Annotated in this window: 92 protein-coding genes, 1 tRNA gene and 2 pseudogenes (2 of these 95 only partly in view); 43 read left to right on the plus strand and 52 right to left on the minus strand. The window is 60.4% G+C overall.

The window, feature by feature from the left end:
* The 3 genes in view from H2170_01175 to xth are tightly spaced (at most 11 nt apart) and all read right to left on the minus strand, a layout consistent with a single transcriptional unit that may run on beyond the window.
* On the minus strand, window positions 1-371 hold the 5' portion of the coding sequence (locus H2170_01175) for a CinA family protein (protein MCS6298704.1). Its footprint begins 136 nt before the window's first position; 371 of the gene's 507 nt are visible here — the first part of the coding sequence; the start codon lies at window positions 369-371; the stop codon falls past the left edge of the window.
* A gap of 11 nt (window positions 372-382) precedes the next feature.
* Window positions 383-982 (minus strand): SET domain-containing protein-lysine N-methyltransferase, encoded by a 600-nt coding sequence (locus H2170_01180; protein MCS6298705.1) that lies wholly within the window; start codon window positions 980-982, stop codon window positions 383-385.
* Window positions 979-1,737 (minus strand): exodeoxyribonuclease III, encoded by a 759-nt coding sequence (gene xth, locus H2170_01185; protein MCS6298706.1) that lies wholly within the window; start codon window positions 1,735-1,737, stop codon window positions 979-981. The genes H2170_01180 and xth overlap by 4 nt, the downstream gene beginning before the upstream one ends.
* 116 nt (window positions 1,738-1,853) lie before the next feature.
* On the opposite strand from xth, the gene H2170_01190 reads away from it, so the two are divergent.
* Both H2170_01190 and hemB read left to right on the plus strand, forming a co-directional pair.
* Window positions 1,854-2,219, plus strand: coding sequence for a hypothetical protein (locus H2170_01190; protein ID MCS6298707.1), 366 nt, complete (start codon window positions 1,854-1,856; stop codon window positions 2,217-2,219).
* A gap of 64 nt (window positions 2,220-2,283) precedes the next feature.
* Window positions 2,284-3,291 carry a porphobilinogen synthase gene (gene hemB, locus H2170_01195; GenBank protein ID MCS6298708.1) on the plus strand — a complete coding sequence of 336 codons (1,008 nt, stop codon included), beginning with the start codon at window positions 2,284-2,286 and terminating at the stop codon, window positions 3,289-3,291.
* A gap of 189 nt (window positions 3,292-3,480) precedes the next feature.
* On the opposite strand, the gene H2170_01200 is transcribed toward hemB, so the two are convergent.
* The 4 genes from H2170_01200 to H2170_01215 form a co-directional block, all read right to left on the minus strand.
* Window positions 3,481-4,254: an esterase family protein gene (locus H2170_01200; protein MCS6298709.1), complete on the minus strand. Its 774-nt coding sequence runs from the start codon at window positions 4,252-4,254 to the stop codon at window positions 3,481-3,483.
* Window positions 4,255-4,450: 196 nt separating this feature from the next.
* A complete protein-coding gene (locus H2170_01205; protein ID MCS6298710.1) occupies window positions 4,451-5,650 on the minus strand; it encodes a class I SAM-dependent rRNA methyltransferase in 1,200 nt (399 codons plus the stop codon).
* A 42-nt stretch (window positions 5,651-5,692) separates the two neighbouring features.
* A complete protein-coding gene (locus H2170_01210) occupies window positions 5,693-5,878 on the minus strand; it encodes a hypothetical protein (GenBank protein MCS6298711.1) in 186 nt (61 codons plus the stop codon).
* A gap of 259 nt (window positions 5,879-6,137) precedes the next feature.
* Entirely contained in the window at window positions 6,138-6,344 is a 207-nt protein-coding gene (locus tag H2170_01215) for a hypothetical protein (GenBank protein ID MCS6298712.1), read from the minus strand.
* A 131-nt stretch (window positions 6,345-6,475) separates the two neighbouring features.
* On the opposite strand from H2170_01215, the gene H2170_01220 reads away from it, so the two are divergent.
* From H2170_01220 to H2170_01230, 3 genes are read left to right on the plus strand one after another with little or no spacing between them, the layout of a single operon-like run.
* The gene (locus H2170_01220; GenBank protein MCS6298713.1) at window positions 6,476-8,557 is read left to right on the plus strand and encodes an ATP-dependent DNA helicase; all 2,082 of its coding nucleotides are present in this window, start codon (window positions 6,476-6,478) and stop codon (window positions 8,555-8,557) included.
* Window positions 8,558-8,602: 45 nt separating this feature from the next.
* Entirely contained in the window at window positions 8,603-9,319 is a 717-nt protein-coding gene (locus H2170_01225) for a serine/threonine-protein phosphatase (protein ID MCS6298714.1), read from the plus strand.
* Complete coding sequence (locus tag H2170_01230; GenBank protein ID MCS6298715.1) at window positions 9,316-9,630, plus strand: molecular chaperone DnaJ; 315 nt, start codon at window positions 9,316-9,318, stop codon at window positions 9,628-9,630. Before H2170_01225 ends, H2170_01230 begins: the two co-directional genes overlap by 4 nt.
* 227 nt (window positions 9,631-9,857) lie before the next feature.
* Here H2170_01230 and H2170_01235 read toward each other — a convergent pair whose 3' ends face one another.
* From H2170_01235 to H2170_01250, 4 genes are all read right to left on the minus strand, one after another.
* Window positions 9,858-10,220, minus strand: coding sequence for a hypothetical protein (locus H2170_01235; protein MCS6298716.1), 363 nt, complete (start codon window positions 10,218-10,220; stop codon window positions 9,858-9,860).
* A 53-nt stretch (window positions 10,221-10,273) separates the two neighbouring features.
* Entirely contained in the window at window positions 10,274-10,585 is a 312-nt protein-coding gene (locus tag H2170_01240; GenBank protein MCS6298717.1) for a hypothetical protein, read from the minus strand.
* Between the two features lie 38 nt (window positions 10,586-10,623).
* A complete protein-coding gene (gene queA / locus H2170_01245) occupies window positions 10,624-11,715 on the minus strand; it encodes a tRNA preQ1(34) S-adenosylmethionine ribosyltransferase-isomerase QueA (GenBank protein MCS6298718.1) in 1,092 nt (363 codons plus the stop codon).
* A gap of 414 nt (window positions 11,716-12,129) precedes the next feature.
* Window positions 12,130-12,205 (minus strand) — tRNA-Phe (locus H2170_01250).
* Window positions 12,206-12,388: 183 nt separating this feature from the next.
* Here H2170_01250 and H2170_01255 point away from each other — a divergent pair.
* The gene (locus tag H2170_01255; GenBank protein MCS6298719.1) at window positions 12,389-13,243 is read left to right on the plus strand and encodes a diaminopimelate epimerase; all 855 of its coding nucleotides are present in this window, start codon (window positions 12,389-12,391) and stop codon (window positions 13,241-13,243) included.
* Here H2170_01255 and H2170_01260 read toward each other — a convergent pair.
* Window positions 13,233-13,913, minus strand: a complete 681-nt coding sequence (locus H2170_01260) for a response regulator transcription factor (protein ID MCS6298720.1) — start codon at window positions 13,911-13,913, stop codon at window positions 13,233-13,235. The two genes, H2170_01255 and H2170_01260, sit on opposite strands and share 11 nt — an antisense overlap.
* Window positions 13,910-14,941 (minus strand): ATP-binding protein, encoded by a 1,032-nt coding sequence (locus H2170_01265; GenBank protein ID MCS6298721.1) that lies wholly within the window; start codon window positions 14,939-14,941, stop codon window positions 13,910-13,912. Before H2170_01265 ends, H2170_01260 begins: the two co-directional genes overlap by 4 nt.
* A gap of 301 nt (window positions 14,942-15,242) precedes the next feature.
* Between H2170_01265 and lepA the strand changes: the two genes are divergently transcribed.
* The 5 genes from lepA (at window position 15,243) to H2170_01290 (ending at window position 22,414) form a co-directional block, all read left to right on the plus strand.
* On the plus strand, window positions 15,243-17,036 hold the full coding sequence (gene lepA, locus H2170_01270) for an elongation factor 4 (GenBank protein ID MCS6298722.1): 1,794 nt from the start codon (window positions 15,243-15,245) through the stop codon (window positions 17,034-17,036).
* A 44-nt stretch (window positions 17,037-17,080) separates the two neighbouring features.
* Window positions 17,081-18,382 carry a signal peptidase I gene (lepB, locus tag H2170_01275; GenBank protein MCS6298723.1) on the plus strand — a complete coding sequence of 434 codons (1,302 nt, stop codon included), beginning with the start codon at window positions 17,081-17,083 and terminating at the stop codon, window positions 18,380-18,382.
* A gap of 187 nt (window positions 18,383-18,569) precedes the next feature.
* The gene (locus H2170_01280) at window positions 18,570-19,043 is read left to right on the plus strand and encodes a redoxin domain-containing protein (protein MCS6298724.1); all 474 of its coding nucleotides are present in this window, start codon (window positions 18,570-18,572) and stop codon (window positions 19,041-19,043) included.
* Window positions 19,044-19,126: 83 nt separating this feature from the next.
* Window positions 19,127-21,814 (plus strand): aconitate hydratase AcnA, encoded by a 2,688-nt coding sequence (gene acnA / locus H2170_01285; GenBank protein ID MCS6298725.1) that lies wholly within the window; start codon window positions 19,127-19,129, stop codon window positions 21,812-21,814.
* Window positions 21,815-21,904: 90 nt separating this feature from the next.
* Window positions 21,905-22,414: an STAS domain-containing protein gene (locus tag H2170_01290; protein MCS6298726.1), complete on the plus strand. Its 510-nt coding sequence runs from the start codon at window positions 21,905-21,907 to the stop codon at window positions 22,412-22,414.
* Window positions 22,415-22,579: 165 nt separating this feature from the next.
* On the opposite strand, the gene ilvB is transcribed toward H2170_01290, so the two are convergent.
* Window positions 22,580-24,355, minus strand: a complete 1,776-nt coding sequence (ilvB, locus tag H2170_01295) for a biosynthetic-type acetolactate synthase large subunit (protein MCS6298727.1) — start codon at window positions 24,353-24,355, stop codon at window positions 22,580-22,582.
* Window positions 24,356-24,638: 283 nt separating this feature from the next.
* On the opposite strand from ilvB, the gene H2170_01300 reads away from it, so the two are divergent.
* Window positions 24,639-25,433, plus strand: coding sequence for a YmdB family metallophosphoesterase (locus H2170_01300; GenBank protein MCS6298728.1), 795 nt, complete (start codon window positions 24,639-24,641; stop codon window positions 25,431-25,433).
* 102 nt (window positions 25,434-25,535) lie between these two features.
* Here H2170_01300 and H2170_01305 read toward each other — a convergent pair whose 3' ends face one another.
* Complete coding sequence (locus H2170_01305; GenBank protein MCS6298729.1) at window positions 25,536-26,516, minus strand: acetyl-CoA carboxylase carboxyltransferase subunit alpha; 981 nt, start codon at window positions 26,514-26,516, stop codon at window positions 25,536-25,538.
* 158 nt (window positions 26,517-26,674) lie between these two features.
* Between H2170_01305 and H2170_01310 the strand changes: the two are divergent.
* Window positions 26,675-27,807: pseudogene (locus H2170_01310) on the plus strand (IS630 family transposase).
* A 157-nt stretch (window positions 27,808-27,964) separates the two neighbouring features.
* Here the strand turns inward: H2170_01310 and H2170_01315 are convergent.
* Entirely contained in the window at window positions 27,965-28,558 is a 594-nt protein-coding gene (locus tag H2170_01315; protein ID MCS6298730.1) for an HD domain-containing protein, read from the minus strand.
* Between the two features lie 209 nt (window positions 28,559-28,767).
* Between H2170_01315 and H2170_01320 the strand changes: the two genes are divergently transcribed.
* The 5 genes from H2170_01320 to H2170_01340 all read left to right on the plus strand — a co-directional run bounded on the left by H2170_01320 (window position 28,768) and on the right by H2170_01340 (window position 35,200).
* Window positions 28,768-29,025, plus strand: a complete 258-nt coding sequence (locus H2170_01320; GenBank protein MCS6298731.1) for a hypothetical protein — start codon at window positions 28,768-28,770, stop codon at window positions 29,023-29,025.
* A gap of 62 nt (window positions 29,026-29,087) precedes the next feature.
* Window positions 29,088-30,434, plus strand: a complete 1,347-nt coding sequence (locus tag H2170_01325; protein MCS6298732.1) for a transposase — start codon at window positions 29,088-29,090, stop codon at window positions 30,432-30,434.
* Between the two features lie 770 nt (window positions 30,435-31,204).
* Window positions 31,205-32,791 (plus strand): phosphoglycerate dehydrogenase, encoded by a 1,587-nt coding sequence (locus tag H2170_01330; GenBank protein MCS6298733.1) that lies wholly within the window; start codon window positions 31,205-31,207, stop codon window positions 32,789-32,791.
* 85 nt (window positions 32,792-32,876) lie between these two features.
* Entirely contained in the window at window positions 32,877-33,599 is a 723-nt protein-coding gene (gene plsY, locus H2170_01335) for a glycerol-3-phosphate 1-O-acyltransferase PlsY (GenBank protein MCS6298734.1), read from the plus strand.
* Window positions 33,600-33,772: 173 nt separating this feature from the next.
* On the plus strand, window positions 33,773-35,200 hold the full coding sequence (locus H2170_01340) for a Mur ligase (protein ID MCS6298735.1): 1,428 nt from the start codon (window positions 33,773-33,775) through the stop codon (window positions 35,198-35,200).
* 36 nt (window positions 35,201-35,236) lie between these two features.
* Here H2170_01340 and H2170_01345 read toward each other — a convergent pair whose 3' ends face one another.
* From H2170_01345 to H2170_01370, 6 genes are all read right to left on the minus strand, one after another.
* A complete protein-coding gene (locus tag H2170_01345; protein ID MCS6298736.1) occupies window positions 35,237-36,367 on the minus strand; it encodes an HDOD domain-containing protein in 1,131 nt (376 codons plus the stop codon).
* 212 nt (window positions 36,368-36,579) lie between these two features.
* Complete coding sequence (locus tag H2170_01350) at window positions 36,580-37,770, minus strand: trans-2-enoyl-CoA reductase family protein (protein ID MCS6298737.1); 1,191 nt, start codon at window positions 37,768-37,770, stop codon at window positions 36,580-36,582.
* A 50-nt stretch (window positions 37,771-37,820) separates the two neighbouring features.
* Window positions 37,821-38,486: a hypothetical protein gene (locus tag H2170_01355; protein ID MCS6298738.1), complete on the minus strand. Its 666-nt coding sequence runs from the start codon at window positions 38,484-38,486 to the stop codon at window positions 37,821-37,823.
* Between the two features lie 57 nt (window positions 38,487-38,543).
* A complete protein-coding gene (nadA, locus tag H2170_01360) occupies window positions 38,544-39,524 on the minus strand; it encodes a quinolinate synthase NadA (protein MCS6298739.1) in 981 nt (326 codons plus the stop codon).
* A 79-nt stretch (window positions 39,525-39,603) separates the two neighbouring features.
* Window positions 39,604-39,972 (minus strand): hypothetical protein, encoded by a 369-nt coding sequence (locus H2170_01365; GenBank protein MCS6298740.1) that lies wholly within the window; start codon window positions 39,970-39,972, stop codon window positions 39,604-39,606.
* Window positions 39,973-39,977: 5 nt separating this feature from the next.
* The gene (locus tag H2170_01370; GenBank protein ID MCS6298741.1) at window positions 39,978-40,439 is read right to left on the minus strand and encodes a transcriptional repressor; all 462 of its coding nucleotides are present in this window, start codon (window positions 40,437-40,439) and stop codon (window positions 39,978-39,980) included.
* A gap of 109 nt (window positions 40,440-40,548) precedes the next feature.
* On the opposite strand from H2170_01370, the gene priA reads away from it, so the two are divergent.
* Entirely contained in the window at window positions 40,549-42,786 is a 2,238-nt protein-coding gene (gene priA, locus H2170_01375) for a primosomal protein N' (GenBank protein ID MCS6298742.1), read from the plus strand.
* Window positions 42,787-42,851: 65 nt separating this feature from the next.
* Here priA and H2170_01380 read toward each other — a convergent pair whose 3' ends face one another.
* A complete protein-coding gene (locus H2170_01380) occupies window positions 42,852-44,396 on the minus strand; it encodes a YifB family Mg chelatase-like AAA ATPase (GenBank protein ID MCS6298743.1) in 1,545 nt (514 codons plus the stop codon).
* 6 nt (window positions 44,397-44,402) lie between these two features.
* Entirely contained in the window at window positions 44,403-45,266 is an 864-nt protein-coding gene (locus H2170_01385; protein ID MCS6298744.1) for an HD domain-containing protein, read from the minus strand.
* Between the two features lie 112 nt (window positions 45,267-45,378).
* On the opposite strand from H2170_01385, the gene H2170_01390 reads away from it, so the two are divergent.
* Genes H2170_01390 through H2170_01415 form a run of 6 tightly spaced genes read left to right on the plus strand, consistent with a single transcriptional unit; the run spans window position 45,379 to window position 54,033 of the window.
* A complete protein-coding gene (locus H2170_01390) occupies window positions 45,379-45,978 on the plus strand; it encodes a dephospho-CoA kinase (GenBank protein MCS6298745.1) in 600 nt (199 codons plus the stop codon).
* Window positions 45,979-45,996: 18 nt separating this feature from the next.
* Window positions 45,997-48,027: a transcription termination factor Rho gene (gene rho, locus H2170_01395; GenBank protein ID MCS6298746.1), complete on the plus strand. Its 2,031-nt coding sequence runs from the start codon at window positions 45,997-45,999 to the stop codon at window positions 48,025-48,027.
* A gap of 58 nt (window positions 48,028-48,085) precedes the next feature.
* Window positions 48,086-49,816 carry a Flp pilus assembly complex ATPase component TadA gene (tadA, locus tag H2170_01400; GenBank protein MCS6298747.1) on the plus strand — a complete coding sequence of 577 codons (1,731 nt, stop codon included), beginning with the start codon at window positions 48,086-48,088 and terminating at the stop codon, window positions 49,814-49,816.
* Window positions 49,817-49,842: 26 nt separating this feature from the next.
* Window positions 49,843-50,925 carry a type IV pilus twitching motility protein PilT gene (locus H2170_01405; GenBank protein ID MCS6298748.1) on the plus strand — a complete coding sequence of 361 codons (1,083 nt, stop codon included), beginning with the start codon at window positions 49,843-49,845 and terminating at the stop codon, window positions 50,923-50,925.
* A gap of 48 nt (window positions 50,926-50,973) precedes the next feature.
* On the plus strand, window positions 50,974-52,674 hold the full coding sequence (gene tadA / locus H2170_01410; GenBank protein MCS6298749.1) for a Flp pilus assembly complex ATPase component TadA: 1,701 nt from the start codon (window positions 50,974-50,976) through the stop codon (window positions 52,672-52,674).
* Between the two features lie 60 nt (window positions 52,675-52,734).
* Window positions 52,735-54,033, plus strand: a complete 1,299-nt coding sequence (locus H2170_01415) for a type II secretion system F family protein (protein ID MCS6298750.1) — start codon at window positions 52,735-52,737, stop codon at window positions 54,031-54,033.
* A 36-nt stretch (window positions 54,034-54,069) separates the two neighbouring features.
* On the opposite strand, the gene H2170_01420 is transcribed toward H2170_01415, so the two are convergent.
* The 3 genes and pseudogenes from H2170_01420 to H2170_01430 form a co-directional block, all read right to left on the minus strand.
* Window positions 54,070-54,828 (minus strand): DTW domain-containing protein, encoded by a 759-nt coding sequence (locus tag H2170_01420; protein ID MCS6298751.1) that lies wholly within the window; start codon window positions 54,826-54,828, stop codon window positions 54,070-54,072.
* 21 nt (window positions 54,829-54,849) lie between these two features.
* Window positions 54,850-55,295 (minus strand): annotated as a pseudogene (locus tag H2170_01425) (HIT domain-containing protein).
* A gap of 573 nt (window positions 55,296-55,868) precedes the next feature.
* Window positions 55,869-57,362 carry a hypothetical protein gene (locus H2170_01430; GenBank protein ID MCS6298752.1) on the minus strand — a complete coding sequence of 498 codons (1,494 nt, stop codon included), beginning with the start codon at window positions 57,360-57,362 and terminating at the stop codon, window positions 55,869-55,871.
* Between the two features lie 931 nt (window positions 57,363-58,293).
* On the opposite strand from H2170_01430, the gene H2170_01435 reads away from it, so the two are divergent.
* The 4 genes from H2170_01435 to H2170_01450 all read left to right on the plus strand — a co-directional run bounded on the left by H2170_01435 (window position 58,294) and on the right by H2170_01450 (window position 61,336).
* Complete coding sequence (locus H2170_01435; protein ID MCS6298753.1) at window positions 58,294-58,653, plus strand: hypothetical protein; 360 nt, start codon at window positions 58,294-58,296, stop codon at window positions 58,651-58,653.
* A complete protein-coding gene (locus H2170_01440; protein MCS6298754.1) occupies window positions 58,650-60,116 on the plus strand; it encodes an IS21 family transposase in 1,467 nt (488 codons plus the stop codon). Before H2170_01435 ends, H2170_01440 begins: the two co-directional genes overlap by 4 nt.
* A complete protein-coding gene (locus H2170_01445; GenBank protein MCS6298755.1) occupies window positions 60,113-60,880 on the plus strand; it encodes an ATP-binding protein in 768 nt (255 codons plus the stop codon). The genes H2170_01440 and H2170_01445 overlap by 4 nt, the downstream gene beginning before the upstream one ends.
* A 135-nt stretch (window positions 60,881-61,015) precedes the next feature.
* Window positions 61,016-61,336, plus strand: a complete 321-nt coding sequence (locus H2170_01450; protein MCS6298756.1) for a hypothetical protein — start codon at window positions 61,016-61,018, stop codon at window positions 61,334-61,336.
* A 157-nt stretch (window positions 61,337-61,493) separates the two neighbouring features.
* On the opposite strand, the gene H2170_01455 is transcribed toward H2170_01450, so the two are convergent.
* From H2170_01455 to H2170_01495, 9 genes are all read right to left on the minus strand, one after another.
* Window positions 61,494-62,360, minus strand: coding sequence for an HDOD domain-containing protein (locus H2170_01455; GenBank protein MCS6298757.1), 867 nt, complete (start codon window positions 62,358-62,360; stop codon window positions 61,494-61,496).
* Between the two features lie 45 nt (window positions 62,361-62,405).
* Window positions 62,406-62,777 (minus strand): response regulator, encoded by a 372-nt coding sequence (locus H2170_01460; GenBank protein ID MCS6298758.1) that lies wholly within the window; start codon window positions 62,775-62,777, stop codon window positions 62,406-62,408.
* A gap of 13 nt (window positions 62,778-62,790) precedes the next feature.
* Entirely contained in the window at window positions 62,791-63,642 is an 852-nt protein-coding gene (locus H2170_01465) for a protein-glutamate O-methyltransferase CheR (GenBank protein ID MCS6298759.1), read from the minus strand.
* Window positions 63,643-63,645: 3 nt separating this feature from the next.
* A complete protein-coding gene (cheB, locus tag H2170_01470; protein ID MCS6298760.1) occupies window positions 63,646-64,785 on the minus strand; it encodes a chemotaxis-specific protein-glutamate methyltransferase CheB in 1,140 nt (379 codons plus the stop codon).
* Window positions 64,786-64,812: 27 nt separating this feature from the next.
* Window positions 64,813-66,393, minus strand: a complete 1,581-nt coding sequence (locus H2170_01475) for a fused response regulator/phosphatase (protein MCS6298761.1) — start codon at window positions 66,391-66,393, stop codon at window positions 64,813-64,815.
* 338 nt (window positions 66,394-66,731) lie between these two features.
* On the minus strand, window positions 66,732-70,847 hold the full coding sequence (locus tag H2170_01480; GenBank protein ID MCS6298762.1) for a PAS domain S-box protein: 4,116 nt from the start codon (window positions 70,845-70,847) through the stop codon (window positions 66,732-66,734).
* A gap of 345 nt (window positions 70,848-71,192) precedes the next feature.
* Window positions 71,193-71,969, minus strand: a complete 777-nt coding sequence (locus H2170_01485; protein MCS6298763.1) for an ABC transporter substrate-binding protein — start codon at window positions 71,967-71,969, stop codon at window positions 71,193-71,195.
* 71 nt (window positions 71,970-72,040) lie between these two features.
* Window positions 72,041-72,817 (minus strand): ABC transporter substrate-binding protein, encoded by a 777-nt coding sequence (locus tag H2170_01490; protein ID MCS6298764.1) that lies wholly within the window; start codon window positions 72,815-72,817, stop codon window positions 72,041-72,043.
* Window positions 72,818-73,058: 241 nt separating this feature from the next.
* Window positions 73,059-74,816, minus strand: coding sequence for a methyl-accepting chemotaxis protein (locus tag H2170_01495; protein MCS6298765.1), 1,758 nt, complete (start codon window positions 74,814-74,816; stop codon window positions 73,059-73,061).
* A gap of 167 nt (window positions 74,817-74,983) precedes the next feature.
* Between H2170_01495 and H2170_01500 the strand changes: the two genes are divergently transcribed.
* Window positions 74,984-76,051, plus strand: coding sequence for an IS630 family transposase (locus H2170_01500; protein MCS6298766.1), 1,068 nt, complete (start codon window positions 74,984-74,986; stop codon window positions 76,049-76,051).
* 103 nt (window positions 76,052-76,154) lie between these two features.
* Here H2170_01500 and H2170_01505 read toward each other — a convergent pair whose 3' ends face one another.
* From H2170_01505 to H2170_01520, 4 genes are all read right to left on the minus strand, one after another.
* Entirely contained in the window at window positions 76,155-79,238 is a 3,084-nt protein-coding gene (locus H2170_01505) for a hybrid sensor histidine kinase/response regulator (protein ID MCS6298767.1), read from the minus strand.
* 187 nt (window positions 79,239-79,425) lie between these two features.
* Complete coding sequence (locus tag H2170_01510; protein MCS6298768.1) at window positions 79,426-79,731, minus strand: STAS domain-containing protein; 306 nt, start codon at window positions 79,729-79,731, stop codon at window positions 79,426-79,428.
* A gap of 741 nt (window positions 79,732-80,472) precedes the next feature.
* Window positions 80,473-80,967 carry a purine-binding chemotaxis protein CheW gene (locus tag H2170_01515; protein ID MCS6298769.1) on the minus strand — a complete coding sequence of 165 codons (495 nt, stop codon included), beginning with the start codon at window positions 80,965-80,967 and terminating at the stop codon, window positions 80,473-80,475.
* Window positions 80,968-80,982: 15 nt separating this feature from the next.
* Window positions 80,983-82,050 (minus strand): IS630 family transposase, encoded by a 1,068-nt coding sequence (locus H2170_01520; GenBank protein ID MCS6298770.1) that lies wholly within the window; start codon window positions 82,048-82,050, stop codon window positions 80,983-80,985.
* Window positions 82,051-82,382: 332 nt separating this feature from the next.
* Between H2170_01520 and H2170_01525 the strand changes: the two genes are divergently transcribed.
* Window positions 82,383-82,742, plus strand: coding sequence for a hypothetical protein (locus H2170_01525; GenBank protein MCS6298771.1), 360 nt, complete (start codon window positions 82,383-82,385; stop codon window positions 82,740-82,742).
* Window positions 82,743-83,088: 346 nt separating this feature from the next.
* Here H2170_01525 and H2170_01530 read toward each other — a convergent pair whose 3' ends face one another.
* The gene (locus H2170_01530; GenBank protein ID MCS6298772.1) at window positions 83,089-84,672 is read right to left on the minus strand and encodes a hypothetical protein; all 1,584 of its coding nucleotides are present in this window, start codon (window positions 84,670-84,672) and stop codon (window positions 83,089-83,091) included.
* A gap of 118 nt (window positions 84,673-84,790) precedes the next feature.
* Between H2170_01530 and H2170_01535 the strand changes: the two genes are divergently transcribed.
* The gene (locus tag H2170_01535; protein MCS6298773.1) at window positions 84,791-85,159 is read left to right on the plus strand and encodes a hypothetical protein; all 369 of its coding nucleotides are present in this window, start codon (window positions 84,791-84,793) and stop codon (window positions 85,157-85,159) included.
* 53 nt (window positions 85,160-85,212) lie between these two features.
* On the opposite strand, the gene purL is transcribed toward H2170_01535, so the two are convergent.
* From purL to secA, 5 genes are all read right to left on the minus strand, one after another.
* On the minus strand, window positions 85,213-89,118 hold the full coding sequence (gene purL / locus H2170_01540) for a phosphoribosylformylglycinamidine synthase (protein ID MCS6298774.1): 3,906 nt from the start codon (window positions 89,116-89,118) through the stop codon (window positions 85,213-85,215).
* 334 nt (window positions 89,119-89,452) lie between these two features.
* Complete coding sequence (locus H2170_01545; GenBank protein MCS6298775.1) at window positions 89,453-90,085, minus strand: 1-acyl-sn-glycerol-3-phosphate acyltransferase; 633 nt, start codon at window positions 90,083-90,085, stop codon at window positions 89,453-89,455.
* Between the two features lie 36 nt (window positions 90,086-90,121).
* The gene (cmk, locus tag H2170_01550; GenBank protein ID MCS6298776.1) at window positions 90,122-90,784 is read right to left on the minus strand and encodes a (d)CMP kinase; all 663 of its coding nucleotides are present in this window, start codon (window positions 90,782-90,784) and stop codon (window positions 90,122-90,124) included.
* Window positions 90,784-92,127 (minus strand): 3-phosphoshikimate 1-carboxyvinyltransferase, encoded by a 1,344-nt coding sequence (aroA, locus tag H2170_01555; protein ID MCS6298777.1) that lies wholly within the window; start codon window positions 92,125-92,127, stop codon window positions 90,784-90,786. Before aroA ends, cmk begins: the two co-directional genes overlap by 1 nt.
* Before the next feature lie 290 nt (window positions 92,128-92,417).
* Window positions 92,418-95,381, minus strand: coding sequence for a preprotein translocase subunit SecA (gene secA / locus H2170_01560; GenBank protein ID MCS6298778.1), 2,964 nt, complete (start codon window positions 95,379-95,381; stop codon window positions 92,418-92,420).
* A gap of 138 nt (window positions 95,382-95,519) precedes the next feature.
* On the opposite strand from secA, the gene H2170_01565 reads away from it, so the two are divergent.
* The gene (locus H2170_01565; protein MCS6298779.1) at window positions 95,520-95,984 is read left to right on the plus strand and encodes a RidA family protein; all 465 of its coding nucleotides are present in this window, start codon (window positions 95,520-95,522) and stop codon (window positions 95,982-95,984) included.
* Window positions 95,985-96,163: 179 nt separating this feature from the next.
* On the opposite strand, the gene H2170_01570 is transcribed toward H2170_01565, so the two are convergent.
* Window positions 96,164-97,663 (minus strand): hypothetical protein, encoded by a 1,500-nt coding sequence (locus H2170_01570; protein ID MCS6298780.1) that lies wholly within the window; start codon window positions 97,661-97,663, stop codon window positions 96,164-96,166.
* Window positions 97,664-97,961: 298 nt separating this feature from the next.
* Here H2170_01570 and H2170_01575 point away from each other — a divergent pair, with 298 nt between their 5' ends.
* From H2170_01575 to H2170_01590, 4 genes are all read left to right on the plus strand, one after another.
* Window positions 97,962-98,342, plus strand: coding sequence for a hypothetical protein (locus H2170_01575; protein MCS6298781.1), 381 nt, complete (start codon window positions 97,962-97,964; stop codon window positions 98,340-98,342).
* A gap of 1,707 nt (window positions 98,343-100,049) precedes the next feature.
* Complete coding sequence (locus tag H2170_01580) at window positions 100,050-100,409, plus strand: hypothetical protein (GenBank protein MCS6298782.1); 360 nt, start codon at window positions 100,050-100,052, stop codon at window positions 100,407-100,409.
* Window positions 100,406-101,872, plus strand: a complete 1,467-nt coding sequence (locus H2170_01585) for an IS21 family transposase (GenBank protein MCS6298783.1) — start codon at window positions 100,406-100,408, stop codon at window positions 101,870-101,872. Before H2170_01580 ends, H2170_01585 begins: the two co-directional genes overlap by 4 nt.
* Window positions 101,869-102,636: an ATP-binding protein gene (locus tag H2170_01590; protein ID MCS6298784.1), complete on the plus strand. Its 768-nt coding sequence runs from the start codon at window positions 101,869-101,871 to the stop codon at window positions 102,634-102,636. The genes H2170_01585 and H2170_01590 overlap by 4 nt, the downstream gene beginning before the upstream one ends.
* Before the next feature lie 824 nt (window positions 102,637-103,460).
* Here the strand turns inward: H2170_01590 and H2170_01595 are convergent.
* The 3 genes from H2170_01595 to H2170_01605 form a co-directional block, all read right to left on the minus strand.
* Window positions 103,461-104,114, minus strand: coding sequence for a hypothetical protein (locus tag H2170_01595; GenBank protein MCS6298785.1), 654 nt, complete (start codon window positions 104,112-104,114; stop codon window positions 103,461-103,463).
* A 330-nt stretch (window positions 104,115-104,444) separates the two neighbouring features.
* The gene (locus H2170_01600) at window positions 104,445-105,629 is read right to left on the minus strand and encodes a hypothetical protein (protein ID MCS6298786.1); all 1,185 of its coding nucleotides are present in this window, start codon (window positions 105,627-105,629) and stop codon (window positions 104,445-104,447) included.
* Complete coding sequence (locus H2170_01605) at window positions 105,626-106,504, minus strand: glycosyltransferase family 2 protein (GenBank protein ID MCS6298787.1); 879 nt, start codon at window positions 106,502-106,504, stop codon at window positions 105,626-105,628. Before H2170_01605 ends, H2170_01600 begins: the two co-directional genes overlap by 4 nt.
* A 146-nt stretch (window positions 106,505-106,650) precedes the next feature.
* Here H2170_01605 and H2170_01610 point away from each other — a divergent pair, with 146 nt between their 5' ends.
* The 6 genes from H2170_01610 (at window position 106,651) to H2170_01635 (ending at window position 114,280) form a co-directional block, all read left to right on the plus strand.
* Window positions 106,651-108,117 carry an O-antigen ligase family protein gene (locus H2170_01610; GenBank protein MCS6298788.1) on the plus strand — a complete coding sequence of 489 codons (1,467 nt, stop codon included), beginning with the start codon at window positions 106,651-106,653 and terminating at the stop codon, window positions 108,115-108,117.
* Window positions 108,114-109,379: a glycosyltransferase family 4 protein gene (locus tag H2170_01615; GenBank protein ID MCS6298789.1), complete on the plus strand. Its 1,266-nt coding sequence runs from the start codon at window positions 108,114-108,116 to the stop codon at window positions 109,377-109,379. Before H2170_01610 ends, H2170_01615 begins: the two co-directional genes overlap by 4 nt.
* Entirely contained in the window at window positions 109,367-110,182 is an 816-nt protein-coding gene (locus tag H2170_01620) for a DUF2334 domain-containing protein (GenBank protein MCS6298790.1), read from the plus strand. The genes H2170_01615 and H2170_01620 overlap by 13 nt, the downstream gene beginning before the upstream one ends.
* 459 nt (window positions 110,183-110,641) lie before the next feature.
* Window positions 110,642-113,440 (plus strand): HAD-IC family P-type ATPase, encoded by a 2,799-nt coding sequence (locus H2170_01625; GenBank protein ID MCS6298791.1) that lies wholly within the window; start codon window positions 110,642-110,644, stop codon window positions 113,438-113,440.
* 248 nt (window positions 113,441-113,688) lie between these two features.
* Window positions 113,689-113,961: a BrnT family toxin gene (locus tag H2170_01630; GenBank protein ID MCS6298792.1), complete on the plus strand. Its 273-nt coding sequence runs from the start codon at window positions 113,689-113,691 to the stop codon at window positions 113,959-113,961.
* Entirely contained in the window at window positions 113,954-114,280 is a 327-nt protein-coding gene (locus H2170_01635; GenBank protein ID MCS6298793.1) for a hypothetical protein, read from the plus strand. Before H2170_01630 ends, H2170_01635 begins: the two co-directional genes overlap by 8 nt.
* A gap of 117 nt (window positions 114,281-114,397) precedes the next feature.
* On the opposite strand, the gene H2170_01640 is transcribed toward H2170_01635, so the two are convergent.
* Together H2170_01640 and H2170_01645 are read right to left on the minus strand one after the other, a co-directional pair.
* Window positions 114,398-114,844: a TPM domain-containing protein gene (locus H2170_01640; GenBank protein ID MCS6298794.1), complete on the minus strand. Its 447-nt coding sequence runs from the start codon at window positions 114,842-114,844 to the stop codon at window positions 114,398-114,400.
* A 26-nt stretch (window positions 114,845-114,870) separates the two neighbouring features.
* On the minus strand, window positions 114,871-115,343 hold the 3' portion of the coding sequence (locus H2170_01645; GenBank protein MCS6298795.1) for a TPM domain-containing protein. It continues 316 nt past the right edge of the window; only the last 473 of its 789 coding nucleotides appear in the window; its start codon lies beyond the right edge, outside the window — the gene reads right to left on this strand; its stop codon occupies window positions 114,871-114,873.

The following is a 115,343-nucleotide window of genomic DNA, read 5'->3' on the forward strand; positions in this document are numbered from 1 at the left end:
CGGTGGGCGATCGCCCAATAGGCAAACGCCTCGGCCACCCCCTGCGCCTTCGCCGGTTCGGCGTAGCCGGTGGTGGCCACCGCCATGTCGGCCCCGAATAAGCGAACCGCCCCTTGCGCCATCTGCGTGGCGACGGCGGCCGACACGCCGTTAACCGGGGTCGCGGCCGCGCGTTTTACCCCGAGGAGTTTAACCTTTTGGTCGATGCTGTAGGCGGTGATGCCACCGAGAAAAAAGCCGGACGCGCCCGGCACGGCGGTAATCGCGGCCTGGACGCGGCCACCGGTCAGGCTCTCGGCCACGGCAAGGCGCAGGGCCGGCTGGTGGCTTAAGCAGAGGGTTTTGAGTTCCCGGGCGAGGGCTGTGGGCATGGGTGGTGGGTTTATTTCTTCGCGGTGGTGCGGCGCAGCTTGGCCAAGCGCTTGCGCAGGCGCCAGCGGTGGCTTTTGGCCACGATGTAGCCCACGCACTTGGGAGAACCGCACCGGCAGGGGTGCTGCCGCCAGTTTTCCACGTCGAAGCCGTAGTCGAAGGAGAGTTCCTCGCCGGCGGCAATGTCGCGGCGCGCGGAAATCCAGATGCGCCCGCGGACTTTTTCGCTTTGGCAATTGGGCTCGCAGGAGTGGTTGATCAGGCGTGCGGTGTTCCACTCCATGTGGCCGTCGAGGTCGTGGCGTTTATTGATCTCGAAAATATAAACGCACCCATCGCCGCCCTCGGCTTCGCGGGCCGCGCGTGCGGCATCGCGCCGCTCGGATTCGGCCTTGGTGATGCGTTCGCCCTCATACTCCATGATGCGCGTGCCGGACGGGATATCGCGGCTGGCCCGAATGCCCTGACCGTGTATCGGCGACTGCCATACGTGTGCCCATTCCGAGGTCGTTGCGGCGCGAACCGGGGCGGCCGGTTTGGCTGTGGCGCCTTTCTTTTTAGCGCGTGCGGGGGCGGCGGGCGCGGCAGGGGCGGTTTTTTTTTTGCTCATGTCGTGAGTTCCAGGCCCACGGGGCAATGGTCGCTGCCCATGACTTCAGGGGAGATCCAGGCGCGTTTGAGGCGTGGTTGCAGAGCGGCGGAGGCTAGGAAGTAGTCGATGCGCCAGCCGATATTGCGCGGCCGGGCTCCGGCGCGGTACGTCCACCACGAGTAGTGGCCGGGGCCCTTTTCAAAAAAACGGAAGGTGTCGATGAAGCCGGCTGTGAGGCAGGCGCGAAACCCGTCGCGCTCCTCGTCGCTGAAGCCGGGGTTGCCGACGTTTTCCTTGGGGCGGGCCAGGTCGATGGGTTCGTGGGCGACGTTGAGGTCACCGCAGACGATCACCGGTTTGGTTTTTTCCAGGGTGCGCAGGTGGGCAAGGAAGTCGCGGTCCCAGCGCTGGCGATACGGCAGGCGCGCGAGCTCGTTTTGGGCGTTGGGAAAGTAGACGTTGACCAGATGGAAGTCGGCGAACTCCGCGGTGATTACGCGGCCCTCCTGGTCGTGTTCCTCGATGCCGATGCCATAGGAGACGGCGAGCGGGGCGTGGCGGGTGAAAATCGCCGTGCCGCTGTAGCCTTTTTTCACCGCGCTGTTCCAAAACACCGAATAGCCCGCGGGCCACTCGATGTGTTGCACGTCGCCGGGGTGGCACTTGGTTTCTTGCAGGCAGACGATGTCGGCGCGCTCGGGGCTAAGTTGGTCGAGAAAGCCCTTTTGCAGCACGGCTCGCAGGCCGTTCACGTTCCAGGAGACGATTTTCATGAGTGGGCCGAAGCTCGCGCCCCCGCCGCGCGGTTTCAACTCAGGATTCACTCACGCCCCACTCCCGAAGAGCGGCGTTGCCAGCGGGCGTGGGTTCCGCCCCATTGTTCGCTCAAATGTCCGTGTTTACTCACCTTCCGCTCGGTCAACGCATCCCTCCCAGCCTGCATGGCGTCTCCGCCAGCCTGCCGACCATGCGCGATGTGATCGGTTACGAGGAAAAAGACCCTGCTGTCACTCGCCACCTGACCTCTGGCTACCCGCGCTTTGTGGTGCATCCTTTTTCCAAACAAGCCGGCGCCTACCTGCTTCGCACCCTTGGCTTGGCCGGGCACAGCGTGTGGCTCACCTCGTCGATTCGCGCCGCCGAACAACTCCGCTTGCATCTGGGCGAACCTGCCGCGCTGCTGCCTGCCGAGGCCGCGCTCACCGGTATGCCCGACGGGGTCAGGCCGTGCTTTGTTGGTTTTGGTAGTTCGTAAATGTTGCCATCAGCAAAAATCGGTTGGCGAGTCGCCGGACAACGTGTTGGGGTGGCCGCCCGCCATGGCCACTTTCCAGCTCGACCTCACCCACCGTCCCCGTCGTCTCCGCCGCAACGCCACCGTGCGTTCCCTCGTCGAGGAAACCACCCTGCGTCCGGCCGATTTCATCGCCCCGTTGTTTGTGGTCGAGGGCAACGGCGCCCCCGAGCCGATCACCTCAATGACCGGGGTGTTTCGCTACAACATCGTCGATCTGGTCAACGAATGCCGTGAACTGGCCTCACTCGGGGTGCCGGCGGTGGCCCTGTTTCCCAAGCTGGATAAATCTTTTAAGGACGATGTCGGCACCTCTGCGCTCTCGCCCGACGCGCTGATCCTGCGGGCGGTGCGTGCAGTCAAACAGGCCGTTCCTGAGATGGTGGTCATGACCGATATCGCCCTCGATCCCTACACCACGCACGGCCATGACGGCGTGCTCACTGCCGACGGCCGCGACGTGGCCAACGACGCCACTGTGGAGATTTTAGTGAAAATGGCGGTGCTGCACGCCCAGGCCGGCGTGGATTTTGTGGCGCCCTCCGACATGATGGACGGACGCATTGGGGCGATCCGCCACGCGCTGGATGCGGCCGGCTGTACGCAGACGGCGATCATGGCCTATTCGGCGAAATTCGCCTCGGCGTACTATGGGCCGTTCCGCGACGCCGTGGGCAGCGCCTCGGCCGCTGGTACGCATCTTTTAGATAAACGCACCTATCAGCTCAATCCCGCCAATCGCCGCGAAGCCTTGGCCGAAATCGCCCTCGATGAAGCCGAGGGCGCGGACGTGCTCATGGTGAAGCCCGCCGGGGCTTATCTGGACATTATCCGCGAGGTCCGCGATGCGACGCGCAAGCCGGTGGCCGCCTACCAAGTGTCGGGCGAATACGCGCAGATCCAAGCCGCTGCGCAACTGGGGTGGCTGGACCTGCCGCGCACCCGCCACGAGTCGCTTTTGGCGATCAAACGCGCGGGGGCTGACATGATTTTAACCTATTTCGCCAAGGAAATGGCGGCGGTGCTGCGGTAGGCTTGTCCCCGCGCAGACTTCCCAGCCTGCTCCGATGGTGAGGAAGGAGCCGCTTAGACCTCTTCGTGATTCGGAGGGGGGGGCGGCGGCGACCCTGAGTTCACGCTTAAGGCTACCGTCAATCTCAACTTATTCGGAACTGTGTATTATGCTCGGGACTCGCAACGCACCCGGCCAAAAATACGGTCTTCAGGCGCCTGAGGCCGGCAGTTGTAAGTTGCGGGCGTGGAAGGCCAGCGAGTCCTGAATGTGCGTCTCCCAGTAATCCCAGGTGTGGCCTCCCGCGTACTCTTGGTAACGATGCGGCACGCCAGCGGTGGTAAGGTCGGAATCAAAGGTGCGGTTGTCTTCGATCAGGAAATCATCGCGACCGCAGTCGATCAGGAGCTCCGGCAAGTTGCCGTTCGCCAACGCACGCCGGGCTTGGACAAGCAGGTCGTGATCAGTACCACGCGGATCATCGCCAAAGATGTGGCGTAGTTCCGCGATAAAAGCGGGGCCGCGAGCCACCAGTGTTGGGTTGCTGAAATCCTGCCAGCACACCGCGCCCGAATGGCTGTTGACCGAGCAAAACCGGTCGGCGTAGCCCAAGCCGATTCGCAGCGCGCCGTAACCGCCCATCGACAGGCCGCCAATGGCGCGGGCCGCGCGCTCTGGACGGGCCTGGAAGTTGCGCTCGATGAAATCGGGTAACTCCACGCCGATGTGGCGCGCGTAATCCGGCCCGGCGGCGTGCTTGGTGTAAAAACTCCGATACCCGTCCGGCATCACGACGATTATCGGCAGGTCGCGCACGAACCACTCGATGCGCGAGCGGCGCATCCACATACTGGAGTCGTCCCCCAGCCCGTGTAGCAGGTAAAACGTGGCAAACGGGGGCTTGCCGATTTCCGGCAGCATCACCTCTGCGGTGGTCTGCTTGCCGAGAATGTTGCTGTACCAGTGAAGGGTAGACCAAGCCATGTTGTTCTTCACGAAACCCTAAATCCCAACCGGCTAAATCCTAAAATCAGAATAATCGTTTGGGGATTGTTCAGGTTAGGATTTAAATGCCGGGATTCCGCCCTTTACCCCGTTGGGGTTCCCCGCGACAGTCACGGTGATTTGCCCCTTTGATTCTTTGGGATTTGTACCCACGGGATTTGCCCGTCGAGGGCTGTTATTCGACGCGGACGATGTAGCCGCGCAGGTATTCGCTCTCGGGCATGGTCACAAGCACCGGGTGGTCGGCGGGTTGATGGCAGAATTCGGCCACGCGCACCTTGCGTTTGGCGTCGGTCGCCGCCTCGGCCAAGACGCTGCGCAACTCGGCATCCTGCATGTGGTGCGAACAGGTGTAGGTGGCCAATACGCCGCCGGGCACCAAGCTCTGCATGGCGCGCAAATTGATCTCCTTATATCCGCGCAACGCGCCCTCTAGCGCGCTCTTGGATTTGGCGAAGGGGGGCGGGTCGAGCACGATCACGTCCCAGAGCGGTTCGCCATGGCGTGCGGGGTCGTTGAACCAGTCAAACACGTTGGCCACGGCGAAGGAGGCGTTAACCCCGTTGCGCGCAGCGTTTTTGCGCGCTTGGTCGATGGCGTCGGTCGCGCTGTCGAGACCGAGAACCTCCTTGGCGCCAGCACGCGCCGCATGCAGGGCGAACGGGCCTTGATTACAGAACGCGTCGAGCACGCGCTTGCCGGCGCAGTATTTGGCCAAGACGGCGTGTTGCTCGCGTTGGTCCAGGTAAAAGCCGGTTTTTTGGCCGCTTTGTAGGTCGAGCCAGTAGTCAAAGCCGTCGATCTTCTCCCAGCGCGGCTCCCAGGCGCGACCGCTGCGGGTGTGTACCCCGAGCGAAAGCCCCTCAAGTTTACGGATATGGGCGTCGTTGCGCACGATGATCTCGGCTGGGGCAAGCAACTCGGCCAGCAGTTCCACGATCACATCCGTGCGCTGGTCCATGGCGAGGGTCTGCACTTGCAACACCAGGGTGTCGCCAAATTGATCGACCACCACGCCGGGAAGGTCGTCCGATTCGGACCACACAAGTCGGCGATGCTGCTGAGCTCCAGTCGCTTGGACGTTGGAGGCAGGGGTTTCTCTGCGGGCAATGGCTTTTGTGAGCGCGAGCCTGAGGTAGGCCTCGTCGAGCGTCACGCGCTGCGTGCTTAAGCGGCGCCAGATGATCTGCGACTTGGAATTATAAATGCCGCTGCCGAGGAAGCGGCCGGCTCGGTCGCGACATTCGACGACCCCCCCGTCATTTACAGCCGGAAGGAGGGCTTCGACCTCATTGGCAAACACCCACGGGTGGCCAGAGAGGACGCGGGACTTGGCGTTGGCTTTAAGTTTTAGCGAGGGGACCGGTGACGACATCGGGGCATCATCACGCCCAATGCGCGGAGGAGAAGCTCAAACTCAGGCTGCGATCTTCTCGTCGGAAAGAAACTCGTTCGAGCACTCGATCACCACGGCTTGGCGGCGACCCTCGTGAAAGCCGAACTCGTCCTCGTAACCTTCTGGACTGCGTTTCATCGAACGCAGCATCCAAACGAGACCGATGACATAAGCGGAGGCGACTAAAGTGGCGATAATGGAGATCATTGGGATAAGGGGTAGTGGTGTACCCCCATGTATCGTCACAAAGTCGGAAAAATAAAGTGGAATTTAGCCTCTGGCCGTCCACCCCGTCCGTGCTCAACAGCGGCTCTGGATACTCCACCCTACGAGGGGAAATCGACTTCATTAGAGGGGGCGATTGAGGGATAACCCCTAGATCCCCGGCCCGCTTTCCGCCAAACCCCGGTTAGGTAATGAACCCTACTTACTCCCGACCCCGATTTCGGCCCAAACGAGGGGCAAATCAGCGGCTCTGATCGTCATCGACCGGTTGGCGACCGGGTTGATAGCCGAGTTCATTCTCGAAACCTTCGGGGGCACGCAGGAGCGCACGGGCAATTACAAGAACGCAGACGACGTACATCGCCGATAACAATATGAGTACTAACGACATTTCAGGGGTAAAGATGGCGACCAAACTCATTTTCAATTCAGGCGCGTCAAGTTTCATCACTAAAGTCTATGGAATTTAGCGTTTTATTTACTTTGTGCCAGGATCTACCCGGCCGGGAACCTGACGCATTCCGCACCTGCCGCCTTGCGCTCGCCCGCTGGTCGGCGTCTGCTCCACCTTCCACTGCCATGATCGGTCTCCGTGATGACACTTCTGATGCCTTGCCAGCTCCGCCGCCCCCCTCGCGCGCGCCGGAGTTCGCCGCGAAGTTGTTCTCCGCGGGCGGGTGGTTGCAAACCAGCCTCGGGCTCGAACACCGGCCGCAGCAGGAGAAAATGGCCCGCGCCGTCGCTCAGGCCATGAAGACCGACCAGTCCCTCCTGTTCGAGGCCGGCACCGGCGTGGGCAAATCCCTCGCTTATCTGCTGCCTGGCATCGTGCACGCCATGGACCAGTCGCGCCAGATGATCGTCTCTACCCACACGATCGCTCTCCAGGAACAGCTAGACCAAAAGGACCTGCCGCTGTGCCGCCGGGTGTTTTCCGCCACCGAGGAAACCAATCCTTATGCGGCGTTCAAATCTGCCGTGCTGGTGGGCAAGAGTAACTACCTGTGCACCTCGCGCCTCGCCGCGGCCCTGCGCGACAAAAACGAGTTTTTCGCCACGCCCGAGCACGAGGAGTTGCAGCGCATCGCAACCTGGGCCGAGACCACCACCGAGGGCCTGCGCCATGAACTCAACCCCGCGCCGCTGCCCGAGGTCTGGGAGTTGATCAACGCCGACTCCTCTGGCTGTGCGCGCAAATACTGCGATTGCGACAGATGCCCTTACCAACGCGCCCGCGCCCGCATCCGTTCGGCCCACCTGATCATCGTTAACCACTCGCTGCTGTTCGCCCACATCAACGCCGGCGGTGCGGCCGCCAAGGGGGAGTCCACGCGCGGCGTCCTGTTCCCCGACGATTTTGTCGTCCTCGATGAGGCTCACACGGTGCCCGAGGTCGCCACAGACCACTGCGGCTTGCGGCTTTCAAGCTACGGGGTGGATCGCATGCTCAAGTACCTCTACAACCCGAAAACACGCCGCGGCTTGTTGCAAAAACACGGCGACGCAGTCGACCGCCAACTGGTCGTCGACGTGCTCGAAGCCGCGCATCATTTCTTCGCCTTCCTCGACGAACGCCTGCTCACCCAGCAGCCCCTCGTGCGCGTGCGAGTCGAGGGTTTCGCCGAGGCCTGGATGGATGCGCCTCTGCTCGCCTTGTACAAGTCGGTGCGCAACCGTGCCGATCACATGGACGACGGCCGCGAGCGCGACGAACTGCTCGAACAAGCCGGCAAGGTCAAAACCCTGCAGACCAACCTGCGCGCCTTCCTCGGGGTGGCCGACGCCGACAAGACCGTTTACTGGGTCGAGCGCATGGGCAAACGCCAGAACATCGTCGCCCTGCGCACCGCGCCCATCGACGTGGCACCGTTCATCCGCGAGGAGTTAATCAATCGCGGCACCTCCGTGGTGTTCACCAGCGCCACGTTGGCGATGGGAGGCAAAATCGAGCCGTTTCAGGCCCGCATCGGTGCGCAACAGGTTAAAACCGCCGTGGAGCATTCGCCCTTTGATTTCGAGCGGCGCATGCGCGTGTTCGTGGCCGCCGACGTGCCGCTGCCCAGCGCGCAGGACGCCCGCCTGGCGCTCGACGTGCTCACCGACTACATCGACTTCTGCACCCGCCGGACCAAGGGCGGAACCCTGGTGCTGTTCACCAGTTATTTTGACATGAAGCGCGTGGCTGAGGCGCTGGAGCCAATCTACGACGGCGCGCACCGGCCGTTTTTTATGCAGGGCCGCGATTACTCGCGTACGGAACTGGCGCGTAAACTCCGCGAAGCCGGTAACGGCGTGCTCTTTGGCACCGACAGTTTTTGGACCGGCATCGACGTCCCCGGCGACGCATTGTCGCAGGTGATCATTACCCGCTTGCCCTTCGAAGTGCCCACGCACCCTGTGCTCGAGGCGCGCACCGAGTGGATTCGCGAGCGCGGCGGCAACCCCTTTAACGAGCTCACCCTTCCCGACGCACTGATCACGTTTCGCCAAGGGATTGGTCGTCTTATCCGCACCGCCAAAGACCGCGGCGTAATCACGATACTGGATTCGCGGGTCACCCAAAAAGCCTACGGCAGGCTCTTCTTGGAATGTATCCCGCAAAAGAACGCCGTGCGCATGAACCGTGAAAACCGCGTTGAGCGATTTCAGCCTTTTATTTGACGCGTACGCACCTACGCTCCGCTCCTCGTCCCACAAAATTCGCGCATGAAAATCCAATCCGCCGCCATCACCGACATCGGTAAAATCCGCGAAGAAAACGAGGACCGCTACCTGTGTGATGAGGCGCTCGGGCTGTTCGGGGTGGCCGACGGCATCGGTGGCGTGGTGGGTGGCGGTGAGGCGGCGGAATGTACGGTGCAAGCGATCAGCCGAAGCTTGCCGGAGCTCGGTGAGCAGCCCGACCTCGTGGCATTGACCCAAGCCGCCAGTGCCAGCGTACGCGAACTGGGCCTTATTCTGAATCCCCCCTACGGCATTGGTTCAACCCTCAGCTTTGGAGTATTTAAAGGCTGCAAGCTGCGGCTGGCTCACGTCGGCGATTCGCGGGTTTACGTGCTTAAACAGGGCAAGTTGCATTGCCTCACGATGGATCACTCCATGCAGAACGAGATTAAAAAACTGCATGCCCGCGGCGAAAGAATCGAACTCACCTCGGCTAACCGCAGAGCGTTGACCCGCTGCATGGGGCAACCCGGTGTGCCTGAGGTCGACTCTTGCGAGCTGCCGGTTGCCGCTGGGGAGCGCTACTTGTTTACGACCGACGGCATTGTTAATCACCTCGAAGAATCCGAGTTGGCCGAGATTTTAGCCGGATCAGGCAGCCCCGCATCGATTCTCGACGCGCTTGTTGGACTCTCGCTCCAACGCGGGGGCCACGACAACTTGACTGCGGTGTTGGTTTTTATCGACGAAGCCGAATGACCACTCCCGCCCGCTCTACGCACTTTGCCGCGCTCGTGGAGAAACAGCCGGATAACCCGCTGTTCCGCTTCAGCCTCGCCCAGGCGCTGCTCAACGAAAAACGTGAAGCCGATGCGGTCGAGCACCTCGTGCAGTGCGCCGGTGGCAGGGCCGACTGGATGATGCCGCGCATTTTACTGGGCAAAGCCCTGTTGCACCTCGGCCGACCAGCCGAAGCCAAGCCCTGGCTGGTGGAGGCATTGACGCTGGCCATTGAGCAAGATCACCAAGATCCCGAAGGCGAACTGCGCGCGTTGCTCGCCGGATTGTAGTCGATTCGTGTTTTACCGGTGGCGAGCTGCGGTTGCGGGGCTCCCCTTGGTCACGAATTAGCGTTCGAATCGAGGTTTACGGCAACCTTAGCACGCTTTGCGGCAACACGCTTCGTGGCCTTGAGCGTGAGCTCAAGGTGGCAGGGCTGCGCAAGGTTGCGGGCGCCTCGGATTGAACACGCCCCCGGCATCACGTCTCAATCAAAGAGCCCCCGGCGCTATCGTCGCTACTGCACCCCGCCTTGGTGCGCCTCGGGGTTTTTAAGCTGGTCCTTCCAGCTTAGGATTTTTGCCTGCGCACCGTATTTTTCGGCCGTGGTCTTGTCGCCCTTTTCCATCCAGATGCGCGAGAGCGTGGTGTTGATAAACAAATCGTCGGGCCGGACCGCATGGCCTTGCTCGGCGGCGTGCAAGGCATCGTCAAAGCGGCGCAGGCTGAACTGGATTTCGGCTAACGCGTGCCAAGCCTCGAAGCAGCTGGGGGCGGCCGCAGTGGCACGGGCGAGTTTGGCTAAGGCGGTATCAGTCTCGCCCATCGTGAAATCAAAGGTGGCGTCTTCGATGAGCGTTTGCAGGTCAGCGTCGGTCATGGTGGCTAAAAGCGCTATACGCGGGTGCAGGTCAAGCAGGGCTGACGGTCGGCTCAGGCGCGGGTTCGGCGAATGAAGGTGATGGCAAACAGCGCCACGCTGATGCCCACGCCCAGCGCCAGCAGCTCCACTCCGGGCATGAAGTGCTTTTTGTAGGTGATAAACTCGATGCCGGTGATCGCGTCGCTTTGCTTCACCGCAATTTGGGTCTTGGTCCACCCCGGGTTCCAGCCGGCGGCCGCCCAAAAGGCGAAGCAGAACAGGGCGATGAAGCCCGCCAGCATTCGGAATAGGACCCGCCAGGCGGCGATGCCGGCGGCCGAGGGAACTGTCGCGCTGGAGCTTGGCGTTGGCGGTGTGGTCATGGGCGTTGGCGGGTTTGGGTCGAGAAGGCGAAGTGGGCTTACAAAATCAACATGGCGTCGCCGTAACTAAAAAAACGGTACTCCCGTGCGATCGCCTCGGCGTAGAGTTGCTGCAGCCACGCGATCCCTTCGGTCGAGCCCGGCGTCAAGAAGGCCGACACCAAGCAGAGCAGGGTGGAGCGGGGCTGGTGGAAGTTGGTGATGAGCGCATCGACCCCACGAAACGGGCGAGGTGGGTAAATAAAGATCCCGGCTTCGCCAAAATGCGGCCGCTCTAGTGGCGCCTCGTGGTGTTGCAGGAAATCCTCCACCGAGCGCACCGTGGTGGTGCCGACGGCGATGCGTCGACCCCCGCCGCTACCCGGGGCCGCAAACAGCGCGCGTTGGGTGGCGATGGGCAACTCATAGAGTTCACGGTGGATGGGGTGGGCCTCGACGTGCGCGGTGTCGATGGGTTTGAAAGTGCCGAGCCCGACGTGCAACGTGACCTCCGCCGCGTTGACACCCTGCTTGCCGAGGATGGCGAGTAACTCAGGGGTGAAGTGCAGGCCCGCTGTGGGAGCGGCTACGGCGACTTGGCGGGCCCGGTCGGCGTAAACGGTCTGGTAGCGCTCGATATCGCGAGGACGTTCGGCGGTCGGATCGGCGCGCTCAATATACGGAGGCAACGGCACGTCGCCCAAACGGTTGGCCACATCGACGATGGTTTGCCCAGCGGGCGTGGTGAACCGCACCAAGGCCGCACCGTCGGGATCCTTCGCCAGCACCGTGCCGGCGAAATCGCCATCCAGGGCAAACGTGGCGGCCACCGGTAACTTTTTTCCCGGCCGCACCAAGCACCACCAGACGTTGTCACCCTGGGTGGGGTCAGGGCGGAGCAGCAAGCACTCGATCAATCCCCCAGTAGGCCGCCGGGCATGCAGGCGCGCCGGCAGAACCGCGGCGTTGTTACGAAAAAGCGTGTCCCCCGGGCGCAAAAATTGCGGCAGATCGGCGAACGTGTGGTGCGCGACCGTGCGTGAGGCACGGTCTACCACCATGAGCCGCGAAGCGTCACGGCGAGCGGCAGGGGTTTGCGCAACAAGACGATCGGGCAAGGTGTAATCAAAAAGGTCGGTCGATAACGGCACGGGCTGAAATATGAGCATGGCGTTTGCAAGGAGTGCGAGTTTCTTCCGGGCGCCCCAACGTTTTCGCCGAATAGCAGCCAAGTCCCTGCCAATAAAACCATCCCCAGATACAACAATGTGGCTCTTTGGCCCTACGCGTGTGTTGTGAAATCGATCTTAGCCGATCGAAATTAGCGCGGTGCTTCAGCCCGCATGAGGGCCACAGTTTTAGGCGAAAGGCCGATACCTAAACGCAAGCGCTTAGGATGAATCTAGTCGGCCCTGAAGAATGAGTGCCAAGTGTTAGACCTGGTGTTCACTCGCCTACGGAGGCGGTCCAAAGTCGTCGTAACATACGCCTGCACGCCCCATTCCCCTGTTTCCTACAGCAAGACCGGGCTTAGCCCGCGACCCCTCGAAAACCTGGTTTTAAAATGGTGGCAAAACTCGGATTTGAACCGAGGACACGCGCATTTTCAATGCGCTGCTCTACCAACTGAGCTATTTTGCCGTGAAGGAAGCCGAGAGCAAAAGAGCTCCATGAGCGGCGTCAATGGGAATCTCAATGATTTCCCTCGATTTATCCATAATCGATTTCGATCCCAAAAGGTGTCCCCCGCCGCTGTTTCCGCCACCTCCGTCTGCGTCCTTGTCAAGCGCCGGTCGACCTCGCAACTTCGCCCTTTTTCCTACCATGCGTTTCCATAAATACCACGCCCTCGGCAATGATTACATCGTTTGTGACCCCGTTGATTTTCCTCAGTGGAAAAACGGCCCCTCCGTCGATGAGATCCGCGTGATCTGCCACCGCAATTTTGGCGTCGGTTCCGATGGCATTCTTTGGGGCCCGCTGCCTTCCGCCAAAAGCCAATTTGGCCTGCGCATCTTTAACCCTGACGGTTCCGAGGCGGAAAAATCGGGCAACGGCCTGCGCATTTTTTCGCGCTACCTGTGGGATCAAAAACTCACCCCGGCGGCGACTTTCACCATCGAAACCCCCGGTGGCCATGTCCAGTCGGTCATCAAGGACAACGGCAAGCTCATCACTGTGGACATGGGTTCGGTGAGCTTCCTGAGCACCAAAATCCCCCACACGGGGCCGGAGCGTGAGGTCATCAATGAGTCGATCACTGTTCTCGACCGTACGTTCACCTACTGTGCGGCCACCATTGGTAACCCGCATTGCGTGATCCCGCTGCCCGCGGTCACCGCCGAGATGGCCCACCGCTACGGTCCGCATCTGGAAACGCACTCCAATTTCCCGCGCAAGACCAACGTTCAATTCATGCAGGTGATCGACCGAAACAACATCCGCATTGAGATCTGGGAGCGTGGTGCCGGCTACACCCTCGCCTCGGGCAGCAGCTCCAGCGCCGCCGCCTCGGTGGCCCACAAACTGGGCTTGGTCGATGCCAACGTCACCGTGCACATGCCTGGTGGCCAGATCGGTATCGAGATCGGGGACAACTTCGCCATCCGCATGACCGGTACGGTTAACAAGGTGGCCGACGGGGTCATGCACCCCGAGTTATTCGCGGTCAAAGTTTGATCGAGCGGGGGGGCGGGCTGCCTGCCCCCCGTGCGCCCAGCGACTGGGTGTAGTACACGGCTGCTTGTGAACGACGGGTCACGTGCAGCTTTTCGAACACCGTGCTGAGGTAGTTTTTCACGGTTTTTTCGGCCAGGCCCATCTCGTTGGCCACCTCTTTGTTGGTGCGCCCATCGGCGATCAACGCCAGCACCCGTCGCTCCTGTGGCGATAGGCTGTCGACTATCGGTTGGGTTCGCTCGTTTTTTAACAGCTCCATGACCCGCGACGTGATTTGCGTGTCGAGAATCGAGCGGCCGGCGGCGACGTCGCGGATACCTTGAATCAAGGCCGCCGTATTCACTTCTTTAAGCAGGTAGCCGTGGGCCCCTGCCTGGATGGCTGCATCGACGCTATCCGACGCGGCGCTAGAGGTAAGAAAAAGCACCCGCATCTCGCTCTTGCTGCTCAGCAGTTGGCGACAAACCTCGATGCCACTTCCATCCGGCAGGTTAATGTCGAGCAGCACCACATCGGGTGCTTCGCGAGTGCACACGGCCAAAGCCTCGGCCGCACTTGCCGCCGTACCGCAGAGGGTGAACCCGGACGCGGATTGCAATAGGGTTTGCAGGCCCATGCGGACCAGCTCGCTGTCATCAACAATTACCAAGCGAAGGGGTGGGGGCGTCATGAGTGATTTAAGATCGGGAGGGTGAGTACCACGCGGGTACCGTGGCCGGGGCGGCTATCGAGCTTGAGGGCTGCGCCAAGGGTGGCGGCACGGGCGCGGAAATTCGTCAGCCCATTCCCGCCGCCAGAACCCTTGGCCGTGGCGTCGAACCCGGATCCGTTGTCTTGGATCATCAGGGCGAGTTGCGCGCCCTCCTCATGCAGGCGAATTTGGATTTGCGAAGCGGACCCATGCCTGAGGGCGTTGCTCACGGCTTCGCGCACGATTTGCAGCGTGTCCGCAAGCTGGCTGGCAGCTAGCCGGGACTCGGCGCTTTCGTCGATGCGCACGAGGAACGATACCTCGCGTTCCCCTTTTAAATCCGCCACGAGAACGGCCACTGCTTGAGTGAAACTCAGCGGCATGCCCCCCGGCGACTCGCTCGGAGGCTGGATGTAGCCGCGGATTTCACGGATGCTTTGATTGAGCAGTTCAATGCCCCGATCGAAGAGCACATCGGCTGCAGCCGGATCAACGCCCTGTTTTTGCCGGGCGGATTCCAGGGTCAGGCCGGTGGCGTAAAGCGACTGAATCACGCCGTCGTGGAGATCACGCCCAAGCCGGATTTTTTCGGCGAGGACCTCGTTGAGCAGCAGTTGTTGCAGCTGGAGGTTTTCATCGGCGCGGCGCCGTTCGGCGCGTTCGAGCCCCAAGGCGGCTTCTTGGGCCACATTGGTTTTGGCCAAATGTTCGACCTGCTGCATCTCCTGCCGGGCTTGCTGGGCCTTTTCGCCTATGGAGGTGGCGGGTCGGGAACCGCCCACCAACGCCACGGCCAGCAAGGACAGCAGCGACACCGTTACGATCAGCCCGACGGCGTTTTGTTGATCGCGTTGGCACGCGCGCAGAGCGATGGGAGCGGGGGGCTCGGCTGAGGCATGCTGACGGGCCACGGCGCGGTGGTTAACCCAGAGCTGGGTGAGCGCTGCGGTGGCGCCGACGGCGGTCAGGGCCAGCAGAAATACGAAAAGGCGGAGTGCATTGCCCATGGTGCGCGCAGAAAAAGGTGACGGGGTGGTGCAGGCAGGCAACGGCAAACACGGAAACTCACCACCTCGATTCGTGTTAAAAAAGCCGAGGTGAAGCCTTTGCTCAAAAACCGAGATGCGCCCACCGTCGTCGATAACCAGTCCGTTTACCCTCACCGAGCCTGACTTCCCTCCCGGCGATACTTTTTCTTTTCCAATTTAGCCGCTTGAATGCGGTGGGAGACGCCCACACGGTGGATCTTTAACACACACTTCAACCGCATCGTAGCCCAGCTTCTGCTGGACTCATTAGCCTGCCCGCATGGACGTCTCCCTTACTCGTAATTTTTGTATCATTGCCCACGTCGATCATGGCAAAACGACGCTGTCCGACCGCCTGTTGGAATACACCAACACCGTCGCGCAGCGCGTGCTCACCGAGCAGCACCTTGACTCGATGGACCTCGAAAAGGAACGCGGCATCACCATCAAGAGCCATCCGGTGACCATGAGTTACCAGGCCAAGGACGGCAATGCGTACAAGATCAACTTGATGGATACGCCCGGGCACGTGGATTTCGCCTACGAGGTTTCGCGTTCGCTGGCCGCCTGTGAGGGCGCCGTCCTTCTCATCGATGCCGCTCAGGGCGTCGAGGCCCAGACCGTGGCCAACTACCACCTCGCCACCGCCCAGGGCCTGAAAATCATCCCGGTGATCAATAAAATCGATCTGCCGTCGGCCAATCTGGAGCTCTGCATGAGTCAGCTTGAGGACATCCTCACGATCCCCGCCGAGGAGGCCATCCTGGCCAGCGGCAAATCGGGTATCGGCATCCAGGACATCCTGGAGGCCGTCGTCGCACGCATCCCACCGCCTCGTTTGTCGCATTATCCGACCACGCGCGCGCTGGTGTTCGACTCTCTTTACGATTCCTACCGTGGCGTCATCACCTACGCCCGCGTTTTCTCCGGTGCGGTTAAGGCTGGTGATCAGATGCTCTTGATGAGCAATAATCAAAAATCCGAAATCAAGGAGGTCGGTGTTTTCACCCCGAAGATGACCAAGGTGGACGTCTTGGGCGCCGGTGACGTCGGCTACGTGATTTCCAACATCAAGGACACCACCGAAATCAAAATCGGTGACACGCTGACCCTCGCCAAACAGCCGGCCATCGACATGCTGCCGGGTTATAAAGAGGTGCGCCCGATGGTGTTCTGCGGCCTGTATCCGCTCGAGTCCAACGACTACGAAAAGCTCAAAGCCGCCCTCGGCCGCCTTCGTCTCAACGACGCGGCGTTCCTCTATTCCTCGGAGAGCTCCATCGCCCTCGGCTTCGGTTTCCGCTGCGGCTTTCTCGGCCTCCTGCACATGGAAATCATTCAGGAGCGCATCCGCCGCGAGCATGACGTCGACATCATTTCGACGTATCCGAGCGTTGTTTACCGCGTCAAGCCCTACAGTCGCGACGAAATCGAGGTCGATAACCCGGTTAACCTGCCCGACCCCGGCACCATCGAGCATATCAGCGAGCCCACCATTAAGGCGTGCATCCATATACCCAACGACTCCATGGGCGACATCCTCGCGCTCATCATGGAAAAGCGCGGCATGTGTAACCAAACCGAAACGCTGGACGCCAATCGCGTGATGCTCACCTGCGTGCTCCCGCTCAATGAAATCCTCGTTGATTTCAATGACCGCCTCAAATCCGTCACCCACGGTTACGGCTCGATGGATTACGAGCTCGGTGACTACCAGCAGTCCGATCTGGTGAAGATGGACATCATGATTAACGGCGATCCCGTGGATGCCTTTTCGAGCATCGTTCACCGCGAAAAAGCCGAGGGCAAGGGCCGCGTTCTCTGCGAAAAACTCGCCGAGATTATCCCGCCGCAGATGTTCAAAGTCGCCATTCAGGCCGCCATCGGCGGCAAGATCATCGCTCGCGATAATGTTAAGGAAATGCGTAAAGACGTGACAGCCAAGTGCTACGGCGGCGACATTTCGCGTAAGCGCAAGCTCCTCGACAAACAGAAGGAGGGTAAGAAAAAGATGAAGATGATCGGCAAGGTGAACATTCCGCCCGACACCTTTATTCAGATCTTGAAGAACTAAGCCCGCGCCTGCCCCCAGGCGTCAGCACTCCCTCAAACCACCCCATGTTTTTCGGACTCTTTGACTCGGTTGAAAAGAAGATGCGCGACAGTGCGGCCAACTGGCTGGAGCTGGCCGATAAGGTTTACGCCTACCGTCGCGACCGCCTGAGCGAACTGGATCGCAACGCGCTCCAGCAGTCCGCCCTTTCGCTGCGGCGCCAGTTGCGCGAAAAAAGTGACGCCAGTAAGCTCAAGCTCGGCATCGAAGCGCTGGAAGTTATCCTTCGCCGCACGGGCGGGACGCATTACCCCAAGTCCGGAATCATGGAGAACGTGGAGTTCTTCCTGGTTGCGGCCATCGTCATTTTGGGGGTTCGCATGTATTTCGTGCAGCCCTTCAAGATCCCGACCAACTCGATGTGGCCCAGCTACAATGGCATGACCCCCGAGGTGTTCGCGACGAAAGCCGATGAACCCAGCGCTCTCGCCAAGGCGGTCCGGTTTGCCGCCATGGGCGCGCGGTCGCGCACCTTGGATGCTCCCGTGGACGGTGAAGTGCTCATCCCGGTCATGGGTAATGGCGACCGCGTTGCCATTCCGTTCCGCGAGGTAACCGGCCGCGATTGGTTCGTTTTCCCATCCCGCCACAAAGAATACACCCTTTTCGTGAATGACCGCGCCGTCACGGTCACCGTGCCGCGCGATTTCGATTTCGAGTGGGTGATCCGTGATGCGTTTATCTCCAAACAAGCCTCGGGCCATGATCCCGGCGGCGTCGACTTGGCAGCTTTTTTAAACGCCAATGCCGGTCAGGTCATTCGCATGCCGGATGGTAAGCCCGCCTGGCGAACCGGCAAAACCGTGCGCGCCGGCGACCGCGTTCTGGCCTTCGACATCCTTACTGGAGACCAACTATTTGTGGACCGCTTGAGTTATCATTTCGTGCGACCCCAAGTCGGCGACGGCTTCGTTTTCCGCACCGATCACCTCGACAGCCCCTTCATGAAGGATGCTGTCGGACGGCAACTTGAGCAGTATTACATTAAGCGCCTGGCGGGCACTCCCGGTGACACCTTGGAGATCCGCGAATTCACGCTTTATCGGAATGGTCAGCCTGCGACCGGCGCCAAGGCCTTCGGTGCTAACGCCAAACGTGACCCCCATTTTTCCGGCTACCGCGCGAGTGGTCTGCTGGCACCTGGCCAAGTGTTCACCGTTCCTGCGGACAGCTACATCGCGCTCGGTGATAATTCAGCTAACAGCCAGGATAGCCGTTACTGGGGGACAGTTCCGGCCCAAGATGTGGTGGGTCGCCCCCTGTTTATTTATTATCCACTGACTCGCCGCTGGGGACCTGCTCCCTGAGCCAGGCTTACCAGCGAATGTTCGCTGCGTAACGCCAGCGCAGCTAATGCCGCCAGCATCATAAGTAGAATGATCGCTTCTAGGGGTAAAAACGGATTGCGAGTGGCTTCACGCGCTCTCTAGGGTCTGCGTTCAAGTTCGCGCACTTTCGCCCGTTCTAACCCATTCAATCTCAACACCACCGTTCATGCCCATCGCCATTGGTTCAAAAGCTCCTGATTTCACCCTCAAGACCAAGACCGCTGAAGGTCTTAAAGACATTAAGTTGAGCGACAACTTCGGCAAGAAGCAGACCGTGCTGTTGTTTTTCCCCCTCGCTTTCACCGGGGTGTGCACCACCGAGATGTGCGACATTTCCAACGGCCTGTCCGAGTACAGCAGCCTAGGCGCCGAGGTCATCGGTATCAGCGTGGACAGCCCGTTTGCCCAAGAGGCCTGGGCAACGGCCAACAAGATCACGATTCCCCTCGTCTCTGACTTGAACAAGACGACCACGCAGGCCTACGACGTGGTCTTCCCGGGCTTGGCCGGCATCGGCGACACCTCGGCGCGCGCCGCCTTCGTGATCGGTCAGGACGGCGTGGTTAAATACGCCGAGCAGACCGCCACCCCGAAGGACCTGCCCAACTTCGCCGCAGTCAAAGCAGCCCTCGCCAAATAAGCTTTTAAAAAACCGCGCCGAACACCCTTTCGGCGCGGTTTTTTTTACCGTTTTAACGTTAACCACCGCGCACTTCCAACCTGATGAGTCTCCCGAATCCCTTCAACACGCTGCAGGCCTTCTCGGCCAACGGCACCTCCCATAAATTTTACTCGTTGCCCGCGCTCGAGCAGGCCGGCTTCGCCATCAAGAAGTTGCCCGTCTCCATCCGTATCGTGCTGGAGTCGCTGTTGCGCAACGCCGATGGCAAGCGCGTCTCCGAGCAGGCCATTCGCGACCTCGCCGGCTGGCAGGCCAAGGCCTCCCGCACCGAGGAGATTCCCTTCGTGGTCGCCCGCATCGTGCTGCAGGACTTCACCGGCGTTCCCCTCTTGGTTGACCTCGCCGCCATGCGCTCCGCCGTGGCCCGCATCGGCAAAAACCCGAAGATCATCGAGCCGCTCGTGCCTGTTGACCTCGTAGTTGACCACTCCGTACAGGTCGATTTCGCCGGCTCGGCCGACGCCCTCGCAAAGAATCTCGATCTGGAATTCTCCCGCAACCGCGAGCGTTACCAGTTCCTCAAGTGGGGCATGCAGGCCTTCGAAACCTTCAAGGTCGTCCCCCCCGGCATCGGCATCGTTCACCAGGTTAACTTGGAGTATCTGGCCAAGGGCGTGCTCAAGGACGGCCAGGGTGTTTATTATCCGGATACGCTCGTCGGCACTGATTCGCACACCACGATGATCAACGGTCTGGGCATCGTCGGCTGGGGCGTGGGCGGCATCGAGGCCGAGGCCGGCATGCTCGGCCAGCCGGTTTATTTCCTTACTCCCGACGTGGTCGGCGTGTACCTCACCGGCGAGCTGCGCGAAGGCGTCACCGCCACCGACCTCGCACTCACCCTCACCCAGACCCTGCGCAAGGCCAAGGTCGTGGGTAAATTCGTCGAGTTCTACGGTCCCGGCGCCGCCGCGCTGCCAGTGGTCGACCGCGCCATGATCGCCAACATGGCCCCCGAATACGGTGCGACCATGGGCTTCTTCCCGATCGACGCGGAGTGCGGCAACTTCCTGCGCGCCACCGGCCGCAATGAGGCCGACATCGCCGTTTACGAAGCTTACTACAAGGCCCAGGGCCTGTTCGGCATCCCCCAAAAGGGCGAAATCGAATACTCCAGCGACCTCTCGCTCGACCTCGCCACGGTGGTCCCGTCGGTCGCCGGCCCCAAGCGCCCGCAGGACCGCATCGAGTTGCCCAAGATGAAGCAGGAGTTCCTCTCCGCCTTCTCCAAGCCCGTCACCGAGTCCGGTTTCGGCAAAAAGGCCGAGGACTTCTCGACCGTCTCCGCTCAAATCGACGGCACCAAGCTCGGCCACGGCTCCGTCTTGATTGCCGCCATCACCAGCTGCACCAACACCTCCAACCCCTCCGTCATGCTCGCCGCCGGCCTCCTGGCCAAGCGCGCGGTGGAAAAGGGCCTGAAGGTTAACCCGCTGGTCAAATCCTCCCTCGCCCCCGGCTCGCGCGTGGTCACCGATTATTTGGAAAAGACCGGCCTGGCGCCCTACCTTGACCAGCTCGGTTTCCAGACCGTCGGCTACGGCTGCACGACCTGCATCGGCAACTCCGGCCCGCTCGATCCCAAGATCGAAGAAGCCGTGGTTAAAAACGACCTGGTCGCCGCCTCCGTGCTCTCGGGCAACCGCAACTTCGAGGCCCGCGTTCACCAGAACATCAAGAGCAACTTCCTCATGTCGCCCCCGTTGGTGGTCGCCTTCGCCCTCGCCGGCCGCGTCGACCTCGACCTGTCCGTCGATCCGATCGGCACCGGCAAGGATGGCCAGCCGGTCTTCTTGAAGGACATCTGGCCCTCGCTGAAGGAAGTGCGCGATCAGATGCAAGCCGCCCTCAAGCCTGAGGTGTTCCGCAAGCTCTACAGCAACTTCGCCGAGCAAAACCCCAAGTGGAACGAGATCCCGTCGACCACGGGCAACGTTTACACCTTCGACAACGCCTCCACCTACATCCAGGAGCCGCCCTTCTTCACCGACTTCTCGCTCACCCCCGGTTCGATCAAAGAGATCAAGGGCGCCCGCGTCCTCGGCCTGTTTGGCGACTCGGTCACCACCGACCACATCTCGCCCGCCGGTGCTATTAAGAAGAGCTCGCCGGCCGGCAAGTTCCTCATCGACAACGGCGTCACCTTTGAGGACTTCAACTCCTACGGCAGCCGCCGGGGTAACGACCGTATCATGACCCGCGGTACCTTCGCCAACGTCCGCATCAAGAACCTGATGCTCGGTGGCAAAGAAGGCGGTAACACCCTCGGGCCGGACGGCGCCGAGACCTCGATCTACGACGCGTCCATCGCTTACCAGAAGCAGGGCGTTCCCTTGATCGTGATCGCCGGCCAGGAATACGGCACCGGCTCGTCGCGCGATTGGGCCGCCAAGGGCACCAACCTGCTCGGCGTTAAGGTCGTCGTCGCCCAGAGCTTTGAGCGTATCCACCGTTCCAATCTGGTCGGCATGGGCGTGCTCCCGCTCCAGTTCAAGGAAGGCGTCACCGCCCAGAGCTTGAAGCTCGACGGCACTGAGACCTACGACGTGGTCGGCCTGACCGCCGCGATCAAGCCCCAGCAGGATCTCACCCTCAAGGTGACGCGCAAGGACGGCACGGTGGAAAACGTGTCGGTTCGCTGCCGCATCGATACGCCCATCGAGATCGATTACTACCAGCACGGCGGCATTCTGCCCTACGTGTTGCGCCAGATCATCGCCGCGAACTAAGACGTTTCGAGTTCTTGCAAAGGCGTTAACTTGGGAAATAATTCCGGGTTAGCGCCTTTGCGCTGAAGTCGAATCTCGTATCTTTCAACCATGGCCGACGTCCCCAAGCCCGCTTTCCTTGTCGATACCGCATCGGACCCCGTTGCTATTCGTATCGAGGGCCGCGCATCGTTTCAGAACAGCCCCTGCTTAAACGAGTTTTTCAACGCGTTGGTGGCGCAGGGCCGGACTCGCTTCGTGATGGATTTTCAGAACTGCACCAGCATGGACAGCACCTTTTTAGGTGTGTTGGCCGGTGCCGCCCTTCAGTTGCGAAAGCAGTCCACGCCTGGTAGTCTGGTGCTGTGCCGGCTCGGCGAGCGTAATTTGGAATTGATCCGCAATCTAGGCCTGCATCGCCTTCTCACCGTCGACATGGAAACCTCCGGGGTGCATTCGACCACGTTCGCCGCGCTGACCAGCGTGCCAATCCAAGGTGAGCTGGATAACGCACGTATGGTTTTGGCTGCTCACGAAAATCTCGTGGTCGCCGACGAGGCAAACCGCGCCAAGTTCCAAGATGTGCTCAGCTTCTTGAAGAGCCGCGTGCAGCAGGGCTAACCGAACAGCCCGCGGCCAAAGTACGCCGACTGTTCAACCGACTTCCAGTCGGTCCGAAGTTAGGCTCCGTCAAGTAGCGCAGACTTCCAGTCTGCTTCCGCCGACACGAAAAACCCGGGCTTGTAGCCCGGGTTTTTCTTTTAGTGCGATACGTTGGCTCGCAGCTTACTTGAGGATCATGTCCTTCACCGTTTTGCCTGCGGGAATCATCGGCAACACGTGCTCGGTGTAGGGCACGATGATGTCGAGGACGAAGGGGCCGTCGTGATCGAGCATCTCTTGAATCGCCTCGCGCAGCTCACTCTTCTTGAGCACCCGCCGACCTTTCACGCCGAAGCCCTCGGCGATTTTTACGAAGTCGGGATAAAGTCCGCCGGGGTTATCCGGACTGCCGATGTTGCTCTGGTGACCCAGGACGGTGTTGCCACGCACCGAACCATAAAAACGGTCTTCCCATTGTACCACCATGCCGAGGTGCTGGTTGTTCAAAATCATCGCCTTGGCGGCGATCTTCTCCACCGCGGCGGTGGCCAGCTCCTGGATGTTCATCACGAATGAACCATCGCCGTCGATGTCGATGACCTGCTTGTCGGGGCAAGCAACCTTGGCGCCGAGGGCGGCCGGGTAGCCGTAACCCATCGCGCCCAAACCCAACGAGCTGATGTAGCGGCGGGGTTCGTCGAATTGATAAAATTGCGCCGCCCACATCTGGTGCTGGCCCACGCCCGTGGTGATGATTGCATCGCCCTTGGTCAACTCGTACAGCGCCTTGATGGCTTCTTGCGGCAGGATGTGCTTGTGGTCCTCGAACCGGAACGGGTGGTCGCGTTTCCAGGCTTCGATCTGCGCGTGCCACGACGAGATGTCGGGCGCGGTAAATTGGGTCGAGTGGGTCAGCGCGTTGAGGCGCGTCATCGAGTCTTTGAGCTCACCCAAAATTGGGTGGGCAACGCGCTTGTTTTTGTTGTGCTCGGCCGCATCGAGATCGATGTGCACGATGGTGGCGGAGCTGGCGAATTTAGAGGTGTCGCCCGTGATACGATCGTCGAAGCGAGCGCCCAGGCAGATCAGCAGGTCGCATTGATCAACCGCCCAGTTGCCATAAGCGGTTCCGTGCATACCGAACCAGCGCATCGACAGCGGGTGGCTCTCGGGGAACGCGCCAATGCCCATCAGCGTCGTTGCAACCGGGATGTTAGTTTTTTCGGCGAACGCCTTCAGGTCGCTGTGTGCCTCGGCCGACACAATGCCGCCTCCGGCGTAGATCACCGGCTTCTTGGCGCTCGCGATGAGTTCAAGAACGCGTTTGAGCTGTTCGTCGGAGGCTTTCGGCTGCTTCGCGATGGACGGGTTTGCAAAGCTGATTGTCTCTGGGAAAACCGGGACGAGTTTCGCCTGCTGCACATCCTTTGGAATATCAATGACGACCGGGCCGGGGCGTCCACTGCTGGCCAAGAAAAAGGCCTCCTTGATGATGCGCGGCAGGTCGGCGGCGTTGAGCACGAGGTAACTGTGCTTCACGATCGGCAGCGTCATGCCGAAAAAATCCGTCTCCTGGAACGCCATCTTACCGATGTATTTTTGGAAAACCTGTCCCGTGATGGCGACCATCGGAGTCGAGTCCATGTACGCGTCAGCGATGGCAGAAACCAAGTTGGTTGCACCGGGGCCGCTGGTGGCCATGCACACGCCGACTTTGCCCGTCGCACGCGCGTAGCCTTCGGCGGCGAAGGAGCCGCCCTGCTCGTGGCGAGGCAGGATCACGCGCACCTTGTCGCTGCGGGCGAAGGCCTGGTGCAGCTCCTGTGAGGCGCCGCCGGGATACGCGAAAATCACGTCAACCCCTTCGCGGGCCAGCGATTCTACGACCACGTCGGCACCATTCATTAGGCGGCCAGTTTCGGGTTGCGGCGTCGACGAGGGCGAGGTGGGCGTTTTCATAAGCGTTAGAGCGGAGATCGTAAGGGTGAGAGAAAACCGACCGCTCCAGTTGCTGGCAAGAGCGGAAAACACGGTGGCATCACAGTTTCGAGTGCCCTTGAGCATGAGCTGTTCAGGGATTCCAATAACAACCATCCGCGTCTCGTCCCGACCTCGTGCTCACGCACGAAGCCACGTCTGCGTGTGGCCTTGAGCGTGAGCTCAAGGATTGCGCAAACCCCACTTCTGAAAACACGGATATTTGGGGGTTGGTTTGCCGCTCCCAGTGTGCTCCTTAATTGCCGTGCCAAAAATTTTGTTTATCGGGGACATCGTGGGTAAACCCGGCCGGGAAATCCTAGCCGAACGGCTGTTGCGCCTGCGCGCCGAGTTGAAACTCGATGTCGTCATTGCTAACGGCGAAAACGTCGCCGCCGGTTCCGGCATCACCAGTTCCTTGGCCAAGGTGTTACTATGCCTCGGCATCGACGCGATCACCCTAGGCGACCATGTGTGGGATCAACGCGGCTGGGATGACGATATCGATGATTTTCCCACCGTTTGCCGTCCCGCGAATTTACCGGCCTCTTGCCCCGGCGCCGACCATGTCATCCTTGACGTGAAGGGCTTTAAATTGGCCGTTTTCACCGTCCTAGGTCGCACCTTTATGGGTATGAAGGCGGATTGCCCGTTTCTGGTTGCCGAGGCCATGTTCAAGAAACTGGAGGGCAAGGCGGACGCCGTGTTGGTGGAAATTCACGCCGAGGCCACCAGTGAGAAAATTGCATTGGGTTGGCATCTCGACGGGCGCGCCGTGGCCGTTTTGGGCACGCACACTCACGTGCCTACGGCCGATGCCTGCGTGCTTCCTAAAGGCACGGGCTTTATGTGCGACGTCGGCATGACCGGGCCGTATGCCTCGGTGCTGGGCCGCGAAGTTGCCCCGGTCCTCTCTCGTTTTATAGACGGTATGCCCAAACGCTTCGAAGTGGCCGAGGGCGACGTGCGCATTTCGGGCGCCTTGGTGGACTATGACGAGGTCGCTAAACGCACTCGCAGCGTTGAGCTGATCACGGTGCGCCGCGCTGGCGGACGGTGACGCAAAAAAGGCGGGCCTGAAGGGGCCCGCCTTTTTTTGGGGTGCTGGTTGGATCGGGATGTCAGCGCCCATTTATGGGCGAAAAGCGTCCCGTTCGCTTGCTCAGTTATGCACCACGCCGGCTTCCTCGTACATGCCGAGGCGGCGGTACCGCTCGTAGCGTAGGTCAAGCAGTTCGTCGGCTTTAAGCGCGCGCAGGTCGTTGAGGTGTTTTTGTAGTGCGTAGCGCAGCGTCGAGGCGGCCTTTTCGTAGTCGTTATGCGCACCGCCGAAGGGCTCGCCGATGACCTCGTCGACCACGCCCAGCTTTTCGAGCTGGTCGGCGTTGATCTTAAGTGCCTCGGCGGCCTTGGCTGCCGCAGTGGGGTCTTTCCACAGAATCGCCGCGCAGCCTTCGGGCGAGATCACCGAATAGTAGCTGTTCTCAAAAATGAGTACCCGGTCGGTCACGCCGATGCCCAGCGCGCCACCGGAGCCACCTTCGCCTACTACAATCGAGATCGACGGGACACGCAGCATCGCCATCTCGCGCAGGTTTACCGCGATGGCTTCGGAAACGTGGCGTTCCTCCGAACCGAGACCGGGATACGCGCCGGGAGTGTCGATAAACGTGATCACCGGCAGGCCGAATTTTTCAGCCGTTTTCATCAGGCGCAGGGCCTTGCGGTAGCCCTCGGGCTGGGCCATGCCGAAGTTACGCGCGATTTTCTCCTTGGTGTCGCGGCCTTTTTGCTGGGCGATGATCATGACGGCGTCACCGTTAAAAAAGGCGGTTCCGCCGATCAGTGCGCGGTCATCGTTGAATTGGCGATCACCGTGCAGCTCGGTGAAGTTTTCGCAGATCAGGTTAACGTAATCGAGCGCGTACGGGCGCTTCGGATGACGGGCGATCTGCACCTTCTGCCACGGGGTGAGGCCGGAGTAGATTTCGCGTTGGGTGGAGGAGATTTTGCGCTCAATGGCTGCAATTTCCTTGGCCACGTCGAGGTTGTTCTCAAGCGACTGCTGACTGAGTTGCTCCAGCTGGACGCTGAGGTCACGCAAAGGCTTCTCAAACTCGAGGGTGTAGGCGGGTTTTTCCATGTGAAGCCGGGAAGGCTAGGGGGTTGGCGCTGCGTGTGTCAATTGGAGGTATGCGCAAGACGCCGGGGGCGCGGGGATCAGCCCGGTTTTTGCGCTAGTACCATGTACCACAAATAATTTCGGATTGGAATATACAATTTAAATGTGTCTGATGAGGCATGGCCAACCGATACAAAGTGACCCTAACGCAAGCAGAGCGCGATCAACTCACCGAGCTTGCCCGCAACGGAAAATCGACGGCGGTAAAGTTTATTTACGCCCGCGCGCTGTTACTCTGCGACGCAGGGGAGTTTGGGCAGCGGTGGACGGTGGCGGACACGGCGGCAGGGATGGGTGTGAGGACACGTACCATCGAGCATCTTAAGCAGCGCTTTGTTGAAGGGGGATTGGATGCGGCGTTGGCGCGCAAGCCATTGATTAAGAGCAAAGCGGCTGTTTTTGACGGTGAGTTCGACGCCCGCTTGACTGCACTGGCCTGCTCGCAAGCGCCGAGCGGCTACCAGCGGTGGACAGTACGGCTCTTGGCCGACAAGCTCGTTGAGCTAAAGATCGCCGAGGCCGTCTCCCCGATGACCGTTCATCGTTCTCTAAAAAAAACGAACTGCGGCCTCATTTAAGCAAATACTGGAAGATCCCACCCGATGCTGACGCGGCCTTCGTTGCCGCCATGGAAGATGTACTGGAAGTATATCGTCTGCCGCTTGATCCGCGCTTCCCTGTGATTTGTATGGATGAGTCTAGCAAGCAATTGGTTGGAGAGGTTAATGCGCCAATCCCGATTGCTCCAGGCCATGGCCAAATCATCGACTACGAATACGTGCGCAACGGAGTGGTCATGCTTTTTGTTGAGGTCGAGCCGCTGACGGGACGCCGCCACGTCGAGGTGACTGAGCGACGCACCCGCAAGGATTGGGCCTGCTTTATTAAGGGCATGCTCGATGAACGCTACCCCGACGCGGTCAAGGTCCGCCTGGTCATGGATAATCTCAATACGCACGCCATCGCCTCACTCTACGAAACCTTTGCACCGGCTGAAGCCCGCCGCTTAGCCGAGCGGCTGGAAATCCACCATACTCCTAAGCACGGCAGCTGGCTAAACATCGCCGAGATCGAACTGAGCGCACTCAGTAGCCAGTGCCTGTGCCGACGTATTCCCACCCTCATCGACTTGCGCCATGAGGTTGCCTCTTGGCTCCACCACCACCGCAATCAGCGCGCCGCCACCATTAACTGGCACTTCACAACTGAAAAAGCTCGGATAAAACTAGTGAGACTTTATCCGAAACTTTTAGTGGTACATGGTACTAGGATAGTTCAAAGCCTCTTTTTTAAGGCTAGGTACGCCGCAAGGGTTCGAACTTCTCTTTGTCAGTGTGGTGCGCAGCCGTGGCCGTGAGCGTGAGCTCACGGTGGTGGTAGGACGCCTCGCCGTGTGTGCGACTGAGTTATTACTTCGGCAGGTGGCCGGCATGGACAGCTGCGGCGATTAACTCGGCTGCGTGCTCCCAGACCGCCGGTGCGCCCTCCGCGATGTATTGGCCGCGGGCGATAACCCGGTCGCTGGTGACGCCGTTTTGCCTCCACGCGACGCCCTCGGTGAGGCAGTTTTGCAGCATTGGCTGAAACCGATCCAGTGCGGCGGCAAATTTGGCTTCCGGTGTGGTTCGCGCCTCGAATTCGTCCCATAGGCTGCGAAACTCGGCGGTTTGGTCAGCGGGAAGCAGCCCAAAAATCCGCTCGGCGGCACGTGACTCGCGGGCGTGCTGGTCGGCTTGTTGAGCGGGAGAGTAGGCGAATGTATCGCCCGCATCGATTTCGACGATGTCGTGGATGAGGAGCATTTTGAGCACCTTTAGCACGTCGAGGTTCGGCGTGTTGGCGTGTTCGGCCAGCACCAGAACCATCAAACAGAGGTGCCAGGAGTGTTCTGCGTCGTTTTCCTGGCGGCGGCTTTGGGTGAGCAAGGTTTGGCGGAGGATCTCCTTTAACTTGTCCACTTCGACGATGAACCGGATTTGCTGAATTAAGCGCGCGTTGGCCATGTCGACTCGATGACTTTCGGCCCCGCGCTTGGCGAGTCCGGAGGCTGCGCCACGAGTTTTCACCCAAACGCAAAGTGTCACCTATTAGGTGACACTTTGCGTTTGGCTGGAGTTTGGCCTCTGACTAGTTGGCCCGGAGAAGGCCGTAGAGATAAATGGGGCGTCGGGCCCATGGGAAAAAGCGTGGCCATGAACGATGGTGTCGGACCATGAGCACCACCACCAAAGTTCAGCGCATCATCCGCAAAAACAGTGAGCAGTGGTATGTGACATTACCCGCTTCCATCGCCCAGACGATGGGGTTCGCCAAGTCGGAGGCCGTCGAGTGGACCGTCACCGACGCGCATCATTTGGTCCTCTCACGCAGTCTGGTCGCGCCCGTTATGCCGGTCACGCCCGAGCTGGTGGACGTAGGCGTTAAAAAAAAGTCCAGTTGGGTTTATCCGATCGGCTGGGACGACTTATGAAACGGGCTTGTGCTGCGGCTTGCGCCGCCCCCGAGTGCGCCCGGAGACTGCAGGGGCATCTCATGGCGGCACTGGTTTCACCGTGCCGGGGGACTCTTACCAACCTGATTTGTCTGTGCGGGCGTGCCCAGCAGGACTGGACGGCCGACTACCGGTTGTATTCGCGTGACCGGGTGAAGCCGGCGGGGCTTTTCCGCACGGTCCTCCATGAGCTTGAGGTAAACCTGCCGGCGCTTACCCCGTTGGTGGCCGCCATCGATGACACCCTGGTACGCAAAACCGGGGTCAAGATCGACGGCGTCGGCTGGAAACGCGATCCGCTCGGCCCCGCGTTCCAAACCAACCTGGTGCGCGGCCAGCGCTATGTGCAACTCTCTGCGGCCTGGCCTGGTTCCGACGGACACGCCCGGATGATTCCGGTGGATTTCACCCACGCGCCGACGCCGCCAAAGCCGGGTAAAAAAGCCACTACCGACGAGGTTCAGCAGTACACGGAGAAGAAAAAACAGCAGCGGCTTAATGTCGTCGCGCTCGCCCGCATCCAGCAGCTTCGCCAGGCGCTGCCAGACACGCGCAAACTGGTGGTCGCCGGCGATGGCAGTTACACCAATGCGGTCGTACTCAAGGGCCTGCCCGCCAAGACCGTTTATATCGGCCGGATCCGCCGGGACGCCGTGCTCAACGCCCTGCCTGGACCACCCGCGGCCACCGGTCGCCCGCCGGTCTATGGCGCGCCGGTCCAGACCCCGGAAGAGCTGCGCACCGACGACACCGTGGCCTGGCAAAGCGTCGAGGCTTATGCGGCCGGAAAAAAGCACACCTTTAAAATCAAGACCCTCGGGCCGGTGCTGTGGCGTAAAGCCGGGGCGACGCTCCCGTTGCAAGTCATGGTGATCGCCCCGGTGGGCTACCGATTGCGCGCAGGCTCGAAGCTGCTCTATCGCCAGCCTGCCTTCTTGGTTTGCACCGACCCGGATATGCCCGTGGGTGACCAACTCCAGTATTACCTCTGGCGTTGGGTCATCGAGGGAAACTTCCGGGATGAGAAAACCCTGATCGGCACCGGCCAGGCACAACTGCGCACCGCCGCCTCCAACCGCAACCAACCCGCCGCCACCGTCGCCGCCTATGCGCTGTTGTTAATCGCCGCCCTGCTCTTCGGCGATCCTGCGGGGCAAACCCCTGATCCGCCGCCGCATCTTCGCCCGCCCAAATGGCGCACGCACTCTTCGGGCGCCTCGCCTGCGACCAGTTCCACGGGGGACCTCTTGCGCACCCTGCGCAGCGAATGCTGGGCCGACCAGATCGCCCCAGAGAGTTTCTCCGACTTCACGTCGACCGACCCTCCCTCCACGAACTCATCAAAAGCGCCACCCTTCTTGGCTGAAGCACTCTTCCGCGCTGCGTAACCGGGCCTCCGGCCGCTTCGCATCCACCTGCTTTTGGGGCCAAACTCCAGCCAAACGCAAAGTGTCACCTATTAGGTGACACTTTGCGTTTGGCTGGAGTTTGGCCTCAAAACGAGTTGAGATCCGTCCCCCAGCTAAGGTAGAAGCGTACCGCAGGTAGCAACGGCATGGGTTTCGATGCGTTCGTTGACGTGCGGGTGGCTGTTGCGAAGTCTGCGAAACTCTCCGGAGTGATCAGCTCAGATCGCCATACATGATGCGCCGCACCTGTGTGGTTCTTGGCACGAGTTAAACGGCCAAACTCCAGACCTTGAGCTCACGCTCAAGGCCACGTTCGGGCGGGTGCGGCCTGGAGTGTGCCTTTGCCTGGGTGGCTTTGGCTCGGTGTGGCTTCGTGCGTGAGCACGAGGTGTTTTTTCTGGCTGCGGTGCGCCGAATCCTTGAGCTCACGCTCAAGGCCACAAGGAGTGTGTTCGCGAAGAGTGTGGCCTTGAGCGTGAGCTCAAGGATTCGGCTGATCTGCGTTCGACTAGTCAGGGGCCAAACTCCAGCCAAACGCAAAGTGTCACCTATTAGGTGACACTTTGCGTTTGGCTGATTGGGGGGGGGGAGGTGTTGCAGCCCCGATTGGTGGAGGATTAGTAGCGGATTAGGCGTGAATTGGGCGGCGGGTAACGAGGACGCAGACCTGGTTTTTTCAGGGTTAATTAGGGGTAACCTTTTACTTGCTTGCGAGCGCTGGGGGCTTTTCCCTTGTGGGCTATTTTCCCATGAAAATCCTCGTCGCCGACAAGATCTCACCTAAGGGAGTTGCCTACCTGCGTCAGCAGCCGGGCTTTGAAGTCATTGAGGCCTATGGCTCCACTCAGGAGCAGGTCCTCGCTCTCGTCAAAGACGTGCACGCCATCGCCGTGCGCTCTGAGACCAAAATCACGCGTGCCATCCTTGAGGCCGCTCCGCTCTTGAAGGTCGTCGGCCGCGCCGGCGTCGGCGTGGACAACGTCGATGTCGATGCCGCCACCGAGCGTGGCGTCGTGGTCATGAACACTCCGGCCGGCAACACCATTGCCACCGCCGAACTCACTTTCACCCACATCCTCTGCGGCGCACGTCCCGTCGCCCAAGCCGCCGCCTCCATGAAGGCCGGCCAGTGGGACCGCAAGAGCTTCAGCGGCATCGAGCTTTTCAAGAAGACCATCGGCGTGGTCGGTTTCGGCCGCATCGGTGGCGAAGTCGCCAAGCGCGCCCAGGCTTTCGGCATGCGCGTGCTCGCCTACGATCCGTATCTCGCCCCCGCCCGCGCCAAGGCCATGCAGGTCGAGTCGGTTACCCTTGATGAGCTGCTCACCCAATCGGACTACATCACGGTTCACATGCCGATGACCGACGACACCCACCACATGATCAACGAGGCCGCCTTCGAGAAGTGCAAGAAGGGCCTGCGCATCTTCAATTGCGCCCGCGGTGGTATTATTAAGGAAACCGCCCTGATCGCCGCCCTCAAATCGGGCAAAGTCGCCGCCGCCGGTCTCGACGTGTTCGAGGAAGAGCCCCTCGCCAAGGACAGCGAACTGCGCTCGCTGCCCAACGTCGTGCTCACGCCCCACCTCGGCGCCTCCACCAGCGAGGCCCAGGAAGCCGTTGGCATCGAAGTCGCCGAACAAATCGCCGACCTGCTCATCAGCGGCGCCGTGCGCAACGCCGTTAACCTTCCCTCGGTTGACGCCGCAACCGCCAAGATGCTCGCCCCGTACATCGACCTCGGCACCAAACTCGGCACCCTCGTCCAGCAGATCGCCCCCGCGCAGATCGCCACCCTGCGCATCACCTACGCCGGCAAGATCGTCGAAATCGATGCCAACGCCATCACCCGCTCGATTGAGCGCGGGTTCCTCCGTCGCATCAGCGAGGATGTTAACACCGTCAACGCTCCCTTCGTTCTGCAGCGCCTCGGCATTCAGGCCGACGTGATCAGCAGCAACGTGGCTTGCGACTACTCCGAGCTGATCACCGTCGAGGCCATCAACGCCGCCGGCGAGGTCTTCTCGGCTTCCGGCACCCTCATCGGCAAGGCCAACGAACCCCGCATCGTTGGTATCAACGGCCGCGAGGTCGAGGTTGCCGCTGAAGGCAAGCTGCTGGTTTTGGAAAACATCGACCAGCCCGGCATGGTCGGTGCAGTTGGCACCCTGCTCGGCAAGGACAAGGTCAACATCGCCGACATGTCCCTGAGCCGTCTCACCCCAGGCGGCACCGCCTACATGGTGGTGCGTGTTGACACCGAGCCGAGCGAGGCTGCCCGCAACGAAATCAAGGGCAACCCGGCTATCAAACAGGCCAAGTTCATCCAGCTCTGATTGTAACCTAAGGTAGGTGCCCATTTTTGGGCGATGGCTGCATGCCATCGCCCATCGGTGTGCGCCTACCTCTTTTTTTGTTCCCATGTTGATCCCCCTGACAATCGCCGCGCTTTTCGGTTACCTATTGGGCGCTATTCCTTTCGGTTACATTGTGGCGCGTGCCTACGGGATTAACATCTTCGAACACGGCAGCAAAAGCCCGGGGGCGACCAACGTGAAGCGGGTGCTGGGCAAGCGCGCCGGCAACACCGTGTTCGCTCTCGATGCGCTCAAGGGCGCGGCGGCCGCCGGTTGGCCGCTACTGTTCGCCCAATGGGCCGCCTACAAGAGCGCGGCTTCCTCCATCGCCGCTGTGGCCACCGCCGCCCACCAAGAGACCACCTGGACGATTTTCGTCGCCAACGTTAAAGTGCTCACGCCTGAGACCGTGATTCCTGCGGCGGTGGTCGGGCTCTTGTGCGCGGTGATCGGGCACGGATTTTCGTGCTTCACTCGCTTTAAAGGCGGCAAGGGCGTGGCCACCTCCGCCGGTGGTTTTGTGGTGCTCATGCCGGTGGTGACGCTGATCGCCTTGGCGGTGTGGCTGGTGACCTTTTACACCTCCCGCTACGTGTCCTTGGCCTCGATTGTGGCGGCGGCGGCGATTCCGCTGGCGGCCTTTTTACTCAAGGCGCCCACGCTGGTCATTGGGTTGGCGGTGGCGATTGGTCTGTTTGTGATCGTGTTGCACCGCGCCAACATCAAACGCCTGCTCGCCGGCACCGAAAACCGCTTCGTTAAAAAGTCGCCCGCCGACGCTTCCTGAGTTTCGGCGAGTGCCGCGTTCAGCCGAACGCGGCAACGGCGATTCGTTCGCGGTTCGCTCAAGCGTTCTCGCCCGTGACTGGTTTGCGCGCATCGCTCTTTTTAGACCCAAGCCTGAAACCGGCTTGAAGGGGATTTACCTCTGGCGTCCACTTGAGACCATTTAAGACCAAAATGAAAATTTACTTCATGGGGATTTGCGGGACGGCGATGGGCAACGCCGCGTTGCTCGCTCGCGCTGCTGGCCACGATATTGTCGGCGCCGACACCGGCGTTTATCCGCCCATGAGCACGGTGCTCGCCGATGCCGGCATTGTTTTGCACGAGGGCTACGATCCGGTCCGGCTTGCCCGGCTCGCCCCCGATCTGGTGGTGATCGGCAACGCGATGTCGCGTGGTAACCCCGAGGTCGAGTGGCTCCTCGATGAGCGCGCGATCGCCTTCACTTCCCTGCCTGCGCTGCTGCACAGCACCGTATTGTCCACGCGCAAAAACATCGTCGTGTGCGGCACCCATGGCAAAACCACCACGACCGCCCTCACCGCATTCCTTCTGCGTGAAAACGGCCGCGATCCGGGCTTCCTCATCGGCGGCGTGCCGCTTGATCCACCCGTGGGCAACCACCTCGGTTCGCCCGCCGATCCCTTCGTCATCGAGGGCGACGAGTACGACAGCGCGTTTTTCGATAAACGCTCCAAGTTCATCCACTACGCCCCGCATGTCGCGGTGTTGAACAACCTCGAGTTCGACCACGCCGATATTTTTCGCGATCTGGCCGACGTGCAGCGCACTTTTTCCCACCTCACGCGCATCGTCCCGCGCAACGGTTTTATTGTCCTCAATGGCGACGACGACAACCTGCGCGCCCTCGGTCCGCTCGCCTGGACTCAGGTCGTGCGCGTGGGCCAAGGCGAGGGCAACGATGTGCGCATTGTGGATTTCACCGAGACGCCCGCCGGGGTGAGTTTTCGCCTACTTTGGGGCGGGGTGGAGTGGGGCGCCGTTAACTGGTCTATCCCGGGTCTCTACAACGTCCGCAATGCCGCCATGGCGGCGACTGCGGCGGCGCTGGCAACCCAGCCGTCCGCGCCCACGAGCTTTTCGCTCGCGCCTCTGGCCCGTTTTCGCGGGGTCAAGCGCCGTCAGGAAGAGCGTGTGCGCACCGCTGGACTCACTGTGATCGAGGATTTCGGCCACCACCCGACGGCTCTAGCCGAGACGCTCAAATCGTTCCGCAACCGCTTTCCAGGTCAGGTGTTGACCGCCGTGTTTGAGCCACGCAGCAACACCGCGCGCACCAATACGCTACAAGCTGGGTTTATGTCGGCATTGGCGCTAGCTGATGAGGTTTACCTTGGTGCGGTTAACCGTGCCGAAAAGCTCAAAGCCGACGAACGCTTCGATACCGTCGCGGTGATTGCGCATCTGGAAACCTGCGGCGTGCGTGCGGCCAGTGCGCCGACCAACGCGCTGCTGTTGGATAATCTGGTCGCCGCCACGTTGCCCGCCTCCAGCGCCAAGCCGCGCCTGGTGGTTTTCTTTAGCAACGGCAGCTTCGACGGCATCATCGCCAACTACGTGAAACAGGCCGCGGTCGGTTAGTCGGCGACGCGCCCTGTTCGCAGGGCGGGCGGTCGCTCAGGCGTGGAAGCTTTGCAGCGTCCGACGTGTTTCCTCGATCCAGCGCGCCTCGCGGGAGGCGAAGATATGGATGTCGGGCGTGGAATGGAGGGTTTTTGCCCATTCCGCCCACGCGGAGGTTTCCCAGATGTCCACATCGATGATCGTGCCATCCCCGCTGAAGCCTAAGCCGTAGATTTTGGCCCACTGGTTCGCCACCGCCACCAGAGCAACCGTGCCCTGATGTTCGGGCGCGGCCCGCCACGGGCTGTCGTGGTACGCAATGGTGTCCAATACCACCGGCGGAAGCCCCGCTTCGGAGCCGAAAATCCACCCCGCTTCACGATGGTCCATGCCAATGCGCGCCTGTTCAAGCGGGGGCAACGACGCGCGGTCCTGCCAGGCGGCGAGCAGTACATTTTGATAAACTTCGGGGACGACCACCGAGAGGGCGATTTTGCCCAAATCGTGCAGAATGGCGCAGGCGGGAAGTGAGTTGCCCGCTTGCCGTCCCATCCACGCGTCGAGCCGGTCGGCCAACATGGCGGTGGCGAGCGCGTGCATCCACAGGTGTTTCCAATCAAACCCGCTGGTGATGCCCTCGCTGTCGCGCTGCAGCAGCATCGAGGCGGACAGCATCCTTACGCGGTCCACGCCGAGCATGTGCACGGCGGTGTCGAGGTCGCTGACGGGTTGCTCCGAGGCGATGTGGACCGAGTTGGCCATTTGGAGCAGGCGCAGGCACAAGGCCGGGTCATGGCTGATCGAGCCGACCACTTCGGGGATGGAGATAATCTCGCGCCCCATGGAGTGGCTAAAACGACGGGCGAGGGATTTGAGCGCGGGGATTTGTTTTAAGTTCTGTAAGCGGGCCTGCACCTGTTGCCAATCGGCGGGGTGCTGCGCCGAGGCTTCAGCGCGTGCGGCAACTTCGGCGGCGCTGCAGCGGAAGGTGGCGGCGAGGCGTTGGGCGTGTTGTTCGGCGCCCTGGTGGGAGGGGCGCGGCGCCGCAGCTTCAAGGGCGTTTACAGTCGGCGGTGTGGCAGCAGCGGGAGGTGCCGGTGGCGCGGGGGCGATGAATCGCTGCGCAGGCCGGGGAGGCGGGGATCCGGAGAGCCGGGCAAAAAAAGTGAGCAGCCACGAAAACACGTTCTTTCGTTAATCGGCGCAAATTCATCCTTCTGAAGCGCTTTCTTCTCAGTTTATCTGCGATTTTTACTGCGCCGCCTCTGTGTCCACCCGCGCATCACCGTGATTGTTATCGCCTCGGAGGGGAGGCGACGGAGCCAAAAAAAGCCCGACCGGTGAAGGTCGGGCTTTTTTTGGGGGCTGAGTGCGGAGCGGGATTATCCGCAGGTGCCTCAGGCGGGGATTTCGACGTGAGGGTTGATGTCCGCTTCGTAATCGATGCCGGGCAGGCCGAAACCGAAGAGTTTCAAAAACTCGGTGCGGTAGCCTGCGATGTCGGTGAGCTGCGGGAGGGTTTCGGTGTTCACATCAGGCCAGATCTTGGTGACCTCAGCCTGGACGTCGGACTTCATCTCCCAGTCGTCGATGCGCACGCGGCCGGCGTCATCGAATTCCAATCCCATGCCGCCGTACATTTGGGTGCGGAACAGGCGCTCGATCTGTTCCATGCAGCCCTCGTGTGAGCCCTTGGCCTTCATGATCTTGTAGAGGATGGAAATGTAGAGCGGAACCACCGGGATAGCCGAGCTGGCCTGGGTGACGAGCGCCTTGTTGACGGAAATGAAGGCGCGGCCATAGCCGTTGCACTTGAGGGTGGCGTTGATCGATTTGGCGGCGCGCTCGAGGTCGTTTTTGGCCAGACCGATGGTGCCGTTTTTGTAGATCGGCCAGGTGACTTCAGGCCCGATGTAGGAGTAGGCAACCGAGGTGGCGCCGGGGGCGAGCAACTTGGCCTCGTCGAGGGCGTTGATCCACATTTCCCAGTCCTCGCCACCCATGACGGCGGTGGTGTCGGCGATCTCGGCTTCGTTCGCCGGTTCAATGGTGATGTCGGAGACGATGCCCTTGTCGGTATCGACGGTTTTATTGGTGTAGGACTGGCCGACCGGCTTGAGGCAGGACTTGTGGGTGACGCCAGTCTTGGGGTGGGTGCGGCGCGGGGAGGCCAGCGAGTAAACCACCAGGTCGACCTGACCGAGGTCCTTTTTGATGGTCGCGAGGACGTCGGCTTTGACTTGGTCGGAGAAGGCGTCGCCGTTGAAATTCTTGGCGTAGAGGCCCTCCTTGTGGGCGGCGGCGGTGAACGCGGCGCTGTTGTACCAACCGGGAGTGGCGGTCTTGTCGATTTCGGAGGGGCGCTCAAAAAAGACGCCGATCGTGGCGGCGCCGGAGCCAAAGGCTGCCGAGATGCGCGAGGCCAGGCCGTAGCCGGTGGACGAGCCGATCACGAGGACCTTCTTGGGGCCCTTTTTAACGGCGCCCTTTGCCTTCACATAGTCGATCCATTCTTGGACATGCGCGGCGCAGCCGGCAGGATGGGCGGTAACACAGACAAATCCACGGACTTTGGGTTTGATGACCATAAAAAGGGGAGAGTCTTCGGGGTGAAACGGCGGTGGGCAAGACTAGAGTCTTAACTAATCAGTAGTAAGCGCGGCGGTTGGCCGGGCAGGGTTTCGGGTGCGCGGTGGATGCAGGGAGGCACGGGGTTGCCGGGATAATCCACGGCGATTCGCCAGAGGTTGCCCAATCCGAATGAAAATGGTTTCGCCTGCGGGGCGGGAGCGTAGTGCAGGTCATAGCAGTTTTCATTCAGGAAAACGCGGAACTCTTCGTCGTCCGCCCCGCCATAAAGTTTAAGCAACTCAGCCCGGGTTTCAGGGACATCCACGCGGCGTTGGGCCTCCTCGTTGCGCAGGCCCTCACTGGAAGGCCCAAAGTAGGTGCACAGGTAGGTGTCGGCCTGAACCGTGGCGCTGTCGGCGTGGAAGGAATACACGTCGATGGGCACAACCGTGGGGTCCTCATCGCGCGGGTAGGCGACAATGCAGTCGAGGTTGGGCAGCAGGCCGTGCTCGCGCAGCAGGCGCTGATCGTCGAGCAGGATGGCAATGGCCACACGCCCCTCGTCACTCACGGGCAGGGTATTGAGGCGCTCGGCGTCAAGGCAGGTGATATCCTCATCGACGACCAGGTGTTCGACGATCTCGGCGAAATTACCCGGCAGTGTGCGCTGCCAGCACAGGGCGTTGACGCCGTTTTCGAGCGGCGTGGTGACCAGTTCTTGGAAACTGTGCACCCACTTGATGCGCCAGTAATCGATGGGTGGGGTGACGGGATCCACGGGAGGGCCAGCTTAGCGCTTGCTCCAATCCAGCATGCGCTGAATCGGCGCGAGGGCGGCGACGCGGATGGGTTCGGGGACGTCGATGACCGGGGCCAGGTTTTTTAGTGCGTCACGGACCTTCTCGATGGTGTTCATTTTCATGAACCGGCAGTCGTTGCAGGCGCAGGAATCGGTGGGGCCGGCGATGAAGGTCTTGTGCGGAACTTCTTTGCGCAACCGGTGGATCATGCCGCTCTCGGTCACCACGATGATTTCGGTGGCCGGGGTTTCTTTGGCGAATTTCACCATGAGCTCGGTGGAGCAGACCTCGTCGGCGAGATCGCGTACCGCCTGCACGCACTCCGGGTGTGCCACAACCGGGGCACCGGGAAACTTGGCGCGGACTTTCTCGATCGCCTGGGTCGTGAACAACACGTGGGCGTAACAACTTCCCGGCCAGAGGCGCATCTGGCGTCCGGTCTGCTGCGAGACCCATTGGCCCAGGTTCTGGTCGGGCACAAAGAGGATGTCCTTGTCGGCGGGGATTTGGTTAACGATTTTAACCGCGTTGCCGCTGGTGCAAATGACGTCGCTCAGTGCCTTCACGCCGGCGGAACAGTTGATGTAGGCGACGACGTAGACGTTGGGATTGGCGGCTTTGTAGGCGGCGAGACGCTCGGCAGGGCAGGAGTCGGAGAGCGAGCAACCGGCTTCCAGCTCGGGCAGCAGCACGGTGCGACCCGGATTTACGATCTTGGCGGTCTCGGCCATGAAGTGGACGCCGCAAAACAGGATGACGTCGGCTTGGGCGGCTTGCGCCTGGTAGGACAAACCGAGGGAATCTCCCACGTAGTCGGCGACCTGCTGAATCGCCTCGATCTGGTAGTTGTGCGCGAGGATGACGGCGTTGCGCGCCTTTTTAAGGGCGAGGATTTCCTCTTGGATCGGCGTCAGTTTAGGCGCGCTGGTGCGAGGTGTAAAAACGATGGGTTCGTAGTCGAGTGCGGGCATGGCGAGGGCGCAAATGACGAACGACTGGTGCCGCGATGTCGATTGCCAAACCGCAGCTTACCGAGCGAGAACCACGGGCTCAGTTCTGCGACTTGAGTTTGGCGAGGATAGCCTTGAATCCGGCCGAGGTTTGCAGGCTCTGCAGGTCGGAATCTTGCGACATCCAGTCGTAGTCCGTGTAGCCACGATTGATCGCCTCTTGGAGCGCGCGAAGGGCATCGGCCTTGCGCTTGGACAGGGCGAGGCTGCAGGCGAGATTGTAGTGGGCGGTGGAGTTTTCGGGCTGCAGCTTGACCAGCTTGCGGTCCATTTTAAGGCCGTCGGCGATCCGCCCCGTTTTCGTGTAGAGTCCGCCGAGCAGTTCTATCACGTCGGTGTACGCAGGTTCGCGGCGCAGCACCGATTCATAGAACGTGATGTCGAACGCCGGGTCTTCTTTGCGCGCCATGGTGATCAGGCGTGGTTTTTGCAGACGCCGGTCTGCTGAAGCACGTTGCAATGGGCGCTGACCTGGAGGCGCTGCGAGACGGGCGTGAGCCCCAGTTTACTGGAAACCGTGCTGCCGTACCACTCCATGAACGGGGCGCTGATTTCGAAGATTTTATTACAATCCACGCAAATCACCTGGGCCACCTGGGCGTTGTCGGTGGTGTTGGGCAGGTAATATTTGATGTTGGTCCCAATATCGACCTCTCGCAGCAACGCGCTCTCGGTCATGATGGGCAGCGTGCGATAGACGGTGGCGCGCGAGACGGAATCATCGATGGCGCGGGCGTGATCGAGCAATTCTTCAGCGGTAAAATGCTCCTTGCGTCCGAACGCGGCCTCGAAAATTGCCAGACGCTGATCGGTCACACGAAGACCTTTGGCGGCAAGGTGGGTTTTGAATTTTTCGCGGGCGGCGGCGTTACTCACCCGCAAAATCTCAGTTTCGTGGGGCGCACTGTCAACTGGTTCGTCGGCGCCCGAAATTAGCGGTCACCGCGCTTGCACGGCAAAGACGGGGCGTGCATCAACCAGCTTCATGACGGTCGGCGTTCATCCCCTCGCGGGTTTCGACAAGCTTCTGCATTACCAAGTGCCGGAGTCGCTGGGCGCGCAGATCGCGGTCGGGTCGCTGGTGCGCATCCCCATTTTTAACCGCCTGCATTTGGGCATCGTGGCCGAGATCGACACGCCCATCGATTTCCCGATCAACCGACTCAAGCGGCTTGCCGAAGTGGTGTATCCGTTTCCTGCACTGCCGCCCGACCTGCAGGCGCTGGCGCGGTGGATGTCGGTTTACTACGCGGCCAAGCATGACTCGATCGTCGAGGCGATGCTGCCTGCGGCGGTGCGCAACGCCGTCAGCCTCAAGCAGGAAAAACTCCTCTCGGTGGCCAGCCAATTGCCGGCGGACGAGCTCGCGCAACTGGTTAAACGCGCACCCGCTCAAGCCAAACTTTACCTGTTCCTCGCCCAGCAGTTTAAACCGCAGAGCAAGTCACTGGTTCTTAATCGGCTCGGCGTGACCGCCGCAGTGGTCGCAGCCCTGGTGAAACGAGGTTTGGTCAACGAAGAAATCAGGCGGGTCGAACGCATCGCTTACGCCGACAGCTGGTCGACCGGTGAGGTGGTCGCCTCCCAACCGCACGCGCTCAATCCCGGTCAACAGTCTGCGGTGGACGCAATTGCCGCGACGTTGGCCGAGGACAAATTTGTCGTCACCTTGCTCCACGGCGTGACCGGTTCGGGCAAAACCGAAGTCTACCTGCGGGCGATTCAAGATGCCCTGAATGCGGGTGGAGGGGTGGTTTTTTTGGTGCCAGAAGTCGCCCTGACGCCGCAGACGGTGGCGCGCTTGCGCGGGCGGCTTGAGGCGATTGCGCCCGGGCAAAAGTGCGTGGTTTGGCACAGCCATTTGAGTGAAGGCGAACGGCTCGACGGCTGGATGTCGCTCGCCACGGGCGAGGCCCGCGTCGTGGTCGGAGCGCGCTCGGCGATCTTTGCGCCGGTGCACAACCTGAAGTTGATCGTGGTCGATGAGGAGCACGAGCCCGCCTACAAGCAGGATGAAACGCCCCGTTACCACGGCCGCGACGTGGCCGTGATGCGGGCGAAGTTGAATAACGCCCTCTGTCTGCTCGGCTCGGCGACGCCCTCGCTGGAAAGTTTCGCCAACGCCCAAGCCGGGAAATACCGCCTGCTTAGGTTGCCCGAACGCGTCGATGCTCGAAAACTGCCGTATATCAACATCGTGGATATGCGCATCGAGGTCGTGCGCCAGCGCGGGTTTACTTCGCTCTCCGGCAAACTGGTGGATGCCATGCACGCCCGCTTCGAGAAGCGTGAACAGACGATCTTGTTTCTCAACCGCCGCGGTTATTCGCCATCCATGCAGTGCACCAAATGCGGCCACGTAGAAGAGTGTCCGCATTGCAGTATCACGATGACCTATCACCGCACCGACGAGCGGTTGCGTTGCCACCTCTGCGGCAAGGAATCGACTGCACCCGCGCGCTGCCCGGCGTGCGGAGCCCCTGAAATCCGCTGGAAAGGCATGGGCACGCAACGGGTCGAAGAAGCCGTGCGTCGCGTGCTGCCCAAGGCGCGTTTGGAGCGCATGGATACCGACACCATGTCGAAGAAAAACCGGTTTCGGGAAATTTTAACCGATTTCCGCGCGGGTAAAATCGATATCCTGATCGGCACGCAGATGATCGCCAAGGGGCTGGATTTTCCCAACGTGACGCTGGTCGGGCTCATCGATGCCGACATCTCGATGCACATCCCCGATTTCAGGGCGAATGAGCGCACGTTCCAACTTCTGGTTCAGGTTGCGGGGCGGGCGGGGCGGGGCGATCGGGCGGGCGAAGTGGTGGTGCAAACGTTCACCCCGCAGGCCGAGACGATCCAGTTTTCGCGCCACGCGGATTTTGAAGGGTTTGCGGCCAGTGAACTCAAGATGCGCAAAGATTTTAGGTATCCGCCGTACCGGCACCTGATCCATCACCTGTTCCGCGGACCGAGCGAAGAAAAGCTTAAGTTTTTCACCGAGCAGTGGGCGCGGCACGTCGAAAAGGAATTGGCCGGACGCGTCGAGTTACGCGGACCCTCGCCCTCGCCGATCGAAAAAATCAAAGACGAGTACCGTTACCAGGTCTGGTATTTCACCAACGGGGTGACGCGGGTGATTGCCGATTTGAACGCTTTGCGCACGGCCTTCAAGTGGCCCGACGACATCACGCAGGTGCTCGACGTTGATCCTGTTAACCTGACGTGACGCGGGGCGCAGTGGGGGAGTACGAGAAGTGCAACGGAGCGCGTCGTGACGACTGTGGTTGATGGCTAATAAAACAAGTTGCGATCTAGGCTGCGGTATTGGATCGCCTCGAGCAGGTGGGGCGACTCGATGCGTTCGGCTGCGGCGAGATCGGCGATGGTGCGGGCGACTTTAAGAATGCGGTCGTAGGCGCGGGCGGAAAGGGAGAGTTGCTCCATCGCCTGCTGAAGCAGGTCGCCAAGCGCAGTGTCGATCACGCAATGCGCGCGAATTTGCGCGTGGGTCATGCGCGCGTTGGATGTGGTGCGAGTGCCTGCGAAGCGGGTCAATTGTCGCTGGCGAGCGGCTTGCACCCGGGCGCGGATGGCCTCGGATGATTCGCCGGGTTTGTCCTGGCGCAGCTCGTTGATCGAAAGTGCGGGGGCCTCGATGTGCAGGTCGATGCGATCAAGGAGCGGACCGCTGATACGGGCGCGGTAACGCTGGATTTGCGACGGAGAACAACGGCATTCGTGGCGCGGGTCGCCGAGGTAGCCACAGGGGCACGGGTTCATTGCCGCGACCAACATGAAGCTGCACGGCAGCGTGACCTTGCCGGCGCTGCGCGAGATGGTCACGTAGCCATCTTCGAGCGGTTGGCGGAGGACCTCGAGGGCGCTGCGTTTGAATTCAGGGAGCTCGTCGAGGAACAGCACACCGTGGTGTGCGAGGGAGATTTCGCCCGGCCCTGGAATAGTCCCGCCGCCCAGCAGGCCGACGTCGGAAATGGTGTGGTGGGGCGAGCGCACGGGGCGGCGGCCGAATACGTGGGCGTCATTACCGGCGAGTGTTTGGCCGGCGGCGGAGTGGATGCTGAGAATTTCCAGCGACTCGTCGAGGGTCGGGGAGGGCAGGATGGTGGGGATGCGTTTTGCGACCATCGATTTGCCGCTGCCGGGAGGGCCAATCATGCACAGATTGTGGCCGCCGGCGGCAGAAACCTCGATGGCGCGGCGCAGCGCGTGTTGACCCTTGATTTCCGAAAAATCGCCTGCGCTCAGATCAGGGCCAACATTGAGCCCGATTGCGGCTGAGTGGGCGACGGCGGTGACCGCGACTTTACCGCTGAGAAAGCGAACCGCCTGGTCGAGGGACGCGATGGGATAAGCGGCTACTCCCTCGACCAGGGATGCCTCTGCTGCGGAGGCCGGCGGCAGCATGATGCCGTGTTTGCCGAGTTTTTTGGCCAGGCGGGCGAGTGCGAGCGCACCACGCACGGGTCGGGTTGCACCGGACAAGCTCAGTTCACCTGCGATGAGGTAATCATCGATGCCGGGGGCGACGAGTTGTTCGGTGGCAATCAGGATTCCGAGGGCGATGGGCAGGTCGTAAAACGGGCCTTCCTTGCGCAGGTTTCCGGGCGCGAGGTTTATCGTTGTACGCGTGCGGGGTGGCTTGAATCCGCTGTTACTCAATGCAGAAACGACGCGGTCATCGGACTCTTTAACGGCGGCATCGGGAAGGCCCACTAGAATAAGTCGAGGGTCGCCGCTTTCGCCTGAGTTCACCTCCACGTGAACCAACTCCGCATCGATGCCTTGAAGGGCTGCTGATGCGATTGTGGCGAGCATCGCGGATCAGCTGCCAGAGGCGGCGTGGCGCTGGGCGATCACGTCGAGGTTGTATTCAATTTTATCGATGTACCGGTTGCGGCCATCGGGCTGGTTGAGGAAGCGGTAAACCCCAAGGAAATCGTGGTCGAATTTGGGCTTCACGACTTTTTCCCAAAACGTCGTGGATCCGCCGGCGAGGTGCGAGGCGGACTTGAAAAGGCGTTGGGGGGCGGGCAGGCAGCGGAAAGCATCCGACTCGGCGAACTCTTGAAATAACAGCCCGAGTTCGTCGGGGTAGTCGTCCGCGGCCATTTGACCGATGTAATCCGCCGTGGCGACCATGCTGGCGAGCACGTGGTCGTCTTTACGATTAAATCGCAGGTTCATTCCGGTGGTTGATGGTCCGGTGCACCGAATCGCCCCGAGCACGATGTCGACTTCTTCGAATTTTAACCCGCGTGTGGGGAGGTGGGAGGCCGCCAATGCGCAACTCCGCAGGACGTGGCAGAACGTGTATTTGGCACCAGTCCCCTCGCGGTCGGAGCGCAATTTAAGGTAGCCGCTGTCGTGATACAGGGCGGCGGTCAGCCCGAGCTCAAATTGCCGATGCGAAAACGGCGGGGATTCATTTGAATTTTGGCGCGCTACGAAAAGATCCATGAAGGCAGCCGATACCTGCAGGGTATGGTGGAAATCATGGTAGGGGAGATCGTTGGCCTGATAATCGGGGTGGTTTCCCGAAAAGAGGTTTTTGCAGTCGGCAAATATGGATCGGATGAATGATTGGTCCGCGCCGGGTGAAATCCCTTCTGCTACCTTCAGTGCGGCCTCGGTGACAGTCGCAGCGCAGGAGGTATCAATCGTGAAGGGAGAGGTAATCTGCGTCATTTAGGGGCAAGATGTTGTGGAGGCGCAAAAGCTTGGCGAAGCAAGTTTCGAGTAATGAATTGCCGAAACCTCGGGCAAGCTCAATTTCTTGGGGTTTTAAACCCATAACCAAATGATTTTAGGACTTACAGGCAGCATGGGCGGAGGAAAATCCACGGCCGCACGTTTTTTTGTGGATGAGGGATTCCGGCTGCTGGATACGGACCGGATTGTTCGCGAGGAATTGCTGACTTCGCCCCCTGTTATCACCCAGATCGCGGCGCGGTTCCCTTCCGCGGTGAACGCGCAAAATGAAGTGCAGCGCCCGATCTTGGCCGGGTTTGTTTTCGCAAATAAGGCTGATCTTCATTGGCTGGAGGGTCTGCTGCATCCGCTCATTTATGAGAAATGGCGCGAGGCTTTCGCGAGTGCACCCCAAGCCGATTGGGTGGTGGAGGCACCGCTTCTTTTTGAGCAAAACCTGGAAAATTGGTTTGATTTCACGGTGTGCGTCGCGACATCGTCCGCCAATCAACTTGCTCGGTTGATAGAGCGCGGAATTACCCAATCGCTCGCCGAGCAGCGTATTTCCACGCAATTGCCTTTGGTTCAGAAAATAGAAAAAGCCGATTTTATCCTGTCGAATGACGGCACTCCGGAAGCCTTGCGCCTGCAAGTTAAGCATCTGGCTGAGCGGCTTCGTCGCACGGGATTACAGCCCATTTCAAAGTAGCTTCAGTTAATTTCACTCATGGACGAATCCGATATCACTAGCTCCGCCGCAGCAGGCTCAGGCAAACCTAAGAAGGCGGTCAAGCGAACCACCCGAGCTGTCTCCAGCACCGCCGCGGTGAAAAAGCCAAAGGTCGTAAAACCTCGCGCCCCCAAAGCCTCCAAATCGGGTTCAAGCTCCAACGCAGAGCCCTCCTTGTTTGAGATCTCCGCACCGCCTCCTGCACCCCAACCCGTGTACCGCGCGCCGGAACCCGCTCCAGCGCCTGCGCCCGCTCCGGTGGCTCACGTTGAACCCCGCGAGGAGCGGGCTGCCCCGGTCATATCGTATGAGCCTCCTCAGGCCCCTGTTGAGCGGCCGGTTTTTGTCCCCTCTTCAGATCATGCTCACGTCGCTCCACCCAGTGTTGAGCCGGCTTTTTTCCCCGTCGAGGCTGCGCCTGAGTCCGGTGCGGTAGCGGCCGCACCTCAGTTCACCGCGCCTGCGGCACCTGCTGAGCACGGTGGTGGTGGTGGTGCACCGCAAGCTGGCGCCCACGACGATGATCGCGGACCGTGGTGGAAGCGCAAAAAGGACAAAAAGGGGAAGTGGAAAGATAAGCAGCAAAATGGAGGTGGACATCAGGGAGGTCATCAGGGCGGCCGCCCCGGTGGCCCTCAGCATCCGCCCCAACCGCCTCCACCTGTTTTACAGGTTAAACATTACGGAGATTTGCCTAACCCCGCCCGCTTTACCGACCTCGATGCCCTCGATACGTTGGCGGCCACATTGAAGGTGGGTAACGGCGCAGAGCCGATCCAGGTGGATAAAATCTACTCGTTTCACCTCTTCGATCTCACGGTATTTGCCCGCAAGCTCGGCTTGGTTTTCGACGTAACGCCCAATCGGCTGCAGGCGCTGGAGGCCATCTTCTTTCATGCCGCCGAACAAAACATTCCCCTAGTTGAGCGCGGCTTTGTCGAACTGACGGACAATGGCTATGGCTTTATCGTGCATGAACAGGCCAACTATCGCCTATATCCAGAAAGCACATACCTGCCTGAAACCCTGATTAAGCGCTTTGCGTTGAAGCGGGGTCATAGCATCGAGGTGATCGTGCAGCCACCGCAACCAGGCGATCGTTGCTTGGCCGCGGTCAGCATCACGTCGGTGATGGGGAAACTTCCCGGTGAAGTTTCCAAGCTCACGCCGTTCGAGGAGTTGGTTCCTTATTACCCGCTGCAGCGCATTTTGCTCGAAGCACCTGAGATTCATAAGGACGTTTCGATGCGTGCGGTGGATCTGCTCACGCCGATTGGGTTTGGCCAGCGCGGACTTCTGGTTGCGCCGCCGCGCACCGGTAAAACCGTGCTGTTGCAAAACATCGCCAACTCGATTTCGCACAACTTCCCCGAGAAAAAGCTCATCCTTTTGCTCATTGATGAACGTCCGGAGGAGGTGACCGATTTCAAGCGCCACACGAAGGGCGAAGTGGTGAGTTCCACCTTTGATGAGGCGCCCGAAAGTCATGTGCATGCCGCTGAGATGGTGATCGAAAAGGCGCGTCGAATGGTCGAGCAAGGTGAGCATGTGGTCATCCTGCTGGATTCGATTACCCGGCTTGCGCGTGCGTACAATGCGTTGGCCGCCAACTCGGGTAAAATCATGTCGGGAGGCGTCGAGGCGACCGCACTGCAAAAGCCCAAGCGGTTTTTCGGGTCTGCGCGAAACATCGAGGGCGGCGGTAGCATCACCATTATTGGTACCGCTTTGGTCGATACGGGCAGTCGTATGGACGAGGTGATTTTCGAGGAATTCAAGGGCACCGGCAACATGGAGTTGCATCTCGACCGTGGGCTTTCCGACAAACGTATTTTCCCTGCGATCAACATTGACCGCTCGGGTACGCGCAAAGAGGAGCTCATTTACCATCCAGAAGAGATGCTTCGCGTCTATGGTTTGCGCCGGGCCATGCAGGGCATACCGGCAGTGGAGGCGATGGACATGTTCATTCAGCGCTTGAAGAAAACCAAAACCAATGCGGAATTCTTAATGAGTTTGAATCGCTAGTCCCCCATTTGCTTTCAGTTCGTAACTTATCCCCGTTTTAGCCCTCTATTACCCCACCGTGACATCCTCCGACGATTTCGTTCTGCAGCTTGCCGTTGATAAAGGCGTGCTCACTAAGTCACAGATCAATGCAGCGAGTGTCCAACTCGCCTCGCACAGCAACCCAAACATTGCACCTCCCTCGCTGGTTGAGGCCCTGATCGCCAGCCGAGTGGTGGAAGCACGCCAACTGAGCAAGTTGCTGGCTGACGAGTTCGGCATGCCCTTGGTTGACTTGCCTGCGTTGCGGGTGCCCAACGTTGAGGCGATGGCTTTGGTCTCTCGGGCTTTTGCTACACGTTACAACGTGTTTCCAATTTCGCGGGAAGGTGGCGTCCTTAAACTCGCGATCGCTGATCCGCTCGATGTGGACGCGATTGATAGTCTAAGTCATGTCATCAAGTTAACCATCGAGCCATCGGTTGCTCCTGCCGGTGATATCAAGCACGCCATAACGCGTTTCTACGGCAAAGATGCCGATGGGCTGAATGCGATGTTGGATGACTTTTCTATTGGGGGCGCGGAGGCGGTTGCCGTTTCCACCGTTCCCGTGGCTGGCATGGCCAACGTTGAAGACGGTGATGCGCCCATCATCAAGCTGGTTCACCAAATCATTCTGGAGGCGATTCAGCGCCGGGCCTCGGACATTCACCTTGAGCCGTTGGAAAAGCGCTTCCGCGTCCGGTACCGAATCGACGGCGTGCTGGTGGAAGTCGAGAGTCCGCCTAAACGGCTTCAGCTCTCCATGATTTCACGCCTGAAAATCATGGCGAACATCTCGATCGCGGAAAAACGCATTCCGCAGGACGGTCGCATTCAGATCAACACGAGTGCTAAGCAGATCGACCTGCGTGTTTCCTCTTTGCCGACCGCGCACGGTGAAAGCATCGTGATGCGTATTTTGGATAAAGATGGACTCCAGTTGGGGTTACCTGAGCTTGGGTTTTTCAGTGATGACCAGGCCATTGTTGAGCGGCTGATCGCGTTACCCGATGGTATCATGTTGGTGACCGGACCGACTGGCTCGGGTAAGACCACCACGCTGTATTCCTGTCTCCATTTCATTAACAAATCCGATCGTAAGATCATCACGGTTGAGGATCCGGTCGAGTATCAGCTGGCTGGTATCAATCAAGTTCCGGTCCGCCATGATGTGGGCATGACATTCGCTTCGGCGCTGCGTGCGATGTTACGTCAAGCGCCCAACATCGTGATGGTGGGTGAAATTCGCGATTTGGAGACCGCTGAAATCGCAATCAACGCCTCGCTCACCGGTCACATGGTGTTTTCCACGTTGCACACCAACGATGCGCCAGGAGCCATTACCCGCCTAATCGATATTGGTGTTAAGCCGTTCCTGGTGTCGACCTCCCTGCGCGCCGCCGTTGCACAGCGACTGGTGCGCAAGATTTGTAAGCAATGTAAAAAGGCATTCACTCCCGATGCTAACGAGTTACGTTCGCTCAACATCACCCCGCAGCAAGCCGCTTCGGCGACATTCATGCGGGGTGAAGGCTGTCAGAATTGCAATGGCACCGGTTACCGGGGGCGTAATGGCATCTTTGAGATGTTCGTGGTGAATGAGGAGATTCAGCGCATGATCTACGAGAATGTCGGTACGGCCAAACTCCGCGATAAGGCCCGCTCCCTCGGCATGCGTACGATGCGTGAAGACGGCGTCCGCAAGGTGCTAGCCGGTCAATCAACGATTGATGAAGTCGTCTCCATCACCGTGGGTGACGCGAGCTAGGTTAATACTAACCATACTCGATTCAAATGAGTTATGAAATGAACGATTTGCTGGAGCTGATGGTGGAGCAAGGTGCTTCAGACCTTCATCTCCAGGTCGGTCAACCGCCTACGCTTCGTCTTAGCGGCGGCATGGTTCCGATTGATGGACCGGCCCTAACTCCGGCCGATACCGAAAAGCTGATGCTGGCGATCACCCCAGATAATCACCAGCAAGGGGTTAAGTTGAATGGTGGAGCTGACTATGGTTTTGCCTATCAGGAAAAGGCACGGTTGCGCGTGAGCATTCTGCGAGCCAAGGGGAATTACGGTTTGGTGCTTCGACAGATCCCTAATAAAATGTTTAGCCTTCGCGAGATCGGCTTGCCCGATAAAGTACGCGAACTGCTCTATCGTCCCCGTGGTTTGATTTTGGTAACAGGTCCGACCGGATCAGGCAAGTCGACCACTTTGGCTTCGATGGTGAATTATATTAACGAGACTCGCGATGGGCACATTATCACCATCGAGGATCCGATTGAATATTACCACCCCCACAAACACTGTATTGTCACGCAACGTGAAGTGGGCGTAGATGTTCCCAGTTTCTCCGAGGCTATTCGACGCGCGTTGCGGCAAGACCCTGATATTATATTGGTCGGTGAAATGCGCGACTTGGAGACGATTGAAGCCGCCATTAGTGCTGCTGAAACGGGACACCTTGTATTTGGGACCCTTCACACCAATGGCGCGGCAAAAACGATCGACCGTATCGTCGATGCATTTCCTGCCAACATGAAGGACATGATTCGCACGCAGCTCGCTTCATCGATCGTAGCGGTCATTTCGCAGGTGCTGTGCCGGAAAATCGGCGGCGGCCGAATTGCCGGTTATGAGATCATGGTTAACACCAACTCAATCGCTGCGCTTATCCGCGAGAATAAGACGTTCCGGATTTCCTCGGATATTCAAACGGGGGCCAATCTCGGCATGATCACCATGGACTCGCACCTGATGAGTTTGGTTAACAACGAGTTGGTTACAGCTGATGAGGCACTCGATAAGGCTCAGGATGTTTTGGTCATGCGCGAGAAACTCCTCGCGATGGGCGCCGAACTCCGCAAACTCTAACAATAAATCGTATCTGCGCTTAACCTCGGTTTTTCCGGTTCTACCCCTATGTTTGAAAGCCACAGTTATACTATTCTCGAGCTTTGCCGTGATCAGCATCTGGTCGCTCCCGCTACGCTTAATGACCTCAATGAGGAGCATAAAGCCACAGGCAAACCGATTGCCACGCTCCTCATTGAGATGGGGTTGTTGGATAAGGAGATGCTCCTCCGTAAGATCGCCGAGCACTTAGGGTTGGAATACCTGGAGGGTAATATAGGCGATATTACGAATGAAGTTGCCAGTTCGATTCAAGCCAACTTGGCCCGTATGTATGGCGTGGTCCCGGTGCGATCAGATGGCTTGAGCATCGATCTAATGGCCATCGATCCCTTTAATAACCAAGTTATCGACGATCTCACCTTTGCGCTCGGCAAGGACGTGCGCATGGTGGTGGTGGATCCAGGCCGTGTTGAGGGGCTGCTTAAGCTTCATTATGGCGAAGACGATGCCACCATTGATGATCTTCTTAAGGAGATATCGGGTGACGATCACGACGCCGGAGCCAAAGGGGGCAAAGATCTTTCGGCCCATGATTTGGAGTCGATGGCCGGACAAACCCCAATCATTCGCTTCGTCAATTTAGTGATTGGTCAGGCGATTCGGGACAAGGCATCCGACATCCATTTCGAGCCCTTTGAGCACGAATTTAAGATTCGTTATCGTATTGACGGAGCGCTCTATGAGATGGCTCCGCCGCCTCCGCACCTCGCGTTGCCAATCGGCTCCCGCATTAAGGTTCTTGCTGGCCTTAATATAGCCGAGCGGCGTATCCCCCAGGACGGCCGTATTAAACTCACTATTGGTGGCCGTCAGGTCGATCTTCGTGTCTCGACTCTACCGACACAGTTCGGCGAATCGATTGTATTGCGCGTACTCGACCAATCGGCCGTGCAATTAGATATTTCCGCGCTCGGTATGCCGACGGATGTTTATGACGGAATTAATGAAATAATTAAGCGGCCCAATGGTATTTTTATCGTTACCGGGCCGACCGGATCGGGCAAAACGACCACGCTTTATTCTGCCCTTCGAGTGATTAATACTCCGGACCTTAAGCTTCTTACAGCCGAGGATCCCGTTGAGTATGAAATCGAAGGAATCATGCAGGTCCCTGTGAATCACAATGTCGGCTTAAGTTTTGCCGCCGCGCTGCGTTCATTCCTGCGCCAAGATCCCGACGTGATCATGTTAGGAGAAATCCGCGACTTGGAGACGGCGCAGATCGCAATCCAAGCTGCGTTAACCGGACATTTGGTGCTTTCAACCCTTCACACCAACGACGCCTCGGGTGCCGTTACTCGTCTTGTCGACATGGGCGTTGAACCGTTCCTCATCGCTTCATCACTTGAGGCCGTGTTGGCGCAACGTCTCGTTCGCCGCATCTGCAAGTCCTGTCGAACGGCTTATGAACCCCCCGCAGTGCTCTTGCAACAACTTGGAATCGACCCGGTGGATATCGGCAATCGCGAGTTCTTCTATGGCAAGGGTTGTGATATTTGCAGTAACAGCGGTTATAAGGGACGTATGGGCGTTTACGAGTGGTTGCGCATGAGCGAGGGTGTGCGCGACTTGGTCGTGGCTCGCGCCTCGACCCTGGTTATAAAACAAAAGGCCCTTGAGCAGGGAATGCGCACCCTTCGGGATGATGGCTTACGTGCAATATTCGACGGCGCGACGTCCATCGAGGAAATCGTGAAGTACACCTAATGAGTTTATTTTCAGTACTATAATACAAGCAATTACCACATTTGATACATTACCCCAAACATGACTAAATTCACCTACAGTGCTATCGAGTCCGCATCCGGAAAAGAAAAGAAAGGCATCGTTGAAAGCGTATCAGCCGAGCAAGCCTCCGCTGAATTAAAGGCCATGGGCCTAATCCCGACGTCCATCGCCGTTGAGGCATCCAGCGCCAAGCCGGTAGCCGTTGCAAAAAAAGAAGTTAAAAAGGCCGCGACTTCGCCTGGTAAGGTTGAGGCTGGCACGGTTAAAAAGAAAAAGCCGGGCATTACCTTTGGACGTATTCTTAATAATCAAGCGCTGACGGTTTTCACCCGCCAGTTGGCCACGCTTGTGAATGCAGGCATGCCGATCATGCGGAGCTTGGAGACGCTTTCGCGCCAAGAGAAAAACCTTCTTTTTAAAGACGTGATTGATTCACTGGTGGACAACATCCGTTCGGGCGGAAACTTCTCCGATGGACTTCTCCAGCACCCCAAGGTTTTCGATCGTCTTTATATTAACATGGTAAAGGCCGGTGAAGCCGGTGGCGTTCTCGGTACGACACTGGATCGCTTGTCTCGATTCATGGAGAAATCCGAAAAGATCAAGGGCAAGGTGAAGGCCGCCATGACCTACCCCGTGATCATCGTATTCGTGGCTGTCGCCATTGTCGGCGCACTTATGGTTTTTGTGATTCCGCAGTTTGAGAAAATCTTCTCAGGCATGTTAAAGGGACAGTCGATGCCGGCTCTAACACTTGCAGTTTTGGCGTTTAGTAATTTCATTAAAAACAACATTATTCTTACTGTAGGCATTGGTGCAGTGGGTTACTTCGCCTTTAAGGCTTGGCACAAAACGGCTAAGGGCACGCGTGCAGTTGACTGGTTCCTCCTGAACGCGCCGGGTGTCGGGCCGCTTTTCCTGAAGTCGTCGATTAGCCGTTTCACCCGCACGCTTGGCACCTTGCTGGCATCCGGCGTGCCGATCCTCCAGGCGCTGCTCATCACGCGCGATACTTCGGGTAACGTTCATGTATCTGACGCACTCAACCTGGTTCATGATCGAGTTAAGGAAGGCGACAATGTTGCCCGCCCGCTTGATTCGACTGGCGTGTTCCCGTCCATGGTTACCTCGATGATTGAGGTCGGCGAGGAAACTGGCGCGCTGCCCGAGATGCTTAACCGCGTCGCTGATACTTATGATGATGAGGTGGATAACTCGGTTGCCGGTCTCACCTCGATTATTGAACCGGTCATGATCGTTTTCATGGCGGTAGTTGTGGGCACCATCGTGATCGCCCTGTTCTTGCCGATCGTTAAGATTATCCAGACGCTATCGTAAGCACGGCCCATGTAGGGCGGAAGGGGCGGCCTTTAATCAGGCGCCACTTCCGCCTGGCCTAGGCGGCGGATTTTGTGGTGTGGCAGTTAGATTGAATAAGCGGGTACGGCGGGCCCCGGTGCTGTCTTGAGGCCTGATCCGGTCGGCTGGGGCGCTATAGGCCCTCCGGCGATAGCCTTCGCGCGACGGATCCCGAGCGCATGTGAGTTGATAATCCTGCATTCGGGCGAATAACCCGAGCAATTGTTCCGGCAGCGGGTAGTCGTCGAGACCGGAACGTTGTAATGCGAGGAGGAGTTCGTGAGTCGCTTCCAGTGTCGAAAGGCAGCCTTCCACGGGTTGTTGTTTGATCACGTAGCGACTCGGTGCCGAGGGCGTGAACATGAGGCGCGGCAGCCTTTGCAGCGAGGGACTGAGTCGAAGCATTTTTTTCGCCAGCGACCACGTTGCATCGAGCAAAAACACGACCAGTTGCCGATCGCCAATGTCGGCGGCTTGGAGGTCGCCTTTCGATAGGTTGCGGGCCCCCGCACTCGGATACACGAGCATGGGAAAGTTGCGTGGATCGTGTATTAACTCCTGAACGGATTCGTGGTCATCGAAGCCGACGCCCATATGGATTTCGCTCTGGGCCAAGCAAAGGTGTGTGAGCCTTCCGGTTGCGGCTTTCTCGTGCTTGAATTCCTTCGGGTGCATGAGGAAAACGAAACGTGTTTTCGATGGCATCGCCGTGATCGATGGACACCAGCAAAGCGACTTGGGCCAAAAACACCGGTAACACGTTTCGCGACTCATGAATGGAAAATGGAATTCGAACTACGCCGTCAATTCACACGCACTCAAGGCATTCCTGAGTTCGGCGATGGATTCAGCGTAGGCCGTTTCGCTGAGCAGGTGCTTGGGATCGGGCATCATGGTGAAAGTGGTTCCCCACGAAGGACCGTCCACGTATTTGGGAACGAGGTGCATGTGCAGGTGCGGAAGTTTGTCCGAGTACGCACCGTAATTGATTTTGGCTGGATTAAAGGCGGACTTCATTGCGCGGGCAGCACTTGCGACATCTTGAGTGAACAGGATGAGCTCCGACTCGGGTAATTCATACAGTTCGTTGATGTGTCCATTGTAAGCAACAATGCAGCGTCCACGATAGGTTTGCTCCTTAAAAAGATAAAGAGTCGAGACTTGAAGCGGGCGACTTCGATCATCAGGTCGGTTAACCGCTGATCTTTGCGGCAGTAGAGGCAGTCGGGGAGGTGAGGCATGGAGGTTTTCGTTGGTTTTTTTCAAACAAGCGGGAGTCGCTTGGTTGGTGCAAAACAACTCAGGATTCTCACCCTCGCGCCTTATAACGAGGGTGATCACGTGAAACCATTATCACACTCCCAATGCCCAGTGCTCTGCGTATGTGGATTCCGGTTCGCCGAATCCCGATTCAACTCCATCCGTAGCAACACACGACATAATCATAATAACGGGGTTTTCTGATCGGAAATCCGTAGTGGAACGCCGAGGGCGTTTTGAGTTCGGCACGAAAGGGCTCAGCACATCAGTTACGTCGATCGCTCCTCCACTCGGTTAATTTCCTGCTTTGTCCCTGCTCCGTTGCGGCGTGTCGCCCGCGATGCGCGCTACTCTAGAGCCTGTCCCAAATTTCCGGATTTTTAAAAAGTGCGCAGAGGTCCATTGGGATTGCGGGCGAACGAGGTGGCACGAATCACCCCAGCGACGTTAAACGGCGGCCCGAATCGATTTTTCCCGCCCCCAAGCGCGGTAGTAAGGTACGGCAAAGCCGGGGCGAGCCCCAGGGTTATTCACATTTTTGCCGGAAAATTGAATTAAGCGGCCAGCGGAAGTGTTATTTCCTCGGCAAGGATTCGTGACACCAGCCAGAGGTTGTGACCGAGTACACTCCAACCCACCGAACGGTAGCGGTTGGCAAACCCTTTACAGCGCAAGCGTCCGCCGAGGCGTTGTTTGAGGATCGCAATGCGCGCTTCGGTCGCCGAACGGCGCCGCTGCAATTGGGCGAAGCGTTTTTCGCTCAAACGCTCCTTGAGCGCGTGCGGATCACGCGGGCATACCGCATCGTAAACGTCTTGTTGCTTGAGCATTGCGGAAGTTTTTTTGGTGGCGAAGCCGCGGTCGGTGCCGACCGCGCTAATCGGCGCACTCAGGTCAAAGCGGTTCTGCCGCGCCAGGCTTTCCTCGAGTTGGCACCATTCTGCCGGAGCCGCGCCCTGGTAGAGTTGCCAGTCGGTGATTAAACCGGAGAGCGCCTCGCTCAACAGCAACGAGTTGCCAAACTCGACTTGGCTCCCTGCTTTGCCGCGAACCAGTACGTTCACATCAAGTTCATGCACGCTGAGGATCTTTTGGTCGTTGGGCACCGGGCGTCCGCCGATGATGCGCTCGTGGGCCTGCTTGATGACGGCGGGCAGTTGGCCGAGCATAGCGTCGATGCGGGTGGTTATCCGCTTGGTTTGGCGTTGGCTGTAATGGGTTTGGCTATACTTCTGCGCCAACAGGTCGCGGTGGCGGCGGGCATGTTCTCCGATCGTGCGTAACAGCGTCTTCATCTTGCGCAGGATCTGTTTACGCGCGCGCTTGGCGTCGTTGCGGCGGCCTGCGTGGGTCATTGACATGCACAACTTGTTCATCTGCTTGGCAAAGCACTCCGGCTCTTCAGGCATACGGTGGAGCAGTCCAGCGCGGCGGATTAAAATCATGGCCTTGAGCAAAGTCTTGGACACATCACGCAACAGCACCCAGTCCACCGGGAAGTGGATGTTGGTCTCCAAGCACGTGCCGTCGATGAGGCAAACATCCATGTCCAGCGGCGCGCTCAACCCGAGTTCAGTGGCGCGATCCTTCTCGCCGCACATCTCCACCAACACTTGCCCCATCCAGCGCACCTGTTCGGCGGTGAAAAACTTCGAGGCCCGCTCCAGCACACTTTTGGACGCCCCCTTGATTCCCTCAAGCGTGCGAACACCGCAAAAATCCGCCAGTAAATCACTTGAGGCAATGCTACGGGAAAGCTCGCGAAAGGATATGTTGCCCAAATGCACCCGCAACACTTCAAAGCGTAACGCTTTGAGCGCAAACTCCATACGCTGGCGTAGTTGTGCGACACTGGCTTGGCCTGCCCCCGCCTTGGCAAAGTCCATCGCCATCGTCTCCAAGTGGCTGCCACGCAACAACGCGTCGAGTCCTTCCAATTGCTGGCGAAACTCGGCGTAATCTTTATTGGCACCGACTGGCGTTAGCGCCGGACGCAACCAGCGTTGCAGGGCAATGGCCGAGGTGGCGGATACGGGTTTTGACTTCATGGCCGATTATAGCGGCTTTTTTTTGACCAAAACCAGGGAATTACCCCTCTTTAGGCATCATTAAACTTATGCTAATAGTTCACTGCTAGGTTTTTATGCTTTCGGGACAGGCTCTACTCTATAGCAAGAGTGGGGCAGGGGTTTATTCCCCGGGCATGACTTCCACTGTTTTGGTAGCGGATTCCTTTCCTTGCATTACCCCTCATTTCGCCCGGATCGTTTGGCTTAACGGTAACGTGTGAGCGGCGAGCGGGAAAGCGTCTATTTCTGGCGGTTAGGAATGCACTTCTTCTTCGGTGGATCTTCTTCCCCTTAAAAAGAGTAATACTCTTCTTCCGTGGGTGGGTTTTCTTCCCTGTCCGGCTGGGGATATGAGGGGTGCGAATGGGTGGAGATTGAACCGGCGGGACGCTTGGCGGATGCACAGCGATGCATCCAACCGGTTCACGCAAGTGTTTGCACTGTGCCGATTTCTTTCTGCCCGACGCGCATAACCGCGAGCGTCAGCGCTACTGCGGGAAGCCGGGATGCCGACGGGCGAGCCGGGCGGCCAGTCAGGCCAAATGGTTGGCGAAGCCGGAGAACCTCGACCACTGGAAAGGCCCAGAAAATGTCCAACGGGTGCAGGAGTGGCGGAAGGCCAATCCGGGGTACTCAAGGCGGAGGGGGCCGCGACGGCGGGTGGCGTTACAAGACATCCCAACTACGCAATCCGTTGTGCACCAGCCTAAAGCCGAGCCGGTCGCCGAGGTGGCGTTACCGAATCCCTGCGTGCCGTTACAAGACAGATGGGAGTCGCAAAACCCTGTGCTCGTGGGGCTTATCGCGCAGTTCGCCGGAGTGACGTTACAAGAGGACCTCGAACCCATGCTGCGACACCTGCAATCCCGGGGGCGGGTGATCCTGGGCATCGACGTCCAGCCGCCCGATTATGCAAAAACAACCGATCGATCGCGAACAACTCCGGCGCACGCCGGCCCAGTTTAGCTGGCTGGACCACCGGCTGGTGCGGGGCAATTACCTGGGGCGGGCCAGTGCCCCCGCCTGGGGACTTTATCTGGTCCTGGTAACCGTGGGTGACGCCGACGGGCTGAGTTACTACGCCACGCGCACCCTGGCCCGGCTGCTCACGCTCAGCGAGGACGGCCTGGTCGAGGCGCGTCGGCAGTTAATCGAGGCCGGGGTGATCGCCTACGCCGCGCCACTTTACCAGGTGCTTTCCTTGGACCGGGGCAGGCCATCGCACACGCTGGCGGTAACGCCGTCGCCGAGCCGGGAGGTGGGGGCGTGATCAATTACGAACTGTATTGCCGGATAAAACAGGCGGAGGCTGCCGGTCACAGTGCGCCGCAAATCACCCGCTCGCTCCAGTTGCACGTGCAGACGGTGAGGCGCTGGCAGGCGCAGGAAAAGTACGCGCGCAGCCAGGCCGCGCAGGTGCCTAGGCCAAGCAAGCTCGACGTGCACAAGCCGGCGATCGCGCGGTGGCTGGAGGCCCATCCGTTCACCGCCATGCAGCTCTGGCAAAAGGTGCGCGAGCGGGGGTACACGGGCGGGTATTCAATTTTGAAAGACTACGTGCGGCGGGTGCGGCCGAGGAACCTGGAGGCGTTTCTTACCCTCAAGTTTGCCCCCGGCCAGACCGCGCAGGTGGACTGGGGCAGCTTTGGCTCGGTGGAGGTGGACGGCACCCGGCGGGCTTTAAGTTTTTTCGTCATGGTTTTGGGCTACAGCCGGTTCCTGCATGTGGAATTTACCCTCGGGCAGGGCCAGGAGTGGTGGCTGGGCTGTCACCGGCGCGCCTTTGAAAAACTCGGCGGGGTGCCGCGCGAGGTGATGGTCGATAACTGCAAGACGGCCGTCCTCTCGCATGTGCCCGGGACCGACCCGGTGTACAACGCCCAGTACCTGGACTTTGCCCGGCACTACGGGTTTACGATAAAAGCGTGCGGGCCGGGGCATCCGCAGTCCAAGGGCATGGTGGAAAACGCGGTGGGTTACGTGAAAAAAAGCTTCCTTGGCGGGAGGCAGATGAATGGGTTTACCGAGCTGGGGCCGGCCGCCAGCTTGTGGCTGGAAACGGTGGCCAACGTGCGCGTGCACGCTGAAACCCAGGGCCGGCCGGTGGACCGGCTGCCCGAGGAGCGCGCTGCGCTCCTGCCGCTTAACCCGGTGGCCAGTCCGGCGGTGCGCACCTTAAGCGTGCGGGCGTCGCGGCGGTGCCGGGTGAGTATCGAAACGAACCGCTACTCGGTGCCCACGAAGTTTGCCGGGGCGCTACTCACCGCGCAGATCGAGGGGGCGCAGGTGAGGTTTTATGCGGACCGCACCCTGGTGGCCGAGCATGCCCGCAGTTTTGCCCGCCGCGCCGATGTGGAAAACCCCGAGCATGTGCGCGAACTCGAGGAGCGCAAACGGCAGGGGGCGCGGCAGCGCCTGCGGCTACGGTTTTTGGAACTGAGCCCGGCGGCACCCGCCTACCAACGGGGGCTGGAGGAGCGCCGGCTCAACGCGGGACACCACCTGGCGACTATCGTGGGTTTGGTGGCCCTGTATGGAACGGAGGCAGTCGGCCGGGCGATCGAAAGCGCCCATGAACTCGGCGCCTACTCCAGCGATTACATCCTCAACTTGCTCGAACAACGCGCGCGGGCCTTGCCGCAAGCCGGGCCGATCCACCTCACCCGCGCCGACGCGTTGGCCGCACTGGAACTCGAACTGCGTCCCCCGGATTTAAGCCCCTATACCCAATGAAAACAGAACCCGAAAAACCCGATTTATTAAAAGACCAGCTCAAGTATCTGAAACTCGGTTACCTGTTGCGTCACCACGGCGAACTGACGGCCGAGGCGGCCAAGGCGCGCTGTTCGCACGCCGAATTTTTACGCCGACTGGTGCAGGCCGAGACCCAGGACCGCCAGATCCGGGCGCTGGAGCGGCGTATCCAGGCGGCGCGCTTCCCGGTCAAGAAAACCGTCGACCAGTTCCAGTGGGACTGGCCCAAGGAGTTGAACGAAGCGCAGGTGCGGCACCTCTTCGAACTGGGCTTTGTCAAGGAGCGCACCAACGCGGTGTTTTGCGGTGGTGTGGGGCTTGGGAAGACACATCTCGCGAGCGCGTTGGGCTACGCGGCCTGCCAGGCGGGTTACACGGTGCTGTTTACGACGGCGGTGGACGCGATCAACGCCCTGGTCACCGCCCAGTCCCTGCACCGGTTGCAAGCCGAGTTGAAGCGTTACATGACCCCTGCGGTGCTCGTGCTCGATGAGGTCGGCTACCTGCCGCTCGACAAGTCGGGGGCCGACCTGCTCTTCCAGATCGTCAGCCAACGCTACGAACGCGGCTCGCTGATCGTCACCACCAACAAGGCCTACAAACACTGGGCAGGGATCTTTAACAACGACGCTGGCATCACCGCGGCGATCCTGGACCGCCTACTGCACCGGGCCCAGACCGTCGTCATCGAGGGCAAATCCTACCGCATGAAAGACCGCCTAGCCGACGAACCTGCAAGCTGACCGGGCCTGATGATCGGCCCCTGGCGGGGCCGGTCATCGGCTTTTACGACAGGTGATTTTGTAACCGCCAGAAATAGACGGTGTTCGCGCCGCCGCTCACAGCAATCACTGAAGAGCAAACGAAGCTATCCGCACGTGGAGCCCAGCGTGAAAAGCCAGGCCAAGTTACGCGACAAAGTGCGGGAAGTGCTAGAGGTGCGCAGCCGCAATCAACCCGCAGTGGCGATGGTCCGAAAGGTCAACCAGATCACTCGGGGATGGGCGACGGCGTTTCATTACGGCAACAGCACGCACGTGTTTAGTAAGCAGCAGGTCTTTGTTCGTAACCGGCTACGCCGATGGCTGTGGCGAAAGTATAGCCGCACCCACGGACTCTTCGAGTTCTTCACCGACGACCGTTTGCATGGTCAATACAAACTATGGCACTGGCCGCTTACGGCGGCTTGGAAGCAATGAACTCCGCTGAAACCAAACCGAAAGAATGGGGACTCGGTAAGCCGTGTGCGGGAAAACCGCTTGCACGGTTTGACGAGGGGGAGGGTCGCGCTGACGGGTTACCGACGCGCGGCTCTCTCTACTCTACTTAACATAACGGCGAGGCGCCCAGGGGCTATCAATGCGCTTTAATGGCCATGCGAATATCCAAGCAGGTACGCTTGGCGTTTTCGATTTCTTCGGCCATGGCGCGGGGGTGAAAATCGGGGTTCTGCGTGTAGGGGTGATCCGCCGGCAATACCCACGGTTCCTCGTCGAGACGGTATTGATTAAGCTCAGAACTAACGCGGGCGTAGTCGAGCAGTTGCAGCAACTGGTCTTTTGCCTGGGCTTGGGGGAGGTATTGGTCGGCAACGCGCTGGTGGATGCTGGGGCTAAACTTCCAGTTCTTGAGCAGGGTCGCGCCGGCTTGATCGCTGCGAAACCCAATGTTGAGCTCCTCCCATTTTTCGCACGGGGTGGTTTTGTCCCACACCAGTTCGGAGCGACCTTTGATCAGCAGTTCGTTGATGACAATGCGTCCGATTCCGTGGAGCAAACCGAGCAGGTAGGCCTCGTCAGGGAAAATCCCCACGCGACTGGCTTGAGCTTCCAAAAACACGCCGCAGAAGTAGCTGTAGGCCCAATAATCGTCTGCGGTCATGCTGTACGCGGGCAGGTCTTTCATGAAGACCTGCTTGGAGAGCGCGGTACCGATCAGGGAGATCACCTGGTTGTAGCCGACCTTGATCAGCGCGGCCTCCACATTGGAGATTTTCGGGCCGATTCCGTAGCGCACGCTGTTGCTCGCACGGATGGCGTTGGCACTGAGCGCACCGTCAGATTGGAGCAGCTTGGCGACATCATCGATGCCGTTGTTGGGGTCGTGCAACATGCTGCCGAGTCGTGAGAGGACGGCCATGTTGCCATTGAGGCTCTCCATCTTGCCGAGGATGCGCAAGTATTCTTCTTTTTCCGAGGTCGAGGCGGTTGAGGGTAAAGCCATGGGAGTAAAACGTAAGGGGTTGGGGTCGTTGAATTTTTCTACTGCTCAGCCGAGGCCAAGACAATCCATCATTTTGGATTGTAGATCTTGCTGGTTGAACGGCTTGGTGAGGTATCCGGTGGCTCCGGTTTTGAGCGCTTCGATGATGGAATCACGACTACCCTCGGTCGTAATCATGAGCACGGGAATATCGATCCAGCGAGGGTCCGCACGGAGTGCTTTTAGGAATTCCAATCCGCTCATAACTGGCATGTTCCAGTCTAGGCAGATTAAATTAAAGCCCGCCGGATCTTCTTGGAGCTTTACGAATGCTTGTTCGCCATTGGCGGCTTCGACGCATTCGGCGCCAAGCAGCGCGGCGGCTGAGCCGACTATGCGGCGCATCACCAACGAATCATCAACGATGAGTAGTTTCATGACAGAGTAAAAGTTAGGGTTTACGGCGGTAGAATACCGACTCTCCGATCACTTCGGTGGCGAACAAGTCCTGGTGACTGAGCAGTGATTCCGAGCCGCCGAGCAGCAGGCGGCCGCCTGGATTGAGCGCGGCGGCAAGGCGCTGAAAAAGCCGGTTCTTAAAATCGGCTTCAAAATAAATGGCGACGTTGCGGCAAAAAAGGAGGTCGAATTGACCGAAGGGGTTGAGGTCATCTTGGAGATTGTGGCGCTTGAAGGTGACGCGCTTGCGGATGGGTTCGGCGATCGTCCAGATCGGGCCGTTGGCCGTGAAATACCGCTGGCGCCAGACCTCGCCCATTCCGCGCACGATCTCGATCTGATTGTATCGGCCGTTGGTGGCGAGCATCAGGGTGCCGGCCGACACATCGGTGCCGATAATTTCAAATTGCTCGGGGCGTACTCCGGGTAATTTGCCTTCCAAGCAGAGCGTATCGATGAGCATGGCGAGCGAGTAGGGCTCTTGGCCCGTCGAGCACGCCGCACACAGGATGCGCACACGCGCCCGGGTACCGCCACGCAGCAGCTCGGCGAGTGCGGGCAGGATTTGATTGCGCATTGAGGCCCAGGGCCGCTCGTCGCGAAACCAATACGTTTCGTGCGTCGTCATCGCATCGATGATGCGGTCACGCAGGCGGTTGGTCGGGTCAGTCTTCGCTAGGCGAATGAAGTCGGGGATGTCGACTGCGCCCGATTGGGCGATGATCGAGCCCAGCCGCGCCTCGAATAAGTAGCCCTTTTCTTCGCCGAGGTGGATGCAGCAGGCCTCCGCCACGAAGCGGCTGAGCTGCGCGAGGTCACCGGGTTTTTGTTCGAGTACGGGCATGGGTTATTGGCGGCTGCGGGCCAGTTCAGTTAACCGAGGAGCGATGGCGGGCAGGGCGAGAATTTCGTCTTCCAGTTGGCGGCGCACCACCGCCTGCGGCATGCCGTAGATGACCGACGTTGCCTCGTCCTGGGCGATCGACCAGGTGGGCAAGGCCGCTTTGAGCGTGGCCACGCCAGCGGCGCCGTCTTCACCCATGCCGGTGAGAATCAGGCTGAGCGCCCCGCGCAGAGCGCAGCGCGAGGCCGAGTTGAACAACACGTCCACCGCCGGCCGACAGGAGTTAACCGGCGCAGCGTCAGTGAGGCGCGTGATAAGACTGCCCTCGGCATCGCGGATAATTTCCAGGTGGCGTCCGCCGGGTGCGATGAGGATGCGTCCCGCGACGACACGTTCGCCGTCGACCGCTTCGGAGACGCGCAGGTTGCACACCTTGTCGAGCTGTTCGGCCAACGTGCGGGTGAACAGCGGCGGCATGTGTTGCACGATGACCACGGGAAGGCGGAAATCCGCCGGCAGGCCTGGCAGCAAATCCTGGAGGGTGCGCGGTCCGCCGGTGGACACACCGATGAGCAAAATATCGAGGGTAGCCGGTGGCAGTACGCGGCGGCGGGTTGGCTGGGCCGGGGTGGCAGGCGCGGGCGCAGTCGCAACACGATTGCCGAAGAGTCCGCTGGCCGTTGCTGCAGCGCCAAGGGCTGTGGGCGCGGGTGCGGTGCGGGGCGCGGCGGGAGCGGTATTAATTCGCCGCAGGTTGACCATGTTCACCACATGCTGCAGCTGGCCGCGCAGGCGCGTCATGCCTTCCGCAAACGAGGTGGTTTGGGGCTTCGGGATGAAATCGAGGGCGCCGTTAGCCAGCGTGTTGATGGTGATGGAGGCATCGGCACCGGTCGCCCCGCTGATCATTACGACGGCGACTTTGGGGAAGTCGCGGCGGATGATCGCGAGCACCTCGGGGCCGTTCATCTCGGGCATAAAGACATCGAGCAGCACCAGGTCGATGGGTTCGGCGGCGAGTCGGGCGAGCGCGAGCGGGCCCGAAGACACCGCCCCGGCCACTTCTACCCCAGCGAGTGGGGTGGCAGCGTCGGTGAGGAGCTTCCGGTAGAGCGCAGTGTCGTCGACGATGAGCAGTCGCATGATTGAAAAAAGCGGAGCGTTAAACGGTTAACGTGTGGACGTTGCCGGCAGGCAGAAGGTCATTTCCAAGGTGCGGCCGTCGTCGGAGTGGCGCAGCGCGTGGGTGAGCGAGCGCATGACTTGAATGCCGAGTGAAATGTGTTCGGGGTCGACCGGGGGGCGCGGGGCATTGGGGTCGAAGCCCCTCCCGTCGTCGGTGATGCGGGCGTGCAAGAAAGCGGCCGTGCTGTTCACCAACAGCTCAACACGCGTGGTTTTGGCGGCGTCGTTGTTACAGCCGTGATCGAGGGCGTTGAGGGTGGCTTCGCGGATGCACAGCAGCACGTCGTGGCGGGTGTCTTCGCCGAGTTGCGGCAGGGTGATGGTTAACGTGCGCGCCCATAAGTCCTGAATAGCGTCGATGCGCGGGGCCGAGTCGCCCGGGCACGTCTCGTTGAAAATCGGCATCCAGATCTCGCCCAGCGGGGTCGCTTCATTGGGCGGATTCCAGTCGAGGCGGCACACCACGATGTCGTCGTCGGCTCCCTTGAGCAGCGTGTTGGCCAGCGTGTTAGCGGGGGATTGCAGGATACGGTAGGCCAGTGCGATCGGCGGCACTTGCAGGCGTTCGGCGTGGGCTTCGAGGCCGTCGCTGAACAAAACGAGTAACCCGGCTACATCGAGAGTAGCAGTGAGTTTCTGCGGCTCGATCTCTGGAAACCAGCCCAGCGGCGCTCCTCCCGGGGCGAGTTGCTCGATGTTACCGCGGCGGTCCGACAGGATCACCGCAGGGCCTCCGCAATTGAGCACCGATACGCGCCGCCCGCCAAAGTCCACTTCAAGGAAGGTCGCGCTGAGCGAGGTGGATACGGCGAACGGGTCGGTGTCGTTCCACTGGTTGAGCAGAAAGCGGTTAAAGGATTCGGCGATCCCTTGGCAAGTGGCCGCCTGGTTGGCCATGCCCTCGATGATGCCTTGGAAATAGGCGGACAGAAACCCCTCCTTGAGCCCGTGGCCGGAGACGTCACCGAGCACCAGCAGGATGCGGTCGTAATCGAGTGCCGTGGTTTTCACCAAGTCGCCGCCCGCCTCGTTGAGCGGGTAAAACCGGGTGACGAGGTTGATTTTAGCCGAGGTGCAGACAGCGGCATCCAGCGCGGTGCGGGTCAGGCGCTGGTTGATGTCGGCGATGTCGAGCAACCGGTGGGTGGCGGCCAGTTGCTGCGTGCGGTTGCGGTGAATTTCGCGCGCCTGGCGGAGCGCACGCAGGATGGCGCGCAGATCGAAGGGCTTGTCCAAAAACTCCACCGCGCCACCGCGCAGCGAGGCCGAAACCAGCTCACGCTCCTGGTTGGCGGTCATGATAACGGTCGCCGTGGTCGGGGCGTTCACGTTGATCCACTCCAGCAGCTCCAGTCCGCCCATTCTCGGCATCTGCACATCGGTGAAAATGGCCTCAAAGGGAGTCGCGCCGCGTTCTTTGATCCGCTCAATTGCGTCGAGCCCATCGCAGGCGGAGACCACGCGGATGTCGGCCGATTGGAACATGAACACCAGCATGTCGCGCGACATAGGATCATCGTCGACGACAAGGATGTCAGGGGTGGTGGAAGGGGCGGTGTGGCTCATTTAGCGAAAAAAGGGGGTCGGAGGAGGCTTGGACTGATCGACTCGTTCTCGTTCTCTTAATCGTTCTCTTTCGTCAGGAGGATTGGGGCTCGATGATCGTGACGGGAGGGGGCGGAATCGGCAGGGAGAAATATTAAGATAAAGAGTAACGAGAAAGAGGCGGCGGGGGGCGGAGTTTTCGGAGAACGTTCAACATCCAACATTCAACATTGAACGTTCAACATTCGGAGCGGGGGGCTGGAGATCTGTTGGACGTTGAACAGCAGCCGGGAGGCATTGGTCATTGGGCATTGGTCATTGGGCATTGGGCCTTGGTCATTTCGAAATCCTTCCATCGCTCAGCTCGGCAGTACGCCGCGCAGCTCTTGCGCGGCTTTTTCGATGTCGGCAGCGCTGCCGGAAGCGGAGGCGAGATCCTGTGCTTTGGCGGCGGCTTCCATGGCGTGGCAAGCTGCGCGCAGAGGTTCAGCACCGAGGTTAGCCGCAGCGCCTTTGAGCGCATGGGCGGCGCGCGAGATCGCGGTCAGATCCTGCGCTGCAACCGCAGTGCGGATCGCCTGAAGCTGGTTTTCAAGGTTCGCCCCAAACGACTTCAAAATGTGGTTAACAATCATCATGTCGCCCATCAGCCGGTTGCTCAGCTCTGCCATGTTGATCGGGGCAATCGCTGCCGTGGTGTTAACAACAACAGCAGTTGCTGCCACAACTGGCGCAGGTGCGACCGTCGGCGTGGCGGTGGCAACAACTACAGGTACGTGGACTAGGGCGGGGTCGTTCATGGTGGGCACAGGTGTCGTTGACACAGGTGTTATCGGCACAATTTTCAGCCAGCGGCGTAAAGTTTCGAAAAGAATGCGTGGATCGATCGGTTTTGTGAGATAATCGCTCAGCCCAGCGGCGATTCCAAGCTCGCGATCGCCCGCCAAGGCGTGCGCAGTCATGCCGATGATGGGCAGATTGGGCCGACTCAGGCTCGTGCCCGGAGCGCGGATCGTGCGCGTTGCGGTGAGGCCGTCCATCACCGGCATCTGAATGTCCATGAGTACCAAATCGTAGTCGCTGGCCCGCAGCGCATCGAGGGCCAACTGGCCGTTGTCGGCGATGTCAGGCTTGACGCCGAATTTATTAAGGATGCCCGCAGCGACGAGTTGATTGGTCGGGTTATCCTCCACGAGCAGGATGCGCGTGTGCGCCGGCAAAGTCATGTTCGCAGGGCTACTGGCCGTCCAAGTCGCAGTCTCGGTGGTGTCCTTAAAATCAGGGCTGGCCGCTTGCAGCGGGATAGCGAACCAGAAGGTCGAGCCCTGGCCAGGGGTGCTTTCGACGCCAATCTTACCGCCCATGAGGACAACCAGTTCTTTGCTGATCGCCAACCCCAGGCCGGTGCCGCCGAATACCCGCGTGGATGTGCCGTCCACCTGCGAGAACTTTTTAAACAAGCGTCCAATCTGGTCGGCCGAAATTCCCGGGCCGGTGTCGCGCACCGCGAAGTGCAGTAGCGTGTCCGCGTTGCCGTCCAGGGTGCCCGCCGGCCGCAGTGAAACATTCAGGCGCACCTCGCCGGCGCTGGTGAACTTGAGGGCGTTGCCCGTGAGGTTGAGTAGAATCTGCCGCAGCCGGTTGGCGTCGGCGCGAATGTGCCGGGGCAGGTCGCTGGCGGGCTGGCAGACAAAGCCCACGCCCTTGGTTTGGGCCTGGATGCGCAGCGGCGCGGTGAACTCGCCAAGGAAGCGCTCCAAGGTGAAATCGATCGGGGTGAACTCGAAACGCCCCGCCTCGATTTTGGACAAATCGAGGATGTCGTTAATCAGGCTCAGCAGCGTCTGGCCGCTCGATTGGATGGTTTTGACGTAGTGGCGTTGGTCGGCGTCGAGGCTCGATTCACTCAGCAGGTGCGTCATGCCGATCACGCCGTTCATGGGCGTGCGGATCTCGTGGCTCATGTTGGCCAAGAAGTCGCTCTTGGCCCGGTTGGCGGCCTCGGCGTTCATCATCTGCATCTGCGCTTCGCTGACGGCGTCGGAAAGGCGCAAATTGGTGCTCTGCAACTGGGACTCCGACTCCTTGGCCGGGGTGATGTCGATGTGGCATCCGACCATGCGCGCTGGGCTGCCATCGGCTAACCACTCGACCACGCCGCCCGAGACGATCACCCAAACCAAGCTGCCGTTTTTGTGCATGTAGCGCGCTTCAACGTAGAAGGGCTTGGCGCCACGGCTGGTAACGTGGCGTTCGATGGCGGCGTAGGTGCCGGGCAGATCCACCGGATAAATGAGCTCCTGCCAGGTGTCGTCGCGCGGCGCCAATTCACTGGGTAGGTAGCCGAGCATGCGCGCAAACGCAGGGCTGTAAAAACCCGTGTGGTTAACCAAGTCCCAGTCCCAGTAGCCCGAGATGTCAGACTCGATGATGAACTCCAAGCTGCGGCGCTGGGCCTCGCGCAGTTCTTCGGCCTTGATGCGCTCGGTGATGTCGGTGGCGGCCGCATAGATGCGCTCACCCTGCGGCGAGGCGCGCCACTCGATCGTCCGGTATTCCCCCTTCTGCGTGCGGTAGCGGTTAATAAAGCCGTCCACCGTATGCCCCTCGGCGAGCACTTCCATGGCGGCCTGAGTCGCTTCGCGGTCGTCGGGGTGGACAAAGTCCAGCAAGTGGTGGCTGAGCAGCTCTTGGGCGCTGTAGCCGAGCGCAAGGGACCATGCGGCGTTGGCGCGCAGGAAACGGCCTTGGCCGTTGGTGATGCACAGCAAGTCCACGGCAAGCTGGAAAAAACCTTCAAACTCCTGGGTGCGCTCCTGCAGTGAGCGCTCGGCAAGCATGCGGTCATGGATGTCGGTGAAGGTGGTGTGCGTGCGCACCGGGACTGGATTGCCCGGAGCCAACTCGGGGATGCTATCCACGAGAATCCATCGTCTCGACGCTAACACCGGATTGAAGACCGACACCACGACGTTACGCACGGGCTTGCCGGTGCGCTGGGCCACACTGACGGGCTGTTGATCTAGGGGCAACGGGTGTCCTGCGGCATCCGTCATCTGCAAACGGGAGTCGGTGGAGGTGCGGCCCCGGAGTTGCGCCAAACTGAGCCCGAGTATTTTTTCGGCCGCAGTATTGGCACTTTCGATCCCGCCGCTGGCATGCTGGGTAACCACACCTTGCGCCATCGTTTCGAATAACGTGCGGAAGCGCCCTTCGGTTTCGGCCAGCGCAGCGGTGCGGCTTTCTACTAAACCTTCCAGTCGCTGAGCTGCGACTTCCATGACCATACGGGTTTCGGCCGCAGTGGTCTCACGTTCGTCGGTGAGCTGACGGAGATTATCCGTGCAGATGTCGATGGAGGCGGCCAATTCGCCGATTTCGTCGCTGCGGCTCAGGCCGATGTGGTGGTTGAGTTGGCCGCCGGCGAGTTGTTGAATGGCACGCACGCAGCGGTGGATCGGTTGGGTGATCGAGCGGGTGAGCAAAGTCGTCAGCAGGCCGCCGACGAGGCTGGTGAGGAGCAACCCGCTCCAGAGTTGGCTAAGGGTACGGCTGAGCTTCTCGCTAGTTTCGGCGGAGGCGGCGTCCATGGATTTGGCGGCGGAGGCGGCCATTTCTTGGGCGGCGGAAAGAATGGTGGCTGACAAGACGAGGCTTTTTTCAACTGACGCCGCGTGTTCATTAAAGTTGCGCTGAAACGAAGCGAGGGCTTGGGCGTAGGCGTGGGTGGCAGCGGCAAGGGTATCGAGGCGTTTGAGATCGGTGGGCAGGCGCAGGGCGGGCCGGATCTTGCCGATGTCGTCGTGAATGGCCTGTATCAACGGGGCGACGGATTGGAACTGCGAAGTCGAGCGTTGGGCGATGGCTTTGCGCGTGAGGATGCGGATATCCTGACCGTTGGAAAGAATGCGGGCGCTGGCGGCCGAGCGTCCAATGCTCTCGGTGATGCGGTCATTGTCCAAATCGGCGGCGACTTCGCTCTCTAGGCGTTGTTGGAGGTTATCGGCGATGTCTTTGCTGACGCTGATAAACTCATGGGCGCTCGCGTTGAGTACACCTTCATCGGCAGCGAGTGCGGCGGTGGCTTTGACGAGCGCGGTGGTGAGCTGGTGGTACTGGGCTACGGCCTGCTCGGCACGGCTGATGTTTTTTTGGAGTTCGGTAAGTTGGTATTTTTCGGCGAGGCGCTGGGCGATATCGAGTGCGATGTAAGTTTCCTGAAGGTTGGTGAAGGCGGCTTGGAGGTAACCCTCATCGTAGGTCAACGTGTACCCGCGCATGGCAAACTGAGTGTGTTGCCAGTTGCGTTCGACGGCATTGGCGGCGGTGACCGCCGGGATGGAGTGTTTCCGGATGTCGTCGCTCTGCTGACTTGCCGAGTGCATCTGCAGGGCCGCGTAGGAGCCCAGCCCCAGCGCGATCGACAGAATCGAGCCGGCCCCGAGGGCGAGTTTTTTACCGAGCGTAAGTTGCATGAAGCGGAAATGAGCTGGGAGCTGGGAGCTAGGAGCTGGGAGCTGGGAGCTGGGAGCTGGGAGCTAGGAGCTAGGAGCTGGGAGCTGGGTGTGGGTTGGTTTGATGAATTTGATGGCTCTAAGCTCCTAGCTCTAAGCTCATAGCTCATAGCTCCTAGCTCTAAGCTCATAGCTCATAGCTCATAGCTCCTAGCTCTAAGCTCATAGCTCATAGCTCCTAGCTCTAAGCTCATAGCTCATAGCTCCTAGCTCTAAGCTCCTAGCTCTAAGCTCCTAGCTCTAAGCTCTAAGCTCCTAGCTCTAAGCTCATAGCTCCTAGCTCTAAGCTCATAGCTCCCAGCTCGCTCACCGTTTCCAGTCGTCTAGGTCGTAAAGCGCTAGCAGTTGGGTCAGCGCGCCCGATTCGCGCATTTTACGCACGGTGGCCGTTAACTGCTCGGCGCGGGCGGTGGAGACCGGCTTTTTGGCGGTAAACGCGACGTGGAGCGGCGAACCCTCTTTGGCGAGCGCACCGGCTGAATGGATTTCGCCGGTCGGAACGCGCAGTTGTTTCAGCGTCCACAGCATGACGCTGGCGTCTTCGACCGCCGCATCAACCGCCCCGTTACGCAGGTTGCCTATAGTGGATTCGAGCGGGGCGTCGCCGGTACCAAATTGCACGGCGGGCGCAGTGCCCTGTTTGAGGTAGGTGTCGAGCGGACCGTCATTGTCGTAGGCATACCCGGAAGCGGCGGCTAGGCGGATCGATTTGAGCGATTCGATGCCCTTGAAGCGCCACGCGGTGCCCTTCTTAACGTAGAAAATATTCCGCATGGCACCGATGGTGAGTTCGGGCAAAATTGCTCCAGGAGAATCGCTCGGGCCGGCACCGAGGATGGCGTCGATTTTGCCCTCGGCGAGTTCGGCGCAGGCCTGCGCCCAGGGGCAAGTCTTGTAGTTAATGGTGTCGTTGGGGAAAGCGGCGCGGAGCAGTTCGACGACGTAGCCGGGGCGTTCAGCGGCAGGATCGCCGTTGTAAGGCATCCAGTTGTCGGCGCGCACTTCGATGATGTCGGCGCGTAGCGGACTGGAAAGCCCAAGGAGGAGGGCCGGGAGGAGGAGGAGGCGGGTAGGGAGGTTCATGGGAAAGGGGGTATCAGGCGTGGGGCTACTTAGTAATCGGCACAGGTTGGGGTTAACTGGAGTGAGATCGGTTATTTAGCCCAATCGTTCATTCCGTAGCGTTCGAGTAACCGGGCGAGTTCGCCCGATTCGCGCATTTTTTTCACGGTGGCCGTCAGCTGTTCGGCGCGGGTAACGGACGCTTCCTTTTGGCCCGTAAACGCAACATGGAGCGGATAACCCTCCTTGGTCAGTGAACCTGCGGAGTGAATTTCTCCAGGTGTGGCCTGTTTCTGGATGAGGTTCCAGTGCATGACATTGGGGTTCTCGACGATCACCTCCACGTCGCCTTTACGGAGTTGAGCGATGTTGTCATCGAGCGGGTTGTCCCCGGTTCCGAAGCGCACTGCAGGCGCTTTGGCTCGTTTGAGGTAACTGTCGAGTGGTCCGCCGAGGTCGTAAACATAACCGGCGATCGCGGCTAGGCGGATCGATTTAAGCGAGTTGATCCCCGTGTAGCGCCAAGGATCGCCTTTTTTAATATAGAAACAGTTCCGGTAGTCACCGATGGGTAATTCGGGGATGACGGCGCCCGGGGCATCGCTAGTGGTTGCGCCGATGATGGCATCGATCTTGCCCTCGGTGAGATCGGTGCAGGCCTGGGCCCACGAGCAAACGGAATAGTTGAGGGTATCGTTGGGGAAAGCGGCGCGGAGCAGTTCGACCACGTAGCCGGGTTGCGCGGCGGCCGGATCGCCGTTGTAGGGCATCCAGCTATCGGCGCGAACCTCGATGGTTTCGGCGCATAGCGGACTGGAAAGCCCGAGCATCAGGGCGGGGAGGATGAGGAAGCGGGAGGGAAGATGCATGGAAAAGGGGCTAGGAACTGACGGAGTCGGATGGGAGAACGATTAAGATAAAGAGGAACGAGAAAGATTAGGGGGGAGGGAGGGGACCACCTCCGTGTGGTCTGTTCCGATGCTGAAAAAGTAGCGCAGACTTCCCAGTCTGCCTCGGCTGCTTGCCGGAGCTGAGACGAAGCAGACTGGAAGTCTGCGCTACTTTCTGAATCGGACGACACCGAGGTCGCCCGCTCCCAGCTCATTGGGGTTAGATCTTAAACTTGGCGACGAGTTGGTTAAGGGTGGACGACAGCGCGTTGAGCTCGCCGACGCTGGCGCTAATTCTGGCCGCGCCCTTGGCTCCGTCGGCTGCGGCGGTGGACACCCCGGCGATATTACGGGCTACTTCGCTCGACCCGTCGGCGGTCTGTCGCACGTTTTGCGAAAGGGTAGTGGTAGCACTGGATACCCCATGGATTGTACCGACGATTTCCGAGGTGGTGGCGGACTGCTCTTCGACGGCCGCCGCGATCGAGGAGGAGATTTGAGAAACCTGTTCGATGATCTTCCCGACCTCCTCGAGCGATTTGATCGACGCGCCGGTGTTGCTCTGGATGAGCCCCACCTGTTTGCGGATATCCTCAGTGGCGGCAGCCGACTGGCGGGCCAATTCTTTGACCTCGTTGGCCACCACCGCGAAACCGCGTCCAGCCTCGCCGGCACTGGCCGCCTCGATGGTCGCGTTGAGCGCCAGCAAGTTGGTCTGTTCGGCGATGCGGTTAATTAACTCCACCACCTTGCCGATCTGGCGGGCCGAGTCGTCGAGTTTACCCATCAGTTCGCGGGTTTGGCGCGCCTGGGCATCGGCCTTGCGGGCGATCTCGGATTCATTGGCACAGTTGCGTGCAACTTCCTGAATGGAGGAGGACATCTCCTCCATGGCCGCAGCCACTGTGGTGGTGGAATCGGTGATCTGTGAGGCCGACTGCGACATGGCTTTGGAGTTACTTGATAACTGTTCGCCGGCGGCGGCCACCGTGCTGGCTTGAACCGTGGTTTCTTCAGCGGCGGCGGCCTGGGTGTGGGCGGTGTCGGCGAGGACCGAGGCGGAGCGGTTCAGGGCCTGGGCATTGGTCGCAAGTTCGCCAACGATGGCGCGCAGTTGGCTGCTGGTGGTGTTGAGTGCCGCGCCGAGTTCGCCGATCTCATCGTCACCCAAGTTGTTCATCGTGCGGGTGAGGTCACCTTGGGCGATGGCTTGGGTCGCCTCCACGGCCTTACGCAACGGTTGGGTCACCTGCCGGCGCACCACCCAGATGGCCATACCGCAGAGCAGCAAACTGGCGGGCACCAAAATGTAGAGGGATGTCTGGATGGTTTGCACCGTGGTGGTATCGGCTCGGGCGATCGGCTGGGTCAGAATGAAGGCACCGTGGACTTCGCCCGACTTCCAGTTTTCCATTTTGAAACCGAGCATGTCTTTGCCGTCCCCAGTCGGGCTGGTGGCGGGGTCGCCGTGACAGCTCAGGCAGTCTTTGGACAGCGTGATGGGCGCGGCGTAGACGAGCAGACCGCGGGCCTTGTCCTCCGCAAAGTATTCATGGACTCCGGGCTGGCTGACCGCTTTGAGAATCGGTGCCTCGTCAACGGTGGGGGCATGTTCTTGGTTGCGGGGGTTGTCTCGCACCGTGCGAAAACCAATTCCGAGATCTTTGGCCACTGCCTCAGCACTTTGCCAAGCCGCGACAATTGGTACGGAGCGGTAAATCGTGGTGTCGCGGTAACGGTCGAGCCCCACTTTTTTTAACTCCGCCTGAAGTGAGGCCATGTCAAAGGCGCCTTCCTTATGCAGCCGGGCCATGGCCTCCCGGGTGTTTTCCGCATTTTGAACGATGCTGTGCATCGCATGTTTGGTTTCGTTCACGCTGTTGCGGTGGCCGATGACCCAGGCGGTCGCCAGGGCGATGGTGGTGGTAGTTACAATTGTCGCGGCAGTGAGCAGCGGGAGCTTGAGGCTGAGTTTCATGATACGTGAGGGCGTTGGGGTGGTTAAAAAAAGGGGGGGATGAGCTAGGAGCTGGGAGCTGGGAGCTGGGAGCTGGGAGCTAGGAGCTGGGAGCTGGGAGCTGGGAGCTAGGAGCTAGGAGCTAGTGCTTACTTGCAATAATAAGTGATATTGTATCCGCTTTGTAGATGGGACGAAAAGCCGTGCGAATCACTTGTAGCGAGGGGGATCAGCAATCCCTAGAAAAACGGGCAACCAGCCGGATTGAGTCGAGGCAGCGAGTTGAGCGCGCCCGGATGATCCTTGGGTGCGTGAGTGGCGAGCAGGTGCAAGAGGTGGCGCGCCGCTGCAACACCAGGCCGAACACCGTAATAAAGTGGAGGGATCGCTTTGTGCTGCTTGGCATGAAGGGGCTGGATGATGCGGCACGGCCGGGCGCGAAGCGCACCTACGGTGAGGACTTTCGAGATCGGGTGCTGGCTTTATTGGAAGGGCCACCCCCTCCGGGGCAGGCGCGCTGGGATGGTCCAGCGGTGGCCCGTGTGCTCGGCGGCTCGGTGCACGCGGTCTGGCGAGTGCTGCGCAAGGAGGGCATTTGCCTGCAGCGCCAGCGCTCGTGGTGCGTGAGCACTGACAAGCAGTTCGCAGCCAAGGCAGCCGATATCGTCGGGCTCTACCTGAGCCCACCGGAAAAGGCATTGGTGATAAGTGTGGATGAAAAGCCTGGCATCCAAGCCCTAGAGCGCGCCACCGGTTACGTGGAGACCGACAATGGTAAAATCGTCCAGGGACTCAAAAGCACCTACAAGCGCCACGGTACACTCAACTTGTTCGCTGCCCTTGATGTGGCCACGGGCTTGATCAAGACGCAGAAAACCACCCTTAAGCGCCGGGAGGAGTTCCTGCTGTTCATGGACCAAGTGGTGGCGGATCACCCGCCCGAGAGAGAACTCCACGTGATTTTGGATAATTATTGCACCCACAAAAAGTGCGACGCTTGGCTCGCTCGGCACCCCAATGTCCACTTCCACTTTACCCCAACCTCGGCGAGTTGGCTCAATCAAGTTGAAATCTGGTTCGGCATACTAACAAGGAAGGCGCTACGGGGCGCGAACTTCAGAAGCGTCGCCGAACTTAGTCAGGCCATTGACGCTTTCGTCGCCGCCTACCTGCCCAATGCCAAGCCGTTCAAGTGGCGCAAGCGCGAGGTCAAGGGAAGCCAACTCAGAAATACTATCATTAATCTACGCAATTAAGCACTAGGAGCTAAGAGCTAGGAGCCAAGGAGATAGGCGCTTAGGGTTTGGAGCTCCTAGCTCTAAGCTCTAAGCTCTAAGCTCTAAGCTCCTAGCTCTAAGCTCATTGCGGATGGAGTACGTCGGTGATCGCCAGGCAGAGGCGCTCGCGGTCGAGTTTAGTTTCGTAGCGGTTGATGCCCGCCACCTTTGCCCGTTCGTGGAAATCTTCGGTGTCGCGGGACGATACCGAAATCACCGGGAGGTTTTTGAGGCGGGCATCAGCGCGGATGCGGGTGGTCAGTTCGAAGCCGTTCAAACGGGGCATTTCGAGGTCGGTGATGAGGATGTCGTAGCTGCCTTTTTGCAGGCGTTGCCAGGCCTCTTCGCCGTCTTTGGCAAAATCGAGGGTTTTAAACACGTCGTGGAGTCCGCGTTTAATCGCCTCGCGGAAAAACAGGGTATCCTCGGCCACCAGCACCCGTAAACCGGATAACCCCTCCTGCAACGCGGCGCCCTGATCCATGCCAGCGGCGCGCATGATGCCGTAAAGATCGAGGAGGATCGTGAGGCGGTCGTTGATCGTGGCCGTGCCCAAAACACCCGGCGCACGCAGCGAAACGGCGTCGAGCGAGCCGGTGACCAGGTCGGCCGCATCCATAATGTGTTCGGTGATCAAGGCGACGGGGTGGTACACCAGACGCGGCACGATGATGTGCACCTCGGCGGGAAGCGGCGCGCCCGGGGTGACCGGCAGGTGATCCTGGATACGCAACAGGCGCAGGGTGGGGCCGTCTTTTTGGCGCAAGTAATCGTGGCCACCGAGGCGCTCGATGCGGCTGGTGTCGATTTTTTCGATACGCCCGATGTTGGCGATGTGGAGCGCAAAAATCTCCGGCGTGCCGTCTTTGAACACCAAAATACGCTCCGATTCCACAGCGGCGGCCGCCTGCGTGAGTTGGCGCACCGCAGTGTCGGTGGGCAGGCGTCCGGTGGCGATGCCGGCGAGGTCGAGGATGAGGGCGATTTCGCCTTGGCCGAGCAGCGTGGCCCCGGAGTAAAGCGAGGTGCCTTGCAGGTGGCGGCCGAGCGGTTTGACGACGATTTCTTCGGTGTCGGCGATGGTCTCGACTTGCAGGCCAAAGCGGCGGTTATCGAGTTTCAAAACGAGTACGTAGCCGGGTTTGTCCGCCGTGTAACGGTCGGGCAGGCCGAGCAGCGCAGAGAGGTTGAGAACCGGCAGGAGTTCTTCGCGCAGGCGGATGATGTGCGAAGCGCCAAACGCCTCCAGCGGGCGATCGGGGCCGGGGCGCACGATCTCGACCAAGTTGAGCTGCGGCACGGCAAAGTGGCGGGTGTCGCAGCCGACGATTAAGGCGGGGATAATCGCGAGCGTTAAAGGCAGGCGAATGATGATCGCGGTGCCCTGGCCGAGCACCGAGTGGATTTCCACGCGGCCACCGAGTTTTTCGATGTTGGTTTTAACGACGTCCATGCCGACGCCGCGGCCGGACACGTCGCTCACCACGGCGGCCGTCGAAAAGCCCGGAGCAAAGATCAGTTGCCACGCTTCGGACTCGGTCATTTTGGCGGCCTGTTCGGTCGTGATGACACCTTTCTCGATCGCCTTGGCTTTGAGTTTTTCGGGGTTGAGACCGTGGCCGTCGTCACGGACTTCGATCTGCACGCGGCCCGCCAAATGCGCAGCGGAAATGCGCACGTGGCCGGCGGCGGTTTTGCCAGCTGCAACGCGTGCGGCGGGCAACTCGATGCCGTGGTCGGCGGAGTTGCGAATGAGGTGGGTGAGCGGGTCGGAAAGCCCCTCGATAAGGGCGCGGTCGAGCTCGACGTCATCGCCGACGGTTTCGAGCTGGATTTCTTTGCCCAGCTTCTGGCCGAGGTCGCGGATGATACGGTTAAATTTACCAAATAGGCCGCCGACGGGTTGGAGGCGGGCGCGCATGATGGTGCGCTGGAGGTCGGTCGTGACGCCGCTGATACCTTGAACAACGCTGGCGAGGCCATCGATCGAGGGGGCGCTGGTGGCTGAGGCGTTTTCCCGCGACGGGGCGGCGATGCGCAGGAGTTGGTTGCGGCCGAGGACCATCTCGCCGGCGAGGTTCATAAGGCCGTCGAGCAGCGCGACGGAAATGCGCACCGTGTCCTCAGTCTTGGGTTTTGCGCCGTGTGCGGGAGCGGCAGGCACGGCGGGCGAGAGAGGCGTGGGAGTGATGCTGGTGGACGTCGGCGCGGGGGGCGGAGTCGTGGCGACGGTGGAGGACGGAGAGACGGTGGCTGGAAGGGCGGTGGGCGGAGGCGCGGAATCGAGACCATGGGCGGGACGCCCATGCCACGCCGGATCAGGAGCGGCTTTGGCCACGGGGACGGGGGCGGATTTGGAGGGGGCGAGCGTGGGTTGGGTGTTTAACCACTCCTTTAACAGTTCGCTGGGGACGGCGGTGAGTTGGTTCTCGGGGAGATTAAAGGCGCAGAGCAGTAGATCGGGCTCCATCGCGGTGGAAAAGAGCAGCGAGCAGATCACGTCGGCGGCGAGCTCTTCGCCGAGGCCGCCACCACCATCGAGACCACCGTCGAAGCCACTCATTTCAGTGGCGGTGTCGATGAGTGTACCTAGGGCTTCGATGTCGCGGAAGTAGTCGAGCAGTGTTTGGCCTTTGGCCTCGATGTCGGCGTTCAGGTTGAGTTGCACGACGTAGACGTTTTGACCGTGATGGAGGCCGTTGCGCACCAGTTCGGGGTCGATGCGGAAGCCGCTCAAGTAGAGGGGCAGAATCGGCTTGTCGGGTGCTGCGGCTTTTTTCGGCGGCTCGGTGTGCAGCAGCGCGTGCAGTGCGGTGCGCTCGGCCGAGGTGTCGGTGCTCGCGGCCTGATCGGGCGCGGCGACCATGGCTTTGAGTTTGTCGGTGCCGGAGAGGAACAAGTTAATCAGGTCGCGGTTGGCGATCATGCGGCCGTCGCGCAGGAGGGCCATGACGCTCTCCATCACGTGGGCGAGGTCGGTGATCGGGGTGAGGCCGAAAAAACCGGCGGTGCCTTTAACACTGTGAATGGCGCGGAACAGGCGGTTGAGAAGTTCGGCGTTTTGCGGCGAAGCTTCGAGGGCGACCAGGTCGTTTTCGAGGGTTTCCAGGTGCTCGTTCGCCTCTTGGACGAACAGCCCGAGCATCTCGTTTTCTTCGTTACTCACGGTGGTATTTGGGGTGGGGGGGGGAGGCGGGCTATACCCTACACGTTTCGATTTTAGGCTTTAACGCAAAGGCGCAAGGACGCGAAGAAGCGCAATGAAATCACTCATTTTTAATGCTTTGCGAACTTTGCGTCTCGGCGACTTTGCGTTAAAAAATAGCCCCATTTGTTTAAGCTATTGGTATAACTTAGGCGGTGAGGCCGAAGCGTTCGTTGAGTTTGAGCAGACCGAGCAGGCGGCGGACGTCGGGCGTGGGGTTTTCGGCGCGGAAGCCGATTTTGCGGTTCTGGGTTTCGCGGTAGAGGGCGATGAGCAAGTTGACGCCCTTGGAGTCGACCAGGCGCGAATGGCTGAGGTCGGCGACGATGGTTTGGGCGGACACGTGCTGGGCCATGGCCGCGAGGATCTCGGTGCGCAGGGCGTCGATGTTGGTTGAAAGTAAATCGCCGTCGAAAGTGACGCGCAGGGTGGTGTCGGTGAGGGTGGCTTTCATGGGGGTAAAATTTTAGGGGTTCGCGAGGGGCTGCGGGTTGGGGGAGGGGGGACGGTAACGGGCGGGAGTAGGAGTAAGAGTAGGAGAACGAGAACGATTACGGAGGGGGGCGGATACGGCAGGGAGAACGATTATGATAAAGAGGAACGAGAAAGATTTCGGGGAGGGAGGGACCACCTCCGTGTGGTCCGTTTCGGGGGATTGGGCGGTTCGACTCGTTCTCGTTCTCTTACTCTTACTCTTACTCGTTCGTCAGGGAGGTTCGTTGATCGGATTCGGCGGGAGAGAACGATTAGGCGTAGGAGAACGAGAACGATTACGGAGGGGGGCGGATACGGCAGGGAGAACGATTATGATAAAGAGGAACGAGAAAGATTTCGGGGAGGGAGGGACCACCTCCGTGTGGTCCGTTTCGGGGGATTAAGCGGTTCGACTCGTTCTCGTTCTCTTACTCTTACTCGTTCGTCAGGGAGGTTCGCTGATCGGATTTGGCGGGAAAGAACGATTAGGCGTAGGAGAACGAGAACGATTACGGAGGGGGGTGGATACGGCAGGGAGAACGATTAAGATAAAGAGGAACGAGAAAGATTTCGGGGAGGGAGGGACCACCTCCGTGTGGTCCGTTTCGGGGGATTAAGCGGTTCGACTCGTTCTCGTTCTCTTACTCTTACTCGTTCGTCAGGAGGTTCGCTGATCGGATTTGGCGGGAGAGAACGAGTAGGAGTAGGAGAACGAGAACGATTAGGCGTTCGCGGTGGCGGGCAGTGAGAGGAGGGCGCCGATGTTGAGCAGGGTGAGCAGGCCGAGGGGTCTCGGAATCACGCCGCTCACGCAGGCATGGTCCATGCCCGACATGAGTTCGGGCGGCGGGGGCAGCACATTGTCAGGGCGCGTGAGAATGTCGCCGACCTCGTCGACGATGATGCCCAGCAAATCGGTGCCGGCCATTTCGGACTCGGCTGGCGGCAGGGCCAGGCGCGCCAGTTCCACGGTGGATTTAAACACCACGCAGCGGCTCGACGGCTGTGTGGCCTGAGGCTGCAACCCTAGGCGCTGGTCCAAGTCGAGGGCGGTGAGGATTTGGCCGCGCAGGTGAATGAGCCCGCGCACGGTGGGCGGGGCGCGGTCAACCGGCGTAATCGCGGGCTGGCGGAGGATTTCGCGCACCCACAGCAGGTCGCACGCGTACCACCGGCCTTGGGTTTTGAAGGTGAGTAATTGAGTAGGGGCGGACATGGGGCGATCTAGTGCTTAATTGCGTAGATTAATGATAGTATTTCTGAGTTGGCTTCCCTTGACCTCGCGCTTGCGCCACTTGAACGGCTTGGCATTGGGCAGGTAGGCGGCGACGAAAGCGTCAATGGCCTGACTAAGTTCGGCGACGCTTCTGAAGTTCGCGCCCCGTAGCGCCTTCCTTGTTAGTATGCCGAACCAGATTTCAACTTGATTGAGCCAACTCGCCGAGGTTGGGGTAAAGTGGAAGTGGACATTGGGGTGCCGAGCGAGCCAAGCGTCGCACTTTTTGTGGGTGCAATAATTATCCAAAATCACGTGGAGTTCTCTCTCGGGCGGGTGATCCGCCACCACTTGGTCCATGAACAGCAGGAACTCCTCCCGGCGCTTAAGGGTGGTTTTCTGCGTCTTGATCAAGCCCGTGGCCACATCAAGGGCAGCGAACAAGTTGAGTGTACCGTGGCGCTTGTAGGTGCTTTTGAGTCCCTGGACGATTTTACCATTGTCGGTCTCCACGTAACCGGTGGCGCGCTCTAGGGCTTGGATGCCAGGCTTTTCATCCACACTTATCACCAATGCCTTTTCCGGTGGGCTCAGGTAGAGCCCGACGATATCGGCTGCCTTGGCTGCGAACTGCTTGTCAGTGCTCACGCACCACGAGCGCTGGCGCTGCAGGCAAATGCCCTCCTTGCGCAGCACTCGCCAGACCGCGTGCACCGAGCCGCCGAGCACACGGGCCACCGCTGGACCATCCCAGCGCGCCTGCCCCGGAGGGGGTGGCCCTTCCAATAAAGCCAGCACCCGATCTCGAAAGTCCTCACCGTAGGTGCGCTTCGCGCCCGGCCGTGCCGCATCATCCAGCCCCTTCATGCCAAGCAGCACAAAGCGATCCCTCCACTTTATTACGGTGTTCGGCCTGGTGTTGCAGCGGCGCGCCACCTCTTGCACCTGCTCGCCACTCACGCACCCAAGGATCATCCGGGCGCGCTCAACTCGCTGCCTCGACTCAATCCGGCTGGTTGCCCGTTTTTCTAGGGATTGCTGATCCCCCTCGCTACAAGTGATTCGCACGGCTTTTCGTCCCATCTACAAAGCGGATACAATATCACTTATTATTGCAAGTAAGCACTAGGTGTGGCGGGCGAAGTGGGGCGGAAATCCGGAGGGCGGAGACAGCGGCTGAATGAATCGGGGGGCGGAGTGTGGCTGGTGGGGGAGCAGGAGTTACATCAAGGGCCTAGGTGTGGGCGTGAGTTCCTATGTATTCGGCTCATTTGGCGGTTAATTGAGCGAGCAAGTCAGGTTTACTGCGTATTTTTTGTGCCTATTTCGGGTTCAGGAATATGTATTCTTAGGCGTTTAATGATTTATTTTCTGACGGCATTTAGGAACTGGGTCAGCGTGCCGATATTCTAGTCGTGCACCTCGATTTGCTAAAAACCGCGACCGTTAAGCCTAGCTACACAGAAGAGACCACCTGCCTTAAGCTGACTTTGGAAGGGGATCTTAAGACTACGACGATCGCCGAACTACGCCGCGATCTGGCGACTATCCTTAAGCATGAGTATGTTTTTCTGCTGAAAATTGCTTTAGTGGAGGTGGATATCAGTTCGGCCTGTATTGTTGATACAGTGGGTCTGAACCTTGTGTTATCCGTGCTAAAATGGGCCGGAACCAGTAATGCCGAAGCCCGTATTATCGTTGGGGCCAGGGGCGTGTATGAAACGCTGCTGGCGATCGGTTTAGATAAGCATGCGCAGGTCATCTACCGTGAGTAATGCGTTGCGGGGATAAATTCCCCATTTCGGGCGTTCCATTTCGACCAGCGCCGCACTCGCTTTTTTTTAATATTTAACCTCAACCGGCCGACTTTCCCCTTTAGCTGGAGCCTCCTCGAAAAGCCTTTCGCAACGGGCGTATTCCCGCCCCGGCCGGCCACTGGGGACGCAAACAGCCCTGAACGGACTCGATTTACGTGTTCACGAAGGGGCGGCGGCCTAAAAACAGCCCCGGCCCCATCACTAAGGTCGCTTTTCCAACGGCGAAGTCCACGGCGGTTCGCTCCGGGGCTTTTACACCGAACTAATTGAGCCGATTTGGGTTAGCCGCGACGACCGAAACTACTCAGGCCGCCAAGGGCAGCGGCTTTTCCTGAGACTTCCTCGCGCGCACCAAAATCATCCGGTCAAAGTTGTGCGCGAGGATCTTCAGGGTCAGTTCGCTGCGCACCGCCGCCAACCCGCGACGACCCGGCCGGCCGAACCCGTGGTTGAACTTGAGCGTAAACATCAGCGACTCGATCGCGCTGCGCTCGGCGCGAAGCGTGATATAATCCTGGTGGTTCCACAGTTCCTCGCCGAGCAAGGCGCGCCCCTTGGCGCCGGAGATGCTCACCTTGGCCACCTTCAGCTCGTATGCCTGCGCCAGCCCTTCGGCGCTGGAGTAGCCGTCGTCGACGTTCGCGCTCGCCGGCACCAGGCCCGTGTTGGCGATATTCTGAATCAGCATGGGCACCAGTTGCTTGCAATCAGCCACGTTGCCCGCGTCGAGAATCAGCGCGGTGACAAAACCGGCGCGGCTACGGGCCAATTGCGGCTTGTAGCCAATCACCGGTTCCCGCCCGCCTTTTTCAATAAAAGCAGCACTGCGATCAGCCAGGCTGAGGACCCTTTCCCTCGACTTGGTCTTCACCCCATCGTGCACCCGCTCAAGGCTTTGCTGGATCGTCGTAACCACCGCGACCACGTCCCCGTGGATGCAGTCCAGTAGGTCTTCCGCGATCCGGCGCTTGGAGGGCCGCAGCTTGGCCAGTTTAACATTTGCTTCGGCCTCTGCGACTTCTACTTCGGTGAGCAACCTGCCGCCCAACTTGCAGGCTATTTGGTAAAACTGGTCGTAGAGCAGCCGGAGTTTTTGGGCTCGGCGGGGACCACTGCCCAGCAGGGCGATGGCGCGGGCGCTCTTTCGCAACTCCTCCAGCCAGTGGTCTTTGCAGCCAGCCTGCAGCGAGGTAAGCCCGACCTGGTCGAGCTTGCCGCCCAAGCGGTAGGCTCGCTCAAAGAGGCGATAAATGATACCGGAGTCTGTTGGCCAGCAACTGGATGCCTTGATCGCCGTGCTGTCCAGGGTGATATCGGTAAACGAATCGAGCCCTTCGGCCAAAATATCGGCCAATTGGGCCCGGTGGATCAGGGCGAGAGTACTCTCACTCAGGCGATTTATCAGGGGGCCAACGGTATTAGGTGCAGGCAGCGTGTACCCCAAATCATCGAGCAAGGTGCGCAACGATGCCGATTCAAGCAGCACCATCCGGGGGCAGGCACTGTATTGCGACCCCAAGTAACCGGTGGCCATGGCCGTGATAAAAACCACAACAGCGGGGGTGCGCGGACGCCCTGCGGCGAGGAACTCGGCTTGCGTTTTTTCCGCCGTGCCTGACGCCGGCACGGCGAACAACGCCTCGGTCTGCGCCAGTTCGAACTCCCGGTCCTTCCGCCGTTCGCGCTTTTCCGCCATGGCGTGGGCGTCGAGATCGGCGGTCATGGCCACTTCGATTTCGGGGTGGGACCGCCAAAAGCGCTGTAATTGCAGTAAGAAATCACCAAAATCACTGCGCGCCGGGGTTGAAAAGAAGTCGCCGGAGGGATAAACGATCGATTCGTTACTTGATAATTTAACGCCGCTACTTATTTTGTTTCCTGTTTTCATGCAGTATAATACGGCACTTTTACAGTAAACTTAAATCACATAAGTTGTTTTTACTAGAAAAACCAAAAACCTTTTCGAGGAGGCTCTAGCTGCGGCTAAAAGTGCCGATAGCAGGGAAGTGAACATCGACATTCCTCATACCGAGACGGTTAAACCGCTCTACATCACCCAAACGTCCTGCTTGCAGCTGACTGTTGCGGGCGACCTTAAAAGTACCACCACGGCGGCGTTACATCGGGATGTTTTTGCAATCCTCGCACATGACTACGCCCGATCCCTTTCGATCACGGTGGTGGAGTTGGACATAAGCGCCGCAACCATGGTGGATTCGATGGGGCTTAACCTCGTTATCGCCGTGCTCAAATGGAGTAAGCACCGAGAGGCAATACTTCGTATTCTAGTCGGTAAACGCGGTGTTTACTCAACGATGCTAGCAGTCGGCCTGGATCGCCAAGCCGAGCTGATCAATACCGATCCCAACCGTTGATACGCGGTTGGGATCAATGCCGAAGCGGGGGGCGGCTGAACCGCCCTACCGACTCAGCCCACCCAAGTGCGGGCGTTTTCGAATAAGCGCATCCACGGGCTGTTCTCACCCCAGCTCTTGGGCGCCCAGCTGTGCTGCACGCTGCGGAATGCCCGCTCGGGGTGCGGCATCATAATCGTTACGCGGCCCGTGGTGGTGGTGAGCGCGGTCATGCCATGGGGCGAGCCGTTGGGATTTAACGGGTAGTGCTGCGTGACTTGATGGTGGTTGTCCACGTAGCGCGCCGCCACGCGTCCACCGACGCTGAATGCATCTGCGGCGGTGGTGCTGGTGAACTCGGCGAAACCTTCGCCATGGGCAATAGCGATGGGCAATACACTGCCTTCCATGCCGGCGAACAGGATGCTCGGGCTTTTCTCGATGCGCACGGACGCCACGCGCGCCTCGAAGCGCTCGGACTGGTTTTGCACGAAGCGTGGCCAGCCTTCGGCGCCGGGGATGATGCTGTGGAGGTTACTCATCATCTGGCAGCCGTTGCACACGCCGAAGGCGAAGGCGTCTTCACGGGCAAAGAAGGCGGAGAACTCGTCGCGGGCGCGGGGGTTGAACAGCGCGCTCTTGGCCCAGCCTTCGCCAGCACCCAGGACGTCGCCGTAGCTGAAGCCGCCGCAGGCCACCAGGCCGCGGAAATCCTTCAGGCTAACCCGGCCCGATAGAATGTCGGTCATGTGAACATCGACGGTCTTGAAGCCTGCGCGATCGAAGGCGGCTGCCATCTCGACCTGGCCGTTGACGCCCTGCTCGCGTAAAATCGCGACTGGCGGACGGGTTTTGAGAATCGCGGGTGCGCTGATCTCAAACGTGAGCTTCGGCGTGAGGCCGGGGTTTTTGCGGTCGAGGCGCAGCGCGTGCTCCTGCTCGGCGCAGGCGGGGTTGTCACGTAGACCGGCGATGCGGCGGGTGACGTCGCTCCAGACGTCGCGCAACTTGACGAGGTTCTCGTTATAAATCTCCTGGCTGCCGCGTTTGATGCGCAGGGCGCGGTGCGGGTTGAGCGTGCCCAGGCGGCTGATACAGGTCTTGAGCCCGCAGGTGCGCAGCACGCCAGTCACGTAATCGAGGTCGTCGGCACGCACCTGAATGACCGCGCCAAGTTCTTCGCTAAATAACGCCGAGAACGCGCTGTGGCTGGCGGGGATTTCCAGGTCGATACCCGTGTTACCGGCGAAGGCCATTTCTACAAGAGTGGCAAATAGGCCGCCGTCGCTGCGGTCGTGGTAGGCGAGCAGTTTTTGCTCACGACCGAGTTGCTGGATGGCGTTCCAAAAGTTTTTAAGGTGAAACGGGTTGTCCACATCGGGTGTGGCTTCGCCGATTTGCGAAACGACTTGGGCAAGAATGGAACCGCCGAGGCGGTTCTGGCCGCGACCGAGGTCGATCAGTAGCAGTTCGGTCGGGCCGGCGTCGGTGATGAGCTGCGGAGTGAGCGAGAGGCGAATGTCGGTGACGGCGGCGAAGGCCGAGATGATCAGCGAGGTGGGGGCTGTTACGCGCTTGGATTCGCCCGTTGAGGCGTCTTTCCAAGTGGTGCTCATGCTCATCGAATCCTTTCCGACGGGAATGGTGATGCCGAGGGCGGGGCAGAGTTCCATGCCGACGGCTTTGACGGCGGCGTAGAGGTCGGCGCCGTCGCCGGGGAGGGCGGGGGCGGCCATCCAATTAGCGGAGAGGTTAACCTTTCCAATGTCGCCGATCTGGGCGGCGGCGAGGTTGGTCAACGCTTCGCCGACGGCGAGGCGGGCGGAGGCGGCCGCGTTGTTAACTGCAACGGGCGTGCGCTCACCCATGGCCATGGCCTCGCCGGTGTAACTGTCAAAAGCGGCGGCGGTGACTGCGCAATCCGCGACCGGAACCTGCCAGGGGCCGACCATCTGGTCGCGGTGGATCAGGCCGGTGATCGAGCGGTCGCCGATGGAGATCAGGAATGTCTTGTCGGCGACGGTGGGGTGGGCGAGCACGCGGCGGGCGGCCTCGGCCAGAGTGAGCTCGCCCAGTTTAAGCGAGAGCTGCGGGCGGGGCAGGGTGGCGGCGACGCGGTGCATACGCGGCGGTTTTCCCAAGAGCACATCGAGGGGCAGATCGATCGGCGTGTTTTTGAAATGCGAGTCGGTGAGGACGAGTTTTTTCTCCTCGGTGGCTTGGCCGACGAGGGCAAAGGGGCAGCGCTCGCGTTCGCAGAGCGCTTGGAAAACGGCGAGGCGCTCGGCGGGCACGGCGAGCACGTAGCGCTCTTGGGATTCGTTGCACCAGATCTCTAGTGGCGACATGCCGGGCTCGTCGTTGGGCAGCTTGCGCAACTCGAACTTGCCGCCTCGGCCGCCGTCGTTGACCAACTCGGGCAGGGCATTGGACACGCCGCCCGCACCCACGTCGTGGATGAAGGAAATCGGGTTGGCGTCGCCCAAGGCCCAGCAGCGGTCGATGACCTCTTGGCAACGGCGTTCCATCTCGGCGTTTTCGCGTTGGACGGAGGCGAACTCGAGGTGCGCGTTGCCGGAACCGCTGGCCATGGAGCTGGCGGCGCCGCCACCCAGGCCGATCAACATACACGGCCCGCCGAGTACGATGAGGTGGTCGCCGGGATTGATGGCGCCCTTCTTAATGTGGCCCTCTTGGATGTTACCGAGGCCACCAGCGAGCATGATGGGCTTGTGGTAGCCGCGCAGTTCGGTTTTGGGCTGCTCTTTGGTCGAGTCGGACGCCGGGACTTCGGCCTCAAAGGTGCGGAAGTAGCCGTTGATGTTGGGGCGGCCGAATTCGTTGTTAAACGCGGCGGCGCCGAGGGGGCCGTCGATCATGATATCGAGGGCGGACACGATACGGCCGGGCTTGCCGTGGTCTTTTTCCCAGGGCTGGACGGCACCGGGTATTTTAAGGTTGGAGACGGTGAAGCCGCACAGGCCGGCCTTGGGCTTGGAGCCGCGTCCGGTGGCACCCTCGTCGCGGATTTCGCCGCCGGAGCCCGTGGCTGCGCCTGCAAACGGGGAAATGGCCGTCGGGTGGTTGTGCGTCTCGACCTTGCACAGGATGTGGATCGGCTCCTGGTGGGCGGCGTATTCGCCGGTGGTGGGGTTGACGTAGAAGCGGCCGCCGGTGGTGCCGGTGATCACTGCGGCGTTGTCACTGTACGCGGAGAGGATGCCTTCGCTGTGCAGGTTGTAGGTGTTCTTGATCATCTGGAACAGCGACTTCTCCTGCGCCTGTCCGTCGATGTCCCAGGTGGCGTTGAAAATCTTGTGGCGGCAGTGCTCTGAGTTGGCCTGGGCGAACATCATCAACTCGATGTCGTTGGGGTCGCGCTTGAGGCCGGTGAAGGCCTTTACGAGGTAGTCGATTTCGTCGTCTGCCAGGGCGAGGCCGAGGGCGGTATTAGCGGCGACGAGGGCGGCGCGGCCTTCGGCGAGCACCGGCACGCTGGTGAGCGGGCGTGGTGTTTCGTGGCTGAAGAGAGCGCTGCAGGCGGCGAGGTCGTTGAACACCACCTGGGTCATGCGGTCATGCAGCTTGCTGCGCAGGAGGGCGGCTTCCTGGTCGTTAAGGATAACGCCACCGAGGTCGATGGTGTAGGCGATGACACGCTCGATGCGTTTGACGGCAGCCAGACCGCAGATGTGGGCGATGTCGGTGGCCTTGGAGGACCACGGTGAAAGGGTGCCGGGACGTGGGGCCGTGACCTGGACTAAGCCGGTGACGGCGGCGGTGGTGGCGCGGCGTGGTCCGTAGGTGAGGAGTTTTTCGAGCACGCTGCTCTCGGCGGCGCTCAGTGCGGTGGTGAGCTCCGCGACGTGGACAAAATCAGCGGCCACGGCGCGAACGGGCAGGCCGGCGGCGACGAAGTCGTTGAGCAGTTTTTGCAGGCGAAATTCGGAGAGGGCAGAGGAGCCGCGGAGGATCAGCATGGTCGTTGAAAAATTGTGCCTAGCTGAACAGGCCCCGGGGTGCCTTGGCGATAGGGAAAACGCAGGGATTTTCCAGCCAGAGAACGACCCGCTTCCGGCAACAACCAACCCCTGATGTTATAGTGATTAGCGTATAAGTTGAGGTTCACGGCATCCTTGAGCTCACGCTCAAGGCAACACTCTTTGCGAACACACTCCTCGTGGCCTTGAGCGTGAGCTCAGGGTGTTTCCCCAAAGGTATGAGCTACCCGAGTAAGTAGGCTTATTAAGCTCATCTTGAACATGAGCCTGTGCTGGTTGCGCAGGGGCTAATAGGCCCGAGCGAGCCCCCCACTCAGACTATCACGGCCTGCGGCTCTTTCAGGACGGCGATGGCAGCCATGATTTTTTCTGAGGCAACTTGGTAGCGCTCTTTACCGGCTTTGGGGTCGTCGTAGTCGGCCGGTTGCAGGGGCTTGCCGTAAACAATCGAAACCCGGGTGCCGAGCCGCAAGTCGCCGCCTCGACCAAAAGCGATATGTGAGTTGAACAGCCGAGCCGGCACCACCGCCACTTGCGTGCGGCAAGCAATCATTCCTACCCCAGATTTGGCGGGTTGGAGATTGCCGTCCGGCGAGCGTGTGCCTTCGGGAAATAGGGTGATCGCTTTGCCCGCTTGTAGTGTGCGCAGGACGTTCTTGATCGCTTTCACGTCCGAAGCACCATCGCGGTCCACCGGGATGGATCCAATTCCATCCATCCACCACGTGGCAAATTTGCCGTTCCATAGGGTTTTGCGGGCGAAAAAGGCCATCTGCCGCGGGATGTGGCAGCCGATCATCGGCGGATCGAGGTGGCTGGCGTGATTGGCCGCCACTAAAAAGGCCCCCTCCTTAGGCACGTGCTCTAGGCCGGCGATTTCACCCCGGAAAGCCGCATCGTAGATAATGGTGATGATGTAGTGGCAGATCCCGTAGAGCGGATCCATTTCACCCTGACTGTGTCGGCGTTGCATGGCGGTGAATTAACCGATTTTGGACGCGATCAGTTCGGCGAGTTTATCCACGACTTGGGCGAGGTTGAGGTAGGTGCTGTCGATGTCGATCGCACCTGAGGCGAGCACCAACGGCGCGGTCTTGCGGGTGGCATCGAGACGGTCGCGTTCGGCCACGGCGTCGGCTCGGCCTTCAAGTTCACGGCGGCGCGCGCGCGCTTCCACGTCGGCATGTAGGAAAAAGCGCAGGTCGGCGTTGGGGAAAATCACCGAGCCGATGTCGCGTCCTTCCATGACCATGCCGCGAAACCCGTGGGCTCGGGCAACCTCCGCCTGGTTGCGCTGGTAGGCGAGGAGCGCGGCACGCACTTCGGGGATCGCCGCGAAATGCGAGACGGCCGCCGTCACCTCGGGACCGCGGATTTCCGCCTCGGGCACGACGCGGCCGCCCAGTTCCATGCGGGCGGCGCGGCCGTCGACTTGGGTTCCCAGGTGAAGCGAGGGCAGGAGCGCTTTGACCTCGTTGACTTGCTCGATGCGCAGGCCTTGGCGCAGCAGTTCGGCAGTGATGGCGCGGTAATAGGAGCCGGTGTCAACGTGGAGAAAGTTGAACCGCTCGCTGAGGGCGCGCGAGGTGGAGGATTTGCCGGAAGCGGCACCGCCATCAATGGCAACGATGAGAAAGTTAGACATCAGGCGACGAGGGGTTGAGGGCGCAGCGACTCAAGCAGGGCGAAGAAATGCGGGAAGGTTTTCACGCAGCAGGCGGGGTCTTTAATCGTGATCCAGCTCCGGCCGTCGCCGTGCAGATCGTGGCAGCCGAGGATGCCAAAACTCATGGCGAAACGGTGGTCGCCGTAGGTCTCGATTTCGACGCCGGTGCGCAGCGGTCGGGGCGTGATCGTGAGGCCGTCACCATCGGCATGTTCATCGACGTCTTGCCCGAGTTTTTGCAGTTCACGCACCATGCCGGCAACGCGGTCGGTTTCCTGTTTGCGCGAGTGGGCGATGCCGGTGATCCGGGTTGGCCCGGCGAGCAGCGGGGCAATCGCGGCAAGCGTGAGGAACGTGTCAGAGAACTCGTTGAAATCCTCGTCAACGCCTCGGCGGGGCGCACCGGATGTGAAGGCGACATCGAGTCCGCGCGGGGTCTTGTTGGCGGTCAGGCCAACGCTCTGGAGTACGTCAACAAAGCGGGTGTCGCCCTGCAATCCGGGGTGGAGGTTGCGCAACGTGAGTGCGCCCCCGGTGACGAGTGGCAGCGCGGCGTAGTAGCTGGCAGCGGTGGCGTCGGGCTCGATGGCGTAATCACCGGCATAGCTGTAAGGTTGCGTGGGGATTTTCCATGCCTGAGCATCGGCGTCAAAAGCGGCCGCGCCGCCGAACTGCTCGATCATGCACTTGGTCATCTGCACGAAGGGTTCGCGGACGTGGGTGGCTAGGCGGATGGACACGGGGGCTTTCGCCAACGGGGCGACCATCAACAGGCCGGAGAGCATCTGGCTGCTTTCGCTCGCATCGATGGCGACCACGCCCCCACGCAGGCCGTGGGCGTGGATTTCGATGGGGAAAAAACCTTCCTCGCCCGTGCAGCGAAGGTCGGCTCCGAGGTCGCGCAGCGCGTCGATGAGGCCCTTCATCGGACGTTTGCGCATCTGCGGGATGCCGTCGATGCGGTATACGCCACGCGGGGCGGCCGCGCAAAGGGCGGTCAGGAAGCGCGCCGCGGTACCGGCTAAACCGACGAACAGGTCCACCGGCGCGGGGTTTTGAAAGGCGTCGGCCTGACCGGAGACCTCGATCGCATCCAGTTTGGTCGAAGGGTTGACGGTGATGCCGAGGGCTCGCAGAGCCTCGATCATCAGGTGGGTGTCTTCGCTGAAAAGTGCGCCCGTGAGGTTAACAGGCCGTGGGCAGAGGGCTGCCAGCAGAAGGGCGCGGTTGGTCAGGCTTTTTGATCCGGGCAGGGTGACCTCGCCGCGTACAGGGCGGCTGAACGGCTGGATCGGGAGGAGTGCAGGAAGCGACGGCGACATGAAAAGAAGGTGGCGACGTTCACGCAAAGCGGCGGGACCGCCAAGTGGATTTTTAGCGAATCATGACTTTACGCGGGGTGCGCTTTACGTCTGTTGGCGTGGAAGCGTTCACGGGGGCGCTTCCTAACAGGCAGTGACATTTGAAGAGTCGGATCGAAAGGAGCGCGGTGCTTCAGCCCGCATTGGCGATTGTGAATGAAATACGATCAAGCCTGCGGGCTAAAGCACCGCACTACCTCGGAGCTCAATCCGATCCCGGCTGCGCGGCCGCAGCCGGATGATCCCTGCGCTTACTGGCCGTGGCAGTTCTTGAACTTCTTGCCGCTGCCGCACGGGCACGGGTCGTTGCGACCGGCTTTGGGCGTCTCGCGCCGGACTGTCACCTTGGGCAGCTCGATCTCTTTGGGCGCGGCCTCGGCTTGGCCGCCACCGCTGCTGGCGGTGGTGCTGATTTGCGGGGCATCGGCGGGGCCTTGTGCGTGCGCACTGCGGCTGAGCAGCGCCAACATGTTTTCAAACGCGTCGATGTTCGATGCGTTGCGGAACAGGCCAGTGCAGATCTGCAGCCGGATGTGCGTCATCATCTCCTCGAAATACTTGAACGCCTCGCCCTTGTAAGCCACGAGCGGGTCAGACTGGCCGTAGCTGCGCAGGCCGATCGCCCGGCGCAGCTCTTCCATCTCCGTCAGGTGTTCCTGCCAGTGGTGGTCGATCGCGTTGATGATCACATAGCGCTCCAGCGAGCCGAGCGCCTCGGGCACTTCGACCGACTCTTTAACCGCATAGGCTTTTTTCACCCGCTCCACCACGAGTTGGGTGAGCGCTTCGAGGTTACCACCGACGAGTTCCTCGGTCTTCAGGCCGATGGGGAAGGTGGCGTTGGCCCAGCCCACAAAACTGTCGAGGGCGCTTTGTGTGGGCGTGCCGCGTCCGGTCATGCCGGCGACTTCGAGGCGGCTGTCGATCTCCTCGGTGATTTGCTCAAGGATGATGTCCTTGGGGCGGTCGGCGTGAATGGCCGCGTTGCGGATGCCGTAAACCACTTCGCGCTGTTGGTTGAGCACGTCGTCGTATTGGAGCAGGCGTTTGCGCTGCGAGAAATTCTGCTGCTCGACCTTCTTCTGCGCGCTCTCGATCGAGCGGTTCAGCCACGGGTGCTCCAACTCCTCGCCGTCCTTCATCGAGCCTTCCATCAGGCGTGAGGCTAGATTGCCCTGCAGGAACAGGCGCATGAGGTTGTCCTCCAGCGAGAGGAAGAACTTGGTCAAACCGGGGTCGCCTTGACGCGAGCAGCGGCCGCGCAACTGGCGGTCAACACGACGCGATTCGTGGCGCTCGGTGCCGATCACATAGAGGCCGCCGACCTCGCGCACGCCCTCGCCCAGTTTGATGTCGGTGCCGCGGCCGGCCATGTTGGTGGCGATGGTCACGGCCCCGCGCTGGCCGGCGCGGGTGATGATCTCGGCCTCCTGCTCGTGGTACTTGGCGTTGAGCACGGTGTGGATAACACCGGCGCGTTTGAGCAGGCGCGAGAGCACCTCGGAGGACTCAACCGAGACCGTGCCGACCAGCACCGGTTGCCCGCGCTTGTTGGCGCTCTCGATCTCGGCGACCACGGCGTTGAACTTGTCGCGGCGAGTCTTGAAAATGGAGTCGTTGCGGTCGATGCGGATGCAGGGCTGGTTGGTCGGAATGACCTGCACCGACAGGTTGTAAATGTCGTTGAACTCCAGCGCCTCGGTCTCGGCAGTGCCGGTCATACCGGCGAGCTTATCGTAAAGGCGGAAGTAGTTCTGGATCGTGATGGTCGCGTAGGTACGCGTCTCGCGCTCGATGTTCACGTTCTCCTTGGCCTCGACGGCCTGGTGCAGACCCTCGGACCAGCGGCGGCCGGGCATGACGCGGCCTGTGTTCTCGTCGACGATCATGACCTTGCCCTCGGCGACCACGTACTCGACGTCGCGCTCATAAAGTGAATACGCGCGCAGCAGCTGCGAGATGGCATGGATCTCCTCGGAGATTTCCGCGTAACGGTTTTGCGACTTCGCCTTGATCTCCTCGCGCTCTTCGGGCGTGAGGTTCGTGCGGCGCTCCAGCTCGCTGAACTCGGTGGCGAGGTCGGGAAGCATGAAGGCGTCGGGGTTGTCGGGGCGCAGGCGGGTGCGGCCCATTTCGCTCAAATCGGCCTGGTGCTGGCGCTCGTCGATCGAGAAGTAGAGCTCCTCCTTGAGCGCGTAGAGCTCGGTCTTCTGGAAGTCGCTGTTCATCTCGGTCTCGGTCTTGTCGAGCAGCTTGCGCCACTCGGGTGTCTCCATCAGGCGCAGCAACTGCTTGTTCTTGGGGTGGCCGATTTTGACCTGCAGGAGTTTGATGGCCGCGGCATGGCGCTCGGCCGGGGTGACGTCGGGCTTTTCGAGCACCGCCTTGGCGTCGTTGGCCATGCGGTTGACCAAGCGGATCTGGTCGTTGACCAGCGAGTCGATCGTGGGCTTGAGGCGGGAAAACGGCTGTTCGCGCTCGATCGGAGCAGGGCCGGAAATGATCAACGGAGTGCGGGCTTCGTCGACCAGAATGGAGTCGATTTCGTCGACGATACAGAACCAGTGGTCGCGCTGAACCTGGTCCTCTTTGCGCGTGGCCATGCCGTTGTCACGCAGGTAATCGAAACCGAATTCCGAGGCCGTGCCGTAGGTGATGTCGCGGCCGTACATCTCGCGACGCAGGTCGGAAGGCATCTGTTGTTGGATACAACCGGTGGTCAGGCCCAGGAAGCTGAACAGGTGGCTCATCCACTCGGAGTCGCGGCGGGCGAGGTAGTCGTTGACCGTGACCAGCTGGGTGTTGCGGCCGATAAGGGCGTTAAGATAAAGGGGCAGCGTGGAAACAAGGGTTTTGCCCTCGCCGGTGGCCATTTCGGAGATCTTGCCACAGTGGATCGCGTAACCACCGATCAACTGCACGTCGAAGTGAACCATGTTCCAGGTCAGCTCGTGGCCGCAGACCAAGGCGCGGGTGCCGACGAGGCGCCGGGCGGCGTTTTTGACCGTCGCAAACGCCTCGGGAAGGATCTGGTCGAGGGTCTCGCCGCCCTTCAAGCGGGCGCGGAACTCGTCGGTTTTGGCGCGCAGCTGATCGTCGGTCAACGACTGGTAGGCGAGCTCATGCTCGTTGATACGCGTGACGATGGGACGAGCCTTTTCGAGGAACTTGCGATAATGACGACCAGCAAAGCGCTTGAAGAGAAAGGAGAGCATGAATGGGCGGGACCGTAGGGTGGAAACCGAGCTTGGCAAACGACAAAGTGCACAAGTTGGGTGACGATTTAACCCCATGGTAAACGGCTGCAGCGCCTACTTGCCACGGTGCCGGTTTCGCGTTTGAACCTGCGCCCTATGTCGAATCCCGAAGCAAAACTCGCCGAACTTGGTTTGAAACTGCCCGCCACCGCCGCCGCCGCCGGCAATTACGTGCCCACGGTGCGCTCGGGTAACGTGCTGTACTGCTCCGGGACCATCTCGATTGCGGACGGTAAAATGACCCACGAGGGCCAGGTCGGCAAAGAGCAGACCGTTGCCACCGCCTATGAATCGGCGCGCGTTTGCACCCTGAACACGTTGGCCAACATCAAAGCCGCGGTGGGTTCCCTCGATCAAGTGGCGCGCGTGATCATGGTCAACGGCTTCGTCAATGCGGTGAGCGGTTTTGCGGACAGCCCGGCGGTGATTAACGGTGCCAGCGATCTGCTCGTCGGGGTGTTTGGCGATGCCGGAAAACACGCCCGCGCCGCAGTCGCCGTGGCGGGCCTGCCGCGCAATTCGACCGTCGAAGTGCAGGTGATCGTCGAGCTCAAGAGCTGACGCGCGGAAACGGGGGAGGCATCCCTGAGCTCACGCTCAGGGCCACAGGCCGACGGGCCACACGCCGGCCGACCAATCCCCCGTGGCCTTGAGCGTGAGCTCAAGGTCTGGCGCTGTTCCAGGGCGCCCTTACCACCGATTCCCTCTCTCGCGCTCTCTCTACCCCCGATTCAAAAATCTCACCAGGAGAGCACCCAGTATTCGTCCTGGCTCACCTTTTGAGCCGCGGCGGCGGGGATCCAGCGTTCCTCAAAGCGCGGCCCCCACGAGTCCGACACGGCGATTTCCTTGGTTGCTCGGTTGTAACCGATGATCAGGCAGGCGTGGGCCGTCGTCGGGTCGGCGTAAAGTTTGTCGATCTCACGCGCGGTGGGCGTGGGCTTCCATTTGGCGGGATCGCCGGCGTTTTTGCGGGCGGCGCTGTTTTCGTTGGCCATCGTGTTGTAGTCTGCGGTGGAACAAAGCCCCCAAATGATTGGCCTGCCCTCGTCGATTAAACGCGCCACCGCCGCGACGTTCAGCTGGATCGAGACCCGTTCGAGTCCGCGCCCCTGTCGGCTCACGTAGTTGGCGGCGCCTTGAACCATCTCATGGAAACTCGTGCCGCCGCCAAAATCATTGCCGCCGCACGCAGCCAGCTCGTACATGTCGGCCGGGATGCCAGCGTAACGCAGGTAACGCTCAAAGGTGGCTGGCACGCAGTAGCCTTTGGGCCCCTGATCCACCATAGGAAGCTGGTCGATCACGACGTCGCCCCCGGCGCGGCGGGCAACGCGCTCCTTGAGCAAACGGCGCACCTGGTCGTCGCCCAGCCGGGCTGTGGCCGTCTTGCCCGCTGGCATGATTTTTAACAACACCATTTGGCCTGGGTCCTGGCTGACGAGCAGCGCCAGCCCGTGCCATTCCCAGCGCAGAGAAAGCCGGCCGGAATCGAGCCCGCCGAACAGCGCGCGTTCGCGTTTGGGCTCGCCCAGCTTTGCGGTGAGCCCCTTGGTCAGGGCGGTGAAGTCGCTTTTGAGCGTTTTCTCAAACGCCTTGAGTTCGGCCGCCGTCGGCTGGCTGCGGTCGTTGACACAGTGTTGGAAGCCAGGGAAATCGCCGCGATTGGCGAACTGTAACAGGATCGAGGTGACGCGTCCCTCGGCCGCCTGCAGCGAGATCATCAACGCCTTAGCACCCAGAACCTCACGTCCGGGTTGAGGGTAGGCCCGAAAACCCTCGAAATGGGCATTCTTGCCCTCGACGGCCAGTTTCAGTCGGTGCGCAACGTCCGAGGGGCTGTCGTCCCAAAGCGTTTCGTCGGCCAGCAAGGGCAGCCCCAGGAAGGTGTTAAACGCGTTAAAATCTACGCCCGTCGTGGCCTCACCGGAGGGTGGCAGGGGCGCAGTCGGTTTCTCGGCGCGTTGGGGTGCAGCCGAAGGAGCTGGCAATGAGGCCGGCGCCGACGCGCTGGCCTGCTGGGCGACGTAGGCCAGATCCTCGGACGAGAGTTGGGCGCGTGAAAGCGAGAGCGTGCGCCCGTCGGGACGGCGCACGTTGACCTCCGTGGGCGTTGCGCTGACCAGGTCGGCGTCAAGTGTGCGGCCCAGGGTGTCGGTCCAGGTGCGGGCATGACCAGCGGTGGTGCAAAGCAACCCAATGCAGGCGAGGAGGATGAGGTGGGGCAGGGCGGCTAACATAAGATGGGGCGTAAGCTAGGCACGGCCTTTGGCCGAAGGAAATACTCAACCTGCAACTGGTTCTCTGCTGTAAGCCGGCGAGGGTGGGTTTAGGCGCTCCGTCTAACACTGGTTATGCCCCATAGAAAACTTCCTCAATCCGGGCTAATCTAACCCGACGCTGATCGGTCGAGGTGTGGTTTGGTGCAACAAACCGTGTTGCCGCTTAATTTATACCGCCATTGGGCCCGAGCCTCAGCCGCTCCTCGTCACCCGCAACCCAAGCTCCCACCCCAACCCCCCGAACGCCAAAAAGATTATGAAAACCCCGCTACGCCTCATCCTTGTCTCGCTTGTACTCAGCGCTCTTACCTCCGTGGCCTATGCCGGTCCCGGTCCCCAACACTGGGAGAACCAGCGTCGTGCCGCACAGTTCAGGCAGCTTAAGCCCGGCGACAAACTGAACTACGTTTGCACCCAGTGCAAAACCGTCTCCGAGGTCCCCATTACCTCAAAAGAACAGGCTATGGAAATGTGCAAGGAGGGTGCCATGGTCACCTGCCCTTCTTGTCATATGAAAGCCAAGGCGACGGGGAAGCCTGGCAAGTCGGGGGACACTGCCGCCGAGCCTGAGGTTGTTTATGTCAACGAGAAGGGCGAGGAGTGTGGCTTCTTCGTTAAAGCAAATAATAAAAAGTAGGCTCCATTCGTTTCATCCTGATAATTCAGATGTTATCGGCGGGTAGCCCCCGGTCGATTGGCCACAAAAACCACAAAATAACACAAAATCGAAGGCCCCGATCCATTTAACCGCGAAGGCTCGCGCAGGTGCGCGAGGGAGAACGCTATTACTTGTTAATCAACTGGATTTATCCACTTCGCGTGTCTCTGGTAGGCAGTAATATTTAGTCGCCCCTGAATAATTCATAAGCTGATGACTAATATTAACTTGAGGTTTTTATTGTGCTCCTGTTTTCCTGGCTAAGTCTAGACACACCAACAAAAACAGGGGAAATCGATGAAGCCAAAAGCCACCGTCCACCAAGCGCAGCGGGAACTGTTCCGAACCGAGTTGGAGGGTTTGGTGGATGCGGGCCATGCCCTAGTGATGTCGTAAGGGATGCGGTAGGGCTTAAAGTACCGTTAATGCGTTGGGTTTGGGGCTTCCAGCCAAAGAAGCGACGAGAGCGTACCACGAATGACCCGCACCTCCCGAGGACTGATACCATTTCGCGATCAAAGAAATACAAACGAACCATTTTAACCACTAATGAACACTAATTTCCACTAATAAAAACAAGGGATTCGTCGCTTCTTGATTAGTGTATCTTGTTGTTCATTAGTGGTTAAGAATCCGGTTGTTTTAAGGTTGGGTGATGGGTCGCTACTGACGTGATCACGGTAGTGGTCGGGTTTTAATGCGTATGAATGCAAAATGGTATGATACCATTTCTCATTCATACGCATAAAAACTTGGTAACAGTTCAGACTCACCGCACCAGCAACCAAGCAGCCAAACATCAAGCAGCGGAATTTTTAACCACTTATGAACGGGTATATGCTAATTCAGAAGCATCGATTCCATGGTTTTATTAGCGGCATACCCGTTCATTAGCGGTTAACTCTAATGCCTGTAAGGCATGGCCCGGATAAATCTCGGGATAAGCAAGTTGCGCTATAATATTAATATACGAACAAAGGAATCGAGTACACTGTGAGCGGCGAGCGGGAAAGCGTCTATTTCTGGCGGTTAGGAATGCACTTCTTCTTCGGTGGATCTTCTTCCCCTTAAAAAGAGTAATACTCTTCTTCCGTGGGTGGGTTTTCTTCCCTGTCCGGCTGGGGATATGAGGGGTGCGAATGGGTGGAGATTGAACCGGCGGGACGCTTGGCGGATGCACAGCGATGCATCCAACCGGTTCACGCAAGTGTTTGCACTGTGTCGATTTCTTTCTGCCCGACGCGCATAACCGCGAGCGTCAGCGCTACTGCGGGAAGCCGGGATGCCGACGGGCGAGCCGGGCGGCCAGTCAGGCCAAATGGTTGGCGAAGCCGGAGAACCTCGACCACTGGAAAGGCCCAGAAAATGTCCAACGGGTGCAGGAGTGGCGGAAGGCCAATCCGGGGTACTCAAGGCGGAGGGGGCCGCGACGGCGGGTGGCGTTACAAGACATCCCAACTACGCAATCCGTTGTGCACCAGCCTAAAGCCGAGCCGGTCGCCGAGGTGGCGTTACCGAATCCCTGCGTGCCGTTACAAGACAGATGGGAGTCGCAAAACCCTGTGCTCGTGGGGCTTATCGCGCAGTTCGCCGGAGTGACGTTACAAGAGGACCTCGAACCCATGCTGCGACACCTGCAATCCCGGGGGCGGGTGATCCTGGGCATCGACGTCCAGCCGCCCGATTATGCAAAAACAACCGATCGATCGCGAACAACTCCGGCGCACGCCGGCCCAGTTTAGCTGGCTGGACCACCGGCTGGTGCGGGGCAATTACCTGGGGCGGGCCAGTGCCCCCGCCTGGGGCCTCTATCTGGTCCTGGTCACCGTGGGCGACGCCGACGGGCTGAGTTACTACGCCACGCGCACCCTGGCCCGGCTGCTCACGCTCAGCGAGGACGGCCTGGTCGAGGCGCGCCGGCAGTTAATCGAGGCCGGGGTGATCGCCTACGCCGCGCCACTTTACCAGGTGCTCTCCTTGGACCGGGGCAGGCCAACGCACACGCTGGCGGCAACGCCGCCGCCGAGCCGGGAGGTGGGCGCGTGATCGATTACGAACTGTATTGCCGGATAAAACAGGCGGAGGCGGCCGGTCACAGTGCGCCGCAAATCGCCCGCTCGCTCCAGTTGCACGTGCAGACGGTGAGGCGCTGGCAGGCGCAGGAAAAGTACGTGCGCAGCCAGGCCGCGCAGGTGCCTAGGCCAAGCAAGCTCGACGTGCACAAGCCGGCGATCGCGCGCTGGCTGGAGGCCCATCCGTTCACCGCCATGCAGCTCTGGCAAAAGGTGCGCGAGCGGGGGTACACGGGCGGGTATTCAATTTTGAAAGACTACGTGCGGCGGGTGCGGCCGAGGAACCTGGAGGCGTTTCTTACCCTCAAGTTTGCCCCCGGCCAGACCGCGCAGGTGGACTGGGGCAGTTTTGGCGCGGTGGAGGTGGACGGCACCCGGCGGGCTTTAAGTTTTTTCGTCATGGTTTTGGGGTACAGCCGGTTCCTGCATGTGGAATTTACCCTCGGGCAGGGCCAGGAGTGGTGGCTGGGCTGTCACCGGCGCGCCTTTGAAAAACTCGGCGGGGTGCCGCGCGAGGTGATGGTGGACAACTGCAAGACGGCCGTCCTCTCGCATGTGCCCGGGACCGACCCGGTGTACAACGCCCAGTACCTGGACTTTGCCCGGCACTACGGGTTTACGATAAAAGCGTGCGGGCCGGGGCATCCGCAGTCCAAGGGCATGGTGGAAAACGCGGTGGGTTACGTGAAAAAAAGCTTCCTTGGCGGGCGGCAGATGAACGGGTTTACCGAGCTGGGGCCGGCCGCCAGCTTGTGGCTGGAAACGGTGGCCAACGTGCGCGTTCACGCTGAAACCCAGGGCCGGCCGGTGGACCGGCTGCCCGAGGAGCGCGCTGCGCTCCTGCCGCTTAACCCGGTGGCCAGTCCGGCGGTGCGCACCTTAAGCGTGCGGGCGTCGCGGCGGTGCCGGGTGAGTATCGAAACGAACCGCTACTCGGTGCCCACGAAGTTTGCCGGGGCGCTACTCACCGCGCAGATCGAGGGGGCGCAGGTGAGGTTTTATGCGGACCGCACCCTGGTGGCCGAGCATGCCCGCAGTTTTGCCCGCCGCGCCGATGTGGAAAACCCCGAGCATGTGCGCGAACTCGAGGAGCGCAAACGGCAGGGGGCGCGGCAGCGCCTGCGGCTACGGTTTTTGGAACTGAGCCCGGCGGCACCCGCCTACCAACGGGGGCTGGAGGAGCGCCGGCTCAACGCGGGACACCACCTGGCGACTATCGTGGGTTTGGTGGCCCTGTATGGAACGGAGGCAGTCGGCCGGGCGATCGAAAGCGCCCATGAACTCGGCGCCTACTCCAGCGATTACATCCTCAACTTGCTCGAACAACGCGCGCGGGCCTTGCCGCAAGCCGGGCCGATCCACCTCACCCGCGCCGACGCGTTGGCCGCACTGGAACTCGAACTGCGTCCCCCGGATTTAAGCCCCTATACCCAATGAAAACAGAACCCGAAAAAACCGATTTATTAAAAGATCAACTCAAGTACCTGAAACTCGGTTACCTGCTGCGCCACCACGGCGAACTCACGGCCGAGGCGGCCAAGGCGCGCTGTTCGCACGCCGAATTTTTACGCCGACTGGTGCAGGCCGAGACCCAGGACCGCCAGATCCGGGCGCTGGAGCGGCGCATCCAGGCAGCGCGCTTCCCGGTCAAGAAAACCGTCGACCAGTTCCAGTGGGACTGGCCCAAGGAGTTGAACGAAGCGCAGGTGCGGCACCTCTTCGAACTGGGCTTTGTCAAGGAGCGCACCAACGCGGTGTTTTGCGGTGGTGTGGGGCTTGGGAAGACACATCTCGCGAGCGCGTTGGGCTACGCGGCGTGCCAGGCGGGCTACACGGTGCTGTTTACGACGGCGGTGGACGCGATCAACGCTTTGGTCACCGCCCAGTCCCTGCACCGGTTGCAAGCCGAGTTGAAGCGTTACATGACCCCTGCGGTGCTCGTGCTCGATGAGGTCGGCTACCTGCCGCTCGACAAGTCGGGGGCCGACCTGCTCTTCCAGATCGTCAGCCAACGCTACGAACGCGGCTCGCTGATCGTCACCACCAACAAGGCCTACAAACACTGGGCAGGGATCTTTAACAACGACGCTGGCATCACCGCGGCGATCCTGGACCGCCTACTGCACCGGGCCCAGACCGTCGTCATCGAGGGCAAATCCTACCGCATGAAAGACCGCCTGGCCGACGAACCTGCAAGCTGACCGGGCCTGATGATCGGCCCCTGGCGGGGCCGGTCATCGGCTTTTACGACAGGTGATTTTGTAACCGCCAGAAATAGACGGTGTTCGCGCCGCCGCTCACAAGTACACCGAACCGAAACGCCCCCGAGTCCCTGACGAAAGAGAACGAGTAAGAGAACGAGAACGATTCAATCCCCGTCCACCGATCGGCACGTCAGCGGCATCGCTGAATTCCGTATCGTTCTCGTTCTCTTAATCTTACTCGTTCTCGATCCGACGCCGATTGCTCGAGGTAGAGCATGCCTTAACGGCATTGCGGTTAACTCGGTTCGTTTGTATTTATTTGAGTGAGAAATGGACTGAGTTCGATCCGTTTTAACCACTGATGATCACTGATAATCACTGATGTCGGACACTAAAACCAAGCCCCTCCGAAATAGTTTTTTATGCCAGTTTTCGACGCCCCTACGCCCCGGGCAGAGTCTTCTTGATTTTATCAGTGAATATCAGTGCCCTAAAGGGGTTAAAAATCGGGGATCTGAGAGTAATGTTTTACCACCAGCGCCTAATTGGTACTTTAGCTTCTTCCTGATCCCTAAGGTGCCTTTTTCAGGGCCGACTAATTCTCGATCAAAGTGAGAGCCATTAACGCGGACGGGGCATACGTTTAGTAGGTAGTATGGGAGAGACGACCTCCGTGTCGTCCGTACCGAACCAGCCCACACGGAGGTGGGCCCTCCCTCGATCATCGGTATACAATCTTCCGCAAAAACCTATTTGGATTCGCCCCTTTTTGCCCGCTTTCTGGCAATCCCCCCCCCCCCCCCGAGCCTGGCTCCGGCCTATTAATTCGACCGGAAACCCAGTGCGTCCAGTTCACTCAGCAGGAAGGGCGCGCTCGCCAGCACTTCCTGGAGTTTATGCAGCGCCTCGGCACGGCTGGACACCTCGCAGGACGCGGCGCCATCGTCGGCATCGTGCAGGTGAATCGACCAATGTCCGGCGTGCGCATCGCCCGTGAGTTCCTGTAGCGAGCCATACACGTAATTGCCGGTTAAGCCGGGGTGGGGGCCGGCACCGGGCACCATCAACAGGCTGTGGATCGGGTCGCGCACCACTTCGACGCCCTGCTTGGTGCGGTGATGCAGTCGCCGTGCGACGACGATTGAACGAGCCGCCTCGGCCTTTTCGAGCAACGCGGCCGGCAGTGACTGTTCGTAGCGGTTAAAAACACTCGTGTCCGTTTCCAGTTCGGACTCATCGACCTTGCCCGCCAAGAAGGCTTCGAGGTTATGTGCGTAAAATACCGGCAGGCTCGCCAGCGAGCGCACGGTGACGAGGCCACCCTTGTGGTCGGCCGAGGCGTAAACCTGGTGCGAGGCCCGCAGGCGCTTGAGCGCATCTTGATAAGCCGGGGTATGGGGTACTGCGCCCACCGGGCTCAGCTCAATCTTGTCGAGCACCGCCTGATCAAACTGGGCATGAGGGTCTTGGGACATAGGTGGAGTGATAAGCCTTCTTTTCTATAAAACGAGGTCGTTTAATTATTGGTGGCAAATAAGTAAGGGGATCTGATGCGGGGTATCACGTTTCGTGCAGTCCGGTTTGAATTCACTTTCACGGTGGGCGTAACGAAATCGGTTCATTGGGGGGAGCTGATAGCTTTGGGTAAAACACCTTGAGCTCACGCTCAAGGCCACGAGGAGTGTGTTCGCGAAGCGTTAAGCGTGTGTGTTCGCTAAGCGTGTGTCCCTGAGCGTGAGCTCAAGGATGCCGTAAGCATCAACTTGATCGTTAAGTAGCATGATATGGGGGCTGCGCGGCCGCGCTCAATTGACCTGTCGCCAGCGGGCTTTGTAGGCGGCGACTTGGTGGGCATAAACCGCAGTCGGAAGCACCTGCGGATCCCACAGCAGAAGGCTCAACGCACTCAGGGCGTGGTTGCGTGGGTGGCGCCAGCGGTCGCTGCGCAACAGGGCCCGCGGCCCTGCCAGTTTTAGGTTCACCAACAGATTGCGCGCGGGCCGCGTTTCGGGGCATTTGTCATGCGGGCTCAGGGCGTAGTCGCGGGCCGAGCCAAAGGGCTGCCCAAGCCGCCTTTGCTCCTGCCATAGCCAGACATTTAGGCCCAGTTCCACGATGGCGGTGTGGCGTGACTGGAGCTCGTCGCGTGAGGCGAGACTTCGCTCGGGGTGGAGCTTGAACAGCACCCCATTGACGTGGTGGTTGCGCACTTTTTCCATCCATGCGGGGGCCGGTTCGGGGGCGAGTTGCTTCAGGCGGCGGTGGCGCTCCGGGCAGCTCCAGTGGTACCGGCCGTGGGAAGCAAGCAGGGCGTCACCGAAGGCGAGCTCGGCCTTGGCCAGGTTGCGCTGCACGTAATCGGCGTCGTAGGCGGTGAATTCCGCGCGCCGCAGCCGTTCCTGCGCGAAGAGCAGCCCGGAGCAGCGGTTCATCAACAACCGGGTTGATTCGGCCGGCGGAATGTCTTCGGGATTGCGGTGGTGTTCGAGTCCTTCGACCAGCGCCGGGTCGCCTAAAAGCAGCCGGTGGCCCATCATCAGGTCGTAGGTGAACATGCTCACGGGCGCGCTGCGCAGCGTCGCCAGCGAGGTGATTTTGAATTCGATATCGACGCCTGCGCGCGGGGTAAGGATCTCACCGAGCACCTCAAGGGCGAGCCGGTGGCGCTGCTCGTTGAGGTGGCGGTTGCCGCGCAAGCACACGTAGAACTCCATGTCGTTGTACGGCCGGTCGCCTTTTTCGGTGTGCAGGACCCCGCCCTCGCCTCGTCCGTAGCCTCCGCCGAGCAAAATGGCCTCGATGCGCGGCTCGGGAATAAGCCCGCGTAGGCCCGCGAGAATCAAAGCGCAGGTGGTGGCCAAATGCGCCTCAAGGTGGTCGTCGCCGTCGAGCGTGAAGCGTGTGGTGCGTCCGTCGGGGCCGGTCGTGCCGGAAGATACGGGCAACGCGCGGGAATGGTCCGAGAACCACGGGTCGGGGAATGCGATCATACCAACGCCTTTCCGGTATGCATGGCCGCACCGGCTTTGCCTCCGTCGGCTTTGCCCCGTCGCTGCGCCCAGCGAATGCGGCAGCCCTGGGGCCATTCGTGCAGGCGGCGTGTTTGCAGACAAAAGCCGAGGTCGCGCCGCACGTCGTTGAGCCAGGCCAGCTCCGGTGCCCCCAGCCAGATGAGATTCTGCGGGCGAGCCGCGCCCATGGCATAGAGCGCCCACGCCTCGCCAAAGCAGCGTTTGTAGGCTTGGCGCGGCGAGTAGTTGTGCGAGTGCATCACCACCGAATCGGCACAATACACGACGCGGTGCCCCTGGCTGCGGCACCACCGCGTGTATTCGTCGTCCTCGGAGTATTGCAACGCTTCGACAAAACCGCGCTGCGCCCAAATGTCCCGGCGGATGCCGCTACTCACCATACTGAAAAAGTTGTCCCACCCCGCCGATTCGCGGCGAATGCCAAACGCGCGCTCATAGTCGGCGGCGAACACCGCCTGGCATTCGGGGCGCGCGATTTGACGGCTAAAAACCGCCGCCGTGTGCGGGTCGCGCAGGGAGGCGACCAGCGGCCGCAGCCACTGGCGGCCCTGCGGGGTGGCGTCGGCGTTAAGAAAAATGGCAACCTCGTTGCGGGCCAAGCGCATGCCCGTATTGAGCACCCGCCCGGGCTGGTATTCGTGCGGCAAAATTTGGATGAAATGCCGCGGGGCGGCTTGGCGGATCAACTCGACCGAGCCGTCCGTGGAGCCGGAATCGATCACGATCAGTTCCCAGTTGGTGTAGTCCTGGGCGCGCAGGGCGGCCAGCGTATCGCGCAGGGCCCAGGCCTCGTTGAACGAGCGCAGGATGATGCTGATGGGCATGTCACTCATGAGAGCAGGCTAAAGCAGTTTCAGTGCTGCGACCATGGGGTTGAGCCCGAGTGCGCACCTAGGCGCTTACCCACTACTCGGCGCGCACCCCGGCGGGCATACTCGCTGGGTCAGGTCGCGCGGCTCGCGCGCCTGGCGCTCCAGCCATGGATACCAAACATTTAATCGCGGCGGCCTTGATCTTCATTTTCACCGGCATGGGCGTGCTGGCGGCGAGTTGTTCGCAGCGCCTGCGCGACCTTATGTTTTTTATGCTGGTTGCAGGCACCTCCGTGGCCGAGCGCATGAGTGTTAACTTTTGGAGTCAGGACAACTACCGCGGCACGTCGCGGGGGCTGGAGGTGTCGGGCATCGATTTGCTCGCCGTGAGTGTGCTGGTGGCCTGCGTGCTGCTGCCCCGCGCGGGCCAGCGGCGCTGGTTTTGGCCCGCCGGACTGACGGCGATGGGGTGTTTTGGCGCCTACTGTTTGGGCTCGGTTCTGCTTTCCCAGCCGAAACTCTTCGGCGCCTTCGAGCTGTGGAAACTGCTGCGCGGGCTGGTGTTTTTCCTCGCGACGGCCCTGTACGTGCGATCACCCCGTGAGCTCAAGATTTTGGTTTTCGGGCTGGTTTGCGCGGTGGGGTTCGAGGCTCTCATTGCCTATCGGCAACGCCTGTTTGAGGGCATGGTTCGGGCGCAAGGCCACCTCAACCACCCCAATAGTCTTTCGATGTACCTGTGTCTGATTGGGCCCGTGCTGGTGGCTGGGGCGGCTGCGGTTGGGTTTCCCCAGTGGTTGCGCCGGGCCTGTTTGATCGCGGTGGTGATGACCGCCGGCGCCATGATCCTCACGCTTTCGCGCACGGGGGTGGTATCCTTTGCCTTGGTTGTACTGGCGGCGACGGCTTTCTGCGTCCCGTGGCGGCTCACCTTTAAAAAAGTGGCGGTCGGTTGCACGGTTTTGGCTATGGTTGCCCTGGTGCTGGTTTCCTCCTGGCAGCCCCTGATGGCGCGTTTCAACGAGTCCACCCTGAGCGAGGAATACCTGGAGAGCGGCGAAGGCCGCGGCATTTACCTGCGCTGGGCTGGTATGATCGTCGCCGATCACGGGTGGGGCATCGGGCTGAACAACTGGTCTTATTGGGTGAGTAAGGTTTATGGCGCGAGGGAGGGGCTTAACTATGAGGACTACGATGCGTCCCGGAATCTCGTGGATCGCACCGAACGCTTCCCTGGCTATTACGCCGCCCCAGCGCACAACCTAGGTGCGCTGCTGCTCGGTGAATTGGGTGTGTTAGGCTTGTTGCTGTTTACACTGCTCTGGCTGCGCTGGTTCCAGGTGGGCGCGGGGTTTTTGTGGCGGGGCTCGACCGATCCGATGCAGCTGCTGGGCGTTGGCGTTTTTTTCGGCTTCTGCGGGGTTTTCCTTCAAAGCCTGACCGAGTGGACCTACCGCCATTCGCCCATTTTTATCACCTTCCATATTTTGGCTGGAGCGCTGGCTGGGCTGCATTATTATTGGCAAACCCAAAAAAAGGCGGCGCGCGTCGAGTCCTCGACGCGGTGGGCCGAGCCTGAAATTCCGGAACGGTTTGGCCCCGCAGTGGTGGGCGTGGAGGTGAGGTCGTCATGAACATTGCACACGTGTTGCGGAAGTATAACCCGGCCGAATGGGGCGGGACTGAAACGGCGCTCCACCGGTTGTGCGAAGGCCTGCACCAGGGCGGAGTCCGCTCGCTTGTTTACAGCCCGAGTTTGCCCGCCCCGGTTCATTCCCCTGCGCCCGTCCAAGACCCTTTGGCCGAGGTCGGGTGTGAGATGCGACGTTTCGATGCCTGTGTGCCGATCTGGGGGCTAGCCGAGGAAAAGCGCCGCCAGATGGTCGCCGTCGGAGGCAATCTGATGTCGTTCGGGTTGATCAGCAGCTTGTGGCGGGAGCCGGGTTTATCGGTCATCCACGCCCACACCATGGGGAGGATCGGTTCCATCGGCCGGCTTGTCGCGCGGCGGCGGCGGCTGCCTTTTGTGTTCACCACCCACGGCGGCGTCTATGACCTGCCGCCTGCGCTGAAGGCTCAAATGAACGCGCCGATCACTGAGGGGCTGGAGTGGGGGAAAGTCTGCGGGCTGTTGCTGGGCAGCCGCGGTTTGTTGGACGCCGCAGACGCGATCATCACGTGCAACGGACGCGAGGCCGAATTGATGCACCGTAAGCACCCCAGTCGGCGCGTGGTGGTGCAACCCCATGGCGTCTCGGCGCGTATCTACGAGGCTGACCAGCGTGGGGCGGCGCGCGCGGCCTTTCCACGCATCATCGGACGCAGTGTGCTGCTCTCGCTGGGGCGAATCGACCCGGTCAAAAACCAATCTTGGCTGATTGAGCAACTGCACGCCTTGATACGCCGTCATCCGCGCCTGCTGCTGGTTTTGGCCGGTTCGGTCACGGACGATGCCTATGCGGCGGAGCTGGAACGTGAGATCGTCCGGCACGGGCTAGGTTGGCATGTCGTGTTGACCGGCGGGATCCCGCCGGGTGACCCGCGACTGGTCGGCTTGCTGCAGGAGGCGCGGGCTGTGGTGCTTCCGTCCGTCTCCGAAACCTTCGGGTTGGTCATCCTAGAGGCGTGGGCGGCGAACACGGCGGTTATTTCCAGCCGTACCTCGGGAGCGACCTGCCTCATTGAGGACGGCAAAACGGGTGTGCTGTTTGATTTGGATCATCCGGAAGGATTTCACAGCGGCATAGACCACCTGTGGTTTGATCGGGATTGGGCCGGGCGTTTGGCCTCCGCCGGACGGCAGCGGGTGTGGGCCGATTTTGATACACGGGTTTTGGCCGAACGGATGCGCCGGCTCTACGAAACCCTCATCGAGGAAAAGTCATGCACTACGTGATCCTTCGCGATGATGACACGAATGCGCTGACGCCGGTCAACCGCCTCGAAAAGCTGTACCGCCCGTTCCTTGACCGCGGGCTACCGGTGAACCTGGCGGTGATCCCCGAGGTGCGTCTGGATGCACGACGCCCCGACGGCGGGATCGAGGGGTTTTTGCCCGGCGGCCATCGGCCAAGCGCGGGAACGCGCCGGATGGAGGAGAATCCGACTCTGGTGGCCTACCTGCGCGCCAATTCCGGTTATCACGTGGCCCAGCACGGGTGTTTTCACGACTGCTTTGAGTTTGATCGTGTCGGCCAGAAGGCCGCGACGCACCTCATGGAGCGAGGTGCCCGTCGGCTGCATGAGGCGGGGTTTGAGCGCCCGCACGCCTTTGTTGCGCCGCACGACCGGTTTTCGCGCTCCGGCTTGGCGGCCGCGGCGCGGCGCTTTGAGGTGGTTTCAACCGGGTGGTTTGAATTGGGGCGGCAACCCCTGGCCTGGTGGCCGCATTATTCATGGAAGAAGGCCCGCCGTGCCCCGCATTGGCAGGTCGGCAGGACGACCTTGCTTTCCCATCCCGGTTGCCTGCTTTCGCGCGCCCGCGCCCCGGAGACGATATTGCCGGCGATTCGCCGTCAGGTCGAAGGGCAGCGTTTAACCGTCTTGGTGACGCACTGGTGGGAGTATTTCGACGCCGGCCAGCCGGTGTCCGCCTTCGTCGATGTGCTCCATGAAACGGCCGATTACCTGGCGAATACCCCGAATTTACGGGTGATTTCGTTTGGCGAGTTGGCGAGGGGCGGCGCCCCGCTGAGTTGAATTCATACCTAGTAACAAACGATCAAAACCGAATGGCACTTAGTTAGGCACGACTGCCCCAATGGGGCTTTCTACCACAGCCTAGGGCAACGCCCTAGGAATCATGGGTTAAAGTGCACAAGCCCTGAAGGGGCGATCTAATCAGGGCGGACGATAACACCCCTTAACTAAGTGCCATTCCGATCAACTCCAAATCGTTTTATGCCTCTGAAAAAAACATTAAAACTAAGGCCGGTAAGGTCCCGTCATAGTGCTGCCTGCCGAAAGTAGCGCAGGCTTCCAGCCTGCATCGTATCTCGAGGCAGACTGGAAGTCTGCGCTACTTCCGTCCACGCAGTCGCAACTGGGTCTCCGCCAGGAGCGCGTAGTCGGAGCTGATCAGCGGTTGGGGGCACAGGGGAACGGGCGCTGAGGCGGCGGGAGGCTAAGGTAATGCACGACTCTAAAATAACTTAACTTATGCGCGCACTTTTCGCTCTTTGTCTCTCGTTTCTGCAGGCACTGTGTTCGTTGCGTTTCGGTGGCGATTCGCCGCCAGAGGGGACGGAGGACGCGCCGGTTTGGCATCACATTCCGGTGGTCGATGTGGCCCGCCTTCTTGATGTAAACCCGGCCCAGGGCCTGCCGGTCGAAGAGGTTCGCCGGCGGCAGGGGCGTTTTGGCCTCAATCAGGTTCGCGTGCGCCGGGCGAAGTCGCGGTTGAGCACGTTAATCGACCAGTTTAACCAGCCGCTCATTTACGTGCTGCTGGTGGCGGTCGGGCTCACTGCTTACATGGGGGAAACGACTGACTCGGTTGTTATTTTCGGGGTGGTGCTGGTTAACGCGGTGGTCGGCTATATTCAGGAGGCGAATGCCGGTAAAGCCATCGAGGCGCTGGCCCGCATGGTGATCACCGAGGCGACGGTGCGCCGCGACGGGCACCGGCAACGGGTGCCCTCGGTCGAACTCGTGCCCGGTGATGTGGTGCTCTTGCAGCCCGGCGACCGCGTGCCGGCTGATCTGCGTTTGCTGCATGTGCGCAATCTCCACGTCGACGAATCCGCTCTCACCGGCGAATCGCTGCCGGTGGCCAAACACCCGGACCCGCTCGATCACGCGACGATTCTAGCCGAGCGCAAAAACCTGGCCTACGCCGGCACGCTGGTCTCCAGCGGCCAAGCCGAATGCGTGGTGTGGGCCATCGGTGACCAGACCGAAACCGGCAAGATCGCACAACTGATCTCCGAAACCGTCGAGTTATCCACCCCGTTGACTCGTAAAATCGCGCAGTTTAACCGCGTGGCTTTGCTCGGGATTCTGGGGTTGGCCGCGGTGATGATTGGGGTGGGGTTGATGCGCGGCGACAAGCCCTCGGCGCTGTTCATGCCTGCTGTGGCGTTTGCGGTTGGGGCAATTCCCGAGGGGCTGCCGGCGGCTGTAACTATCGTGTTGGCCATCGGGGTGTCGCGGATGGCTCGCCGAAAGGTGATCATTCGCAAACTGCCCGCAGTCGAAACCCTCGGTAGCACCACGGTGATTTGCTCGGATAAAACCGGAACGCTCACCGAGAACCAGATGACGGTGCGCGATATTTTTGCCGGCGGTAAATCCTATGAGGTCACCGGCACTGGTTATGAGACGAAGGGCGAACTGCGCTGGGACGGTGGCGCGCTGGAGTTGGGCCACCATTCCGCGCTCGCCGAGTGCCTGCTCGCCGGGGTGCTCTGCAACGATTCGCAAATCGTGGTCGATGGCGCCGAACTGCGCGTTCAAGGCGATCCCACCGAGGCCGCCTTGCTCGTCGCCGGTGCAAAGGGGGGCTTGGTGCATGCCGACGTTCATCGCGTTTCCCCGCTCATCGACACGATTCCCTTTGAGTCGGGGCACATGTTTCGCGCCACCCTGCATCAGGCTCGCGTCGGGCGGATGATCTACAAAGTCGGGGCGCTCGAACGTTTGCTGGAGCGCTGCACCGATGCGCTTGGCGATAACGACACGCGGGTCGCGTTGGACCGCCCCGCCGTTCATCACGCCGCCGAGGCGATGGCTGCCCGGGGCTTGCGGGTGGTCGCGCTGGCCCGCCGAGCTGTGGGGGGCGATCACGCCCGACTGGAGCACGCTCATGTGGCCGCCGGGATGACCTTTCTGGGGTTGCAGGGCATGATGGATCCGCCACGTGCCGCGGCCATCGCCGCCGTGCGCCAATGCCAGCGCGCCGGCATCGCCGTTAAAATGATCACCGGCGATCACCTGGTCACCGCCCGTGCGATCGCCGAGCAGATCGGGCTGACGGGGCGCGTCGAGCACGGCTGTTTGGTGGCGTTGACGGGCGGGGAACTGGCGCAGATTCCCGACGATGCGTTGCCTGCCGTCGCGGAGCGCACCGCCGTTTTTGCGCGCGTGGACCCGGCGCAAAAACTCCGCCTCGTAAAAGCGCTGCAGGCGCGGGGCCACGTGGTTGCGATGACCGGCGATGGGGTCAACGACGCGCCCGCCCTCAAGCAGGCCGACATCGGCGTGGCCATGGGGATCACCGGCACCGATGTGGCGAAGGGGGCGGCGGCGATGATTTTGTTGGATGACAACTTTGCCTCCATCGCCGCCGCCGTGGAGGAGGGGCGCGGGGTGTTTGATAATTTAACCAAGTTCATCGTCTGGACGCTGCCGACCAACGTGGGCGAAAGCATGGTGTTACTCGTGGCAATGCTGGCCGGCACCACCCTGCCAGCCCTGCCCGTGCAGTTTCTTTGGGTTAACCTGATGACCGCGATTCTGCTCGGGCTGATGCTGGTGTTTGAGCCCAAGGAGCCCGACCTGATGGATCGCCCGCCACGGGACCCCCGGCAGCCCTTGTTTACGCGGGAATTGCTTCAGCGCACGGCGCTGGTTGCGGGGATTATGGTGGTCGGGGCTTTTTGGCTTTTTCGCCTGGAGTTGCGAGGCGTCGGGGCCTCGGAAGCGGTCGCGCGCACGGTGGTGGTCAATGTCATCGTTTTGGTGGAGGTCGCGTATTTGTTTAGCTGCCGGTCGCTGCACCGTTCGGTTTTTTCGATCGGCTGGTTCACCAACCGTTGGGCGGTGCTGGGCTCGGTGGCGATGATCGGTGCGCAAGTGTTGTTCACCTACGCGCCGATCATGAACCGGCTGTTTCACACCGCGCCGATCACGGCGGTTTCGTGGCTGCGCATCGTGGCGGTCGCCGTCGTGGCGCTGGCGGCCGTGGAAATTGAAAAGGCGCTCCGCTTCGGGTGGGCCCGCCGCAGGGCCGCGAAGTAGCGCGTGTGCTTCAGCTCGCCGCCGTGGCGCGCTCGCCCGCCCGCCCGCCTCCATGAGCTCACGCTCAGGGCCACGAGTCCTGTGTAGCTTGGCGCCGTGCGTGAGCTCAGGGAGATTCCCTAGACCAAGTTTCCTAACCCCCCCCCCCGTGAAAATCAGTTCGCGGTCCAAAATCAAGATGCGGCCCAGTGATCGAGGGGCATTTTTGCCTGCTTGCGCAATTTGATTTATGCACTACGTTTTCAAACGTGAATTTCGAATGGAGTGAAGCCAAAGCAGCTAAAAACCTCGCCAAGCACGGCGTGAGTTTTGGTGAGGCTACGCTGGTTTTCTCCGATCCCAATCGGCTCACGGTGCAGGATTGCCGCCATGACTCTGAGGTGCGGCATAATACCACGGGCTCGGTGGCCGGCGTGATTTTTCTGACTGTCACCCACACCGACCGAGCAGGAGTTACCCGCATCATCTCCGCCCGCAGAGCCAGCCGCCAGGAACGAAACGCCTACCATGCCAATGACTAAAACCACCCTCACTGAACAGATCGCCCAGCCGCTCAGCACCAAGCGACTTGCGGAACTTGCCGCGCTCGCCGCCCGACCCGACTCCGATATCGACTTTTCCGATCAAGCGGAGATCACGCCCGAGAAAATCGCGGCAGGAGACTATAAAGTCGTTCGCCGTGGAGGGGCCCGCCGGGGGGCTGGTCGCAAGCCCACCGGTAAGCTGACCAAGCAGGTACGGCTCTCGGCTGCCACCATTCGCAAGCTCCGCAGCTTCCAGAAGCGCAAGGGGCTGGCCTCGTTCTCCGATGCCGTGACTGCTGCGGCGGAGTTGGTTTAAGGTGCAATGCGGTTACGTCCTAGGGCCGAACTGCCGGGGAATAGGTCTTCTATATTCGGAAAAGGAGGGCCAATCCGCATGGAACGTAGCGCGCGTGCTTGAGCCCTCCGCCGGGGCTTAAATCACCGGCGGGTGCTCGATCGCCGCATCGGGCAGTTCGTTGCGATCGTCGTGACGGCGCGGAAAGTAGCGGCTGAGCAGTTCGCCGGCTTTGGCCACTGCGGCGACAATGCCGTCGGTGTAGGCTTCGCGGCGGAAATCCGCCGCCAGCGCGTCGGCCAGGGCCTGCCAGAAGGCCTCACCGCATTTTTCGTGAATGCCGGTGTCACCGTAAAAGGCGAAGGTGCGCGAGCGCGGCGCCACCAGTAGAAGGATGGCGTTGCGTTGGCGGGTGCGGTGCATCTCCAGGCGGGCGAACTCCCGGGTGGCCGTTGCCAGCGGGTCTTCGGTTTTGCCCGGGTGGATAACCACGCGCAGTTCGCCCGAGGTGAGCAACTCCGCGGCGGCGATGGCTTGCTCAATCCGGGAGTGGTCGAGCGCAGAGAGGAAGGTGGTGGTGAACATGGTTGTTTTTGGAATCGTTTCTTCGCTTACCATTTGCCGCTGGCTCCGCCGCCGCCAAACGAGCCGCCACCGCCGGAAAAGCCGCCTCCGCCTGACGATGAACCCCCGCCGCCCCAGGAGCCTCCATCGCCACTTCCACCGCCACCCCACGGCAGGTTGTCATAACGCGAGCGACGCCGACTGTTTTGATTTAGGTAGGTGTAGCCTTTGCGTAGCCGCGACAGGAGCAGCAGGAGCGGAATTCCTATCCAAAGGAGGGTCATCAGGTCGGATCCGCTGACGCCGGCTTTTCCCTTTTTGGAATCGGCCGCGGTTTTGCCGGTGCCGCGGTATTCGCCAGTGGTGGCGGCGATCATCGCGTTGACGGCGGCCTCCAGCGCGTCGGCGGGGCGGCCGGCGCGCAGCAGGGGTTTTAACTCGTTTTCAATGATCGCGTGGCTCACCGCGTCGGTCAGCCGGCCCTCTAGGCCGTAGCCGACTTCGATGCGCAGGGTGCGGT

The organism is Opitutus sp. (assembly GCA_024998815.1).
Lineage (GTDB): Bacteria > Verrucomicrobiota > Verrucomicrobiia > Opitutales > Opitutaceae > Rariglobus.

Excerpts from the sequence above, each read along its gene's own strand:
- purL (MCS6298774.1), bottom strand. The coding sequence starts at position 89,118 with ATGCTGATCCTCCGCGGCTCCTCTGCCCTCTCCGAATTTCGCCTGCAA.
- H2170_01475 (MCS6298761.1), bottom strand. The coding sequence starts at position 66,393 with ATGAGCCACACCGCCCCTTCCACCACCCCTGACATCCTTGTCGTCGAC.
- cmk (MCS6298776.1), bottom strand. The coding sequence starts at position 90,784 with ATGTCTAACTTTCTCATCGTTGCCATTGATGGCGGTGCCGCTTCCGGC.
- H2170_01365 (MCS6298740.1), bottom strand. The coding sequence starts at position 39,972 with ATGGCGCGCAAAGAAGACCCGGCGTTCGACATCACGTTCTATGAATCG.
- H2170_01350 (MCS6298737.1), bottom strand. The coding sequence starts at position 37,770 with ATGGTCATCAAACCCAAAGTCCGTGGATTTGTCTGTGTTACCGCCCAT.
- xth (MCS6298706.1), bottom strand. The coding sequence starts at position 1,737 with ATGAAAATCGTCTCCTGGAACGTGAACGGCCTGCGAGCCGTGCTGCAA.
- H2170_01180 (MCS6298705.1), bottom strand. The coding sequence starts at position 982 with ATGAGCAAAAAAAAAACCGCCCCTGCCGCGCCCGCCGCCCCCGCACGC.
- H2170_01500 (MCS6298766.1), top strand. The coding sequence starts at position 74,984 with ATGGGACGAAAAGCCGTGCGAATCACTTGTAGCGAGGGGGATCAGCAA.
- H2170_01210 (MCS6298711.1), bottom strand. The coding sequence starts at position 5,878 with ATGATCTCCATTATCGCCACTTTAGTCGCCTCCGCTTATGTCATCGGT.
- H2170_01190 (MCS6298707.1), top strand. The coding sequence starts at position 1,854 with ATGTCCGTGTTTACTCACCTTCCGCTCGGTCAACGCATCCCTCCCAGC.
- H2170_01260 (MCS6298720.1), bottom strand. The coding sequence starts at position 13,913 with ATGACGCCCCCACCCCTTCGCTTGGTAATTGTTGATGACAGCGAGCTG.
- H2170_01220 (MCS6298713.1), top strand. The coding sequence starts at position 6,476 with ATGATCGGTCTCCGTGATGACACTTCTGATGCCTTGCCAGCTCCGCCG.
- priA (MCS6298742.1), top strand. The coding sequence starts at position 40,549 with ATGACGGTCGGCGTTCATCCCCTCGCGGGTTTCGACAAGCTTCTGCAT.
- H2170_01280 (MCS6298724.1), top strand. The coding sequence starts at position 18,570 with ATGCCCATCGCCATTGGTTCAAAAGCTCCTGATTTCACCCTCAAGACC.
- H2170_01225 (MCS6298714.1), top strand. The coding sequence starts at position 8,603 with ATGAAAATCCAATCCGCCGCCATCACCGACATCGGTAAAATCCGCGAA.
- H2170_01520 (MCS6298770.1), bottom strand. The coding sequence starts at position 82,050 with ATGGGACGAAAAGCCGTGCGAATCACTTGTAGCGAGGGGGATCAGCAA.
- H2170_01570 (MCS6298780.1), bottom strand. The coding sequence starts at position 97,663 with ATGTTAGCCGCCCTGCCCCACCTCATCCTCCTCGCCTGCATTGGGTTG.
- H2170_01490 (MCS6298764.1), bottom strand. The coding sequence starts at position 72,817 with ATGCATCTTCCCTCCCGCTTCCTCATCCTCCCCGCCCTGATGCTCGGG.
- H2170_01230 (MCS6298715.1), top strand. The coding sequence starts at position 9,316 with ATGACCACTCCCGCCCGCTCTACGCACTTTGCCGCGCTCGTGGAGAAA.
- H2170_01640 (MCS6298794.1), bottom strand. The coding sequence starts at position 114,844 with ATGTTCACCACCACCTTCCTCTCTGCGCTCGACCACTCCCGGATTGAG.
- aroA (MCS6298777.1), bottom strand. The coding sequence starts at position 92,127 with ATGTCGCCGTCGCTTCCTGCACTCCTCCCGATCCAGCCGTTCAGCCGC.
- H2170_01415 (MCS6298750.1), top strand. The coding sequence starts at position 52,735 with ATGACTAAATTCACCTACAGTGCTATCGAGTCCGCATCCGGAAAAGAA.
- H2170_01600 (MCS6298786.1), bottom strand. The coding sequence starts at position 105,629 with ATGATCGCATTCCCCGACCCGTGGTTCTCGGACCATTCCCGCGCGTTG.
- rho (MCS6298746.1), top strand. The coding sequence starts at position 45,997 with ATGGACGAATCCGATATCACTAGCTCCGCCGCAGCAGGCTCAGGCAAA.
- H2170_01515 (MCS6298769.1), bottom strand. The coding sequence starts at position 80,967 with ATGTCCGCCCCTACTCAATTACTCACCTTCAAAACCCAAGGCCGGTGG.
- H2170_01460 (MCS6298758.1), bottom strand. The coding sequence starts at position 62,777 with ATGAAACTACTCATCGTTGATGATTCGTTGGTGATGCGCCGCATAGTC.
- H2170_01565 (MCS6298779.1), top strand. The coding sequence starts at position 95,520 with ATGTCGAATCCCGAAGCAAAACTCGCCGAACTTGGTTTGAAACTGCCC.
- H2170_01595 (MCS6298785.1), bottom strand. The coding sequence starts at position 104,114 with ATGTCCCAAGACCCTCATGCCCAGTTTGATCAGGCGGTGCTCGACAAG.
- H2170_01620 (MCS6298790.1), top strand. The coding sequence starts at position 109,367 with ATGCACTACGTGATCCTTCGCGATGATGACACGAATGCGCTGACGCCG.
- H2170_01255 (MCS6298719.1), top strand. The coding sequence starts at position 12,389 with ATGCGTTTCCATAAATACCACGCCCTCGGCAATGATTACATCGTTTGT.
- H2170_01625 (MCS6298791.1), top strand. The coding sequence starts at position 110,642 with ATGCGCGCACTTTTCGCTCTTTGTCTCTCGTTTCTGCAGGCACTGTGT.
- H2170_01305 (MCS6298729.1), bottom strand. The coding sequence starts at position 26,516 with ATGGAAAAACCCGCCTACACCCTCGAGTTTGAGAAGCCTTTGCGTGAC.
- H2170_01485 (MCS6298763.1), bottom strand. The coding sequence starts at position 71,969 with ATGAACCTCCCTACCCGCCTCCTCCTCCTCCCGGCCCTCCTCCTTGGG.
- hemB (MCS6298708.1), top strand. The coding sequence starts at position 2,284 with ATGGCCACTTTCCAGCTCGACCTCACCCACCGTCCCCGTCGTCTCCGC.
- acnA (MCS6298725.1), top strand. The coding sequence starts at position 19,127 with ATGAGTCTCCCGAATCCCTTCAACACGCTGCAGGCCTTCTCGGCCAAC.
- H2170_01330 (MCS6298733.1), top strand. The coding sequence starts at position 31,205 with ATGAAAATCCTCGTCGCCGACAAGATCTCACCTAAGGGAGTTGCCTAC.
- H2170_01480 (MCS6298762.1), bottom strand. The coding sequence starts at position 70,847 with ATGCAACTTACGCTCGGTAAAAAACTCGCCCTCGGGGCCGGCTCGATT.
- H2170_01240 (MCS6298717.1), bottom strand. The coding sequence starts at position 10,585 with ATGACCACACCGCCAACGCCAAGCTCCAGCGCGACAGTTCCCTCGGCC.
- H2170_01265 (MCS6298721.1), bottom strand. The coding sequence starts at position 14,941 with ATGGGCAATGCACTCCGCCTTTTCGTATTTCTGCTGGCCCTGACCGCC.
- H2170_01235 (MCS6298716.1), bottom strand. The coding sequence starts at position 10,220 with ATGACCGACGCTGACCTGCAAACGCTCATCGAAGACGCCACCTTTGAT.
- H2170_01320 (MCS6298731.1), top strand. The coding sequence starts at position 28,768 with ATGAGCACCACCACCAAAGTTCAGCGCATCATCCGCAAAAACAGTGAG.
- H2170_01385 (MCS6298744.1), bottom strand. The coding sequence starts at position 45,266 with ATGACGCAGATTACCTCTCCCTTCACGATTGATACCTCCTGCGCTGCG.
- H2170_01575 (MCS6298781.1), top strand. The coding sequence starts at position 97,962 with ATGAAAACCCCGCTACGCCTCATCCTTGTCTCGCTTGTACTCAGCGCT.
- H2170_01315 (MCS6298730.1), bottom strand. The coding sequence starts at position 28,558 with ATGGCCAACGCGCGCTTAATTCAGCAAATCCGGTTCATCGTCGAAGTG.
- H2170_01290 (MCS6298726.1), top strand. The coding sequence starts at position 21,905 with ATGGCCGACGTCCCCAAGCCCGCTTTCCTTGTCGATACCGCATCGGAC.
- H2170_01465 (MCS6298759.1), bottom strand. The coding sequence starts at position 63,642 with ATGCCCGTACTCGAACAAAAACCCGGTGACCTCGCGCAGCTCAGCCGC.
- H2170_01380 (MCS6298743.1), bottom strand. The coding sequence starts at position 44,396 with ATGCTCGCCACAATCGCATCAGCAGCCCTTCAAGGCATCGATGCGGAG.
- lepB (MCS6298723.1), top strand. The coding sequence starts at position 17,081 with ATGTTTTTCGGACTCTTTGACTCGGTTGAAAAGAAGATGCGCGACAGT.
- secA (MCS6298778.1), bottom strand. The coding sequence starts at position 95,381 with ATGCTCTCCTTTCTCTTCAAGCGCTTTGCTGGTCGTCATTATCGCAAG.
- H2170_01215 (MCS6298712.1), bottom strand. The coding sequence starts at position 6,344 with ATGAAACTTGACGCGCCTGAATTGAAAATGAGTTTGGTCGCCATCTTT.
- H2170_01325 (MCS6298732.1), top strand. The coding sequence starts at position 29,088 with ATGGCGGCACTGGTTTCACCGTGCCGGGGGACTCTTACCAACCTGATT.
- H2170_01200 (MCS6298709.1), bottom strand. The coding sequence starts at position 4,254 with ATGGCTTGGTCTACCCTTCACTGGTACAGCAACATTCTCGGCAAGCAG.
- H2170_01205 (MCS6298710.1), bottom strand. The coding sequence starts at position 5,650 with ATGTCGTCACCGGTCCCCTCGCTAAAACTTAAAGCCAACGCCAAGTCC.
- plsY (MCS6298734.1), top strand. The coding sequence starts at position 32,877 with ATGTTGATCCCCCTGACAATCGCCGCGCTTTTCGGTTACCTATTGGGC.
- H2170_01445 (MCS6298755.1), top strand. The coding sequence starts at position 60,113 with ATGAAAACAGAACCCGAAAAACCCGATTTATTAAAAGACCAGCTCAAG.
- H2170_01635 (MCS6298793.1), top strand. The coding sequence starts at position 113,954 with ATGACTAAAACCACCCTCACTGAACAGATCGCCCAGCCGCTCAGCACC.
- H2170_01590 (MCS6298784.1), top strand. The coding sequence starts at position 101,869 with ATGAAAACAGAACCCGAAAAAACCGATTTATTAAAAGATCAACTCAAG.
- ilvB (MCS6298727.1), bottom strand. The coding sequence starts at position 24,355 with ATGAAAACGCCCACCTCGCCCTCGTCGACGCCGCAACCCGAAACTGGC.
- H2170_01610 (MCS6298788.1), top strand. The coding sequence starts at position 106,651 with ATGGATACCAAACATTTAATCGCGGCGGCCTTGATCTTCATTTTCACC.
- H2170_01545 (MCS6298775.1), bottom strand. The coding sequence starts at position 90,085 with ATGGATCCGCTCTACGGGATCTGCCACTACATCATCACCATTATCTAC.
- H2170_01530 (MCS6298772.1), bottom strand. The coding sequence starts at position 84,672 with ATGAAAACAGGAAACAAAATAAGTAGCGGCGTTAAATTATCAAGTAAC.
- lepA (MCS6298722.1), top strand. The coding sequence starts at position 15,243 with ATGGACGTCTCCCTTACTCGTAATTTTTGTATCATTGCCCACGTCGAT.
- H2170_01580 (MCS6298782.1), top strand. The coding sequence starts at position 100,050 with ATGCAAAAACAACCGATCGATCGCGAACAACTCCGGCGCACGCCGGCC.
- H2170_01405 (MCS6298748.1), top strand. The coding sequence starts at position 49,843 with ATGAGTTATGAAATGAACGATTTGCTGGAGCTGATGGTGGAGCAAGGT.
- H2170_01455 (MCS6298757.1), bottom strand. The coding sequence starts at position 62,360 with ATGGCTTTACCCTCAACCGCCTCGACCTCGGAAAAAGAAGAATACTTG.
- nadA (MCS6298739.1), bottom strand. The coding sequence starts at position 39,524 with ATGCCCGCACTCGACTACGAACCCATCGTTTTTACACCTCGCACCAGC.
- H2170_01390 (MCS6298745.1), top strand. The coding sequence starts at position 45,379 with ATGATTTTAGGACTTACAGGCAGCATGGGCGGAGGAAAATCCACGGCC.
- H2170_01340 (MCS6298735.1), top strand. The coding sequence starts at position 33,773 with ATGAAAATTTACTTCATGGGGATTTGCGGGACGGCGATGGGCAACGCC.
- cheB (MCS6298760.1), bottom strand. The coding sequence starts at position 64,785 with ATGCGACTGCTCATCGTCGACGACACTGCGCTCTACCGGAAGCTCCTC.
- H2170_01615 (MCS6298789.1), top strand. The coding sequence starts at position 108,114 with ATGAACATTGCACACGTGTTGCGGAAGTATAACCCGGCCGAATGGGGC.
- H2170_01430 (MCS6298752.1), bottom strand. The coding sequence starts at position 57,362 with ATGAAGTCAAAACCCGTATCCGCCACCTCGGCCATTGCCCTGCAACGC.
- H2170_01495 (MCS6298765.1), bottom strand. The coding sequence starts at position 74,816 with ATGAAACTCAGCCTCAAGCTCCCGCTGCTCACTGCCGCGACAATTGTA.
- H2170_01605 (MCS6298787.1), bottom strand. The coding sequence starts at position 106,504 with ATGAGTGACATGCCCATCAGCATCATCCTGCGCTCGTTCAACGAGGCC.
- tadA (MCS6298749.1), top strand. The coding sequence starts at position 50,974 with ATGTTTGAAAGCCACAGTTATACTATTCTCGAGCTTTGCCGTGATCAG.
- H2170_01510 (MCS6298768.1), bottom strand. The coding sequence starts at position 79,731 with ATGAAAGCCACCCTCACCGACACCACCCTGCGCGTCACTTTCGACGGC.
- H2170_01435 (MCS6298753.1), top strand. The coding sequence starts at position 58,294 with ATGCAAAAACAACCGATCGATCGCGAACAACTCCGGCGCACGCCGGCC.
- H2170_01420 (MCS6298751.1), bottom strand. The coding sequence starts at position 54,828 with ATGAGTCGCGAAACGTGTTACCGGTGTTTTTGGCCCAAGTCGCTTTGC.